The following is a 115,343-nucleotide window of genomic DNA, read 5'->3' as shown; positions in this document are numbered from 1 at the left end:
GTCGGCGTTGGTGTGATGACGCACCTCGGCGTGCTTGGCCAGTACGGCTGGCGGCTTGCCGTGGTGATTGTGCTGTCAACCTGGATTGGCCTGGCGGTCACGGCGCTCTGCCTGCGCACGCTGCTGCGCGACACCGGCGACACCGCCGTGGCAGCAGAGGCCACGACGACGGATGCCGGGGGCAAGCAATGACCGACTTCGTGCAGCTCTGGGTTTATCTGTCGTCCACGCCGCTGTTCGGGCTGACCGCGACGCTGGTTGTCTACGTCTCGGCACAGGCGTTCTATGCGCGCATGCAGCAGGCACCGTGGGCGAACCCGGTGCTGTGGTCGGTGGTGGTGCTGGCCGGGGCCTTGACGTTGACCGGGACGGCGTACCCGACTTACTTTTCCGGCGCGCAGTTCATCCACTTTCTGCTCGGCCCGGCCGTGGTGGCGCTGGGCTGGCCACTGTGGCAGCGGCGATCCGCACTGCGGGCTCGTGGGGTGCGCTTTGTCGCCGCAGCGCTGATCGGCGGCTCGGCAGCGGCCGGCAGCGCCGTTTTGTTCGCTTGGGCCTTGGGCTTGCCGCACGAGGTGCTGCTGTCGCTGGCGCCGAAGAGCGTGACCGCGCCGGTGGCGATGGGGGTGGCCGAGAAGATTGGTGGCATCCCGGCGCTCGCTGCTGTGTTCGCGGTGGTGACTGGTCTGGTCGGCGCGCTTTCGGGCAAGTATCTGTTCGACGCGATCGGTATTGCGACGGACGGCAACGGCTGGATCGCGCGCGGCTTCGCACTCGGGACTGCGTCGCACGGCATCGGCGCCGCACGCGCGTTGCAGGTGAACGCCGAGGCCGGCGCCTGGGCCGCGCTGGCCCTCGGCTTGCAGGCGGTGCTGGCATCAGTGCTGATTCCGCTCGTGTCCGCCATCATCGGTTAACTGGGAAGACAAAGCCAGTGAACACTCGCCTGCTACGCACGGCCCGCCAGCTAGTGTTGCCAGTCGTTGTCTCTGGCCTGCTGAGCGCCTGCTTTCCTTACGCTGCGCCGTATGTGCATGTGGAGGCCGACCAGGCGACCCCCGTGCTCGAGTTTTGCCGAATCTCCGGCCCGCAAGTGGGACTCAGCTACGAGCGTCAGGGGGCCCGCATTGAGGTGAGCATCGAGCCGGGTGCGCTGCGTCGATCAAAGGCCGCCTACGTCGCGGTGCGGCTCGCACGCGGACGCGAGGTGAGTGTGCAGGGCAACGCGACGGTGCAGGCTGCCGATGGCACACCGCTAGCGAGCGTTGCGCTCCAGCGAACGACAGAACCGCTCGCTACGCGGCGGCCCGGCAGCCGTCCGCTGCCGTTGCCGCCGGGCGCGGACCAGTTCGAGGAAATTCGCTTTGAGCTGCGTGGCATGCCCGCGGTAGGCGCACCCGGCGTGCTGCTGCTGCCGCCGATCACAATCGATGGTGTCGAGACGAGCCTGCCGCCCATCCGATTCGAACGACGTCACTACGCCGGCGTTGCGCCGGTCAACTGCTGAGACTATTCCCTGATCGTCACCGTGTCTCGTTGTGCCGCTTCATGGCCGCGTCGTGGTTCCCAGGCTGCCGCTGATGTGGGGGGCGGAACGATGCGCAGCGTCGCGCTCGGCGCGCGTGCCCAACGAGTTATGCGAATGGCATAGCATTCGACACTGTTACGTGACCGCGCTGCCTTCGTTGGCGCCGTCTGTTTCACCGACTTTCTGACCAAGGAGCATCCCTTGTCTCGCCGTTCCCCCGCCGTTGCAGTGCTGATTTCCCTGTTCACTCTCCTTGCGCTGTGGCTGCCGGCCGACTTGCGCGCGCAGACAGCGCCGACCCCGTTGCCCGCAGGGATCACTGCCGGGCCGACGGCCGAAGGCATCAGCGAGTTTCGCCTCGCCAACGGGCTCAAGGTGCTGCTGTTCCCCGATCAATCGAAAGATCTGACGCTGGTGAACGTCACGTACCTGGTGGGCTCCAAACACGAGAACTACGGCGAGACCGGCATGGCGCATCTGCTCGAACATCTTGTGTTCAAGGGCACGCCGACCCACGCCGATCCGACCAAGGAGTTCACCGCGCGTGGCATGCGCTGGAATGGCAATACCACCCACGAACGTACCGTGTACTTCGAGGCTTTCACCGCGAACGATGACAACCTGCGTTTCGCGCTGAAGTTCGAGGCGGATCGCATGGTCAACAGCTTCATTGCGAAGAAGGATCTCGATAGCGAGATGACGGTCGTCCGCAACGAATACGAACGCGGCGAGAACGAGCCGTTCCGGGTGCTGGTGCAGCGGCTTGGCGCTGCGGTGTTCACCGCGCACAACTATGGCAAGCCCACCATTGGGGTACGCAGCGATATCGAGAACGTCAACATTGAACGCCTGCAGGCCTTCTACAAGCGTTACTACCAGCCTGACAATGCCGTGCTGCTGATCGCCGGCAAGTTCGACCCGGCGCGTACGCTGGGCTGGGTCGCCGAATCGTTTGGCGCCATCGTCCGACCATCGCGGGTGTTGCCGGCGCTCTATACGGCCGAGCCCACCCAGGACGGCGAGCGCGATGTCACCGTACGCCGGGTTGGCGACATCAAGATTGCCGCGGTTGGCTACCGGGTACCGGTCAGGCTGCATGCCGATTCGCTGGCGTTGTCGCTGCTGGGGGCGACCTTGACCAGCAATCCGTCCGGGCCGCTGTACAAGACCTTCGTGGAGAGCAAGAAGGCGACCCAGATCGGACCGCTGGGCCTCGGTGGTGTAGATGCCGGCTTCGCGGGATTCGTGCTGGTGGCTGACAAGAGTAGCGATCTGGCACGTCTTGAGGCAGAGCTGATCACCGCACTGGAAGGCGGCGCGGCGAACGGCGTCACTCAGGAGGCGCTTGAGCGCGCGCAGCGCGAGATGGCGGTGGCATTCGAAAAGGCAGCCGAGTCGCCAATCTCGCTAGGCATGGCGCTCTCGGAGGCGATTCCACTGGGCGACTGGCGCCTGCTGTTTGCCCAGCGCGACCGTGCGCAGCAGGTCACGCTGGCCGATTTGCAGCGGGTGCAGAAGACTTACTTCAAAGCGGCCAACCGGTCGATTGCCCGGTTCATGCCGGAGGCCGCGCCTGATCGCGTCGAGCTGGCCGTCGCGCCATCGCCGGAGTCGATCGTTGCGACCTACAAACCGCGTGCGGCGTTGGCCGACGGCGAGGCCTTCATCCCGACGCCGGATGCGCTGGAAAGGCGCACCGTGCGCGACCGCGCCAACCCGGCGTTGCAATCGGCGGTACTACGCAAGCAGAATCGCGGTGACTCGGTAGTGGTGAAAATTCAGCTGCGTTGGGGCGAACGTCGCGAACAGGTGGCGCAGCCGGCGCTCGGTTTCGTCGGATTGCTGCTGATGGAGGGCGAATCGCCGGAGAAAAAGCAGGCACGTACCGATGCCCTGACCCGTCTCAAGTCGCGCTACAGTGTCGGTGGCAGTCCGGTTTCGCAAGGCGCGACGATCTCGATCACCAGTGATCGCGAGCATGTACTCGACGCCATTCGTCTGCTGCTGCCGGAAATTCGTGCCGGCAAGATGAGCGCCGACGCCTTTGCCCGGATCAAGAAGCAGATCACCACCAGTCTCGCTTCGCGGGCCAACGAGCCACAAACGGTGCTCAACAATGTCGCCCTTCCCTACAAGAACAAAGCGTTTGGCCTGCAGCGCGGTGATCCGGAGTTCCGCAAGACCAACGCCGAGTTGATCGCCGACTTGCAGGAGATCAGCTTCGAAGATGTGCAGCGGGCTTGGCAGCGCAACTGGGGTGCGAGTCAGATGCAGGTGGCGGTGGTGGGCACCGCGCCCGATGGCGTGGTTGAGGAGGTGCAGCGCCAGTTCGAGGGCTGGCGGTCGCAGGCGCCGGCCTACGTTCGCTATGAAGTCCGGCACCAGACGCTGCCCGGCAATACGCTGACCGTGGAGGTTCCGGACAAAGCCAACGCGCTTCTCGACGTCGACCAGTTTCTTCCACTCAACGCCAACGATGCTGATGCGGCGGCGCTGCGTCTCGCTGTCGCCGTGTTCGGCGGTAACCAGCTCGATAACCGGCTCGCAGAGCGCATTCGCAAGAAGGACGGCCTGTCCTACAGTGTGGACGCCAGCTTGAGCCTGCCCGAGGTGGGCAACCGGGCCTATTTCGGCGTTGAAGGGAGCTATGCGCCGCAGAATCGCGACCGTGTCGTCGCGGCATTGCGCGAAGAGGCCGCGCTCGCGATCAAGGATGGTTTCACCGAGGCCGAGCTGTCACGCGCTCGCAGCAACGAGCTGCAGGCAAGGCTGCAACGCTGGAGCAGCGACGACAGTATTGCCAGCGCGCTGCTCACGCAAATGGATCGGGGCGAATCCTTTGCGCTTGATGCGGCCCGCGAGGCGGCGATCAAGGTCGCAACGCTGGCCGAAGTCAATGCCGCCTTTCGCAAATACATCAAACCGGACGAATGGTTGATCGGCCTGGCAGGGGACTTTGCCAAGGCCGAAAAGTCCGGCACCGCAGCTACCAAATAGCGGGCGCCTGTCTCGTGCTCAGGCTGCTGCCCGCTCCGGTGCCCGCGGGGCTTCCCGCAACGGCGCAATACCCAGACGATCCAGCGCGGTCGCCAGGTGCGACACGGTGAGATCGACGTTGTGCCATTTCTCCAGCCCAAAGAGTCCGATGCGAAACGTGGAGAAGTCGCTGCCTTCATCGCATTGCAGCGGCACGCCAGCGGCGGTCTGCAGGCCTTCGGCCAAAAATTTCTTGCTTGACTGCAGGCCGGGATCGTCGGTGTAGCTGACCACCACGCCTGGCGCCTTGAAGCCTTCCGCTGCCACACTCGTGATCCCGCGGCTTTCGAATAGTGCGCGCACTTTGGAGCCCAGCGCGATCTGCTCCTGCCGCACGCGCTCGAAACCATAGCGCTCGGTCTCCAGCATCACTTCCCACAGGCGCGTGAGTGCGTCGGTAGGCATGGTGGCGTGATAGGCGTGAGCGCCGTTCTCGTAGGTTTCCATGATGGTGAGCCATTTCTTCAGATCACAGGCGAAGCTGGTGCTGGTGGTGCCATCAATCGCCGTGCGTGCCCGCTCCGAGAGCATCACCATCGCACAGCAGGGCGAGCTGCTCCAGCCCTTTTGCGGCGCGCTTACCAGCACGTCCACTCCGGTGGCCTGCATATCCACCCACATTGCACCGGAGGCGATGCAGTCGAGCACAAACAGACCACCGACGGCATGCACGGCATCGGCAACTGCCCGCAAATAGTCATCAGGCAGGATCATGCCAGCGGCAGTTTCCACGTGCGGCGCGAATACCACGTCAGGCCTGCTGCTCGCGATGGCAGCAACCACCTCGCTGACGGGGGCTGGCGCCCACGGCGACTGTCGCTCTGCGCCAGTCTTGCGTGCTTTCAGCACGATTTCCTGCGCCGGGATCTTGCCCATCTCGAAAATCTGCGTCCAGCGGTAACTGAACCAGCCGTTGCGGATCACCATCACCTTTTTGCCGGTGGCGAATTGGCGGGCGACAGCCTCCATGCCGAAAGTGCCGCTGCCGGGAACGAGTGCGGTCGATCGGGCGCGGTAGACCGCTTTCAGAATGCGCGAGATGTCTTTCATGACGCCCTGAAAGCGCTTTGACATGTGGTTCAGTGCGCGATCGGTGTACACCACCGAAAACTCGAGCAGGCCATCGGGATCGACGTTGGGTAGCAGTCCTGGCATGTTGGTCTCCTTGCGTGTTGCACCGTCGGCGCGTCAGCATAACGACATGACTGTCGGCGAGGTGTGTGTGGATTCACACGATAGCACGGGTTTCTGTTGCTGCCGGCGACCGCAACGGTTGTCTCGCCGAGGGTAGCGCTCTTCCGGGTGGATTTGGCAAGTGGATGCGCCAGCCGTAGGCACCTCAATCACAAGTCAGCAATACGTGCGGCGAGGCGCCGTGCCGGCCATGAGGACGTTGATCAGCTTTCGACGGGTGGGTTGGGCGGCGGCATGCGGATCAGTGCCAGCAGGGCTTCGGTGTTTGGCGAGATGGCCACACCGTAAGCTTGCGACACGGCGTGCTGGCAACGGCGATACCAGCGCATGGCTTCCGCATATTCACCGGCATTGGCAAGTTGCTCGATCAGGCTGCGGTACAGGCGTTCGCTGTACGGTTCACGTTCGATGGCACGTTGCAACAAGTCCATCGCGCCGCGCAGGTCGTGACGCGCCAGCGCCCGGGCGAGCAAGGTCACCATGTTGATGAAACGTTCTCGGAATTGCTCGATCAGGATGGCGCTGGCGGTCAGTGAGTCGTCGTCATCGAACAGGCGGCCCACATAGAGCGCAATCAATTGCTGTCCCAGTTCTTCCATCCGCAGACGACTGGGAGGCTGTCGCTCTGTGTCACGAATAACCTGCTCGATCTCGTCGAATGCCCAGGTATCGACAAACACGCGCTTGTCGTCGAGAAAGATGCGGCCATCCTGCACCTGAATCAGCGAATCATCACCGAGCAGTTTGCGGGCGCGACCAATGCCCATGTCGAGTGCGTCGCCCTGTTCATCGGGGTCAACGCCACGCCAGACGCGACGTGCCAGCGCCCGACGGTCACCGCCGCGCGGTCCGAGCAGCGCCAGCGCGCGCAGGATGGCGATCGGTTTTTGCTGCGCCTTGCCGCGCCCATTGCTGGCCGCAGCACGGTTCTTGCGCTGCAATGCGAAGCCACCAAACAGGTGAATGCGGATGGCCCACGGCCAGCATTCAACCGCCCGCCCGGGTGGCTGCATTTCCCGGCGCCGAATCGATTCGGCGACAAATTCGGTCTCGATGCCGTACTGCAACGCGCGCGCGGCCGTGATCGCCGCCAGTTCTGGAGTCGAACGCAGGAAGAGATGACGGGCAGCGCGGCGGTAGGTGCCGAGGCCGTCACGCAGTAGCTGGACGGCAGCGTCGCGATCCTGGTCCCAGCAGGCGGCCGATGCTGCCGTCGCGGCGAGCGAATCGATAAAGTGCATCTGGCTGGCGGCGGTGTAGCTTCGCGCCTGCTCAAGGACAGCACAGCCGTCGCGCAAACGGTTCTGAACAAACAACGTCGTCGCCAGCAGATGCGTCAAAGCCAGCCTTACCGGTGGCGGCGCCTCGATGCTCTCGGCCAGCTCCAGTGCCTGACTAAGATCGCGTTCCGCATCAACGCCAGAACCGTGCTCAAGGGCGAAGAAACCTCTTGAGCGAAGGTAGATAACCAGGTTCACTTTCTTGTTGGAGCCGATGTGCTGAGGCATTTCTGCCAGAGCCGACTGTGCGCCGACGCGGTCGTTTGCAGTATTGGCGATATCCAGCCGGACGCGCAGCAATTTGAACTGCGTGTCTCCATGCGGATATCTGGCCAGATGTGCTTCGGCCCCGGCGATTACCTTTTCCAGCCGGGCATAGTCGCGTCCCTGCCGGGAGTACGACAGACTGCCGATCACTGCGCGTTCACCCCACCAGAGCGATACCGCGACGTTGTCTGCGGCGATCAGTCGCATCGCCTCGACCGCGATGGCGTCCAGTTGAACCAGAATCGCCTCGTCCGACTTCAGATCGGCGTAACCGAGCAGATGTCGGGCAATGGTCAGACGCGTGACCGCGACGTGGGGCTCGGCACAAAACGGATCGTGCGTGATGCTTTGCAACAGGGACGTCGCGGTCTGCTGCAAAACCTCATCATGCTGTTCGGCAAATAGCAGCGCCAGAAAGCGGCCGAGCGAGGGCCACCAGCGCAACGGTATGTCCAGCGTCGACACGTCGGCAATGGGCTTGCCGAGCAGACGGCGGGTGATGCCGGCGAGACCGGCATAGGTTTCACGACCGCTGTGGATGCGTTCGGCAGCCATCGAAAGTGCAACTTGTTCGGCTGCATCGTCCCCTGCGGAAGCAGCGTCGTCGGCGAGCGCAAGCAGTACCGACACGGGCTGACCTGCGACGTACTGCGAGGCGAGCTCGCATGCAAGCGCCGCGCGGGGGCTCATTGCGGCGACGACCGAGGGGGCGGCAGTCGCCGGGCCGTGACTGCTTGCTGATTTGCGACCGCGTGGCTTTGCTAGGGGCATGTCAGGTGATGGACAACAGGATCACAGGAAGCGGTGAACCGGATTTTGACCGAATGCGCACCGATGATTGCCAACTTGCGAAAGCCGGGCCACCCGGGTTGCGAGCCTGCGTCGGCTGTCGAGTCAGGCACACCAACATTCTTGCCGCATGTAGCGGCTATATCGGCTGCGCACAAGACCGCGGGGTGGCCCGACCGGAGATACTCTTCTGGTGGATGCTCTGACATAGACTAGTGTGTGCAAAGTCCAGCTGGCATAACGATTTTTGTGGTGATCTTCTGTCAACGCGGCGAAGCAATGATTGGCGAATGTTGATGGGAGAGGCGACCGTGAATGAGCAGGAGATCAGGGCGACCGCTGCGGCCCGACTTAAGCATGCGTTCGGCCGCCGGGTGCGTTTTCAAGGCAGTTTGCGTGACGGCTCAATCCATTACGAAGATGACAGCTGCTCGCTGCGTTTCTGTTGCGAAATGGGCGGTGGCGATGTGGGGCTGATCGTTCACGTGCCGGACAGCGCACATTGGTCCAAAGCAACCGGCCTGGCAGCGGATCAGCGTCATGACGTTCTTGATTTCGTGGCCCGCTGCACACAACGCGAACAGGCGCCACACTGGCGCTACGAGATTGGTGAACGCGAAATCCTCTTTTTCGTTGCTACTGCCAATGGACGTTTGTGAACAGCAACGAACCGAGAATCATTGCAACAAAAAACACGATCACTCCCAGCGCTGCGACAGCGGTACCGGCCAGCCAGCGATCGCAAAAGTGCCCGAGATAGACGCCAAAACCCAGCGCCGCAAACGACAGCAGGCCGCTGCCGAGCGCAACGATCCGGTTGGCTCCGGTGCCGCCAAATACCGCAGCCAGGAAGAAGAAACCGACCATCAGGCAGGCAATCGTCTGTGTTGCGTAGTAAAGAATCTTGAGTGCGAAGTCCATCCTAGTCCTTCTGGATGAGTTGCTGGTGCTTGCCGGAAGCCAGCTCGCGATTGAAGCCGTTGGCAAGGCTGGCGATGAGTTCCGGGAAGTCCAGCTCGTTGAGGAGCGGTGCGCGGAGCTTGTACTGGTTGACACTCACTTCGAGATGTCCGAAATTGGGCGGACTTTCGAACCTCGACCAGCGTACCGTCAACGTGCGGCTACCGATACGAATGTTCGCGGTTCGGCCGAAATTGTCCCGGGTAGATTCACCGTCCATGACCGCGCCGTGTTGTGCCATCGTGTAGGCAAGAAAGGTGTCGAACATTGACGTTTCGACCGCGAGCAGGCGATAGCGATGGTCGAGTGTATTGCCGGACGTCAAATGCCAACCAATTTTCGGTATCGCAGCCGCGTTGCGCCGTAGCGAAAGTACTTCGCCGCCTCCGCTGCTCGACCATTCAAAGTAGCGGGCGGCCCAGGTGGCGTCAGCGTAGTAGTCCAGTTCACCCAGGTAAGTCTGATCGCGGTCGATCGGGAGGTGCTGCGTCACCTCGCCACTGCCCAGATCAACAACAACCAGGGCCACGCGGTTCTGGTCGCCTCTGGCGAACAGCGCTGTTCTCGACTTGCGCGGAGAGAGCAGCAGCGCCTTTCCCGGCTCGGGGTTGTACTCACCGCGCTGCCTGCGACTTTCTGCGCTGCTGATCGCCAGCCTGGAGGTGCGCAGTGTGCGACCGTCGAGTACAGTGCTGCCGCTGATCAGGTATAGCCTGTCGCCAGGCAGTTCGCGGGCGTCCTTGACGTCATTGCGCTGATAAATGGTGGTGACCGCCTCTGGCTGCCCGCCCTTGCCGTCCAGCGCTTGAATCGTAGCGGCGTCTGCCTTGGCATTTGCAATCAGTTCGGCGTGTGGCTGACCGTTGCGCAGCGTGACCAAAAATACCTCACGATTGACTGCCAGCACGGCCGGCCCGGCAGGCGATCGGATGACCCAGGCATCCCACAGAGGGTTACCCGATGCCCCGGCGCCTATCACGACCGGCCGACCCTGAAAGAGGACTTTCGGTTCGAAATTGCTGACCTTGACGAATCCGTAGTTGGCGTTGAAAGTGCGTCCGCGCTGCTCGCCCACTTCCACGGTGAGGCCCCCTCCTGCGTCGAGGCGGGAAACAATGTCTGCTGCGCACGCGGACGTGAATGCAGACCCGGAAAGCAGACCCAGGACAAAAAGGGCCAGGCGCGTTGTACGTTGGGTGATGCGGTCAATCATGGTTGTTATGGATTGCTGAGGAGTGCGCTCATCGAGCGACGGTTAGGATAGTGAACGTCATCAACTTGCCAACGGTCGCCATGCCTTTGGAGCAGATACTGAATGCTGCGTACACGATTGCCATCAATGAGTTGCACACGAACGCGGGCGACGGTTCTGGATGGATTGAGGTTGGCTGAGGAAACGACGAATCGGGCAGGGGCTTCCTGACTATCGGTGAATGGATCGCCGTTGATTGCGGGGGCGTCGTCGGGTTTGCCGGGCACTGAAAAATAGACGGAAATGAGGCGCTGGAGCTTTGGCGTCAACCATCGCTCAACACGGCTCAAGGCCGCTGGTTCGAAACCGGCCGGGGGATTGAGCCAGTTCTCGAGCAATTCCTGAACCACAGATTCCGGCGTATTTGCAGCGAGCAGTTGTGGCGACAAGCGTTGCAGTGTCCACACCTGTCCATCAATCGCTGTCAGCAGCGTTGCGCGCTCGGGTCGATGCAAGTGAAAAAGGCCGCTGCTGCACGACAACGTATAGCCTGGAATGGGAAAGCGCCAAAGACCATGTACCAACGCCTGACTTTTGGCTGCTCCGTGGCTGCTCTGCGAGAAATTGCCCTCGAACAAGCCTTCAGGTGGCGAGAGGTTGGTCTCCCACGTCGCCTGTTCGCATGACAACGGAGCAGGGCCGGCAACCCGGCCATTCGCAAATCGTACCGCCTGGCCTATCAGCGAGTTACGCGCGGTTGTGCTGCTCTCTCCGGATAGCGGAGCAACTCGGGTAATACGCCAGGCGCCTTCAACACTGCTTGCCAGCAGCGGCGTCGGCGATAGCAACGCCATTGCCGAGACGGTCATCAGCATTGCAACGCTGCCCGACATGCGACTCCGGCTGGCGAGGGCGGCCCTCATCGCAGGGCGCTCCGGTCGCGATCTTGCCTCGATGCGAGCGCAGAGACACCGATGAGGAGGCTGAGAATCACCTGAGCGAACGATGCGTTCGTCGTCGGTACCGGTACGGCAGGAGATGCCACAGCTTGCTGGACAAGCGAAGTAATCGGGAAACAGTTGGAGAGCTCTGATGAATTGCCACTCGAGTCTGCGGTGACGGTGGCAACGACGAATCCGTTGGTCAGCGCAGAGGCAAAGGTCGGCATGCCTGTGTAGTTGCCCTGGGCGTTAGTCGTGATCTGGCTGCTGTTGATGAAAGTCCGCGCCGCCACCGGGGCACCGGCGACGCAGGTCGGCGAGTGGAAGAAGTCCGCGATGAAGGTTGCGGCCGAAGGATTGGTCGCGAGATTCCAGGTGATGCTGAGCGTCGAGCCGTTGGCTGTGACTGCGCTTATGTTGGGAGCATTCTGCAGCGCGTTAGCGCCCTGGTCGCTGTCGCCTGCGTCGTTCATCGTTGGTCCATCGGACGTGGATGTAGCCGAAAGGTCAAGGTTGTATCCGGTGTTGTTGTAGAGCGCGTTGGCAACCAGTCTCATGCCGTTGACAGTGTTGGCCGCGTTGGCTCGGTAAATCAGCAGCCCGCCGCCGGTATTGTTGGCAATCGTGTTGTTGGCCACCCGTACTGTCGTCGTCGTGCTCGGGCTGGAGAAGGGGTTATCGCCGATGTCGAGACCACGGCCGGTGTTGGGCAGGGGCGATACACCGTCGGCAGCGACCCCGATACGGTTGAATGAAAAGTCGATCTGACGCGACTCGGAAAGAGCCACTCCACCCAGATTGCCGGAAATGGTGTTGTGGGTAATCAGGTTGTCGTTCCACATGGCATTGCCCGCCAGTATCCCCGACATCTGAATGCCGGCACCGACGTTAGGCACGGCTGCGACCCCGGCAGCATTGGTGCCCAGCAGGTTACCTCGAATCCACAGATTGGCGGTGCTGCCGTTGCCCTGAATGCCGGGACCACGATTGCCGGAAATGACATTCATTTCTGCCGCGAGCGGTGTCGGCACAAAAGCGTCCGATCCGATCGTCACCTGCCGCGTTGGTGTGCTCAGGAATACGCCGCCCGCACCCAATCCTTTAGCGGTTACGCCATCAGGCGCGATACCGATGAAATTGCCCTGTATCCAGACGAAACTGACGTTGCTCAACAGGATTCCACGTTGCGCGCAGCACACCGCTGCACCGCTGGAGGTGATGGCGAGACCGCGGATGGTCGTCACATTTGCGGCGGGGCCAACCACCGACAGGGCGGCAGCGTTGCCGATGTTCGCAGCATCGATTTCGATGCGAAGCTGCGCGTTGCTGCCCTGTCCGGCAGGCAGCGTGTTCGGTGCGCTGCCGGGTTGGGAATAGCCGTCGATGGTCAGCGACTGCGTGACGCTCGGCAACGGCGTCGCTGGAAGAATGGTATGGACGCCGGCGCCTGCGATATTGAATGCGATGACATCGCCTCCTGAGCCGGCTGGGCAATCTCCAACAGCGGTATCGGTATTGGCGGCTTCGATCGCAGCGCGCAGCGTGCACCCGACCCCGGTGGCAATGCCGTCGGCTACGGACGTGACCGTAATGGTTGTTGCGTTAACGCCGGTGGCATAGGCAAGGGCGGCCAGGGCGAAATGGCGCCAACGCGGACTGAACTTCATAAGTTGTCAGGACTGATTCGACTGCCTGCAGTCTATGGGTGACCAACCAACGGATTACCAACGGGTTCGCGACGTCGCCCGACCGGATCACACTAACATTGAGCCGCAAACCGCAAAAGCAGGGCCACCATGCTTCAACTTTCGACTCCCGCCGCGCTACTCGACCTCACCCGCTTGCGACGCAACATCGAGACCATGCAGTCGCGCATGACGGTGCTCGGCGTCAAGCTGCGCCCGCATGTGAAGACGAGCAAATGCCTGGAGGTTGTGCTCCGGCAGATTGCGGCAGGCGCCAGCGGTATCACGGTATCAACGCTTAAGGAAGCCGAACAGTTTTTTGCAGCGGGTATTAGCGACATCCTTTACGCGGTCGGGATGGCGGCGGTGAAGCTGCCGCAGGTGCGAGCGCTACGGGACCAGGGGTGTGATCTCAAGATCATCGTCGATAGCGTTGAGGCTGCGCAGGCTATCGTCGATTTCGGGCGCGAGCACCGGCACATTTTCGAAGTGTGGCTTGAACTCGATACCGACGGTCATCGCGCCGGCCTGAAACCGGATGGCGATGAGCTGATCGCCGTCGGTCGCACCCTGCACGAAGGTGGTATGGTCCTGGGCGGTGTGATGACGCACGCGGGCGCCAGCTACGAACTCAATACCCCGGAGGCCCTTGCAGCCATGGCGGAGCAGGAACGCTCACGCTGCGTGCTTGCCGCCGAGCGCCTGCGTGCTGCCACGCTGCCGTGTCCGAACGTGAGCGTGGGATCGACGCCCACTGCGCTCTCGGCGAAACATCTCGAAGGGGTGACCGAGGTGCGCGCCGGGGTGTATGTTTTTCACGACCTGGTGATGACCAACATCGGTGTAGCGAGCATGGACGACGTTGCGTTGTCGGTGCTGACAACCGTGATCGGTCACCAGAAAGAGAAAGGCTGGGCGCTGGTTGACGCCGGCTGGATGGCGATGAGCCGCGACCGGGGGACGCAGAAGCAGACGCACGACTATGGCTACGGCCAGGTCTGCGACCTCAACTGCGTGCCGGTTGACGGATACATCGTCGAAGGCGCAAATCAGGAACACGGCATCATCGCGCGTGTCGGTGGTATCGACGGTGACATCGCGAAGCGCTTTCCCGTCGGGACGCAATTGCGCATCCTGCCGAATCACGCTTGCGCCACGGCGGCCCAGTTTCCAGAATATGTTGCCCTTGATTCGGCCAAGGACGTGGTTACCTGGCCGCGCTTTGGCGGCTGGTGAACGCCTTCGCGCGCGAAACAAGCGGCTCGTGCAGGGCGATCTGCTGAAAACGGGCTATTTGAGACAGCTCTTGATCGACGCCGCCATCTTCTCGGCAGAAATGCCATAGCGGTCGTGCAGCGTGGGCAATGCGCCAGCGTCGAGGAACGCGTCAGGCAATGCCAGCATGCGGAAGCGCGCAGGCATGACGCCTTTGCGCATCAGCAGCCTTGCCACAGCTTCACCTAGACCACCCATGACTGAGTGGTCTTCTGTGACCACCACTACACGGCCGGGCTGCCGCGCTTCAGCGAGGACGGCGGCCTCATCCAGTGGCTTGATGGTCGGGCAGTGCGGTGCGGCGACCTTGATGCCATCCGCTTCGAGTTGCTTTGCGACCTCAAGCGTGAGCATTGTCATCAAGCCGCTGGAAATCACCAGTGCGTCATTGCCACCGCGCAAGCGCTTGGCGCTGCCCAATTCAGACTTGTAGTCGTACTCATCCAGCACCAGCGGTACCTGCCCACGCAGAAGCCGCATGCAGACGGCCCCCTGATGTGCCCCAATCTGCGGTACAGCCTGCTCGATGTCGAGCGCGTCCCTGGGGGCGACCACCGTGAGTCCGGGGATGGCCAGCATCATCGCTAGGTCTTCCGTCGCCTGATGGCTGGGACCGTAGCCTGTCGTCAAACCCGGCAACGCACAGCAGATCTTGAGGTTGAGATTCTCTTCGGCGATCAATTGACGAATGAAGTCGTAAGCCCGCCGCGTCCCGAACACAGCGTACGTGGTGGCGAATGGCGCCGGACCGACTTGCTGGCTACCGGCTCAGAGATGCTGCTAGCGGTGCAGGCGAGAGCGACACTGGAAGACCAGGGTATCGGTTGCGCCGTGGTGTCACTACCGTGCTGGGAATTGTTCGGCCGACAGGATGCAGTCTATCGTGCAGCCACACTCGGCAGCGGAGCGCGTATCGCGGTCGAAGTCGCTTGCCGCATGGGCTGGGATGCCTATCTTGGCACGTGTGGTGGCTTCATAGGGATGAGCGGATTCGGCGCCTCTGGCCCGGCAGATGCGCTCTACGAAAAGTTTGGCATTACAGTCCTGCGATCATGGCGGAGGCAAAGCGTCTGCTCGCACATTAGGGCTGCGTCCTGGCGTGCGGCGATAGACTGCTGGCCACAAGGAGCCCCGTATGGATCCAGCCACACTGTCAGCCGCGCGTGATGCGATCCATCGTGCCGGGCACATCGTCTTTTTCACTGGCGCCGGCATGTCCGCCGAAAGCGGCATTCCGACGTTTCGCGATGCGCTGACCGGTCTGTGGGAACGGTTCGATCCGGCGTTACTGGCCTCTGCCGAAGGCTTCGAGTCCGATCCAGAACTGGTTTGGGGCTGGTACGAATGGCGGCGACAGAAGGTGATGCAGGCGGCGCCCAACGCCGGGCATCGCGCGATTGCAGCGTTCACCACGAATGTCAGGCCACGTGCCGTCCACGTGGTGACACAAAACGTCGACGACCTGCATGAGCGTGCAGGCAGCGAAGATGTCGTGCACTTGCACGGCAGCATTCTCGCCCCGCGCTGCTTCGCGTGCGCGACGCCGGCGCCGCCGGAACTGATCAACATGATTCCTGATGAGCCCGAGGGCGGACGCCGGCTCCGCCCGCCGCCTTGCGCATTGTGCGGCGGCCCCGTGCGGCCTGGCGTTGTCTGGTTTGGCGAGTCGTTGCCTTCCGCTGCGTTTGACCGCGCGACCCGGCTTGCGCAAACTGCCGATACGTTTGTGGTGGTTGGAACATCGGGCGTTGTTGAACCTGCGGCCTCGCTGGTTCGACGGGCAGGCCGTCAGGGCGCAGCCGTGATCGTTGTCGACCCGAACCTGTCGGCTTCGAATCGCGAAGCCACCTGCTGGCTTGAAGGCTCTGCGGGCGATGTGCTTCCGGCTTTATTGGACGTGCGGTGAGCGGCTGACCCCAAGACTACATTTCCCGGTACTGCATGGATTGCGGTGCAAATTACGTCTTTCGTCTCATCAATGATTGCGATGATTCTCGCAGGGCAAATATCGCGATATGCTATTGGCATGAATTCGAAATTTGGCTCACTCGCGTGCAGCGCCAACAGAGGGGATGCAATTCCCGATCATGGGGCGTTCTGGTTTGCGCGAGCGCTATTGACATCACTGGTGCTGATGACTGCGACTTCGGGCGCCAACGGCGCGGCGCCTGTCATCGGTGGCTGCCCGATCTTTCCGGCCAACAGCATCTGGAACGTACCGGTCGACACACTGCCAGTCCACGGTAATTCGGCCAACTTTGTCGCCAGTATCGGCATTAACGCAGGTCTGCATCTGGACTTTGGCTCCGGCCTTTATCAGGGGCGGCCAATGGGCATTCCGTTCACTACGGTGCCGGCCGGCCAGCCAATGGTGCCGATCACATTTGACGTGGCTGACGAGAGCGATCCAGGTCCGTATCCAATTCCGCCCAACATCCCCATCGAAGGTGGCGCTGCATTCCCGTCTGGTGACCGCCACGGGATCGTTATTGATCGCGGCACCTGCAAGCTCTACGAGGTGGGCGTCCTGAACCAGTCGCCAGCCTATCCCGCTGCGCCTGCCAGCTGGACAGGTTACTCCGGCGCAGTGTGGGATCTCAATTCGCACGCGTTACGTCCAGCGACCTGGAACTCTGCTGATGCTGCTGGCTTGCCCATCCTGCCGGGGCTGATCCGCTACGACGAGGTGGCCGCTGGCGAGATTGCACATGCAGTCCGCTTTACCGCACAGGTGACGCGGCGCGCGTTCGACTGGCCAGCGCGGCACTATGCATCGAGCAACACCAGCTCGAATGTGCCGGCCATGGGCGCCCGTTTTCGCCTCAAGGCCAGCGTGTCCGAAGTGCGCATGCCGCCACTGTCGGCGACGGCTATCACCATCCTGCGGGCGCTCAAGAAGTACGGCATGATGCTCGCGGACAACGGCAGCAACTGGTACATCTCTGGCGCTACCGACGATCGCTGGAACAACGACGAATTGCACGAGCTTGATTTCATTCGCGGCAGCGACTTTGAGGCGGTTGACGTTTCGTCCCTGATGGTCAATGTCAACTCGGGCCAGGCAGCGGTGGGGCCGTTGACGGTGACGGGCACCATTGCCGGCCCTGCCGCAGCGATTGGGGGCGTCACCTTCTGTGGCGGCGCCGGCGCTACGTGTTCCACTAGCGATGCCAGCGGTAACTACAGTTGCTCCGTGCCCTATGGCTTTTCCGGGCGACTGTACCCACGCAAGACCGACACCATCTTTGCTCCGGCCCTCACACTTGCCTCAGTGACCGCCAATGCGTCGGTAACCGGGGTGACAGCACGACAACCGGTCACTTGTGCGCTTGATGCCGACAACAACGGCAGTGTCGGGAGCGTCACCGACGGGTTGCTGATGCTGCGCTGGATGCTTGGAATGACGGGCAATGCGGCGACGGCTGGCGCACTCGGACTCTCGGCACAACGAATTGTCGCCGCTGACATAGCGAATCACCTGACTGCACAAAAGCTCGACATTGACGGAGACTCGAGTGTCGATGCGGCCACCGACGGTGTGCTGCTGTTGCGCGCCTTGCTTGGAATCAGCGGAAACGCAGTGATCGCCAACGCGGTATCACCCTGCGCAACGCGCACCACGTGGGCCAGTATTCGGGCACATCTGGCGAGCACTTGTTCGCTTACCGTCGCGCCTTAGTAGCGCCGCGATTGGAGCGTCTGACACGTCCGTTCTCACCGCATCAGTTCGCTTGCTGCGTTGCGAATAAAATCAGGCTACGCCCCAAGTGCCTCTGCATACGCGGGCCACGCGAACAGGCTGGCGTGTACGCGCGGTGTGTAGAAGCGCAGGCCCTGAATGGCGTGCTTCGCCAGCCCGGCGGATACCTCACGCGCCGCCATGTTCGCCGGGTTGCCGTGCATGCTGGCACAGGCCATGCCCCACTCGCAGCCGTAAACCGGCATGAAAGCCTTGTAAGCGGCGACCTCTGTAAATACTTCGCGCAGGTCAGACAGCGTTTTACGGAAGCGCTCGGGGTGATAGAACGCGCTGCCAATGTGCAACGTGACCAGACCATTTGCCGTGAGCCTTGACCGGACAAGCGCATAGGTTTCGGTGCTGTAGAGCTCGCTCGCCAGACTGCCGTCGTCGCCAGGGTCGGTGAGGTCCATCACAATCACATCGTATTCCGCCTCACTCTCGCGCAAGGTGCCAAGCGCGTCACCGATGCGGACGTTGACCCGCGGGTGGTCCAGTGCGCCACCGTTGACAGCGAAGTACTGCCGACGACAGCTTTCGATGACGTCAGGATCAAGCTCAGCGACCACAATGCGCTCAATGCCCGCGTAGCGCAGCAGCTCCCGCGCTGAACAGCCATCGCCGCCACCCATGATGAACGCCGATTTCGGATCGCCGTGGGTCAATGCCGGCACGTGCACCATGCACTCGTGATAGATGAACTCGTCTCGCTCGCTGGCCATGAAAGCGCCGTCGAGCGTGAAGACGCGGCCAAGGGCGCGGGTGTCGTGCCACTCCAGGCGTTGCACCGGAGTCTGGATCGCCACCGGCGGACGCTGCCGCGCGAAGCCATGCACCACGTCGGGTGTCAACCACTCCAGCGTGAGATGCGCGCCGTCCGGTGAATCCGGCGAGTGTGGTGCACCTCGCAGCAGGTCATTGCGGTTGGCGTGACCGGGAACGAAGAGTTCGACCAGCGAATCGCTGAGTGCCCGTGCCTTGGCCGAATTGTCCTGACGGAAATTGCAGACGTAGACATCCAGCGTCACTGCGTTCAGCTCGGGCCAGGTGTGCACCGCGAGGTGGGACTCGGCCAGCAGCACCAGCCCAGTCACGCCGCCCGGCTCACCGTCGACGGCGGCGAACTGGTGAAAATCATCGCCCACGACGGTGAGTCCCGAGCGGCGCACCAGACGAATGCAGGCTTCCTGCAGCACACCACGATCGGTCATCAGTTCGCGGGTGGCGGCGCAGTCGAAGAGGTCGGCGGTGAGATGTAGTCCGTGCATGTCAACAAAGTCCGGCAATCAAAAAAGACGATGCCCGCACGTAGCGGGCATCTGGTCTCCGCCTTGTACAGCCGCTCAGGGCTTGATGTAGGCGTAGTGGTCGCGCGTTTGCAACTGGGCGATGCGCACCACACCGGACGGCGTGTAGTCGGCATCCAGGATGAATTGGTCTTTCTTCAGGTTGCGGTTCTTGAGCGTGATCTCGCCGATCTCGAATTTCACACCGCGCGCCTTGAGCGCAGATACCAGCGGCGCGTACTCGGTCTTGCTCCGTTCCTCCTTCGCGCCTTCCATCAGCATGTCGACGCCTTCGGCGTGGGTGACCACGATGATTTTGGTGTCTGGCGCAGTGTCGAGGTGATTGCGGATGTTGCGCAGCCCCTTCAGGCCCTGGGCAGCAGCGTTGTCAATGTGATAGACAGCCTTGTCCTGCGCCGCCGCGACAGTCGCGCAGCACATCAGCAACAGGGCCAGCAGGTAACGGATCAGGTTAGGTTGCGACTTCACGGTGCATTCCCCGCAGATGGAAGGCTGGCAGTGTAGCGCGCCGCAAGTCTTGCCCCTAAAGCCTCAGCGTCTGCGGCGCGCCTCCCAGCCGCGCTGCCTGCATCCAGGCAAATATTGAGTCGACGGTGACCGTCTCAATACGGTCGGAGAAGCGCTTTTCATTGGGATGGTCGTCGAATGCGACATTTGCTGCACTGATCCGTCCGCCCAGTCGGGTCAACGGTCCGAGCGTCAGTGTGGTCGGCTGATAGTTCTTGTAGCGCAACCAGGCTTGTGCCTGCGCACGGCTACGAATCTCGCCGTCCATCGCCAGCGCCAGTGTCTCCAGCGCCCACTGGTTTGACTGCTGGTACTTTTCCGCCCAGACATAGCTCACGATACTGTACGGCTTGACATGAAGCGTGGTGATACGGTTGCCGTCGCTCAGCAGCGCATGCAGTCGATCCTGTACTTCGGCCGTTGGTACTACCCAGGCCGTTTCGTACCGATAGGGATCATCGAGAAAGAACTCGCCGAGCCCCTGCCGGTAGATCGACGCATCGGCAGTGCCGCACATATTGAGTTTGTGGACGACCCGCCAATGGCCCTCGATATCGCGATAAGCCCAGCCGAGATGCGAGTAGCGCAAACCGTAACGGCTGAGATCCTGCCCGGCCCGAGCCAGCAACACGACCCTGGCGCCACTGGCGTTGAGTGCGGCGTTGGCGCGCTCAGCAAGCGTCAATCCCTTTTCGACGGTGCGGGAATCTGCCGGCTTTGTTTCACAGGAGCGGCCGGCCTGTGCTGGCGCACTCATCAGGCAAAGCGCAGCCAATGCAGCTGCGATGAGAGGAGAAATCGAGTTCATGGTTGAGAGCTCATCAGTACGTGAGTCGTTCGTTGTGCAGCAGGGCGCGGCCGAGCTCGTTGGGCACAAAAGCGATCGCTTCGCCCAGCACTGAGAGCACCGTGCCGGACGCGAGCACACTGAGCTGCACCGACTTGCCGACGCTCAATACCGTGCGTTCAAAACTGCGCCCGGCAAACTCAAGGCTGACGCGCGCGCCATCGGAAGCACGTTCGAGCACGCAGAGCGTGCCGCGTGCCGTGATCTCGATGGACTTCACCACCAGCACTGCGCCTCCTGCCGAAAGTGCCACAGGCAAGGTTACGGCAGCTGCACTCGCGCCTGCTGCGGCACTGCCAGCCACGACTACTGATGCGACCGGCAGTGCTGAGAGTGCGCTGAGCGCTGATAGCCCGTCGTCGCGGTGCGCATGAGCGGTCAATGGTGACAGGGCAATCGCTGCAGCAGCAACCAGCCACGCCGTGGACGAGCTGAAACGTAGAAGCAAACGGCTGGTCGGCGAGCGACGGTCGTTGAAATTGGTGCGGGTAGTCATGACGTCTCCTTGTTGAGATGGGGCGGTAAAGGGACGAACGGGGTTTACTGCATGCTTTGCGATGGCAGCACTGCGCCGGTGCGGCCCTGCAGACGAGCTTCGGCAAGATCGGCGTCATGGCCATCACGCAAGGTCTTGGCAAGGGTGAAGGTTGAGGTGATGAGGTAGAGCCAGCTGACCAGCAGGAACGCTTTGTAGGTCTCGTTAATGTTCATGCGCCAGAGCCCCCAGCCGGTGAGGGCCATGGCCAGGAAGAACGCGCCGTAGACCACCCAGCGCCACATCGGTGTGTCGGCCTTCTGACTCTGGTTGTCGCGCACGAATTTCGACAGCACGAAGGTGGCTGACAGACAGAACAGATAGCCCATGATCATGAAGGCGCGGTCAATGTCCTGTCCGGGCAGATACGACAGCCCGGTCGTGCACAGAAATACTGCGATGGCGAACGACACCCACACCTGAAGGCGCCAGGCGCCGGTGTCACGGTGGATGATTACGTTCGGGGTGTGCATGTTTTGATTCGCTTTCAGTGTTGAAGACGGAGCGAACTTTTTCATGCAGATGCCGGAAAGGCCACCGCGCAGCGCGAGGTTGCGCGCGACGGTCCGTCACGTATCGAAATGCGATACCGAACCGTAGCAGTGGAGTCATCAGTCTTGCGGCAGAAGTGCCGACCGTGTCTGGTCCATGCTCTCCACAAACCGCCGATCGCCACACTATGATGCGAAAGCGGACAGCGGTGCCGGATGAACGCGGCCAGTGCGCTAATGTCCTGTGATGGATTTGCTTTCTTCCGCACCACAACATTTACTGGTGCTCGCCGCGTGCTCGTTTCTAGCTGGTCTGGTGCGTGGCTTCTCCGGGTTCGGGTTGTCAGCGGTGCTCGTTGCCAGCGCGTCTTTCGTGATTTCGCCCCGATTGATCATCCCAACTGCGCAAACGATGGAGGTCATTGCGAGCATCGCGCTGATACCCACCGTGTGGCGAGACGTCGACTGGCGATGGCTGGCACCGATGGCTGCCGCGTACCTGCTGTCGATTCCCCTCGGCGTTGCAGCACTGGCCTACTTGCCCGAGGCGTCCATTCGCGCAGGGGGCTGCGCACTGTTGCTGATTGCCTGCCTATGCCTGCTGGCCAACGGTCGGCCGAACTTGCCCGACGGGTTCAAGCTGCGTTTTGGGACCGGCTTTGTCGCGGGCTTCTTCGCAGGCGCATCGTCGCTCGGCGGCATGGTGGCATCAGTGATGCTGTTCGCCGTTTCGCTGCCAGCCAGGAACTTGCGGGCGACACTGATCGTGCTCTTCTTCGGCAGCGCCCTGTACTCACTGTCATGGGGCAGCTGGCATGGGATAGTGACTGCGGAGACGTTCACTCGGGCAGCATGGCTCGCGTTTCCCCTGCTGGCAGGCATCGTGGTTGGTTCGCGGGGCTTTCACCAGGTCTCTGAGGCCGGTTTTCGTCGCGCCGTGCTGGCCGTACTCGCCGCGCTCGCGCTGGCAGGTCTCGTCAGTGTGTTGTGGTCGGCGTGACTACTCGACGTCGCCCGGCGGCGAACGCCAGAATTTGAAGGTGCCCATCGCGCTGGCAACCAGATCCCCGTCAGCGTCATGAACATGCGCTTCGCATGAACACAGGGATTTTCCGGCATGGAGGACACGGCCTTCGGCAGTCAGCGGGCCACGCCCCGGTTTGATAAAGCGAGTCGACATTTCGACGGTCACGACACTGTGCGAGGCTGCCGAATCCAGCGATGTAGCCGCACGCGCCATCGCCACGTCGAGCAAAGTCATCAGCACGCCACCATGCGCAGCGGGAATCAGGTTGCAGAATTCCTCGCGCAGGTCCGGCAAGCACAAACGGGAGCGGCCTGATGCCGCTTCATGCTGTTGCATGCCTAGCAACCTGAGAAACGGGATTCGGTCAAGGGGCGTCGGTGTTGGTGTCGGTCGCATGGCGCCGGGTCTGCAGGCCTGGTTTCTGATGTTGGCGTCGATCATAGCGGCGCGCCCCGATGTGTTGGTGACATTGCGGTGTCCAAAATGGAGCCAGCAGCGTCAGTCAAGGCGCTTGCGTGCATGGTCACGATTGTGACGGCGTCATCAAATGTGTTGGTCCCTAGGACTTTCCCGATTACTATTCTTGTCTGTTTACGCCCAAAACGGGCGATGCAATCGTCAGCGCCACTCCGGAGGTGGGGCGACGCAATTGCGGGGGAAATATGAATCTGACCGAATCGTCTGGCAGCGATGATCACAACCATCATGTTGGCGGCGCGCGTACCGCGCTGGCTTTGACCGCCCGCTGGCGGCGGGCGCAAGCGATGTTAGGCGCGGTGGTGACGGCCTCGGCGCTTGCGGGATCAATGGTCGCCGGGGCTGCAACAACCACCTTCGGTGTGCTGCTCGATACTGACAACAACATTAATTCTGGCTGCACCATCAGTACGGCTGATGGGTCGTTTGCCGGCGTTGAGTTGGTGCTCAATACGACGGTGGTTGCCAACTCGACAGGCTACCGGGTGACGGGCATTACCCTGCAGTCCTGCACCGGCTCCAGCCTGTCGGCGCCGGTTACGCTTGACAGTGCGGCTTACCCGGTGGCGCGCGGTTTCGGTGCGAACGGTACATCGGCAGTGGAGACTTATATCCCGACTGCCTACCTGCCGCAGTCAGGCCTGAAGATGCGGATTGGCCTGACGACTTCCGGGGCTGACGGTATCACCGGCGCAGACGCGTTGTTGTCAAGCAACGGCGCTGCGATCCTGTTCGACGCCCCGCCACCGCTGGTGGTTCCTGCGCTGTCGACGATGGCGCTGGGTCTTACGGCTCTGTTGCTCGCGCTGGCTGTGTGGCACGCCCGGCGGCGTGGCTGGCACGGCATGCAGCTTGTCGTAGTCGCAGTATTTGCCATCTCGCTCTCCGGACAGATCATTGCAGCGATCGTGCGGGACGGCCTGATTACCGACTGGTCTGGCGTGTCCGCACTTGCTACCGATCCGCTGGGCGATGCGCCAGCAGGCACCGATGTGTCAGCGCTCTATGCCACGTATGATGGGCCCAACCTTTACTTCCGCATCGATGCTGCGCTGAACTCACCACCGGTAGCCAATCCGCAGAGTGTGACCGCCAAGGTTGGCGAAACACTCAACATCACGTTGACTGGTTCCGACTACGAGGGCGCCACGCTGAGCTACGCGGTGCTCGTGCCACCGACTCAGGGCGTACTCGGCGGAACTGCTCCCAACGTTACCTATACGCCCAATGCGAACGCGACGGCCAGTGACAGCTTCACGTTCAAAGTGAACGATGGCACCCTCGATTCCGCGACCGCCACGGTCAGCATTACCAACACCCGCGCGCCGCAGATCACCAGCGCCAACAGCGCCATCTTTATCCCGACCCAGGCCAACAGCTTCACTTTCGCCTCGAATGGCATGCCCACGCCAACCGCGGCATTCGGTGGTTGTACCCCGGCGCTCCCCTCGGTCACCTTCGTCGCCGACGCCAATGGCGGAGGCACGCTTTCCGGCTCGCCACTTGTGTCTGAAGCCGGTCCGCACGCCTGTACGTTCACCTCGATCAACGGCGTCACGCCCAATGCGACCCAGAGCTTCACGCTGACGGTTGGCGGTGCGCCGACAATCACCAGCGCCGCAACGGTCAGCGTTCCGGAACTTGCACCATTCACCCATACCGTAACCACCACCTCGGTTGGTTTGCCGATTACAGGTATGGCGCAGCCGACCGGGACGTTGCCATCCGCAGTTACGTTCACCTATGCCGGCACGCCCGCCGCCACGGCAACGGTTGGCGGCACACCTGCCGTTTGCACGCGCGGCACCTACCCGATCTCACTCACCGCCAGCAATATTGTTGGTACGACGACGCAGAACTTCACACTGACAGTGCGCCCGGTCAACCAGGCGCCAAGCTTTACCGCCGGCGCGACGGTAACCGTCAACGAAGATTCCGGCCCGCAAACGGTCGCCGGCTGGGCGACTGCTCTCAGCAAGGGTGCACCGTGCGAGTCGGCACAGGTGCTCACCTTTGAGATTACTGGCAACACCAATAGCGCGCTCTTCAGTACGCAACCTGCAGTTAATGGTACGAACGGCAACCTGACCTTCACACCCGCCCCGAATGCCAATGGCACGGCGACGATCACACTGCGCGTCCGTGACGACGGTGGTGTTGTCGATGGCGGTGTCGACGTTAGCGCCACGCAAAACTTTGTGATCAACGTCACGCCCGTCAACGACGCCCCGGTACTCACGGCCGGCGCTACGCTCGCCTACACCGAGAATGGCCCCGCCGCCGTTATCGACAACACCATCACCATTGCCGACATCGACAGTGCAAATCTGGTCGGCGCGACGGTTGTCATTTCCGGCAATTATCAGAACGGCCAGGACGTCCTTGCGTTCGTCAACGCCAGTGGCATCACCGGCAACTTTGTTGCTGGCACAGGCACGCTGACGCTGACTGGCTCCAGTTCGCTGGCGAACTACCAGGCTGCCCTACGCAGTGTGACCTACGTCAATACCTCGGACAACCCGTCGGCGCTGACGCGCACTGTCAGCTGGACCGTAGATGATGGTGGCGCCACGGCCAACTTGAGCAACACCGCGACCAGCTCGATCAATGTGACACCGGTGAATGACGCGCCAGTCGTCGTAGCAGGCAATACCGTGACTTACACGGAAAATTCACCAGCGATTGCGCTCTCGCCGGGCCTGACCGCCAATGATGTGGACAGCGCCAATCTGACTGCCGCGACAGTGCAAATCACCGGTAACTACTTTAACGGTCAGGATGTGCTCTCCTTCGTGAACGCGGGCGGCATTACTGGCGTGTTTTCAGTGGCTACAGGAACAATGACGCTGACCGGCAGTGCCTCCGTCGCGACCTGGCAGACGGCCCTGCGCAGTGTTGCCTACGTCAACACCTCGGAAAATCCGTCGACACTTGCGCGCACGGTCACGTGGATTGTCAACGACGGTGCAGCCCTGAGTCTGCCGGTGACCTCGACCGTCAACGTTGTCGCTGTGAACGACGCACCCGTGCTTACCGCTGGCGCCACCCTTGCCTTCACCGAAGGCGGATCTGCGGCCGTGGTTGATGGCACGGTGACGGTGAGCGACGTGGATAGCGTGAACCTCACGAGTGCGACGGTTCAGATCACCGCCAACTATGCCAATGGCGAAGACGTGCTCGCTTTCGTCAATGCCGGTGGCATCACCGGCTCCTTTGCACCGGCCACCGGCACCTTGACGCTGACTGGTGTTGCCACGCTGGCCAATTATCAGGCGGCCTTACGCTCGGTGACATATAACAACACCTCGATCACACCCTCGACGCTTGCGCGTACGGTGACGTGGATCGGCAACGACGGTGCGCTTCCGAGCGCTCCCGTCACGTCGACCATCAACGTGATCGCAGTCAACAGTCCGCCCACAATCAACAGCGTCGCGCCTGCGACTGCGACTGAGGGCGCTCTCTATACCTATGGCGCCACACGTATCGACGCCGACGGGCCGGGTCAAACGTGGAGCTTGCTTGGCACCAACACCTGCGCTGGGGCTGCCATTGTTCCAGCTACCGGTGTGTACACCTTCACGCCAGCTGGTCCGGTACCCCCCGCATCCTGCGTGGTGGCCATTCAGGTCTGCGACGGCGGCACCCCGAATCTCTGCGCGACGCAGACGACGACGGTCACGATTACGCCGGTCAACGACGCGCCGGTGATCAACAGCACGGCACCGACGCCGGCGACGGAAGACGTGGCCTACACCTACAACGCAACGCGCCTTGACCCGGATGGTCCGGGGCAGACGTGGAGTCTCACCGCGTCGAACACCTGTACGGGGGCGAGCATTGTTGCGGGCACGGGCGTTTACACCTACACGCCGATTGGTCCGACGCCTCCGGCCTCCTGCGTCATCGGCATCCAGGTCTGTGACGGCGGCACCCCGAATCTCTGTGCCACACAGAACACCACGCTGGCCATCACCGCAGTCAACAGCGCGCCCACGATCAGCAGCGCCGCGCCGACCACGGCGACCGAAGGCTCGCTCTACACCTACAACGCTACCCGCACTGATCTTGATGGACCGGGCCAAACGTGGAGCTTGCTCGGTACCCACACCTGTGGCGGCTCGATCGCGGCGGGTACGGGGGTATTCACCTTCACGCCAGCTGGCCCGGTACCCCCCGCATCCTGCGTGGTGGCCATCCAGGTCTGCGACGGCGGCACCCCGAATCTCTGCGCGACGCAGACGACGACGGTCACGATTACGCCGGTCAACGACGCGCCGGTGATCAACAGCACGGCACCGACGCCGGCGACGGAAGACGTGGCCTACACCTACAACGCCACACGCAATGATCCGGATGGTCCGGGGCAGACGTGGAGTCTCACCGCGTCGAACACCTGTGCGGGGGCGAGCATTGTTGCGGGCACGGGCGTTTACACCTACACGCCGGTTGGTCCGACGCCTCCGGCCTCCTGCGTCATCGGCATCCAGGTCTGTGACGGCGGCACCCCGAATCTCTGTGCAACGCAAACCACAACACTGAACATTACGGCGGTTAACGACGCGCCCGTGATCAATAGCGCCGCGCCGACTACAGCCACTGAAGATACGCTCTATACCTACACCGCGACTCGCGTTGACCCGGATGGTCCGGCGCAGGCGTGGAGCATTGCTGGCACCAACACTTGCGCAGGCGCCTCAATCGTTGCCGGTACCGGTGTTTACACATTCACGCCAGCTGGCCCCATCCCTCCTGCATCCTGTGACGTAGGCATTCAGGTCTGTGATAACGGTACGCCTAATCTGTGCGCGACACAAACCACGACCGTGACCATCATTGCGGTCAACGATCCACCAATCCCGACCAACCCCGGTACGCTGGCGGCCCGGGTCCATATTCCGGTCACGTTCCCGGCGGCCACGCTGGGTGGAACCGACCCGGATTTGGGTGTTGTCACTATCGACACCGTGCCAACCTCGGTGCTCGCCGGTGCAACAGTGACGATCAACGCCGACGGCAGCTTTACCTTTAGCCCACCGGCCGAAGCTACTGGTACGGTCGTCGGTTTCGCCTATCGCGTCTGTGACAACGGTAACCCTGGGCCTGGCGTATGCAGTGCTTACCAGAATGTGAGCTTTAACCTCACCGGACCGACGATTTATTACGTGAAAACTGCCGCTGTCGGCAGTGGCAATTGCACGCTCACCAACGAGTGCACACTCGCGACGGCGCTGACCAATATCGGCGCCCTTACCGGCCGCACGATATTTATCTCCGATTCAGCCATCTATACGCAGGCCGTGACACTGAACAGCGGTGGTTCGTTGTACGGTCAGGGCGTAACTGGCGCGAGCTTCGATGCGGTATTTGGCACCAGCGTTCCGCCAGTCGGCGCCATTCCGGCACGACCTGCGATTAACGCAACGCGCCCATTCATCACGTCGACCGGCGTCACAGTGGCATTGAACAGCAACAACACGGTGCGAGGGCTCAATCTGACCGGTACTGCGGGACCGACGGTTAGCGGCAACAACTTCGGCACGCTGACTGCGTCTGACCTCAGTATCACGGGCGGCCTGCCGGCGTTGAGCCTCATCAACGGGGCTGCTGCGGCAACGTTCGACGCAGTCTCGTCAACGGGCGGTGCTACTGGTGTGCTGCTCAATGCAGTTACCGGGACGCTCAACATCAATGGCGGCGCTATCAGCGGCGCGACGGCGACCGGCTTCTCCGTCATCGGTGGCACCGCCACCATTAACAATGCCGCCACCGTAACCTCGGGAGCGGGGGCACGGTCGATCAGTGTTACTGGCAAGACCAGCGGTACTGCGACGTTCAGCGGTGCAGTGACCGACAACGGTACTGGCATCTCGTTGACGTCGAACACCGGCGGAACTATCAATTTCACCGGTGTGATCACCGCCAGCACAGGTGGCAACACGGCATTCAATGCGACCGGTGGCGGTACCGTTGCCGCCACCAACACCGCGAGCACGTTGACGTCAACAACTGGGACGGCACTAAACGTGACCAACACTACTATCGGTGCCGGCAATCTGGTCTTCCGCAGTATCTCGGTGAATGGCGCGACGACGGGCATCAACCTGTCGAGCACTGGATCAAGTGGCGGATTGACGGTGCTAGGCAATTCCGCAGGAAACTGCGGCGGGTCGGTTGTTGACAAGAATACGGTGGCTACGGCTCCCGTCACGGCCGACTGTACCGGCGGCACTATCCAGAACGCCGCGACGGGTATCCGCCTCGACAACACGGCAAATGTCTCGCTCACTCGAATGCGCATTACTGGCAACGCGACGCATAACTTCGGGATTTATGCAACCAACACCACCAACTTCTCGCTTAACCGAAGCGTGATTGACGGCACCATTGGCGTGACGACCGGAGGCCAGGATGCACCGCTGGTGTTTGGCAAGCTCGATGTCGTGGGTGACCCCGGCATCAACGGTCTGAGCGGCACCGCCAACGCGATCACGGACAGCTGGATTCAGGGCGGCATCGAACACAACGTCGAGATTTATGGCCAGAGCAACAATTTTGGCCTCGCCGTCACGCGAACTGTCGTCAAGAGCAACAGTGTTGGCGGAGGGGCCGATGGCATCCAGATGGAGCTGCAAGGCACAGCCCTGGGCCGCGTGCTGGTTGACAACAGCCAGTTCGACGACAACAAGTCGCAGGCGATTCAGGCTGCCGCCAACGGCTCTTCAACCGTCCACTTCACACTGCAGAACTCGCGCTGGTCGAAGACTACGCAAGGCAATGAAGGGGTAGTGTTCTCCAACGGTAGCAACGGGCAACTCTTTGTTGACATTAACAACAACCTGGTGCCGGGTACTCCGGCCGCGGGCTTCGGTGGTGCCGCGATCTTCGTCGGGCAAACGCCGGGTAACGCTACGGCATCCTCGCGACTGCACGCCACCGTCCGCAACAACACGGTGACAACGCCCACCACGGCGACCAATCACACGTTGATTGCTTACCCCACCAGCACCGTTGGCGCCGGCGCTCCAGGTTTCGTGCGATTCGAGAACAACACCGTAACCAATCACGGATTGTTCAACGGCATCATCGTCAATACGCCGGATGCTGGCACCAATCCGAACTTCCACGCTACCGTGCTGAATAACAACATTACCCATACCGACTCGGTCAATGCCGTGAATCCGATCGCCATCAATGCACGGCAAAGCTCAACGGCGTGCTTGCATATTGCGAATAACGCTGCGACTGTGCCACCCTCGACCGGTTTCGTTGGTGTGCGTGCCCGTCAGGTAGCCCCGGCGTTGGTCACCCTCTACGACGTCCCGCCGGCCGGTACGACCGCCGCCTTTGAGTTGGCTGCCAATCATCCGACGGCGACGACCGAGGTAATTGGGACCATCACTTTGACCGGCGTCATCTGCACGTCGCCGACAGCACCGAGTGCGCCATGACATCGCTCGCAACCTCGCGCCCGATCCGTCGGGATTGATTTCACCCATCAGAGAAAGTCCTCACCATGGCAGAACCGTTTTTGGCTGAGATACGCATCATGAGCTTTGGGTTTGCTCCCAAAGGTTGGGCGCTATGCAACGGGCAATTGCTGCCGATCAATCAAAACCAGGCCCTGTTTTCGCTGCTGGGCACCACGTTCGGCGGCGATGGCCGGGTCAATTTCGCCCTGCCTGACAACCGTGGACGTACGCCTATTCATGTCGGCAGCAGCCACACGCTCGGTGAGCGGGGCGGCGAACAGGGGCATACCCTGTCAATCGGCGAAATTCCCACGCATATCCACTACGTTAATGCAACCAACGCCAATGCGACTGGGTCGGTCCCGGGCGGTCAAACCCTCGCCAACTCGTTGAATTACGAGGCATACCGCCCGTTGACTTCGCCGACGACGCTTGTCGCTGGCACGGTGGGGAACGTTGGCGGTAGTCAGGCGCATCTGAACATGCAGCCCTTCCTGACCCTGAGCTTTTGCATTGCGCTCCAGGGCATCTTCCCCAGTCAGACCTAAAGAGGCAAGGACATGGCTCAACCTTATGTTGGAGAAGTCCGGATCTTCGCGGGCAACTTCGCCCCGGCTGGATGGATGTTTTGCCAAGGGCAGTTGTTGCCCATCTCCGAATACGAAACTCTATTCAATCTGATAGGCACCACCTACGGTGGCGATGGGCAATCCACGTTCGCGTTGCCAGATATGCGCGGGCGGATCCCGATTCATCAGGGCAATGGATTCACCCTGGCTGAGACAGGTGGTGTCGAGACGGTGACGTTGACTACATCGCAGATTCCCGCACACTCACACCCGTTTTTGGCGTCGTCGGACCAGACCACGGTGCCGAACGCCAGCGGTAATGTCATCGCGACACCGTTGACCGCGACGCCATTTTTCGCCGCCACGCCGACTGTGCCGCTGGCAGCGCAGTCAATTTCTTCGGTCGGCGGCAGTCAGCCGCACGATAACTTTCAGCCGTACCTGTGCGTGAACTTCATCATCTCGCTGTTCGGCATCTTCCCGTCGCCCACCTAAGAAGCGGAGAACGAAATGGATCCATTTGTTGCTGAAATTCGTATTTTTCCGTTCAACTTCGCGCCAAAGGGCTGGGCTTGGTGCAACGGGCAGATATTGCCGCTGTCGCAAAACACGGCGTTGTTCTCTCTTTTAGGCACCACCTACGGTGGCGATGGCAAAAGCAACTTCGCGCTGCCCAACTTGCAGGGTTCGGCACCGATGCATCCGGAGCAAGGTCCAGGCTTGTCCTTGCACTTCCTCGGTGAGACGGGTGGTAGCGACACGGTCACGCTGCTCGAATCGGAAATCCCGAGTCACTCACACGCACTCAATGCGCGCAACGATATCGGCGAAGACCGGATTGCTGGCCCGACCGAGGCCCTGGCGCGGTCTACGGGCGGTAATCTGTATTCGGCGCCGGGTTCCCTGACAACGCTGTCTGCTTCGACACTGGCGCCCGCCGGTGGTGGCCAACCGCACAACAACATGCAGCCTTATTTGACCTTGTATTTCAATATTGCGCTGCAGGGCGTCTACCCACCGCGAACATAGTCGGGTAAGCTGCGAAGCTTGGTGATTGGAACAAAAGAAGATGGACAGACGGGGATTTTTGTCGGTATCAGCAGCCACCACGGCGGGTGTCGCTGTGGCGGGCGCGAGCTCAATCTGGACGGCGCCGAGCTCGGTGGACTTGGCTGGCGTGCCAAAGGGCGGTGGCCGCGCGCTGGTCGCGGAGTCGGTCGTTGCGCGCGATCTCGGTGGCAGTCTGCCGTTTGCGCTCGCGCGATTTGCCGAGATGCCGAACATGGTGGCTGCGCCAAAGATCGCCGTGACGGGGCGCGAAGCCGTGCTGAGCCCCATTCGTGACGTCTCCTTTCGCGGCTTTGCTGCGGGCGCCGGCGCACTGGCGGACGATTTGCTGCAAATCGTCGCGGTGCACATCGCACCCGACAGCACCGTGATGCGGCATGATCTGTGGTCGCACGCTCCCAAACGTCTTGGCGGAACCAGCCAGTCAGTGCTGTTTACCGCGCATGACAACGCCTTCGCCGGTTTTGAGGTTACCCATACCTCGGCAACAAACGGCAAGCGGGCCTCGGCGTTTTTCAGTTTCATGGCCAGCGGCAGCGGACCGCAGTTGAAGCCGGGCGTGTATGTACTGGCAGGCCCGCGTGCGGCGACCGGTTCCCCGCCGGCGTTGGCAGACTATGCGTTCACCGGTGATGTTCGCGCTCCCGTGCGGCAATCGCGACTGAATGGCCTGGACTTCCCGTACATCAGTTTCGCGGTTCACGGCGAGCTGATTTGACCCCGGATTTGCAAAGCGGTGCCGATGTAGCGGCGCTGCTCGCGCGATTACGCGTCGCGTTGCCCGGCGTCCACGTTGATCTCCGTGCCGAAACGCCTGCCGATCTCGACTTTTCCGCGTCTCTTTACGCGTTGACGCGTGCCGATGAACTGCGTCAGGCGGTCGACTGGACCGAACAGCAGAAGGCGGCGTTCTGCCGCTGGCAGTTTGATTCGCAGCATGCGCACTACGTCAAGCACTACCCGACCGCAAACCTGCTGATTGTGTGGCTGGATGAGGCACCGGTCGGGCGACTGTATTTCACCCGCACGTCGGGCGAGCTGCGGCTGATGGAAATTACCCTGCTTGAGCATTGTCGCAACCGTGGGATTGGCGGCGCCATCAGCGGTGCTCTCGTTGAAATTGCCGGCGCAGCTGGATTGCCGACGACGCTACACGTCGAACCGTTCAATCCAGCGCGGCGGCTGTATGAGCGCCAGGGCTTCCGCGAGGTTGAAGCCCGGGGTATCTATCTCTACATGCGCCGCGAGCCGGATGATCTGGCCGCAGCGAAGCCTGTGGCTAGTTGAAGACGATTTCGTAATTGACGCCGTCGGCCGTTGCGCCAATCGGCACGGCGAAGAAATCAATCGCTTCGCCGTCGGGCAACACGCCCCGACGCATCCCTTGCAGCCGGTCGTTGGTCGCCGGTGCAGTGAGGTAGACATTGAACGGCTGATCGGTCCGCGCCGCGTGTTGCGCGCGACGCGTCACGCTGTCAATGGTCCACATCTCCACGCCACCGTGAGCGTCGACCGAGAGACGTTTTCCCAGAAGTGATTCAAAGAGATCAGCGTTCAGCGTAACCATGATTTGCGGAATTTGTCGTTGCCGACGCATTTCATCACAACGTTACAGATCGTGGTGCCGGGCCGCCACGTGTCATGCCCTATGCTTTCGCGATGAATGTTGTTTTTGACTTTGGCAATGTACTGGTCGAGTGGAACCCGGTCCGCTTGATCGTTGAGCACTATCCCGGTCGTGATCAGCTATCACGGACCCCCGCTGAGCTGGCGTTGGCGATGATTGAGCATCAGGACTGGCAGGACTTTGATCGCGGGCTGCTTGACAGTGATGAGCTCGCCGCGCGTACGGCTGCCCGGCTCGACCTTGATCGCATAGCGCTGCAGGCGTTCATTGATCGGATTCCGCACGTGTTGCCGGTGCTGCACGATTCGGTGGCTGCTGTGGTTGCGCTGACGGGTGCGACCGGTGACGCAGGCACGGCCAGAAATGCGCAGCAACACCGTGTGCTGTACCTCTCCAACATGCCGGTAGCGTTTGCCGGTGTGCTGGAGAATCGCTGCCCCTGGATCGCCCGCTTCGAGGGCGGCATCTTCTCCGGGCGTGAGCAACTGTCGAAACCAGATGCAGCCATTTACGAGGCACTAGAGCGGCGCTATGCGCTCGATCCGTCGGCGACGCTGTTTCTGGATGACTCAGCTGCGAACGTCGCGGCAGCGCGTGCGCGCGGCTGGCAGGCGGAGTTGATCGACTGTCCGGAGCGTGTGGCGGCCGCGCTGGCTGCACACGGCGTGCTGGCAGGTTAACAACCTTTCCCGGAAACCCGCATTCAAATAGGGCTTGGAGGGCGAATTGGCAAAAAGTCGATTCGCCGTAGATTTTGGGGTTTAGCCCAGATTAGACGGGGCTTTCCACAAAAAGCTGCTGAGTTAATGCAGGCGCTTTGGCGCAACAGCGCGTGGCCGTCACGCTGCCTCCTAGTGAATGCCGCCCGAGCGAATCACGCCAACGGCCAGGCCCTCAATCGCAAAATCACTCGCGGTCGGGTCGACAGGGATTGGGCTCATGGTGTCGTTCTCGGGCAGGAGCTCAATCGCATTGCCTTTGCGCTTGAGCCGCTTCACGGTCACCTCATTGTCGATACGGGCCACGACGACTTGCCCGGAGCGCGCGTCGGACGTTTTGTGCACGGCGAGCAGATCACCGTCCATGATGCCGATATTGATCATCGAATCGCCCTTGACCTTGAGCAGGTAGTCTGCCGCGGGTGAGAACAGCGCCGGGTCGATCTTGTGCCGCGACTTCACGTTCTCCTCGGCGAGGATTGGCGAGCCGGCGGCGACACGCCCGATCAGCGGCAGCCCCGGCAACCCGGATTGCTTCAACTGGATGCCGCGCGACGCGCCGGGAAGGATATCGAGGATGCCCTTGCGTTCGAGTGCTCGCAGGTGCTCCTCGGCGGCGTTGGCGGACTTGAAGCCCAGTTTCTCGGCGATCTCGGCGCGCGTCGGCGGAAAGCCGGAGCGCTCCATGAAGTCCTGAATCAGGGCAAGGATCTCAGCCTGGCGGGCGGTCAAGGGGCGCATGCGGTGTCTCCACGAAATCAGAAATCCTGCGCATCGCCGCTTGACATGAATACTGTAAAGCTATACAGTGCGCATCCATACAGTGAAGTTTATCCAGTGCTGTGAATAAACGCAAGTTTGCTGTGGAATAAACGCAAGCTTGCTGTGGAATAAACGCAAGTCAGCACGAAATAGAAGTCACCAGCCCGAAGTCGTTTTGCCGGACGCGATTTCGGCAACCTGCGAGGCACCATTCCTGACGAGGTCGCTCACGTGAGGAATGCGCAGGTTGCCCTCCCTACAATGCAAGGATGACCAAAATGACCAAAGAACTCGCCATGGACGACCGCAAAAAAGCTCTGGCTGCTGCGCTCTCGCAAATCGAAAAACAATTCGGCAAGGGCTCCATCATGAAGATGGGCGAAGGCAATGCCGAGCATGACATTCAGGCCGTATCCTCCGGCTCGCTGGGGCTCGATATCGCGCTCGGCATTGGTGGCCTGCCACGTGGTCGTGTGGTCGAAATCTATGGTCCGGAGTCATCCGGCAAAACTACGCTTTGCCTGAGCGTCGTCGCTGAAATTCAAAAGGCGGGCGGTGTGGCTGCCTATATCGACGCCGAAAACGCGCTCGACCCAATCTACGCCGCCAAGCTCGGTGTCAACGTGCCTGACATGCTGATCAGCCAGCCAGATACCGGCGAACAGGCGCTTGAAATCGCCGACATGCTGGTGCGTTCTGGCGGCGTGGACATCGTGGTGATCGACTCGGTCGCAGCGCTGGTGCCGAAGGCAGAAATCGAAGGCGAAATGGGCGATCAGCTCCCCGGTCTGCAGGCGCGCCTGATGAGCCAGGCGCTGCGCAAACTCACCGGCAACATCAAGCGCACCAACACCCTGGTCATCTTCATCAACCAGATTCGCATGAAGATTGGCGTCATGTTCGGCAGCCCCGAGACCACCACCGGCGGCAACGCCCTCAAGTTCTACGCCTCGGTGCGTATGGATATTCGCCGTATCGGCGCCATCAAGAAGGGCGACGAAATCGTCGGCAACGAAACCCGCGTCAAGGTCGTCAAGAACAAAGTCTCGCCCCCGTTCAAGGAGGCGCTGTTCGACATCATGTACGGCCAGGGCATCTCGCGCGAAGGCGAAATCATCGACATGGGCGTCGAACACGGTTTCATCGAAAAGTCTGGTGCCTGGTACAGCTATCAGGGTGACCGCATCGGACAAGGCAAGGACAATTCCCGCGAATACCTGCGCGAGAACCCGGCCCTCGCCAGAGAAATCGAGAACAAGATTCGCGAAAAGATCGGCATCACCATTGGCGGTGCTGTCTCCAAAGACGAAGGCTCGCCGGACGACGAATAGCCCCGGCATGCTCGTTGCGCATCCGCCAGGTTCTCGATGGGAGGTGGTGCGCCATATGAGGACCGGATCGCGCTGGAAACTCGGTGACTGCGGGCGTGCAAGCGCACGCCTGCCTTGGCTGCGGGCACGTTCCTGCTCGCGCATGCCGAAAACGGAGAATACGCATGCAACTCTCGCTCGCTCTTCCCGTTCTGACGCAAGCGATCAATAATCCGCTCATGGCGAGCAAGGACCGTAGCGACGCTGAAACGCTCGAAGCCGCAAAAAAGCTGCGCAACAAGGCGTTGCGCCTGCTGACGACGCGCGAGCATTCCCGCGAGGAGTTGCTGCGCAAGCTGGCACAGGCGCGAGCGCGTCGAACCAGTCAGGATGCAGTGACCGCTGCCGAAAAGAAGGACGAGATTGAGCGCCTTCTTGACGATCTGGCCGCCGCCGGCTGGCAGTCTGATGAACGTTACGCCGAGGCCATGGTGCGGCGACTCGCTGGTCAAGCCAGTCGCCGGTATATTGAAAACAAGCTTGCCGAGGCCGGAATCAAGAAGGATGCGGCAAGCCTTGCACTGGAAGCGCTGGAGCAGGACGATGCGGAAGTCGCACAGGCACTGTGGCAACGACGTTTTGGCGGGGAGACGCCGGCTGACGACAAGGTCCGGCAGAAGCAGATTCGTTTTTTGCTGACGCGCGGTTTCCACCTTGGTGACGCGTTCAAGATCGTGCCACGGGTTCCTGTGGCCGCGGTCGACGGCACCCGTCGTAGCGGGCTATCAGGCCGCAGCAACTGGCGAGCAGCTTCTGCCAACAAGGTAGCGAGCACGGCGGCGCAGGCAGAGCCGGAACTCTTCGGGGACGCGGAGGCGCCGCAGGAATACACACGCACCAGCTCGTTGCGTTCGCCCGCCGGCAAATCCAGCAGCTTTGGCAGTCGTAAGCAGACTGGCAACAGAGGCCGGCAACAGGCTGAGCCATCATCCACAGAAGCCGAAGAAGCTACGCCTGCCAGCAGCTGGCCATCGGGTTCCCGCAACGGTTTCAAAAGCTCCTTCCGCCGTGCCCGCCCATGGGGCGCACGCAACGACGCCGATCCGTCCGACGAATAGTGGCCTCGTCGCCACTACGTCCGCTTCGTCGCACGCCAACCACCACGTCGGCAACGTAAGGCGATTGTCGTTAAGCTATCGCCCGTCGCGTCTCTACCGCTGCTGGCGCGTGAGGTGCCAGCCGCGCATTCACTGAGTGACGTCGACGCGGTGCCTATTTAGCGTTCGTCAGGAACTGTCATGTCCGCCTCGCAATTTCCACCACTGCAAAGTCGCCAGTCGAACAAGCGCTGTACCAATTGCAGCACGCTGATGTCGCTCTACGAACTGCCCGGCCACTACGGTCAAAGTGTCGAACTGGACGTGTGCCACGATTGCAACGCCATCTGGTTCGATCAGTGGGAAAGTTCACAGCTATCGCCCGATGGCACGGTAGCGCTGTTCCAGCTTATCAACGAGCGCGGCGGCACCTCCAGCAACGCCAGCAGCAAGTTCGGTGAGGGGCTGCGCTGTGTTGCCTGCGGCACCGGCATGCGGCTCACCAATGATCGCGTCAAGAACACGCGGTTTGCCTATCAGTCCTGCCCGAAGGGACATGGCCGCCTCACCACGTTCTACAACTTCCTCGCCGAGAAGCAGTTCGTGCGGGAACTCACGCAGCAGGAGCGCGCCAAACTGGCGGCCAGCGTGCAACAGATCAAGTGTTCCGGCTGCGCGGCGCCGGTCAATATCGGCAAGACAGATGCTTGCGAATATTGCCGCGCGCCGGTCTCGGTGTTCGACCGCGAAGCCGCGAAGAAGGCCATCGATCACTATCTGCAGGAGCGCCAGAAACAGGTGCCGGCGCAGTACCCCACACAATCACCAGGCTACGGCTACAGCTCTTCGTCATCGGGTGGCTGGAGCAATTGGGACACCGCCGATCTCGCTGCTGACATTCTCTTTGCGCTTGGGCGTGCCGCCGCGCGAGGCGTGGGCCACGCCGGTAGCCGCGCGGTGCCGGCGGCCGCCGGCGGTGTGGCGGGTGGTGTGCTGGCAGATACGGGCACGGCGGCGACCGGTGGTTTGCTTGAATCCATCGGTTCCGGCGCATCCTCGGTGGGCAATACCGGGATTGGCGCGCTGCCCACCGCGACTGACGCCCTGTTCGGCAACGGCTCAGGTCTGGCGTCGGGCTTGGGCAATGCCCTGTCCGGTGCCGGCAGCGGCGTTACACAAATCGGCAGCAACATCTTTACTGATGGCACCTCGTCGTCGATCGCCAGTGGCCTGAGTGGTGCGGGCGATGCCTTGCCATCGGCGACCGACGTGCTGTTCGGTGCGTCCGGCAATGCTGCTTCTGGCGGTGGGTTGCTGAACGAAATTGGCAGCGTATTTAGCAGCGCCAGCAGCTCGGGCTTCAGCGAAAGTATCGGCAGTGTCGCCAGTGACATTGGCAGCGGCGCGGTCGACGCAGTCAGCAGCGGCGTCGCCGACAGCATTGGGGAGGTCGCATCCAGCGCTGGCGACGGCATCGTCGATCTGGTCACCGATGGTATCGGCAGTCTGCTGGGTTCGCTGTTTGATTGATGGCCTGAACTGATGTCTGACTTGCCCTCCGCACCCGCAAAATCACTGGTGTCACCAACCCTGTCAATACAGACGCACGACAGTTGCCCGCCCGCGGAAACGACCATCGTTGACAACGGCATCGGCGAGTTCAACGACGCTGCTGCGCCGCTGCATGAAGTGGCGCCGCTGTCCTGCTTTGCCCGCGACGCTACCGGAGGTGTGATTGGTGGGGCGGTGGGCCGACGCTGGGGACGCTGCTGCGAGCTACAGCAGCTGTGGGTTGCATCAGAGCACCGTCGACGGGGAGTTGGGGCTGCTCTGGTTCGCGCCTTTGAGGCCCAAGCGCAGAAGCATGGCTGCACGGAGTTCTACCTGGAAACATTCAGTTTTCAGGCGCCAGACTTCTACCGCGCACTTGGTTACGTCAGTGCGCACGAGCACTGCGTCTATCCGCACGATATCGTCAAACACTTGATGGTGAAGCGCAAAGTTGCCAGTATTGAGACAGGCGGGGCGCCCGACTGATTGGCCCAGGCAGGCACCGGGCAAGTGGTCACGGGGTGCATTCTTTGCGCCGGTGCGGTCAAACTGTGGCATTAACGAGCGGCAGAGCGCGTCTTTGTCTGTGTCGATGGGCATTGGGGCGCCGGCGAACTGTGGGGCAGGTTGGTGCAGTCCGAGTTTGCATGCCAACCGCGCGGTCGCGCCTACCCTCTGCAACCGACGGCGCCCGAATCGTCTGCGGTGAGAAATCGCCGGCAAGGAAACCCTGAAAACTCAATTTTCCGGAGAACATCGTGAGATTGATGAAACTGATACGCACCGGGATCGCCGCTGTTGTCGTCGTTGTTGTGGGGTTGGCGTCGGTGTCCGCCAACGCACAGTCGCCGGAGGCCATGTGCGCAAAGCTATTGCCTGCCGCCAAGTTGCAGGCAGTTGCAGGGGCCGGTTTTGAAGCAGCCGATGCTCGCATGGAAAAGTCCGGTGAACTGGGCTGCGCATGGATGCGACGGGGCGCTGGAGGTTTCGCCACAGTCTCGGTGCAGTACTACGACCGGAAAACCATCGCCCGAGAGGACGGCAAGGGCGTTTCCGATGAACTGTACGAAAACATCATCACGCCGCATGAGCAGACGAGCAAAGCGAAACGTGAGCCGATCGCCGGCGTCGGCAAACGCGCTGCGCTGGTGCCCGCGGATCCGCAACGCCTGGTCGCAATCCAGCGCGATGACGGTATCTTGCGTATCGTGATGAATAATCTGACCAAAGCGCAAGCCATCGGTATCGCCAAATCGGTTGCTGCCCCGTGACCCAACTCCAGAGCATGAATATGCAGTTGTCTTGCTCACTTCTTTCCGTTGCGAAACGGCGTTCGCTGCAGACCTTGCGCAGACCACTGCCGGTGGCAGCACCCGCCGCAGCGGCAAGCGCATCGCCATCGCGGATCTGGCCATCGGCGCCAGTCGCGGATAAGTGCCACGGGTTCCTGCGCTGGAGTCTCGCCCTATTGGTGTTGTCGTCGCTTCCTGCTCTAGGTGCGCCGGGTGATCTGGACAACACGTTCGGCGCTTTTGGCAAGGTCAACACTTCATTCGGCACCGGCAACGATGGTGCGAGACGCGTCGCGATACAAGCCGACGGGAAAATTGTGGTTGCCGGCACCTGCGCAAACGGCTCCAACACGGACTTTTGTATTGCTCGCTACACCGCTGACGGTGCGCTTGATACGACGTTTAGCGGCGACGGCAAGTTTGTTGTGGCAATTGGCTCGGGCGACGACGATGTCCGGGCGCTGGCCCTGCAACGGGATGGGCGAATCGTCGCCGCAGGCACTTGCGATAACGGCGCAAGCACCAGCTTTTGTCTGGCTCGCTATACCGTCGCCGGGGCGCTTGACACAAGTTTCAATGGCAATGGCAAAGTGATCACTGCGGCTGGCAGTGTGTCCAGTTCGTTGCGCGGCGCCGCGCTGCAGCCCGACGGCAGGATTGTCGTCGGTGGCACCTGTGACAACGGCGCCGGCAACACTTTCTGCCTGGCTCGCTACACCGCTGACGGCGTGCTCGACACCAGCTTCAGCGGTGACGGGAAAGTGGCGACTACGATTGGCGCCAGCCTTAGCTACGTTGACTCGGTGTTGCTGCAACCGGATGGCAAGATCGTGGCGACCGGACTTTGCTACAGCACGGCTGCAAGCGGCTACTCGCAGTTTTGTCTCGCTCGCTACAACGCGAATGGATCGCTCGACACCAGCTTCAATGTTGATGGCCGGGCGCAGGCACAGATCGGAAACTTCAACGCATCGGCCTACGGTGGCGCAGCCCTGCAGCCTGATGGCAAGATCGTGGTGGCCGGCTATTGCGATCTGCAAAGTGGTGGCGCCGGCTCCAGCTTTTGCCTTGCGCGTTTTGAGTCTGGTGGCGTGCTTGACCCCAGCTTCAGCACCGACGGCCAGCTGTTCACCACCATGGGCAACGGCAACTCGTTCATTCGCACCATTGCGCTACAAAGTGACGGCAAGATCATCGTAGCCGGATACTGCCTGGGCTTGAGTACCATCGATTTCTGCATTGCACGCTATCACGGCACCGGGGCGCTTGACACCAGCTTCAACACTGATGGCCGCGCCATTTCCACGATCGGTAGTGACGACGACACGGCCTACAGCGTGGCGGTACAGTCTGATGGAAAAATCGTCGTCGTTGGTAATTGCTCAAACGGCAGCAATGATGACTTCTGCGTGGCCCGATACGAAGGCGGGCCGTTTGGCGCTCGCGCCTGCTCGCTCGATATCGATGGTGACGGCAAGGTGCTGGCAACGACCGACATGCTGATCGCTACGCGTGTTGCGCTGGGCGTGACGGGGAATGCGGTGATTGGCGGCGTCGCTTTCCCGGCGAATGCTGCGCGCGATGAGTGGGGAACCAACACCGTGCGCGACATCCGCAAGTTCCTCACAACACAATGTGGCATGACCTTGCAGTGAACCGGGCCGCTGGTTGAACGATCGGTCTGTAACGACGAACACGACCGGACCCAAGCAAGCAGCTAGCCGCGAGAAGCCTCGGCGGCGATCATCGCTGTGACACTCGTGGTCAACACTGACTTGCCCCTTCGGGGTGACTTTTGACACCACATGTCTGCGTGCGTATCGCCTGAACGAGCGACGCGGCATCGAGACGGAGTGCGCCCGCTACAGTTGCCGGCCCATCTCCCGCACCGCCTCGTAGCGCCAGCAGCTCGTGAGATGGTCGTTGACCATTCCGCAGGCTTGCATGTGGGCATAGACGATGGTGGAGCCGACGAACTTGAATCCGGCCTTTAGCAAGGCTTTCGACAGTGCGTCCGACTCGGGTGTGGTGGCCTTGATGTCTTCCTTGCGTTTGAGAGCATTCTGCTTTGGTCGGCCATCGACGAATTGCCAGAAGAAATCGGTCAGCGCCAATTCCGGGCGCGCCGCTGTTTCACGCAACCGGAGCAGAGCCTGAGCGTTGGTGACAGCTGCGCGAATCTTCAACTGGTTGCGGATGATGCCGGCGTCGGCCAGCAGTTTCTCAATCTTCGGCTCTTTGTAGCGCGCAATCTTTTCCACATTGAAGCCGTCGAACGCCTTGCGGTAATTCTCGCGCTTGGCGAGTACCGTTTGCCACGACAGGCCTGCCTGCGCGCCTTCAAGAATCAGCATCTCGAACATCTTCTGCTCGTCAAAGCAGGGCACACCCCATTCCTCGTCGTGATACTTCTCGTAGAAGTCGGGTACGCCGGTGGCCCAGAAGCAGCGGGTTTTCGAGTCGGCAGGCACTGGGGCGTTGCTTCTGGCTGCTTTGGTAGTAGTGGCTTTGGGTGTAGTCATGAGGTTTCGTCTCCGTTCGTGGTGAGCCTGTCGAACCACATCGTCGCGAGTGCGTCAGGTTCATGGTTCGACAAGCTCACCACGAACGGGGGAATGAGGGTGAGCGTAGCGCGAAAGTACCTAAAAGCGCCTGAGCGTAGTTGAAGGGGCGCCACGAACCGAAGTGAGCGTTAGCGCAGCTGACTGTTCAGCAGGCTAGGCTCTCCAGCGCATATCGCCACGCGCATCAAAATCAAACATCTCGCCGTAAGCAATTTCCCAGTAGTAACCATCAGGGTCGGCCAAGTAGCAGTGGAAACCCCCCCAGAACGTGGCCTCCGGCTCGGTCATGATCTTGCCGCCGGCCGCGCGGGCACGCTCGCAGATCGCGCGTACCTCATCCTCGCTGCGCGCGTTGTGTGCGAGCGTGAAGCCGGGGAACGGGCCGCGCGTTGCGTCTAGGCCGGGCGCAACATCCGCAGCCAGCTTGTCGAGCGGGTAGAGACTGAGCCAGACGCCGGGCAGCTCGATGAAGCGCACGCCGTCGTGCGACTTGTTCGGCGGTGTAGCGAGCACCTGTTCGTAAAACGCCGTGGCGCGATCGAGATCGGCGACGCCCAGCGTGATCATGCTCATTCGGGGGATTTTCATGGTCAGTCTGGCCAGCCGCGCGCACAATGGGAGCTGCGAGAATAGTGTACGCAAATACAGTTGTCAATTGGCGCGACTGACGCGAACGGTGCGGCTGATGTGATTAGCGTGTTGCGCATGGCTTGTGCCGGCGAGCACCGGTACTGGCGGGTGGCTGCCAACGCAGCCGGCGGCGGCGTTGCGTCTACGCCGTCGGCAACTTGCGTCGCGCGAACCAGCTGCCCGAAAGAATGCCGCCACCGATGATCAGGAACAGCGGCAGCATGCCGGTGCTCGCCGAGAGCATGCCGAACACCAGCGGCATCGTCCACTGGCTGGTGGAGATCATCGTCATCCGCATGCCGTTCACTTCGCCGATGCGGCCCGGTGGCGCGGCGTCGTGAAGGATGGAGAGGACGATCGGCTGACTGGCGCCTAACCCCAGGCCGATGACGAACGACAGCGCCATCATCACGCCATAGCTGTGCGCGAAGCCGAAGGCGATGAAGGTCACCCCCGCGACCGCCATCGCCGAAACCATCACCCCGCGCTCGCCCAGCCGGTCGGTCAGGCGCGTCATGAACAGCCGCACCACGAACACGGCGACCGCGAAGAACGACAGCACCGAACCGATCTGCGTTGCGGTCAGGTGCAACTCGGTGCCCAGCACCGGCACCATGAAGATGTAGAGATCCCAGCCAACGGTGATGAACGCGGCCGAGATCAACGTGTTGCGCACAGCGGGCATGCCCAGCAGTTCACGCGCACCGCCGTTCGGTGCGTCCTCGCGCGGGGCGACAGTGGGCAGCTTCAGCCAGCGCGTCGCGAACGCGATCGCCGCAATGGCGGGCAGGGCAGCGAGCGCCGCGAACGCTGCGCGGTAGCTGACATGGTCGATCATGAAGCCGGCGATCAGCGGTCCGAGAAAGCTCGAAATTGAAAACCCCATCGACATCACGCTGAACGCGCGGACGCGGTTCTCGCTGCCGCCGAACAGCCCGACTGCGTACTGCGACGAAGCGGCAATCGCCATCCAGCCAATGCCGATGGCGATGGCGCAAAGTGCCAGGATGCCCAGCATGGGTTCAACGGCCGCGATGGCGCCACCTGCTGCCACCAGCGCGCAGCCGGCGATCAGCGGACGCCGCAGCGGCACGCGGTCGACCAGGCGGCCGACGCGAATCGCAACAAAGGCGGGCACGATGTTGAACATCGCTGTCAGCAAGCCTACCCACAGCGCGCCGCCGCCCGCCTTGATGGCCGCCAGCGAGGTGGTGATGCGGATGCCATTGAAGGCGGTGTGAGCAACGATCAGAAACGCCACCAGTACGAACAGCTCGCGCGGTAGCGCACCGGCGGGCGCGGACACGCGGTCTGCGGGTGCGGCAGCGCCGCTGGTCGCGGCAGGGGGATTGGGCTGAGAGGCCGCAGGCCGATCGGCTGCGGGTTCGGGGAGGGTGATGCGTTCCAAGTGCCTAATTATCGCGCAAGCCTCACACCCGAACGGGCTGCTGTTTCAATCGCGTCCGGGTAGAACCGATGGCATAAGCTTTTCATCGAAAGCCTTATTCGAATTGGGCTTCAATAGCAAAAATTTATAAAGTCGACTTTAAGCGATTTTTGCGCTTGAGCCCAATGCCGACGCCATTCCAACAAAAAGTTGCATTGCTACCACCGGTCAGGCGCCGATGCCGATTAGGCAATACCGAGACTGCCGAAAAGGCCTGCTTGCCCAGTAAAATCAAAGGTTTCGCGCGTCGGGCGCAACGCCTTTGCAGGTGTCGCCTCGCCGCCATCCTTTCCAGAAGAACCACCAGAAGACGTCATGAAACTCGCAGAAATCCGGGAAAAGTTCCTCGCCTACTTCGAATCCAAGGGCCACACCCGCGTTGCCTCGTCGCCGCTGTTCATCGCGGCCGACCCGACGCTGATGTTCGTGAACTCCGGCATGGTGCAGTTCAAGGATGTGTTCACCGGCGCCGACAAGCGCGCCTACAAGCGGGCGACCACCGCGCAGCGCAGCGTGCGCGCCGGCGGCAAGCACAACGATCTGGAGAACGTCGGCTACACCGCGCGGCATCACACCTTCTTCGAGATGCTGGGCAACTTCTCGTTCGGTGACTACTTCAAGCGCGACGCCATCAAGTACGCATGGGAGCTGCTGACCGAGGTCTACGGCCTGCCGAAAGAGAAGCTGCTGGTCACCGTGTACGCCGAGGACGACGAAGCCTTCGGCATCTGGAAGGATGAAGTCGGCGTGCCGGTGGACCGCATCATCCGCATCGGCGACAACAAGGGCAGCCGCTATGCCAGTGACAATTTCTGGATGATGGGCGACACCGGGCCGTGCGGCCCTTGCTCGGAAATCTTCTACGACCACGGCCCGCACATCCCCGGCGGCCCACCCGGCTCGCCCGAGGAAGACGGCGACCGCTTCATCGAAATCTGGAATCTCGTGTTCATGCAGTTCGAGCGCGAGGTGAAAGACGGCCCGATGAAGCCGTTGCCGAAGCCCTCGATCGACACCGGCATGGGCATCGAGCGCCTCGCCGCCATCCTGCAGCGTGTGCACTCGAACTACGAGATTGACCTGTTCGTAGCGCTGATCAACGCCGCCTCACGCGAGACCGGCTGCAAGGATCTGAGCAACCCCTCGCTGCGCGTGATTGCCGACCATATCCGCGCCTGCTCGTTCCTGATCGCCGATGGCGTGATCCCGAGCAACGAAGGCCGTGGCTACGTGCTCCGCCGCATCATCCGCCGCGCGCTGCGCCACGGCTACAAGCTGGGCCAGACCAAACCCTTCTTCCACAAGCTGGTCGCCGATCTTGATGCGCAAATGGGCGAGGCTTACCCCGAGCTGCGTGCCGCGAAGGATCGTGTGGCCGAGGCGCTGAAGACTGAGGAAGAGCGCTTTGGCGAGACGCTGACGCATGGCATGGCGATTCTCGAAAAGGCGTTGGCCGATGGTGGCAAAGTGCTCGACGGCGCCGTCGCCTTCCAGCTCTACGATACCTACGGCTTCCCGCTCGACCTCACGGCCGACGTCTGCCGCGAGCGTGGCGTGACGGTAGACGAGGCGGGCTTCGAAACCGCGATGGAAAAGCAGCGCACGCAAGCCCGTGCTGCTGGCAAGTTCAAGGCGGCCGATGTGCTCAGCTACGACGGCCCGAAGACGGTGTTCCACGGCTACGAAAAACTCGCTGACGAAGCGCATGTGATTGCCCTCTACAAGGACGGCACGCCGGTGGAAGCGCTGGCGACCGGCGATCGCGGCATCGTGGTGCTCGATCGCACGCCGTTTTACGCGGAGAGCGGTGGCCAGGTCGGCGACCGTGGCGAGATCACCCGTTCCGGGGTCTGCCTGACGCTATTCACCGTCGAAGACACCCAGAAAATTCAGCCGGATGTGTTTGGCCATCACGGCATCGTGCAGAACGGCGAACTGCGCATCGGTTCCCAGGTCGCGGCCACGGTGGATGCCGATGCGCGCATCCGCACCATGCGCAACCACTCGGTCACCCACATCATGCACAAGGCGCTGCGCGAAGTGCTGGGCAGCCACGTCGCGCAAAAGGGCTCGCTGGTCGATGCCGACAAGACGCGTTTTGACTTCGCGCACAACGCGCCGATGACCGACGACCAAATCCGCGAAGTTGAGGCGAAGGTGAATGCCGAAATCGTCGCCAACACGGCCACGCACGCCGAAGTGATGCCGATTGAAAAGGCCAAGACCTCGGGCGCCACCATGCTGTTCGGCGAGAAATACGGCGACGAAGTGCGCGTACTCGAGATCGGTAGCAGCAAGGAGTTCTGCGGCGGCACTCACGTTGGTCGGACTGGCGACATCGGCTTCTTCAAGATCATCGGCGAAGGCGGCGTGGCCGCGGGTGTGCGTCGCGTGGAAGCCGTCACCGGCCTCAACGCGATGGCCTACGTGCAATCGCTCGACCAGCAGATGAACACCATCGCCGGCTCACTGAAAGCGCCGTCGAACGAGGTCGTCAACAAAATCGCGCAGCTGCAGGACAACGTCAAGACGCTGGAGAAAGAGTTAGCGGCTCTCAAGAGCAAGCTCGCCGCTGCTGCTGGTGGCGATCTGCTCTCTAGGGTCGTCGAGAAAGACGGCGTCAAGTTCCTCGCCGCCGAAGTCGAAGGCGCCGACGCCAAGGCCCTGCGCGAAATGGTCGATCAGCTCAAAAACAAACTCGGCAGCGGCGTCATCCTGCTCGGCGCCAAAACGCCAGACGGCAAAGTCAGCCTCTGCGCCGGCGTCACCGCTGATCTCGTAGGCAAGTTCAAGGCTGGCGAGATCGTCGGCAAAGCCGCCGCAGTAGTAGGCGGCAAAGGCGGTGGCCGGCCGGATATGGCGATGGCGGGTGGGGTGGATGGGGGGAGGTTGGGTGAGGCTTTGGGCGGTTTGCTGGCCTAGACGTGGATCCGGTTCACCACGCCGAGAATCAGTCCACTCCAGTCGAACCCGACGATGTCGAATTCGACGAGGTCTCGCTGCGTCGAAAGAAAAAGGACAGTGAACGGGAAGTCGACGTCGTTTCCGTGCTCATCGCTTTGGGCCTAGGCGCGGCGCTAGTTTGGTTTCTATTCCTTCGCAGTTAGAGGTAGCCTCGATGCAGCGCAGCGGAATCGAGGAATCGTGCGGTTGCTGATCGCAACCAATGTTGATGAATCATTCCGTGTCGAAGCACTTTTCCGATTTCCCAATTCTCCTCTCCCGCGTGCGTTTTCCCTCGATTCCGCTTCGCTGCATCGAGGCTACGGATTGTTGTGGTGCTGATTGATGGTTGCGTATCGGCGTAACTTTGTGGCGGGCGGGACGTACTTCTTCACGGTGACTTTGCGGGATCGTCGTTCGCCCTTGCTGGTGGAGCGCATCGAGGATTTGCGGGCTGCGTACCATCGGGTGCGCTGTGAACGGCCGTTCACCACCGACGCAATCGTGGTGCTACCTGATCACCTGCATTGCATCTGGACGCTACCGCCGGGTGACGCTGACTACGCGGGGCGCTGGAAGGCGATCAAGGCGCGCTTCACCTCCGCTTGCCGACGTGCGGGCGTTGCGCTCACCCGTGATGACGCCGGCGCCTATGACCTCTGGCAACGGCGCTACTGGGAACACACCATTCGCGACGAACGCGACTTCGAAGGCCAAGTCAACTACATCCAGTACAACCCGGTGAAACATGGTCATGCCGACACGCCGGGCGGCTGGCCGCATTCGTCGTTTCATCGTTACGTGCGGAACGGGCTCCTGCCGCCAAATTGGGCTGTCGCGCCGGAGTTGGACGTCCCTGAATGAATTCGACAGGCACGGGTTTCCTCGATTCCGCTTCGCTGCATCGAGGCTACAACACGCGGACGCCGTCGAATGACTCCGACAGCCGTCGTGGTTCCCTCGATTCCGCTGCGCTACATCGAGGCTACGTTATCGCGCTGTTGATCAGGCGCTAACGACTTCCGCAATCGCGCGCTCGGTGCGCGCAAGGCCTTCGTCGATTTCGGCGTCGCTGATGTTGAGCGCCGGCGCGAAACGCAGGATGTTGTTGTTGCCGGCGGTGAGGAACACCACGTTGTTGCGGTGGCCGGCCTTCATGAATTCACTGGCGCGGTTGTCGTACTTGGCGACCAGCTCGCAGCCAAGCCACAGGCCTTCGCCGCGCACGTCGGCAAACACGTTGTACTTGCTGTTGATGGCCGCAAACCCTGTGCGCAGGCGCTGCTCGGCGACCAGCACGCGCTGCAGGAAGGCTTCGTTGTTGACGATGTCAATCACCGTCTCGGCAACTGCAGCGCCCAGCGGATTGCCGCCATAGGTGGTGCCGTGAGTACCCGGCTGCATCACTTCGGCGACCTCGGCACGCGCCATGAAGCAGCCAATCGGGAAGCCACCGCCGATGCCCTTGGCGCTGGTCAGGATGTCCGGCGTCACGCCTTTTTGCATGTAGCTGTAGAGCGCGCCAGTACGGCCCACGCCGCTCTGGATCTCGTCGAAGATCAGCAGCGCGTTGTGCTTGTCGCATAGCTCGCGCGCGGCCCCGAGGAATGCGGCGCTGCCCGGATACATGCCGCCTTCGCCCTGCATCGGCTCCAGGATGATGCAGGCCACGTCGTCATCCATCACCGCGCGCAAGGCATCCACGTCGTTGTATGGCACATGGGTGATGCCCGCTGGCACCGGGCCCATGCCCTTGGTGTATTTCGGGCTGCCACCGGTAGACACCGCGAGCCAGGTGCGGCCATGGAACGAATTGGTGGTGGAGATGATGCGGTGCTTCTGCTCGCCGTATTTGGTGCTGGCGTACTTGCGGGCCGTTTTCAGCGCGCCTTCGTTAGCCTCGGTGCCGCTGTTGCACAGGAACACGCGGTCGGCGAACGTCGCGTTGACCAGCTTCTGGGCGAGCCGCATCGCGGGCTCGTTCACCATGTAGTTCGAGATGTGCCACATGCGATCGGCCTGCGCCTTGAGCGCGGCGTTCAGCGCCGGGTGACAGTGCCCGAGCGAGAGCACAGCCACGCCACCGGCGAGGTCCACATAGTCGCGGCCCTCGCTATCCCAGATGCGCGACCCGGACGCTCGCACCGGCACAAATTGCGCCGGGACGTACGTCTGAAACATCACCTCATCGAACGTTGCCCGGCTCACGCGCATCGTTTCGGCTTCGCGAACGTGCGCCGGGGCGGCAAGGTTGGACTGGGTTCTGATCGGGTCAAGCATTGGACTCCTGGTTACCTCTCGTTAGTGGTTGTGGTCGTGACCGTGGCCGTGCGAGCTCATGCCGTTGCACGCCGTGATCTGGATTTCCACCTTGTATTCCGGTTTGGCGAGCTTCGCTTCAACCGTCGCACGGGCGGGCGGATTGCCTTCCGGGACCCATGCGTCCCAGGCCTCGTTCATCTGCGCGAAGGTGTTGATGTCCGCGAGGTAGATCGTGGCCGTGAGAATGCCTTTTTTGGTGGCGCCGCCTTCTTCCAGCAGTTCATCAATCTGCTTGAGGATCTGCTCGGTCTGGCCTTTCACGTCAGCCGACGGATCAGCGGCAACCTGCCCGGCCAGATACAGAAAGCCGTGGTAGGTGACCATTTCGGAAAGACGCTTGCCGACGCCGTAACGACGAATCATGATGTGCTCCAAGTGAGACGAAAAAATTTGCGCCCATTGTACGGGCGTCGTGCTGCGCTGCCGCACGCAGCGTTCATGCAAACAAAAACGGCCACCAGTGGTGGCCGTTGAGGCAATCCCGCGTGGAGCGGGTTGGCAGAGGCAAGGCTGGGAAGGGGAGGCCCGGCCGGGCTGCGACTGCGCAATGTCGCTGTGATCGCTTCACCGGGTCCCGCCGTCGGGCAAGGGGGAGGAGCCCGACGGCAGATGCCGCGCGCGTGATTTCGGGGGAGGAGACGCGGGCGGCGGGTGATGGAGGTCAGCGTTATCGTTGTTCGGTTACTTGCTCTTGGAAGATGTGGAAGCGGTTAACTCAATTCGTTACGGGCGACGCACCGGCGGCGGAACGTCCGGCGCTAGGTTGACGCGCACATTCATCGTGGGGCCCGGGTCATAGGCCATCCGCGTCGTGTAATCGCGGCCCTGATAGCGGTAGGCCACGTTGTAGCCAACGATTTCGTCGCGGCCGTCGTAGACCGTGCGGCAGCGCTGTACGGTGCGCGTCTCCGGCACATAGTCAACACGGGCCGGGCCGCTGGCGACCGGGGCTGCGGTGGTGGCCGGTGCGCTGTTTTCGATCTGGTTACCGACCAGACCGCCAACGATGGCGCCGGCGGCGGTTCCGCGATCGCGGCCGCCCGACGAGTTGCCGAACTGATGCCCCACCACGCCGCCGATGATGGCGCCGATGATGGTGCCAGCGCCGACGGTGCGCTCACCCGTGGGGGCAGGCGCAGGTGCTGGCTGTCCTGGGGCGTAATTGGCGGTGACGTAGCCTTGCGACGGCACCGTGCGCGTTTCGGTCACGGTTTCATTGGCGCATTCCTGACGGGGAACGTTGTTGCGCTCGTAAATCGGTTGCGCGGAGAGCACCTGTGCGGTGTCGCTATAGCTTTGCTGCGGCGGTGCGTAGGACGGCGCCGGCTGCGCAACGGCCGCAGTGACCGCAACGGCGGCCAGCGTCATGGCAAACATCTGTTTCATTGGATTCTCTCCTTCGTTGCTCCGCTCGCAGCGGAAAGCGCTATCGGAAAACTCTGCGCCATTTGCGCGGGTCAACTGGTTGGACAGCACTCGCGCAAAAACGTGCCCCGAGGCGAACTCGTTGACGGTTGTCTGGAGCATTCAGACTACTCGTCACCTTTTTGTTGAAACTCATATCCCGCGCGGGCTGAAGGCGAAAATTTGGAAAAGTCGACTTGATGCCAATTGACTCACTGAGCCCAGTTTCGGTGAGGATTTCATCGAAAAGCCATACACTCGCAGCACGCCAAAAACTCCCGATTGCTGCCTTCGTTCACGATGACCGACCTTGCCAAATTTGCCGACGATGTCGCCGAATCACGCAGTTATCTGCTGCGCTTCGCCCGCCTGCAGCTACGAAATGACGCCTGGGCCGAAGATGTGGTGGCCGAGACCATGTTGGCGGCGCTCGAAAAGCCGCAGAGCTTCGGCGGTCGCTCCAGCCTGCGCACCTGGCTGGTCGGCATCCTCAAATTCAAGATCATCGACTGCCTGCGCGCCAATTCGCGCGAAGTGGCATCGTCGGTCAATACCGATGAGGACGCCGAGCTGGAGGATTTACTGTTCGTGCCCGATGGCCACTTTCGTGGTGACACCTACGACTGGCCCAACCCCGAGCAAACGCTCAATTCGAAGCAATTTCTGGAGGTGCTGGATGTCTGCATCAACCAGATGCCGCCAACGATGGGCCGCGTGTTCCTCATGCGCGAGTGGATGGAGTTTTCCACCGACGAGATCTGTAAGGAATTGCAGATCACCTCGTCCAATGCTTGGGTGCTGCTGCATCGGGCACGCTTGCGGTTGCGGGAATGCCTGCAACTCAAGTGGTTCGGCAACGGCCCTGCCAAGACGTCAACATGAAATTCCTGCGCACCTGCCGTGAAGTCGCGGCTCTCGTCTCCGAACGCGAAGATCGCGCGTTGTCGGCGACTGAACGCGCCGTGATCCGGGCACACGCTTTCATCTGCCGTCGCTGCACGAAGTGGGAAGCGCAAGTGAGCTTCATGCGCAAGAGCATGAAGGCCTGGGGCAACTATCGCGATTGAGGCCGGCCTAGCTGCGCGCCACCGGGCGTGACGGATCGGCGCACCATTCGCTCCAGCTCCCGGCGTAGAGCCGGCTGCCGCCAAGTCCGGCGTGTTCCATCGCGATGATGTTGGCGCAGGCCGACACGCCGCTACCGCACTGATGAATCAGTTGTGCCGGGGTGCGACCGGCCAGCACCACCTCGAATTCGCGACGCAACTCTTCAGCCGACTTAAACACGCCGTCGCGCAGGTTGAGCGCGAACGGGCGATTCAGCGCACCGGGGATGTGTCCAGCCACCGGATCCACCGGCTCGACATCACCACGATAGCGCTCATGTGCACGGGCGTCGAGGATGCGTTGCGACGGGTCAGTAAGCGCTGCCAGCGTGTCAGCGGCGTTGAGCAGCATGCCCTTGCGCACGGTGGCCTGAAAGTTGGTAGCCGCGCGCTGGCGCGCGGTGGTGTCAATGGCACGGCCTTCTTTCTGCCACTGCGCGTAGCCGCCATCGAGCACAAAAACGTTGTCGTGACCCAGCCAGCGCAGCATCCACCACAGCCGGCCGGCGTACATGGCATTGCCGCCGTCGTAGACGACCACGCGGCTGGCATTGCCGATGCCCTTGCGCCCGAGCGTTGCTGCGAAGGTTTCCGCCGTCGGCCACGGATGGCGGCCGTTGCTGCCGGTTTTCGCGGCGGAGAGATCATCGTCGATCGACATGAAGATCGCACCCGGCAAATGGCCGGCGGCATAAGCCTCCGGTCCCAGTGAAGGGTTCAGCAGGTCATGGCGGCTATCCACGATCACCAGATGTGGATCAGCCAGTTGCGCGGCCAGGTCAGTGGTGGAAATCAGCGGTGAGGTCATGAGATTGAGCAGTGTGAACTAGAAAGGCGCGTCGTGCTGGTCGTCCGGCGACGGCGCGAAGTTGGCGTTGAAGTCGAACGGGATGTCGTCGAGATCGTCGTCCGGGGTTTGATCCGGGTCGCTGGCACCGGAAAGTGATGACTGCCCGACGCCGGGGTTGTCGGTGACGGCTGCCCAGATCGCATCAAGAACGCCCGACCGATTTTCAGTCCATTCATTGTTCCAGACGCGAATTACCCGAAAGCCTTCCTGTCTGAGAAAGTCATCGCGCTTCTGATCGTAGTCAGCGTTTTGAGAATGCTGTGATCCATCTAGTTCGACAACGACTGATCTGGATAGGGCAACAAAATCCGCAATGTAGGGACCAATCGGCTGCTGCCGCTTGAATTTCACGTCGGCGAAGCGGTGGGCGCGAAGCTCTTGCCATAACTCCTGCTCCCAAGGGGTTTGATTGGCACGTAGTTCGCGTGCGAAGTCGCGAAGACGGTGCGCAGCGTCTTCCCCTCTCCCTTGAGGGGAGAGGGGCAGGGGAGAGGGTGACGGCTGCGCCCCAGGTGCTGGTGGCTGGGAGGCCATCATCCCCCTCTCCCCAACCCCTCCCCCACCAGGGGGGAGGGGCAGAGCATTTGCAGTAGTCGCTTGACGTCGCGGTCCGAGAGCAAGAATTCCGAGATTGGCGAGATTCTGTGGGACGGACACTACCTGAGTTGACTGAAATAGTGTCCCCGACTCAATCTGATTACGTAGCTCACGTAGCTCGCTCTCAGCTTCCTCGAAGGGCACTCTCTCATCTATGTCGACATCTTTGTCTACTAATAAACTTGATACGGTAGACGCGAAGTCTGTCTGCTCGAACTGTGCATGCCAAATACCAAAGTGAGATGGCCCATCCATCTTGATCGCTTGATTTGCCACGGCGATCAAGAGTCTTAACGCGAAATTGGTCTCGTCCGCCTTAGCTGGCACAGTTCCGGCAATGACCATCGCGAGTTTGGGCTGAGCAAGAATCCGCCTCGATTGAAGCAGTAGACGCTTTTCTAACGGATCAAATCGTAGAGGTGGCGGTCTGACTCCGGAATATTGTCTGTAGCTGGTCTGTTGCTCTTCCTCGGTCGGAGCAGCGCGCTTAACTGGTGGCAGTACCGATGCAAGCGAAAGTTCAGTGTCTTTGGCAAGGACCGTTCCCAGTGACTCGCGCAGCATCGGTGCGCTCACCAGCTCCAGGTGCGAACGTGCCGCTGCGGCGCGCGCTGCCTTGGCCTCCGCGCTATCACCGGGGTGGCGCTTGTTGAGCTCATCAATCCAGTACTGCGACAATGGCAAGGCGTTGGCGACGTACTCCTCGAATGCCTCGCGACCATGCTCACGCACGTAGCTGTCGGGGTCGTGTTCTTCGGGCAGGAACAGGAAGCGGATCTGCTTGCCGTCGCGCAGCGCCGGCAGCGCGTTCTCGAGCGCACGCCAGGCAGCGCGCTGGCCGGCGCTGTCGCCATCAAAGCTGAACACCACTTCGTCGGCCAGCCGCATCAGGCGCTGCACATGCGCTTCGGTGGTCGCGGTGCCGAGTGTGGCCACGACATACTCCACGCCGTACTGCGCCAGCGCGACCACGTCCATGTAGCCCTCAACCACCAGCACGCGATTCACCTTGCGGATTGCGCCCTGCGCCTGAAACAGGCCATACAGTTCGCGCCCCTTGCTGAAGATCGGCGTCTCGGGGGAGTTCAGGTATTTCGGGCCATTGCCGTCATCCTTGGAACCGAGAATGCGCCCGCCAAACGCGATCACCGCGCCCTGCTGATTCAGGATCGGGAACATCACCCGTTCGCGAAAGCGGTCGTAGCGTTTGCCGGCGTCGCCAGTGGTGACCAGCCCGGCGGTTTCCAGCAACTGGTTGTCGGCGTAGTCGTCAAAGGCCTCTGCCAGAGGCTGCCAGCCGGCCGGCGCCCAGCCCAGATGAAAGCGGCGTGCGACCTCGCCGCTGACACCGCGCTTCTTGAAGTAGTCAATCGCGATCGGCGAATGCTTCAGTTGCTGCTTGTAAAAGCCCGCAGCGGTGAGCATCACGTCGAACAGGCCGCCCGCCTGCGGGTCGGCCGGTCGCGAGTTGTCGCGCGGCACGGTGAGGCCGACGTTTTGCGCCAGCTCCTCAACGGCATCGGGGAAGCTCTTTCCGCCATATTCCATCAGGAAGGTAATGGCCGAGCCATGCGCACCGCAGCCGAAGCAGTGGTAGAACTGCTTGGTCGGGCTGACAGAGAACGAGGGCGATTTTTCCTTGTGGAACGGGCAGCAGGCCTGATAGTTCTGGCCGGCCTTCTTCAGCGGTACAAAGCGGTCGATCACCTCGACGACGTCGACGCGCGACAGCAGCTGGGCGATGAAGTCGTTTGGGATCACTCCCCTATTTTCGCTGAATTGCCGGCGCTGACCGGGCGATCAGCTATTCGTAGCGCAGACACTCCACTGGCTGCAGTTTCGACGCCCGCCGTGCCGGATAAAAGCCGAAGAACACGCCAACCGCGCCGCTGAACAGGGTGGCGATCAGGATGGCCTTGATGCCGACCACCAGCTCGAATTTGCCGCTGGATGAGACAGCTGCCGCCAGAGCAGCCGACAGTGCGATGCCAATCAGGCCGCTGACCACGCAAATGGCTACCGCCTCAATCAGAAATTGCCACAGCACGTCCGACGGACGCGCGCCGATCGCCATGCGGATACCGATCTCGCGCGTCCGCTCGGTGACCGATACCAGCATGATGTTCATGATGCCGATGCCACCCACCACCAGCGAGATCGCGCCGATGAAACCCAGCGCCACCGACAGACCGGTTGCGATTGCCGCCCCCGACTTGGCGAATTCGCCAAAGTTGACCACGCGGAAGTCGTCCTCGTCGTCAGCGCGAATGCGGTGACGGTCACGCAGCAGCTCCTTGATATCGACCACCATGTCGTTGACGGATTCGGCCGATTTCGACTGCGCCACCACGTATTGCACGCTGCGAGGTGACGCCGTGCGTATGAGCGATACGCGCGCCGTGGAAATCGGCACGATCACGATTTCGCCGATATCGCCGGCGTCAAAGCTCTGGCCCTCGTTATCGAGTACACCCGTAACCTGAAAACTCTGGTTGTCAATTCGAATGGTCTGGCCAATGGGATCGGCTTTGTAGAACAGCTGCTCGGCGGTCTTTTTGCCCAGCACGGCAACGCGCGCGACGCTGGCCACGTCAACCTCGGTGATCGGGCTGCCTTTCGCCATGCGCAGATTGCGGATGCGGAACGAGGCCGGTGTGGTGCCCTGCACCTGCGTATTGCTGTTGTCGTTGCCCACCGAAATCTGCGAAAACGTCGTCAGCATCGGCGCTGCGCCGACCACGCTCGGCAAGCGGTTCACCGCCTCGGCGTCGTCCAGCGTCAGCGTCTGTACGGTGCCGGTGCGCAGTCGCGCGCCAGCGGACTTGCGCATGTCGGCCTGCACCAGAACCAGGTTACTGCCGAGCACTGCGAGCTGCTTGTCGATGAATGCCTTGATGCCATCGCCCACCGCCAGCATCAGTACAACGCTGGCGATCCCGATGATGATGCCCAGCATGGTCAGCAAGGTGCGCAGCGGGTTGGCCAGCATGGCACCGGCGGATTCAGCAAGCAATTGCGTGAATTTCATGCCTGCTCCTCAGTGGTAGCCGTGCTCAGGCTGCCTGCCAGGTTGACCGCTTCTTCCTGTGCCAGTTCACGCAAACCTTCGCGCGCCGGGCCGTCGTAGAGCACCAGCCCGTCCTTCAGGCGAACCAGCCGCCGCGCAAATGCCGCGATGTCCGGCTCGTGGGTGACCAGGATGATGCTTTGTCCGCGATCGCGATTGAGCTCGGTGAGCACCGCCATGATGTCGGCACTGGTGCGGGTGTCGAGGTTCCCGGTCGGCTCATCGGCCAGGATCAGCGGCGGATCGGCAACCAGTGCCCGCGCAATGGCGACGCGCTGCTGCTGGCCGCCCGAAAGCTGGTTGGGCTGCCGCCGCGCCAGTTCACCGAGGCCAACGCGTACGAGCTGGTGCTGCGCGCGCTCGCGCGCCTGTTTGCGGTTGACACCGGCGTAGATCAGCGGCAGCGCCACGTTGTCAAGGATCGACATGCGCTTGAGCAGGTTGAAACTCTGAAAGACAAAGCCGATGGTGCGGTTGCGCAATCCGGCCAGCGCGGCACGGGAGAGGCTGCCAACGTCTTCTCCAGCCAGCGAGTAACTGCCCGAAGTCGGTGTGTCGAGGCAGCCAAGCACGTTCATCAGCGTTGATTTGCCGGACCCGGATTGCCCCATGATCGCGACGAACTCGCCACGCTGCATCGCCAGATTGATGCCATGCAATACGGGCGTTTCAATGCGATTGCTGAAATAACTCTTGCGAACGTCGCGCAATTCGACGAGTGCGGTGGTCATGGGTTGCGTTCCGTGCCGCTACTGCCTGGTCGGGTCGGCCAGCAGTGAGCGCACCACAACGCGGTCGCCGGCGGTCAGCGGGCCCTTCACAATTTCGGTGAACTTGCTGTTGGCGACGCCAATGACGACGTCGACCGGCTCGGCGCGCTGCGGCACTTTCACGTCCTTGCCGTCAGTGATGCGGTAGATGCGGTACAGCCGCTCGCCGGATTTGGTGCGCAACCCTAGCTCGTCGGTGCTGTCGGCCTCGGCGGCGGCTTTGTCAGCGTCCTTTGCCTTGTCGCTTTCTTTGCCTTTCGCCTTCTCGTCAGCCGTTTTTTCGCCGAGCATCTTTTTCTTGACCGTGTCCATGGCGATTTCAAACTCGCTCGGCCGATAGCGCAGTGAAGCGGTGGGCACCCGCAGTGCGTCCGGCTTGTTGGCGGTGATGATGCGCACCTGCGCCGTGAGGCCTGGCTTCAGCAGCTCATCGGGGTTGTCGACCTCAATCACCACGTTGTAGGTCACAACATTCTGCGTGACGTTCGGCGACAGACGGAATTGACGTACCTTGCCCTCGAAGTCACGCTCCGGAAAGGCATCCACCACAAAGCGCACTGCCTGGCCCGCCTTGAGCAGACCAACATCTGCCTCGGAGACGTTGGTGTCGATCTGCATCTGCTTGAGATCACGCGCGATGGTGAACAGGTTGGGAGTCTGGAAGCTGGCGGCGACGGTTTGTCCAAGATCGGCGGTGCGCTTGATGATCACGCCGTCGATGGGCGAGCGGATGATGCTGTTGGCCACATCGGCCTGTGCGCGCTCCAATTGCGCACGGCTGAGATCAACCTGCGACTTCGCTGCGTCCAGTGCCTGCCGTAACTGCTCCAGCGTGGCGCGCGAGATGAAGCCCTGTTCGACCAGTTTCAGGTTGCGGTTGTAGTTGCTGTCAGCCAGCGTCAACTGGGCTCGCGCCGCCTCCAGTGAGGCAGTGGCCTGCTTGACCTGGGCATTGAGCAGGGTGGGGTCAAGCTTCAGCAACACCTGCCCGCGCTTCACGCGATCATTGAAGTCCGCCGAAAGTTCGCTGACAGTGCCGGACACCTGCGTGCCCACGTTGACCAGTCCCACCGGGTTCAGCGTCCCCGTTGCCGTGACAAACTGCACGATCGCCCCGCGATCAACATCCGCCACCTTGTAGCGCGGCTTTTCATCTGGCGCTCCCAGCTTCATCTGCAGCGCGTAGCCGCCCCACAGCAAGCCACCCAGCCCCAGCAGTACCAGCGAGCCGACGACTCGCCCTTTTGTGAATATCGCCATCGCCACTCCGTCGCGTTCCGCCCAGAGCATCAGGCGTAGCGGGATTTTGCATTCCCTGTGGCAGTCACCAAGCCCGTTGCGACGAATGGCGGGTGCGCGTGCCGGATGGCGGTGGCAGCGATAGACTTGCCGTCCATCTATCGGTTCGACGGAGATTGCGATGATTGGCTACGTTACCCTGGGCTCCAACGATCTGCCGCGTGCATTTGCTTTTTACGACGCCTTGATGGCCGAAGTCGGCGCCACCCGCAGCTGGGAGTCGGAGACAGGCGTGTCCTGGGGGCAGAAGCGCGGGGCCAGCCTGGCCGTGATGAAGCCGTTCAACGGCGAGCCCGCGACTGTGGGCAACGGCGTGATGGTGGCGCTGGCCATGCGCTCGAAAGAAGACGTCGATCGCATCTACGCCAAAGCCATCAGTCTTGGTGCAACGGATGAAGGGGCGGCGGGGTCGCGTGGCACCGGGTTCTACGCGGGGTACTTTCGGGATCTTGACGGCAACAAGCTTTGCGTGTTTGTGATGGGGTGATTGATCGCCGCAACCGTTTGCTGCAGCGCCTCTTCGGGGCGCCTGCCTCGCTTTGCAGCGAAAGCCCCGCAATCAGGCGGAGGTGCCGTTGCTGCGGCATTGCGCTAAGCTTGAAGCATCTCGGGAAAAGAGCCAATCTTCGAAGTGTTGCGTACGCGCTCGCGCAAGGTGCGACGGCCCAGTGGTCAAAGCAGTAGGGGGGCCGAGTAAAAAAGGGGGGATTATGTCTTTGCTGGGTTTTTTCAGACGTCGTCCATTGCCCACACCGGCGGCCGACACTCGCCCTGGTGAACCCACCACTACGGGCGGGCCAGCGCAGCCCGTTGAACGGCGCCGTCGGGCACGCAGGCGTGTACCGGAAGGCACGTCGATCCTGATTGTTGACGACTCCAAGACAATGGTCGCAGCGCTGGGGCGAATGCTTCGCGAGAATGGCTTCGTCATCCTCGAAGCGTTTGATGGCGAGACCGCGCTCGAGCTGCTGCGCAAGAACAAGCCGAGCCTGATTTTTCTTGATATTGTGCTGCCCGGTATCAGTGGCTTCGACGTGCTGCGTCGTGTTCGCCGTTCGCAGTACGTTGGCTCGGTACCGGTCATTGTGATGAGCGGCAACGAAGCCGCAACCGAGGAGTATTACGTCAAACGCATCGGCGCCGACGACTTCATGCGCAAACCCTGCTCGCGCGCGGAGGTGTTCTCCCGCGTCGAACGGTTGCTCAATCTCGAACCCAAGGCGCTCGACGACTCGGACGCCAGCGACGATGCCCCGATGATGGCGGGGGATTAGCTGGCAGGTGCGCGCGAATTCGGGCAGTTGACACTGCGCCGGGCGGATGCGACACCGGCGCAGCGTGCCGAGCTAAACGACGCCTGCGTGGCCCGCGCCACCCATTCCGTTCGCGCCGACGCCTGATCCCCCCAGACGTTGCCACAGCGCGTCGGCTGTCATCGGCTCGCTGTGCAGAAAGCCTTGATATTCCTGACAACCGCGCTCGCGCAACCAGTGGAGCTGGCGCGGGCTGTCGACGCCCTCGGCGACCACTTTCATGTTCAACATGCGCGCCATGCCAAGAATGAGATCGGTGATCGGGCTCGCGGTGTCCAGCGTGACGATGAATGAGCGGTCGATCTTGAGCGTATCCACGCGATAACGCTCAAGATTGGCCAGGTTCGAGTAGCCGGTGCCGAAGTCGTCAATGGCGATGCGGAACCCGGCCTCAATGAGCCGCTCAAGCGTGCGGCTGGCGTCGGTGTCGGGGCCGAGCAGCATTGATTCGGTCACTTCCAGTTCGATCTGCTGCGGGTCGCGATGATGTTCGGCGAGCAGGGCTACCATCGCGTCGACGAAGAACGGCGCCATCATCTGCTGGGCGGAGATGTTGATCGAGATCGGCAGCCGGATGCCGGCCACCTGCCATCGCGCCTGCTGGCGCATCGCCTCGGCGGCGATCCACAGGCCGAGTGGCTTGATCAGGCCGGTGTCTTCGCAGAGCGGGATGAATTCACGTGGCGGAATCAGGCCGCGCGACGGATGCCGCCAGCGCACCAGCGCCTCGGCGCCCACGATGCGGTTGTCGCTGACCGCCACGCGCGGCTGGTAGTGCAGCTCAAACTGCGATTTCTCGAGCGCATCATGCAGTTCGCGCTCAAGTTCGAGACGTTGCTGCAGGCGCTGATCCATAGACATGTTGAACCACACGGCGCCGTTGCCGCCGAGCCGCTTGGCCTCGTACATGGCAAGGTCGGCGCGGCGCATCAGGGTGGTGACGTCGCGGCCATCGTCGGGGTAAATGGCGATGCCCACGCTGGGCGTGACGCGCCAGAAGATATCGCCCACTTGTACTGGATCGCGAAACTCAGCGCAGGCACGGTTGACGATTTCCTGCAGCCAGCCGCGACCGCCATTCGGGTGCGCGGCGAGGATCAGGAATTCATCGCCACCGACGCGGGCGATGAACTCGCCGCCCACCAGTGACCGACGCAGGCGCTCCGAGATGGCGATCAGCAGTTCATCGCCAATAGCGTGGCCAAGCGAATCGTTGACCAGCTTGAAGCGGTCCATGTCGATGTAGAGCATGCCGATCTGCAGATCGGACGCTGTCTGTGGCTGTGCTGCCGTGCGCAGCAGACGATCGAACTCCACCCGCACCATCGCCCGGTTGGGCAGGCCGCTGAGCACGTCATGCTGCGCCAGAAACAGCGCCTCCGACTCGGCCTCCAGCAGGCTGCTGACATCGGTTTCGCTGACCAGTCTTGCCGGCTGTCCGGTCACGGCGTCGTGGCACTGCCGCACGACGACCTCATGGGCGACCACACCGCGCTCGGTGCGCACATTGGTGATCAGGCTGGCCTCGCCACCGGCGGCCAGCGCAGCCTCGATGCGCTGGCGATCGGCGCCTTCAATGAAACGTTGGCTGAAGGCGTCCCGCCCTGCCTCTGCCGACCGCCGGGCGGCCGGATTGCGATAGATGGCATTGCCGCTCTCGTCATAGAGCGAGATCATGACCGAGGTGTGCAGCAGTGCTTCCACACTACGGATGGCCTCGGGGGTGTTCTCCATCGCCAGCAGCCCTTCGCACAGCATCGCCATGCGGCCGTCGGCCAAGGGCAAGCCCATGAAAGTCACCTGCAGCGTGACTGGCTCGCCCTTGGGATAGAGCGTCCACACTTCCGAGAAAGTTTCGGTGCCGCGTGCGAAATCAGCCTGGTACTGGCGCAAGCGCTGCGCGACGGTCGCAGACATGTCCACCCGCATATCGCGGGTGCAGAGCTCGGCGAGCGACTCGGCTCGCCACAGTCGCAGCCCGCTCTGGTTGGCCCAGAGGTGACGGCCATTGTCGATGTCGTAGACCCACAGCGGCGTCTGCGCGTACGTCAGCGCCGCCAGGACAGCGTCGGGCAGAACTACTGATTCGCCGAGGGCACTCATCTGGTTTTGGCCGGCATTCACCAGACGCGGTGGATCCCGACAACGATTCCCAACGCAAACGATGAATCGAGTTTACGGGGCGAGTCGCGGCGCCGCAAGAATTGTCCGAAATGGGACTTTTTCGCCCAATCGGGTTATATCTTTTGGCTGCATGCACGGATCGATAAGGGCTGGCAGGCCAAAAGTCGTCAAGTCGACTTTCGCGAAAATCAGCTGCCAGGCCCATTCAAATGGGCGTTTCAGCGAAAAGACAATCGGTCACCGGTAGACGATCGCTGCACCAGCCAGCCTCGTACAGCCGACGCCGCAGCTGCACCAACGCGATACAGCGCGGCGCAGGTACTACTGGACGATTTGTGCCAGCTCGCCGCGCGCGTATTTGCCCGCCATGTCCACGAGCGTCGCGCCCTTGACCTTGCCGCCCTGACCTTGGCAGCCGAATTCGAGGTAGCGCTGTTTGCAGATCGCTTTCGCCGCTTCGCGCGCGGGCTTCATCCATTCGCGCATGTCGAACTTGTCCGGGTTTTCGGCCTGGAACTTGCGCACGGCAGCGGTCATGGCAAGGCGGATGTCGGTGTCGATGTTGATCTTGCGGACGCCGTGCTTGATGGCTTCCTGAATCTCGGCGACCGGCACGCCGTAGGTCTCTTTCATCTTGCCGCCGAACTGGTTGATCAGCGCCAGCAAGTCTTGCGGCACGCTCGACGAGCCGTGCATGACCAAGTGGGTGTTCGGAATGCGCTTGTGGATTTCCTTGACGCGGCTGATCGCGAGCACATCGCCCGTCGGCGGGCGGGTGAACTTGTAGGCGCCGTGGCTGGTGCCGATGGCGATCGCCAGCGCGTCAAGCTGTGTGGCCTTGACGAATTGCGCGGCTTCTTCCGGGTCCGTCAGCAGCTGGTCGTGCCCCAGTTTGCCAACCGCGCCAACGCCGTCTTCCTCGCCAGCCTCGCCGGTTTCGAGCGACCCGAGGCAGCCGAGCTCGCCTTCCACCGTGACGCCAACTTTGTGCGCCATGGCGACGACCTGCTTGGTGACGTCAACGTTGTAATCAAAGTTCGCCGGCGTCTTGCCGTCTTCCTTCAGTGAGCCGTCCATCATCACCGAGCCGAAGCCGAGATCAATCGCGCCCTGGCAGATCTTCGGGCTGGTGCCGTGGTCCTGATGCATGACCAGAGGAATGTGCGGGTAGGCCTCGGTCGCGGCGGCGATCAGGTGCTTGATGAAGCTCTCGCCAGCGTACTTGCGAGCGCCCGCGCTGGCCTGCAGGATCACCGGCGCGCCCACTTCGTCGGCGGCCGCCATCACGGCCTGCACCTGCTCGAGATTGTTGACGTTGAACGCCGGAATGCCGTAGCCGTTCTCGGCGGCGTGGTCGAGCAGTTCGCGCATGGAAACGAGGGCCATCGTGCTGTCCTTGCAGGGGCTGTAGTGGGATGTAGCCCGCTATTTTATTCAGCGTGGCCAGCTGTAGCGCGGCTACGGCGAATGCGGCCGACCACATGGCCGACGGCAACGCCGAGCAGGATGGCCCATTCCAGCGGTATTGCGAGCGTAGCGATGAACGTGGCAAGCAGCGTGATGCGCTCGAACTTGTCGGCGAGCAGGTAGCGAAACTCCCGGCGATCCACCAGATTCCACGCCACCAGAAACAGGATCGCGGCGACCGCGGCCAGCGGCAGATAGCGGGCCAGCGGCGCCACGAAGAAAAGGATGGCGACCAGAAACGTCGCCGCGCAGATCGCCGAAAACGGCGTGACGGCACCCGCTGCCATGTTGACGCCGGAGCGATTGAACGAGCCGCTGGCCGGGTAGGACGAAAAGAACGAACCCACGATATTGGCAACACCCTGCCCGAGAAACTCCTGATTGCCGTCCAGTTTCTCGTGTCGCCGCTTCGCCAGTGCTTGCGCGATGGACACCGCTTCGGCCAGCGCCAGCAGCGTCATCGCGATCGACGGCACCAGCAGCTGACGCAGCGTATCGGGGCTAAGGTCAGGCGACGACAGCGGCGGGATGGCGCTGGGCAATGCATCGACCGTCCGCAGCACGAGATTGGGCTCAACCCAGCGGGCGAATGCCGCCACCGTGCTGCCAGCGACGACAGCCACCAGCATGGCCGGGACGATGCGATTGAGCGGCTGCCAGAGGACGGCAGCAAGCAGCGTCAGGCAACCGGTTGCGATCGCCACCGGCTGAACGGTGGGCAGATGGGCGGCGAACTCAATGACGGTTTGTGCCACCGAAGTGCCGCGCGGGATGTCGACGCCGAAGAAGTTGCGGATCTGCGAATTCACGATCAGTACCGCCGCACCTGCCGTGAAGCCTACGATCACCGTGTGCGAGACGTAGTCGATCAGGCGCCCGGCCTTCACCAGCGCCAACAGCAACTGCCAGCAACCCACCATGAACGCCAGCGTGATCACCAGCTCCACATAGCGCGGCGATTCAGGCTGCGCCAGCGGCGCCATGATCGCGAGAACCGTTAACGAAATGGCGTTCGCCGGGCCGGTCACCATCACGCGCGACGAACCGAACAGCGCAGCGATCACGCAGGGAACCATCGCCGAATAAAGGCCATACGCCGGTGGCATGCCGGCCAGCGTGGCGAAGGCCACCCCCTGCGGCAGCACGACGATGGCGCCAGTGAGTCCCGCCAGCACGTCGGTACGCAGCGTGGCGCGGTTGCGCAGCAGGGGCAGCCACGCGAGAAAGGGCAGAAATCTCGTCACTGCGCTGACGTGGCGCTACACACGTTGCTGTCCGTGATAGAGCCGCACCACATGCTCCGCTTCGGCGAAGAACAGCCAGCGTTCCACCAGCAGGCCAATCAGGCAGATCACCGATGCCGCCCAGAACCATTTGGTGAAATAACAAAGCAACAGCGGCAGCACGAAGCCACCGATGATCGCAACCCAGCGCAGCAGACGAGCCTGTTCGCGTGCCAGCACAAAGCCGAACTCATTGGTCAGGAAGGTGCCATGCGAATGCCCGGCGTCGAGCAGCCGCACGTTGCCTTCACGAAAGCCCAGCGCATCATTGATGAGGTGTGTCTTGCGCGGATGCTTCAGCAGATAGGCCACATAGAACACCATGCCAATCGCCAGCAGCAAAATGGCCATCATCGGTTTGCCAACCGGCCCAACTTCAGCGGGGCGGAGCGACAGCACGGCCGGTAGCAGCACCGCGCCGCTCATCAGCCCGAACAATACGTATTTCGCTGGCGTCATCCAGGTGTTCCAGCGCGGAATGGTCTTCAGGCAACCGTAGATCATGCCGGTGCAGAACATGATGGCAATCGCCAGTGCGACCAGCAGCCACAGCGTGACCGGTGTCACCTGCGGCAGGCCGTTGTCCAGCGCGTACAGATGCAGCGCCGCCAGCGGGTACAACGCGATGGCGAGCAAGCCCTCGCGCGACAGCCACGATGTGCGCCAGCGTGTGAGCGAATACACGGCATTCTTGCGGTTGGCGAGATGCAGTGTTGACGAGATCAGGCCCGCAGTGATCAACAGTGCTGCAATTGCGGCGCCTTTGTAGAACGTCAACGCGTCCATGCGGATGTGATCGGCCATCAGCGAGGCAATCAGCAGCCACACCAGCAGGCCCAACCCGGCACCCGAGGAGACCGTGAAGAAGATGACGGAGAGGGCGGGTTTCACAGGTTGATCAACCGGTTCACAAAGGCTTTGGCCTTGTCGCTGAGGCCTTGCCGCAGCGGCAGCGTGGGCGTCACCTCGACTGGCTTGCGTGGCGATAGATAAGCGTTGGTCGGGCGATAGCCAAGGTCAGGCAACATCTCCTGGCGGCCACGTGCAGCAGCGAGTTGCGACACTTTCGAGGTCGAGTCGTCGTAGTCGCCGAAGTGTCGCGCGTGGGTCGGGCAGGCCAGCACGCAGGCGGGCTGGCGCTCGGCTTCAGGCAATTGCGTGTCATAGATGCGATCGACGCAGAGCGTGCACTTCTTCATGACGCCCTTGTCCTGGTCCAGTTCGCGGGCGCCATAGGGGCAGGCCCAGGAGCAGTAGTTGCAACCCATGCAGCGCTCGGGATCGACCAGTACGATGCCGTCTTCCGCGCGCTTGTAACTGGCACCGGTCGGGCACACGGTCACGCAGTGCGCGTCCTCGCAATGCATGCAGCTCATTGGCACGTTGACCGTCTTCGAAAGCGGCTGCAGGCCATTCGCGTCCGCCTGCGATCCACAGCGATGCGGCGAGTACGCCGGGTCGCCTTCAATCTCGAAATGGCGGATGCGGTTGTACCAGGTGCCGCTGGGGGACTTGCCCCAGGCGTCATAGTCCGGTGCGCCACCCATCAGCGATTCGCCGTTCCATTCCTTGCAGGCGACCGCGCAAGCATGGCAGCCGACGCAGGTGTCAAGATCAATGGCGAGACCTAGGCGCATGCGAACCACACAGGTAGGGCGGAAATGGCCCGTCTCGTGAATACAAGGCGGGCAATGCCCGCCCTACGATTGAACATCATCGTCCAAACTCCAGCTTCGGCCACACACCTGATTCCTCCGCCTTGCGGATACGCACGCGCAGGTCGTACCACGCGGCCTGTCCGGTGATCGGGTCGCTGTTGGAAAGCCGCTCGCCGGATTCAGCGCGGATGCTTTCCGCGATCAGATGGTTGAGCAGGAAGCCCACAGTCGCCTCCGACGCGTCGCGCTCCAGCCCCCAGGCCTCGCTCATCTTGCCGATGGCGTTCCAGGTCCACACGGTGTTCGCCTCGACGCCCTCCATCGTCTTCATCTGGCAGCGGATCCTGCCGTGCGGGGATTCCACCCACACCCAGTCGAGGTCGGCAAGGCCCAATGACGCGGCGGTCGCCGTGTTCACGTAGAGATAGTTCTGCGCCACGATCTGGCGCAACCACGCGTTCTGGCTGTCCCACGAGTGATACATCATCATCGGGCGCTGGGTGATGGCGTGCAGCGGGTAGTCGGGCGCAGCGCCCGTTTCATGCGCCGGCAGGGCGGACGTTTCGTACCACACCGGCAACGGATCGAAATACTGCGCGAGCCTCTGCTTGTCGACTTCCCGGGTGGGCTGCCGACCTGGGTACAGCCCCTGACCGGCAAGACGAAATTTCTGCAGCGGCTCGGAATAAAGCTGCGCGATGATGGGCTCCGCCTTCGGAATGAACGCGGCATCCGCGGCGGCCTGCAGATAGTCGCGATTGACGCCGCGCATCCAGCGCTGGTTGTCGGGCCAGTGATGCGCGAAGAAGCTCTGCGCACCGATGTAGGCCTGCCACTGCTGCGGATTCGGTTCGCCGCGAAAAGACTTTTCGCCATCCTTGCCACGGAAGCCCGCGAGGAAGCCGATGCCCGGCGCACGTTCGTAGTTGACGATGAAGTCGGTGTAGCCAGCGAATTTGCGCGCCCCGTCGGCTTTGACGAACGCCGGGAACTTGAGCCTCGTCGCCAGCTCGACCAGCACGTCCTGCCACGGCCGCACATCGCGGTCGAGCGGCAGCACCGGGTGGCGGATCGAATCCGCTGCCGCGTCAGGCTCGCTGATCGGGCGGTCGAGAAAACTGATCGCGTCGTAGCGCTCAAGGTAGGTCGTGTCAGGCAGCACCAGATCAGCGAAGCGCACCGTCTCGCTGTCAAACGCGTCAGCGACGACCAGGAAGGGAATCTTGTGATTGCCTGCCTCATCCCTGGCGCGCAGCATCTCTTGCGTGCCCGCCGTATTCATCGCACTGTTCCACGCCATGTTGGCCATGAACAGGATCAGCGTGTCGATGGGGTACGGGTCGCCCTCGACGGCGTTCTTGATCACCGCGTGCATCATGCCGTGCGAAGCGAGCGGTGCTTCCCATGAATACGCCTTGTCGAGCCGCAGCGGATTGCCACTGGCATCGAGCGCCAGTTCCTCCGGTCGAGTCGGAAAGCCGAGCGGCGTTTTCGACAGCGCGGTGTCGGGCGCATTGATGATGCCGGGGTCATTCTCGGGCAGTTGCGCGGGCGGGATCGGCCGCGGGAACGGCGCCTTCGAGCGGAAGTTGCCGGGGCTGTCGAGTGCGCCGAGCAGCATCTGGATCAGGTGCAGCGCGCGGCAGGTCTGAAAGCCGTTGGCATGCGCGCTGATGCCACGCATCGCGTAGAACGCCACCGGCCGGCCGACCACCTTGTCATGCACATTGCCGTAGATATCGGTCCACCGGCAGGGCAGCTCGATGGTTTCGTTGAACGCCACATGCGCCATCTCGCGCGCGAGGCGGCGGATCTGTTCGGCGGGAACCCCGCATTGGGCGGCAACGGTGTCGGCCGCGTAGTCGGTGCTACTGTAGCGGTTGAGGATGAGGGAGAAGACGGTACGGACTCTTTGGCTCCCCTCCCCCCTCGTGGGGGAGGGGTTGGGGGAGAGGGGGCTGGTCGCATCGTCGTCAGTCGTTGAGGCACCGTCACCCTCTCCCCTGGCCCCTCTCCCCTCAAGGGAGAGGGGAACAGAACCACTCCAGTGCAGCGCCGGCGCCACGCCTTTCTCCATCCGCTTCGTCGCCTGCGACTGCTGATCCCAGACCAGCGGCTTGCCTTCGTCATCGCGCAGAAACAGGCCATCCTGCGCGGTGCCGGGCGCGTCAATCACCAGCCATGGCGCGTTGGTGTAGCGCACGAGGTAGTCGTGATCGATCCACTCGTTCGCAAGCAGCTCATGCACGATGGCGAGCGCGAGCAGGCCGTCAGTGCCGGGCCGGATCGGCACCCATTCGTCGGCGATGGCGCTGTAGCCGGTGCGTACCGGATTGACGCTCACAAACTTGGCGCCGCGCGTCTTCAGCTTGTCGAGGCCAATCTTGATCGGGTTTGACGAATGATCCTCGGCCACGCCCCAGAGCACGAAATACTTCGCGCGGTCCCAGTCGGGCGCGCCGAATTCCCAGAACGAATAGCCGATCGAATAGAGGCCGGCAGCGGCCATGTTGACCGAGCAGAAGCCGCCGTGCGCGGCCCAGTTCGGCGTGCCGAACTGTTGCGCCCAGAGGCCCGTCAGCGCCTGCATCTGGTCGCGGCCCGTGAAGAACGCGAGCTTCTTGGGATCGGTCGCGCGGATATGCGCGAGGCGTTTGCTCAGCAGATCAAGCGCGTCGTCCCAAGAAATCGGGTCGTAGACGCCGTCGCCCCGCTCGCTGCCGGGACGGCGAATCATCGGGTGTTGCAGCTTCGCCTTCGAATACTGCTTCATGATGCCCGCGCTGCCCTTGGCGCAGAGCACGCCCTGATTCACCACGTGATTCGGGTTGCCCTGGATGAAGCGTACGTGCGTCTTACACGGCTGGCCGGGTTCCCCGGGTCTTTCTTCCGTCGTCACCTTGATGCCGCAGCGGCAGGCGCACATGTAGCAGGTGGTGTGATGCACCTGCTGCTGGCTGCGATCCTCGAAACGGATCGGGCGTTCGCCAGCGGGCGTCAACGGAACGCTGCTAGCCGCGATGTCAGGTTTGAGTGAAGGCGGAGCGGATGATGAAGCAGGAGGCAAAGCGGGCAGGCCCAGATCGAGGCATCGGTACGGCGGCTGCCGACGGTTCCCCTATTGTGCCTAAGTCATACATATGAGTTGGGCGAAAAAGATAAACAGCGGAACCTCCGGTTCCGAAATAGTCCCTGCCAAGCAGAAATCGTCCCGCGTTTGCCAACGGCTTCTCGTCAAGAATGAAGATAAGACTGGGCTGGAAGCCGAAAAATACGCAAAGTCGATAATTGACACTTTGCTGCTGATAGCCCATTGAGAACAGGAATTTCGACAAAAAGCTATTGACTCATCAGCACCGTACCGCTCACGGTCAGCGTGAGGCTGACCTTGCCGCCTTCAATCGCCACCGGCTCGGCGTCAGCCATCGGCGCCGTGGCAGCGCGCATGGCGTACACCTTTGGCTGGATGGGGCGCACATCACCGCCGATGCTGCCGAGATTCACGTCACGCAACGTGTAGCGCGCGAAGCCGAAAGCGTGGCTGGCGGTTTGCGCCTTGGTGCGGAAGGCCGCGATGCCACGCTCGACCAGCGCCTGCTCCTCACGTTCGCGCAACTCGCGCGAGATCTCCAGGGCCGAGCCGACGATCATCAACTTTTGCTGGGCGAGTTTGCCAGCGAGGGCACCGAGCGCCGCGAAATCCCGGCTTTTGAGGATCAGCTCGGCGCGCACCGTCCAGCCGTCGCGCCCGCCCTTGCTGTTCCAGCGCTGGCTGGTGGAGAACGCTCCCGTGCGCGCTTCCACGCCTGCGGCCGCCTTCGCCTGCGCGAGGGCGGCGTTGATCGCCTGCTGCACTTCGCGTGTGATCGGCGCTGCTTCGGCGCCCTGCGCCTCGGCGGCAAGCGTGATCACGGCGAGATCCGGGATGACCTCGCTCGTCACGGTGGCGTCCAGCGTCAGCGCGTCGCGCGACGGCGCTGCGGTAGCCAGGTTCTGACCGTTGGCCGCGGCTGCCAGCAGTGCTGCACACGTGAACGCCAGCACGGTGGCCTGGCCGGAAGAGCGTTTGAGGAGGTTCAGATTCATGGAGGTCCTTATGGGTGGTAATGCCGTGCCGCGCCGCGCTATGGGAGATTTTGCGCCGGCGGTCACGCCTAATGAAACGAGTGATTGACCGAAACGGGGTTGACAGGGGCTGGCAGCGACCGAAAACCGCCGCGAAAAATTGTGCGTATAGGCTTGGTCGCGCCGTCAGACGGGCGTTTTGGTACCAGTAAATACAAATTCAAGGCAACCATGCAGCAGAAAACCTGGAAATTTACGGCCCTTGGCGTTGGCGTGGCACTGCTTGGCACTCTCCTCGCGGCCGGTGGCGTCTCGGCGCAGGACATCAGCGGCAAGTTGCGCGCCACCGGCGGCGTGTCAACGGTGGAAGGCTCGGGCGGTGGCGGGCTGGCGACGTGGGCGCTGATCACCGGTTACGGCACCGAGAACCAGATCGGCGCCAATGCCCATCTCACGGGCGTCAAAACGCGCGACTACGCGCTCACCACCGGCGGCGTCGCGGTCGGGCTCTACGATCGTGTCGAGCTATCCTACGCGCGGCAGGAGTTCAACACCAAGGCTGTGCTGACGGCGATCAGCCCCGCGCTGCGCGACTACAAACTCAAGCAGGACGTTTTTGGCGCCAAAGTCCGCGTGATCGGCGACGCCATCTACGACCAGGACCGGCTGCTGCCGCAGATCGCCGTGGGTGTTCAGGTGAAGGACAACAAGGACGACACCGTGATCCCATTCCTCAACGGCGCACTCGGGTCGAACATCCGCAATCGCGGTACCGATTTCTACGTCGCTGCCAGCAAGCTCTTCCTCGACAAGAGCCTGCTGCTGAACGGCACCGTACGTTTCACCAAGGGCAACCAGTTCGGCCTCGTCGGCTTTGAAGGCCCGGATGGCAAGCGCTACCGGCCCGAGTTTGAAGGCTCGCTGGCCTATCTGTTCCGTCGCGATCTGGTGGGCGGCATCGAGGTGCGCACCAAGCGCGGCAATCTATCCAACGCGGCGTTGAACCTGAGCGAAGGCACCGCGTGGGACGTGTTCGTGGCGTACTTCCCGAGCAAGAACGTGTCGGTTACCGCCGCCTACGTCGATCTCGGCCAGATCGTCGGCGCGCTGACCAGCGGGCGGCGACAGACTGGCGCCTACCTTTCGCTGCAGGTCGGGTTCTAGCGGGCTCCTGGCGCCTCACGTTCCGTGTGCGGTCAAATGGGCGGTGCTCTCGCCCTGTGGCGCGGCGCTTGCTTCGCTGATCCGCATGATATTCGCTCACTGCTCTCCACTACATCGAACCACATTTCTCGTCGTCTGCATCGCTTTCGCGCCGGAAGTTTTTGCTGGCGGCGAGCAGGCACTTGAGAAGGTTGTCGTTACCGGCAATGTGACCAGCATCGGTGTGGCTGATGCTGCAAGCGTGGGCACCGTCACGCAAAAGCAGCTTGAAGCGCGCACGGTCTATCGGCCCGGCGAGTTGCTGGAATCGGTGCCGGGCCTGATCGTCAGCCAGCACAGCGGCGAGGGCAAGGCCAACCAGTTCTACCTGCGTGGCTTCAATCTCGATCACGGCACCGACCTGCGTACGACGGTGGACGGCATGCTGGTGAACCAGCGATCGCATGGGCACGGTCAGGGCTGGACGGATGTGAATTTCGTCATTCCCGAGCTGGCCAGCCGTCTTGAATATCGCAAGGGGCCGTACTTTGCGAGCGAGGGCGATTTCTCGTCGGCCGGTGCGGTGCATCTCAAATACGCCGATGCCCTTCCGCAAGGCATTGCCTCGCTCGGGGTCGGGCAAAACGGCTATCGCCGCGCGCTGATTGCCGACTCGCCGGCCTTCGCCGATGGCCGACTGCTTTATGCCATTGAATGGCTCAACAACGACGGGCCGTTCGTGCATCCGGATCGTTTCCGCAAGCTCAACGGCGTGCTGCGCTATGGTCGCGGCGACGCGGGCAATGGCTTCAACGTCACCGCGATGGCGTACAAGGCAAGCTGGAATTCGAGCGACCAGATCACGCAACGCGCCATCGACGCCGGGCTGATCCGCAGCCGATTCGACGCGATTGACCCAACCGACGGCGGCGCCGCGCATCGCTACAGCCTGTCGGGTGCATGGCGGCGCAGCGACGTGCAGTCGAGTACGGAGGCCAATGCCTACCTGATCGACAACCAGCTCGCGCTGTTCTCCAATTTCACCTACGTTCTCGACAACCCGGTCGATGGCGACCAGTTCGCGCAACCGGACCGCCGCCGCACTGCGGGGCTCAACCTGCGCCATACCTGGCAGCAGGTAGGGCTGGGGAGCGAATCAGAGAACACGGTTGGCATGCAGGCGCAGAGCGACAACATCTTCAACGGCCTGCTCAGCACCAGAGCTCGGCAGACCATTGGCGTGACGCGACAGGATCACATCGTCGAGAGCAGCCTCGCCCTGTATGGCGAGAACGCCACGAGATGGGCGCCGTGGCTGCGCTCGGTCGCCGGGTTGCGGGCGGATGCCTACCGCTTCAAGGTGAACAGCGATAACGCTGTCAATAGCGGCACCGCTCGCGAAGCCATCGTCAATCCGAAGCTCTCGCTGGTCGCCGGGCCGTGGGCGAGTACCGAGTTCTACGTCAATGCAGGCGGCGGCTTTCACAGCAACGATGCGCGCGGTACGACGATCCGCGTCGACCCAAAAACCGGCGACGCGGCGGACCGCGTGACGCCGCTGGTGCGTTCGCGCGGGGCCGAGCTGGGCGTGCGTGGCAACTGGCTGCCCGGTCTGCAAACGTCGCTGGCGATCTACCGGCTCGATCTCGCGTCCGAATTGCTGTTTGTCGGCGACGCCGGTACCACCGAGGCGAGCCGGCCCAGTCGACGAGTCGGCTTTGAGTTGGCGAATTACTACAAGCTCGGCAACTGGCTGACCGTGGATGCCGACGTCGCGTTCGCCCGCGCGCGATTCCGCGACGCTGATCCTACCGGCAATCGCATCCCGGGTGCCGTCGAGGGCGTGGCGTCGCTGGCCATCGCGGTGGACAACCTCGGTCCGTGGTTCGGTGCAGCGCAGTTGCGATACTTCGGGCCAAGACCGCTGCTGGAAGACAACAGTGTCCGCTCCAGCAGCACGATCGTATTCAACGCGCGCCTTGGCTATCGGGTGTCGCCCAAGATGCGTGTCGAGCTCGAAGGCTTCAATCTGGCCAACCGCAGAGCGTCTGCGATTGACTATTACTACACGTCGCGGTTGCCGGGCGAGGCTGTTGCCGGCGTGGATGCGATTCACTTTCATCCGGTCGAGTCGCGTTCATTCCGGTTGACGCTGGCGATGAACTTCTAGCTGTCCACGATTCGGTGATAGAACGGCGCCGATGCTCAAGTCTCCCGACGATCTTGCGGCGCTAGCCGAATTCCACTGCGTGCTGCTGCGTGGCCTGCCCGGCACCGGCAAGAGCACGCTGGCGCAACGGCTGGCGCTGGAGCACGGTTTTATTCATCTCGAAGCGGACCACCATTTCGTGGTGGACGGCGTTTACCGTTTCGACCCGGCCCGGGTCGCCGACGCCCATGCCATCGTGGCGCGTGATGCGCTGGCGGCACTGCAGGCGGGCCGGCGCGTGGTGGTCGCCAACACCCACGTGCGCCTGTGGGAGATGGCAGCGGTGATCGGGGCTGCGCGCCTTGCCAACCGGTCGTTTTGCGTGGTGGAGTGCACCGGCACATGGCCGAATGTGCACGATGTGCCGGCCGAGGCAATGCGGCGCATGCGCGAGCGCTGGGAGCCGCTTCCGGCAGAATTCGGGGCAGTCAGCTTTTCGATATCGGCTGATTGATCAATGGCGGCCGGCGCTGGCTTCTTGAAATTTGCCGATCTGCGCCCAAATCCCCCGCTAACTCAATGGTTTTGACACTGTGCGGCGCCTCGCAGCGCCAGCCAGTGCGTGTGCAGAACAAGAATGGCAAAAAAAGACTTCTACAGCGTCCTCGGGGTGGAGAAATCGGCGTCCGAGGACGAGATCAAGAAGGCCTATCGCAAGCTGGCGATGAAATTCCACCCGGACCGCAATCCGGGTGACAAGGCCGCCGAGGAAAGCTTCAAGGAGGCGAAGGAAGCCTACGAGATCCTCTCCGACGCCAAGAAGCGCGCGGCCTACGACCAGTACGGCCATGCCGGGGTTGATCCGCAGGCAGCAGCCGGTGCCGGCTTCGGCGGCTTCTCGGGCGGCAACTTCGGCGACGCCTTTGGCGACATCTTCGGCGAAATCTTTGGCGGTGGTCGTGGCCGCCAGCAGCGGGCCGATTCGCCGTTCCGTGGTTCCGACCTGCGCTACAACCTCGAAATCACGCTGGAAGAAGCGGCGCGCGGTACCACCACCAAGCTGCGCATCCCGACCACCGAGACCTGCGAGGTCTGCCACGGCACCGGGGCGGAGAAGGGCCACGACCCCGAAACCTGCCCCACCTGCAAGGGCGCGGGCGTGGTGCGGGTATCGCAGGGCTTTTTCTCGGTGCAGCAAACCTGCCCACAGTGCCACGGCAGCGGCAAGATCATCAAGCACCCCTGCAAGGCCTGTCACGGCGCGGGAGTCACCAAGAAGTCGAAGACGCTGGAAGTCAAGATTCCAGCCGGCGTCGACACCGACGACCGCATCCGCCTGTCGGGCGAGGGCGAGGCGGGCACCAACGGCGGGCCGTCGGGCGACCTTTACGTCGTAGTACAAATCAAGCCGCACGCGGTGTTCCAGCGCGACGCCGCTGACCTGCATTGCGAGATGCCGATTTCGTTCGCCACTGCGGCGCTTGGCGGTGAGCTGGAAATCCCCACACTGGATGGCAAGGCGCTGCTGAAGATTCCGTCCGAGACGCAGTCGGGTCAGGTATTCCGCCTCAAGAACAAGGGTATCCGCCCGGTACGCGGCAGCGTGACGGGTGACCTTTACTGCCACGTGCAGATTGAAACACCGGTGAATCTGACCTCGAAGCAGAAGGAACTGCTGCGCGAATTCGAGGAAATTCGCGAGAAGAATGCGGCCAAGCAGAGCCCGAAGCAGAAGGGCTTCTTCGACAAACTGAAGGACTTCTTCGAGAAGTAGGCGCAGCGGGGCCGCACCACGGTTGTGCGCGGCGTGGTGGTAAAAGTCAGGTAGTACTGCCCGCTGCCGTCCCATGAGTGACCGTTCACCGCCTCCGAATTCCGCCGCAGACAACGTCGCTGGCGATGTCGTTGGCGGACGTACGGTTGCTGCCGCGCCGGCAGACACCCGTTCCAGCACTCAATCCGCCGTCAGCCTGCCAGCTTCCGGAAACCGGCCACGCGCGCTGCGGCTGCGCACACTGTTGACGGTGCCGTTTGTTCTGCTGATTGTGGCGCCCGCCATGGTGATCGCCGGGTCACTGCTCTATACCGGCCTGCAGGCCGTCGATGTACTGTCGCGACAGCTGATGGAGGACATCTCTGCCAGGGTCGGGCAGGCGGCGGTGCACCAGCTCGAAGAAGCGGCGATCACGCTGCGCTCGACCTTTCCGAACAGCGAGGTTAACCAGAACGCCTCGCTCGACATGTTTATCGACGATGAGCGGCTTGAACGCAAACTGTTCGAACTAACCGCCGACACCCGCACCACTGGCTATCTCTACTTCGGTCGCGAGAACGGCAGCTTCGTCGGCGTCGACCGCGGGCGCCCCGGCGCGCGCGCGGCAGCCACGGTCCGCCTGCAGAAATCGGGTGGTGAGCCACGAACCATCTACTCGGCCCGGGCGCCGGGCGACCGCACCCGGCTTATTGAAACCGAGTCGCGGGTCTACGATGCCCGCAGTCGCGTCTGGTATCAGCTCGCCAAGGCGGCGCAGCGCCTGACCTGGACGCCGGTGTACGTGTCGTTCGCCTCCGGTGCGCTGGTCACCACGGCGGCACAACCGGTGGTGAGCCCGAGCGGCACCCTGTTCGGCGTGCTTGCAGCCGACGTTGAGCTCTCCGAGTTGAGCACCTTCATGAAGACCGTGGCGGTGAGCGCCAACGGGGTCGCCTTCATTGTTGATCGCGATGGCATGCTGGTGGCGTCATCGACGCCGGAGCAGCCGTTCCGCAACGAAGATGGCGTGCAGAAGCGGGTCGCGGCCCGCGACAGCCAGTTCGAGCTGGTGCGGGCGGCAGCCCAGTGGTGGCGGGTGTCCGGCCGACGCGGGTCGGCATCGCCCAACATCGATCTGATCACCTCCACTGGTGAGTCGGTCGACGTTGCCTCGCGGCATGTCGGCAGCATCGACGGCATCGACTGGGACATCGTGGTCGCCATCCCGCGCAGCGATTTCACCGCGCCGATCGTGAAGAACGCGGTCGGCATGTTCTTCGTCATCCTCGCCGCGCTGGCTGCCGCGCTGATGCTCGGGCTCTGGGTGTTGCGCCGGGTCACGCGTGACGTCGATCATCTGGTGGCGGCCACTCGCGATGCTTCGGCTGACGGCTTGCCGGCGACGATGCCGGTTACCGCGCTGGCCGAAACCGGTGTGCTGGCGCAGGCGTTTGGCGAGATGGTGCTGCGCCTGCGGCAATCGCTGCTGACCATCCGTAACCAGAACGACCAGTTCGCGCAGCTCAACGCCACACTGGAAGACCGCGTCGAGCGTCGGACCACCCAGCTCGCCGAGCAGAACCTCAGGCAACACTGAACAAGTCCACCGTAGAGCTGTAGCGACGTTATGAATGTATGAAGCAACAGACTCTAGCTGCAGCGGCCGATCAAGGTGCCGGATTTGAACAGTACCGGCGCGCAACCAAGCGCGACGTGTTCCTCGCAACGATGGAGCAGATCGTGCCGTGGTCCGAACTGTGCGCCGTCATTGAGCCGCACTATCCCAAGCCGGGCAATGGGCGCCCGCCGGTTGGGCTGGAGCGCATGCTGCGCATGTACTTCGTGCAGCACTGGTTCAACCTGGCAGACGAGGCCTGCGAGGAGGCATTGCTGGACAGCACGGCACTGCGCCGCTTTGTGGGTATCGACCTTGGCCGCGAGCGCGTGCCCGACGGCACGACGCTGTTGAAGTTCCGCCGTCTTCTGGAGCAGCACAAGCTGGGCGAGCAACTGTTTGCCACGGTCGGTCGGGTACTGCAGGAGCGGGGGCTGAAGGTAGGTACGGGCACGATTGTGGATGCCACCATCATCGGCGCCCCGAGTTCGACGAAGAACGCCGAGAAGGCGCGTGATCCCGAGATGTGCCAGACGAAGAAGGGCCAGCAGTGGTACTTCGGCATGAAGATGCACATCGGGGTGGACAGCCGCACAGGGCTGACGCACAGCGCGGTGGTGACTGCGGCGAACGTGCACGACAAGCACCCGCTGCCTGAGCTGCTGCACGGAGCCGAGCGGCGCGTGTACGGCGACAGCGCCTATGCCAGCCAGAAGGAGTTGATCAGCTCGAAGGCGCCACAGGCGCGGGACTTCACCAACCAGCGGGTGCGCAGCGGTGGCGAGATAGACGAAGTCGAGCGGGCGAAGAACCGCAACAAGTCCAGGGTGCGCGCCCGTGTGGAGCACGTGTTCGCGGTGGTCAAGCGGCTGTGGGGCTTCAGCAAGGTGCGCTACCGTGGCTTGGCGAAGAACGCGACGCGCTCGTTCGTGGCGCTCGGTCTGGCCAACATCTACCTGGCGCGCAAGCGCCTGATGGCATGAGTGCGCCCGCAGTGGGCGTAAAGCACGCCCGTGGGGCCGATACGGCACTCATTGGAGCGAAATCGGACCACTGCGGCCCAAAAATCTCGTCGTGCGTAACTTTGACTCGCCGCACTCACCGTCACCATTGAAATCAATGGCTTGTTCAGCGTTGCCCTCACGCTCACCGAAGAGATCCTGCGCCGGGAACGGCTGGAGCGCGAGCTGCGGCACACGTCGCAGGCGGCGCAGAAAGCGGCCGAGGACAAGGCCCGCTTCCTCGCCATTCTGAGCCATGAGTTGCGCACGCCGCTGCAGGCGGTGGTCGGGGCCAGCCAGTTGCTGGCAGCGCGGCGAGACGCTGGCGTTCGTGCCGAGGAGGTGGAAACCATCGATGCTGCCAGCAAATCGCTGCTGACGCTGATCGACGGCGTGCTGTCGTATTCGCGGTTGGAGGCGGGTGTGGTCACGCCGGTGCTCAGCAGTTTCGGGCTGCGCGATTGCATTGGTGAGGCCGAGCGCGTGGTGCTCTCTGCCTATACGCGGCCAGACGTGCGGCTGGTGGTCAATGTCGAACCGTCGGTACCGCCGAGGATTCACACTGATGCCGGCATGCTGCGGCAAATTCTGATCAACCTGCTCGGCAACTCGATGAAGTTCACCGCGGCGGGTGAAGTGCGACTGACCGTGACAGCCGATGCGCCCGCGCGCCCGGACGAGCCGCATCTGCTGCGCTTCAGTGTGGCGGACACCGGGCCGGGCATCGACTCGGAGACGCAGCAGCGCCTGTTCCAGCCGTTCCAGCAGGGTGGCAGCGGCACAGTGCAGGCAGTTGCGACGGGCAGCGGCCTCGGCCTGGTGATCTGTTCACTGCTGGTGAAGGCGCTGGGCGGAACCATTGAAATGAAGAGCGAGCCCGGCAAGGGCACCCACATGACATTCACCGTTCTTGCGCAATCACCTGCGCCGCTTGCCGCCGTTTCTGATCTGCCGGGGCACAGCGCACATCATGCTGCCGACACACCGCTGACCGGCGCTGCCAGCGCCGGGCTGGAGGCAACTCGCGGGCCGGGGCGTTTGCGCCCATTGGCAGTGATGGTGGTGGAAGACAACGATGTCAACCGCGAGTTGCTTGGCATCATGCTCGAACAGCTTGGTCACCAGGTGACCGCCGTAGGCGACGGTGAAGATGCGATCGCGGCGTGTGAAGGCGGCCACTTTGATGTGGTGCTGATGGATCTCAATCTGCCCCGTATCGGTGGCATTGAAGCAACCCGACGCATCCTGCACCGTTTTGCCGAACGGGCCGCAGACAGGGATGCGGCACCGGCTCCAACCATCATCGCCCTGACCGCCAGTGTCAGCGATGCCGACCGTGCGATGTGCGCGGCCGCCGGTATGCGCGGCTTCCTGACCAAGCCGGCGACCGTGTTCAGTCTCGATGCCGCACTTCGCGAAGCGACGAAGGGCCGGGAGCCGTCGGCGGCGTCGACCGCATCATCGACAGTGATCGGCGAACCGGCGCTGGACGAGGAGACGCTCAATTCACTGGCTGACCTCGAATCGCGTGCTGCCGAGCCATTCCTTGAGCGCCTGATTGCCCGCTTCCTGCAGGGCTTGCCAGACGACGTGGCTGCGGTTCGCAGCCAGTGGAAAAAGGGCGATGCCCGCGCCACTGCGGCCCGCGCCCATGCGCTCGCCGGCGCTGCGTCTGCGGTCGGCGCAAGTGCCCTGGCCCGCGCAGCGCGCAGCGTTTGCGACGCGCCGGATGACGCGACGATTGGCAACATGGACACGGTTGCTGCTGCCACTCGTCTGGCACTGGCAGCGTGGAGCGCCCGGCGTTACAGCGGTAATGCCGGTCGTTGACGCGATGCCAATGGCCGGTCAGTCGCACCTACCAGCTGTCCACCATTTACCGCCTGTCAACGTTTGTCTTGCGCGCCGTCAACACCGCCAACGGCGCACCATGACAACGTGATAGGAGTGGTCTGAATGTGCCCATTCGCTGCAGGTTTGGCCATTTTGTGACGCGGATTACAGGAAAATAGAGGGTTATGAGTGCAAATACTGTCAGTCCGCAGATTCGTGTTGCGATCGCGGATGATCACCCCATTGTCCGCGCCGGCGTGCGCGGCATCTTTTCGTCCGACCGCAGCATTCAGGTGGTGGGCGAAGCCGAAGATGGTCAATCCGCCATCACCCTGATCCGCAAGGGCGGCGTTGACGTTCTGTTGCTGGATCTCGCCATGCCCGGCCGCGCCGGGCTGTCGCTGTTGCGTCAAGTGCTGGACGAAGCGCCCGAGTTGCGCGTGATCGTGTTCACTGCCTACGACCCGGTCTCGCACAAGGAGCGCGCGCTCGCGTTGGGCGCATCGGGCTACGTCGCCAAGGATTCGCGCCCGGCCGAGATTCTCGACGCCATCCACCAATCGATGTTGCGACCGGTGCAAAAGCGGGTCGCCAGCAACGAGGGTGAGCCCCACACCCAACTCTCGCTGCGGCAGTACGACATCTTCATCCGCTTGGTGCGCGGCGAATCGGTCACCGACATCGCGAAAGATCTGCACCTGAGCGTGAAAACGGTCAGCACCCACAAGGTTACCGTGCAAAAGCGGCTCGGCGCGCAATCGGTGGTTGATCTCGTGCGATACGCCGTGCAGCATCAACTGGTGAATCCGGACGTTTGATTTCACCGATCGACTGGGCAACACAGCAGCGCGATTCGTCGCGCTTTTTTGCGTCTGTTGGTACGGCTGGCGAAAGCAACTTTCAGTTGAATCGACGGCGGCAAGCGGCTTGGGACTAATTTCTGTCAATAGTCGACTTCCGTGAAAAATACGTCATCAGCCCTTTTCAAATAAGGCTTTCATCGAAAAGCCGACCGGCCAGTCGGCGATGTTCCCGCGCTCGCAGCCTCGCCTGAAAACTTTGCGCGCTGACGGCAAAGCCGGTCGCTAGCATTGACGCCTGCTTTCTGTCGCCACCCGTTTGCCCGCATGACATCCAACCAACGCATCTTCCGCGCGCTGTTCGCCGTGGCGCTCATCCTCGGCATCGCGATGGGCACGCGCAACGCGTTCTCCGGGCTCTTCCTGCAGCCGGTGTCGGCCGACATGAAGTGGGGCCGCGAAGTTTTCTCGTTCGCGGTGGCGCTGCAAAACCTGGTCTGGGGCGCGTCACAGCCGTTCATCGGCTACATCGCCGACCGCTATGGCGCCAGGCGGGTGCTGATCGCAGGGGCCGTGCTGTACGCGTTGGGGCTGGGCTGGACAGCGTTCCTGAGCAACACCTTCACACTGGCCATTTCGGGCGGCATCCTGATGGGCGTGGCGATCGCCTGCACCACCTACTCGGTGGCCTACAGCGTGCTCGGCAAGATGGTGCCGCCTGAGCGCCGCGCGTGGGCCTTTGGCATCAGCGCCGCCGCCGGCTCGTTCGGCCAGTTCTTCATGATCCCGGTCGGTCAGTTCTTCATCACCCAGAATGGCTGGTCGGCGTCGCTGATTGGGCTGGCCGTCATCACCGCGACGATTGCGCCGCTGGGCTGGTATTTCGCCAAACTCGGCAGCGAAGGCAAGCTGCCGCAACCCACCGCCGCGACGCAGGCAAGCGCGGGTGAAGCACTGCGCACTGCGTTCGCCGACCGCAGCTACACGTTGCTGACGCTCGGTTACTTCGTGTGCGGCTTCCAGGTGGTCTTCATCGGCGCCCATCTCACGCCCTACCTGCTCGACAAGGGCATTGCAGCGCGCGTCGGCGTCACCGCGCTCGCGCTGGTTGGCCTGTTCAACTGCTTCGGCACCTATCTCGCGGGCGTACTCGCCGGCAAGCTGCCCAAGCGCTACGTGCTCTCGTTCATCTACTTCATGCGCTCGGTGGTGATCGTTATCTTCCTCGCGCTGCCGCTCTCCGAGTGGACGGTGTACGCCTTCGCAGCTGCGATCGGATTTTTGTGGCTATCCACCGTGCCGCCGACCAACGCGATCATCGCGCAGGTGTACGGCGTGCGCTACCTCGGCATGCTTGGTGGCATCGTGTTCTTCTCGCACCAGATCGGCAGCTTCCTCGGCGCCTGGCTCGGCGGCAAACTGTACGACGTCACCGGCAACTACAACACGGTGTGGATGCTGACCATCGCGCTAGGCGTGTTCGCCGCCATCGTGCACCTGCCGATTGATGAGAGGGCGCTGGAGAGCCGGACGCCGGCGTTGGCTTAGCTGCAGGTAGTCCGTAGCCCGGAGAAGCGAAGCGCGTCCGGGGTCGTAAACCTGGTAGGGCGGGTAGTGACCCGCCACAAACCGATACCAGCCAAACGTGTTCTTCGCGAGGTTGGTTCGGGTGCCGCTAGCGCGCTCGTGCCGCGCGTGGCAGTAACTTTCTTTTGCTTCGCCAAAAGAAAGTCACCAAAGAAAAGGCGACCCCAGGCGATTCGCTATTTCCCTGCGGTGCTCGCGTCAGGCGGGCGTCGCAGAGATCGCCCGAATGTTGCGCTGACGCGCAACCAGTGGGCTCACACTGCGCCGCTTGGACCGCCTGCCGCTCCGCTCCTCGGGGCGAATCCATGGGGGCCCCGTCGAACCGATGCTTGATCGCTTCGCGATATTGTTCACGGGAACCCGGATTCGAGCATCCGGGCTGCGCTGCTGATGCATGATTGCCAGCATTTGACGCGCGGGAACCCTAGTGCGAGCATCCCCACTCCGCTCCAAACGTCTTGACGCTCAGTATTTCCGTGCAGAAACGCATGCAACCAACCGAAGTACCCGTTCGCAACTTCTATGATGGCCTCGCATCGCGCTATCACTTGCTCTATGAGGACTGGGAGCAGGCAATAGTTGATCAGGGCCACGCACTCTCGTCGCTTCTGGTTGAACGTGGCGTCATTGAGCGGATGCCAATTCTCGACGCAGCCTGCGGCGTCGGCACGCAGACGCTTGGACTTGCCAAGCACGGATACGACGTGTCCGCTTCCGACATTTCACCGGTAGCGGTAGCACGTCTCAATCAGGAACTGGACGACCGTGGGCTCGCAGCGCATACCAGCGTTGATGACATTCGGGTACTTCACGGTGCCGCCCCGTCGTCGTTTGCTGCAGTGGTGGCTTGTGACAACAGCATTCCACATCTCCTGACGGACAGTGACATCCTCCGTGCGTTTAGGGCGATTCGAAGCCGCCTGCGGCCGGGCGGCGTGTTCGTGATGTCGGTGCGCGACTACGCGACGATCACTCGTGTCAGCCCCGACGTTCGTCCTTACGGTCTGCGCTACGTGCCTGGTGGCCGATTCTTTGCCGTGCAGGTGTGGGAGTGGGAAGGGGACCAGTACGACCTGAGTATTTACCTCACCACTCACCTCGCCAATGGACAAGTGACCACCGAAGTTCACCGCAGCAGGTACTACGCGATTTCAATCGATAGGCTCAAATCAATACTTGCAGAAGCGGGCTTCGTGGATACGAAGCGTATTGACGGCGTGCTCTTCCAGCCGGTAATCGTTGCAAGGCGACCAGACTCGATCTGATTAATCGCGAAGCGATCAAGAATCAGTTCGACGGGGTCCCCATGGATTCGCCCCGAGGAGCGGAGCAACGCGCGGTCGTAGACCCGGACCATGAGCCCACCGCGCGCAGACTTGCGCGCCATCGGGCGATTTGTGCGGGTCCCGCGCGTTGCGAGCACCGGAGGAATCAGGCGAATCCCTGGGGTCGCCTTCTTTTGGTTACTTTTCTTGGCGAAGCAAGAAAAGTGACTGGCCCCGCGCGGCCACGAAGCGCGCTGGTGGCACGCCAACCAATCCTGCGACAGACACGGTAGGCCGGTATCAACTTGGCCGCGCATCCGGCGCGGCCAGCGGCGACAGCAACTCATCCACATCCGCCAGCGTCAGCCCGGTGAGGGCATTGCCGCCACCGTCGAGCAGTGCAGCGGCGAGATCGCGCTTGCGGGCGAGCATGGTGAGCATGTGCTCCTCCAGCGTTCCTTTGGCGACCAGCTTGGTGACGATCACTGGCTTGTCCTGGCCCATGCGGTGCGCACGGGCGGTGGCTTGCGCTTCCACGGCGGGGTTCCACCACGGGTCGTAGTGGATCACGGTGTCGGCAGCGGTGAGGTTGAGGCCTACACCGCCAGCTTTCAGGCTGAGCAGGAACACGGACACCTTGCCGGACTGGAAGTTGTCGATCGGCGTGTCACGATCCACCGTGTCACCGGTGAGCAGCGCGAACGGAATCTGCTGCCCGTTGAGCTGCCGCCCGATCAGGTCGAGCATGCTGGTGAACTGCGAGAAGATCAGCACCTTGCGGCCTTCTTCCAGCAGCTCGGGCACATGCGTTGCGAGCCATTCGAGCTTGGCCGAGCCGGCGTTCATCGCGCGGGCGGATTGGCCCGGCAGTTTCACCAGTCGCGGGTCGCAGCAGGCCTGGCGCAGCTTGAGCAGCGCGTCGAGAATGTGCACGGTGCTTTGCCGCAACCCCTTCTTTTCGATGACGCGACGGATGTCTTCGTGCACCGCCGTGCGCAACGCTTCGTACAGATCGGCCTGCGCCGGCTCCAACTCGATCCAGCGCGTGTATTCGGTCTTCGGCGGCAGTTCGCCCAGCACCTGATCGCGGCCGCGGCGCAGGATGAAGGCGCGGATGCGTGTCTTGAGCTTTTGCATGCGTTCGCTGTCGGCGCGCTGCTCGATGGGGTGGCGGAACAGGCTGTTGAAGCTCTCCAGCGTGCCGAGCAGGCCCGGAATCAGCACGTTGAAGATTGCCCACAGCTCACCGAGGTGGTTCTCCATCGGCGTGCCGGTCAGGGCGATGCGCTGCTGCGCCCGCAGCGACTGCGCGGAGACATAGGTCTTCGCCTTCGCATTCTTCAGCGTCTGCGCCTCGTCGAACACCACCACGTTCCACTCGATGCCGGTCAGCAGTTTCTCATCACGCTGCAACAGCGGGTAGCTGGTCAGCACCACATCGGCGTTGCTGAACGCTGCGGCGCTCTCCGCACGATCACTGCCGTGATGGCGATGCACCTTCAGCGTTGGCGCAAAGCGCTCGGCCTCGCGCTGCCAGTTGCTGAGCACAGACGTCGGCGCGATGATCAGGCTCGGGCCCGGCGCCTTCGCCTTGGGGCCATGCAGCCGATGCAAATGCGCCAGCGTTTGCACCGTCTTGCCGAGGCCCATGTCATCTGCCAGCACGCCACCCATGCCCAGCTCGTAGAGGTGTGCAAGCCACGACAATCCGTGGTTCTGGTACGGGCGCAGCGTCGCGATGAAGCCCGGCGCGGCGGTGAGCGGCGCCAGCTCGGCGCCCTCGCGCAGCTTGTCGCGCATTGCCAGCCAGCGCGGGTGATCGCGACCAAAATAGCGCACCGTGAAGTTCGGCAGATCGGGCAACAGCGCGGCCTGCAGCTCGCTGATCTGTGCCACACCACCGCCGTGGAACCAGTCGAATACCGGTTTCAGGATGGTCGCGATGCGCTCACCACTCAGGCGCACCACCTGCGCCGCCAGCGCGCGATCCGGTACCGGCACCGAGAGCAGCACATGCTCGATGGTGGGCAGCGCCTCCACCCATTGCTCCGGGTCTTTCTGCGCCCCGATCAGCTTGGCGAGTGCGGGCGCCAGATCGACGCGTTTGCCGTCAATGTCCACGCCGAGCGAAAGGCGGTACCAGCCGACTTCGGTGCCCGGTGCCAGCTCCAGCGTCGGCTCCGGGATGTCGGCCATCGAGATGGGAAAGCCGGCCTCAATCTCGATGGCGAAGCCGGCCATCTGCGCATCCGCCAGCACCGTCGGCCCGCGGCCCGACCAGTCATGATCGGGCAGACCCCAGAGCGACTCGCGCAGCGCCTTGATGTCCCGGGCGTAGGCCAGTGAAGGCTCGATGCGGTCGGCGGTGTAGAGCAGGCGCGGCATGCGCATCTCCCACTGCGATTCCACCCGCACATTGCGCAGGCGCTGGCCGACCAGCTCGCGACCCACGCGCTCCTGCTCGATGGCGTGATCCAGCCCGTTGCGCTGGTAGGGCACCAGGCGCCCGTCCGGGTAACGGAACAGCAGTTGCACCGCCGGGAAAACGCGGCCCTGCAGGCTCGAATTGCGGCCCCAGCCGACCGACACATCAAACTCGATCAGTGCAAAGCGCAGCACCGCCTGCGGCACCGGCAGCGGTGGCTCAACGTGCCCCGCGTTGTCGGCGGTAACGGTCGGGCAACGAGGGACTAGCGCAAAATCGGGCAGCTCGCGCAGCGCGTCGTCCACGAAGGCCCACGCCGTGGCATCGTCTGCTTTCAGTGGCGGCAACGCGATAAGACGGGCCAGCGTCGCGGACGACACGGCGGTTTTCAGCGGGCGCAGTTGCAGGTGGGCGGCGTCAATCGCCAGCGGCGGCGTAAGCGCGATGATCGGCATGCTGGCTGCGTCTGCGTCCTGCGCGGCCTTCGCGCGCAACGCCATGCGTGGCCCTTGCGGTGTCTCCACTGCGTCCCATACCAGCTGCGCGTCGAGCGCTTCGCCCATCGCCAGCGGCGCGGCCAGCGACGGCGCGTCGGCCGCCTTGAGCGCGCGGGCGCGCACTACGCTGTCGGTGTAGCCATCCGGTGCCAGCCATAGGCGGTGCGTGGCCAGCGCCATGTCGAGCAACTGCGCGCCGATCACGCCGCTGAGCGCGAGCACCGGCCGCGCCGACTGCATGCCGATGGTGGCCGCCATCATGCGCAGGATGGGCTCGTCCTCGGGCGCCACATAGGCGGGCGTGGCGTGGCCGTGTGTGACCCATGCGAGTGACGCGGCCTGCACGTTGAGCTTCGTCTCACCGCCCTTCAGCCGGCGTGCCTTGGCGATGGTCAGCTCGCCACGTGCGGTGAGCAGATAGGCCACGATGTCAGGCGCCGCCTTGCTGTCCTCGGCGTCGGTCTCGTTCGCGCGACTGCGCGGCGTCGTCTCGAACCCGGCGCGCAGCCACTGTGACAGCTCGGGCGCGAGGCCGGTGCGCAGCGTGGTTGTTGCACCCGGCGTTGTACTCGCTGCGTTGGACGCAGTGGCTGTGGCGTCTGGCAAATCAGCGGGTGGCAGCCCGTCGCCAATCGGCTCGGCTGATTGCCCGGTGAGCGTGCCGTTGCGCTGCGGCTGCATGGTCGTCCACAGGTAGGCGAGGCCGGCGGCGTGTTTGCAATTCAGGCGGGTGGCGCAGGTGCATTCGGCAGCGAAGAGATCGATGCCGAACTCGAAGAATTCCATTTCCACCGTCGTGGTACAAGGTTCGCCGCTGCCGTCCTGCACTTTGGCGACCAGGTGCCAGACGCGCTCTTCGTCGATCTGCGCGGACTCGATGTTGATGCGCTTGTCGGTGACGAAGCCGATGCCGTTGCGAAAGCCCTGTTCGCCGAACTCCTTTTCGAGGTCGGTGCGGGCAGCCTGCAGATCGAGCGCGGTGCGCGCTGCGCGGGACATGTTGCTACTCCGTTGCTAGTTCAAGGCGAGGCTAGGCACGACGACGCAGACAGTGCGGTCGCACGGCAAGGAGGAGTAACGACGCATCGGATTGAACTGGCAATGGAGTTAGTGCGCCTCGTCCCAGTTCGGCCCGACACCAACCTCCGCTACCAGCGGCACGCGGAGCGAGGCCACACCGGTCATCTTCTCTGGCAAGACGCGTTTGACCAGATCAAGCTCCGCCTGTGGCACTTCGAGTACCAGTTCGTCATGCACCTGCATGATGAGTTTGGTCGCGAGCTTTTCCGCGTGCAGCCAGTCGTCCACCGCAATCATCGCGAGCTTGATGAGATCGGCGGCCGTGCCCTGCATCGGCGCATTGATGGCGGCACGCTCGGCGCCCGCACGGCGCGGGCCGTTGCCGCCGTTGATGTCGGTCAGCGTGAGGCGACGGCCGAATACCGTTTCGACGTAGCCCTTGGCACGGGCCGATTCACGCGTCTGCTGCATGTACTCAGCGACGCCGGGATAGCGTGCGAAATACTTGTCGATGAACTGCTGCGCGGCGTTGCGCTCGATACCCAGTTGCGATGCCAGGCCGAACGCACCCATGCCATAGATCAGCCCGAAGTTCACCGCCTTGGTATAGCGACGTTGCTCGCTGGTGATGTCGCCGATTGGCACACCGAAGATGTCTGCCGCCGTGGCTTTGTGGATGTCGAGGCCCTTGGCGAAGGCATCCAGCAGCGAGGCATCCTGCGAGATGTGCGCCATGATGCGCAGCTCAATCTGCGAATAGTCGGCCGACACGATGACGTTACCGGGCGCCGCGATGAAGGCCTTGCGGATCTCGCGGCCCTGCGGCGTGCGCACAGGGATGTTCTGCAGGTTCGGGTCGTTGCTCGACAGACGGCCGGTGATGGCCGTGGCCTGCCCGTAGTTGGTGTGCACCCGCCCGGTGTGCGGGTTCACCATCTTCGGCAGCTTGTCGGTGTAAGTGCTCTTGAGCTTCGACAGCGAACGGTGTTCGAGGATCAGTTTCGGCAGCGGATAGTCATCGGCGAGCTCGGTGAGCACTTCCTCGTCGGTCGAGGGCTGACCAGTGGCGGTCTTCCGCTTTACTGGCAGACCCAGTTTGCCAAACAGGATTTCACCGAGCTGCTTGGGTGAGCCCAGATTGAACGGTTGGCCGGCGGCTTCGTAAGCCTTCTGCTCCAGCGCATTGACCTGCAGGCCGAGATCATGCGACTGCTTCTGCAGCAGCGCGGCGTCAATCAGCACGCCATTGCGCTCGATGCGCACCAGCACCTCGCGCGTGGGCAGTTCGAGCTTTTCGTAGACGTAGCGCAGCTTGTCGTCCTGCGCCACCTGCGGCCAGATTTCATGATGCAGACGCAGGGTGACATCGGCATCCTCGGCGCTGTATTCGCTGGCGCGGGCGATGTCCACCTCGTCAAAGCCAATCTGCTTGGCGCCCTTGCCGGCTACGTCCTCGAACTTGATGGTCTTCTCGTCGAGGAAACGCAGCGCCATCGAGTCCATGTCGTGCGGCTTGTGGCTCTCGAGCACGTAGTCGGCGAGCAGCGTGTCGTGCGCAACGCCGCGCACCTGAATGCCGTGATTGAGCAGCACATGTTCGTCGTATTTGGCGTTCTGAGCCAGCTTCGCTTTGCTGGCATCTTCGAACCAGGGTTTCAGCTTGGCAAGCGTTGTGTCCAGCGGCAGCTGCTCTGGCACACCGGGGTAGCGATGCGCCAGCGGGATGTACACGGCTTCGAACGGCGTCCACGCGAAAGAGAGGCCCACCACCTGCGCCAGCATCGGCTCCAGTGACGTCGTCTCGGTGTCGAAGCAGGTGAGTTCAGCGACGTTGATTGCGGCGATGACGTCGTCGAGCTCGGCGTCGGTGAAGATGGTTTTGTATTGGCGGGGTTTCTTCGATTGCCCTGCCTCTCCTGCAATGTAGGGGAGGTGACCCGCAGGGGCGGAGGGGTTGGTTGCGGTGTTAGTGCCCGCGTCTGGTACTGACGCTGCGACTCCTCTGTCAGCTTCGCTGCTCAGCAGGGGCGACTGGGCGCCCGCCCGCAGTTCATTCGCCATCCCCTTGAACTCAAACCGCTCGAAATACCCGAGCAGCGCAGCCGTATCCGGTGCCGAAGCCGCCAGCGTCGCCGGGGCATAGGGCAGCTCAAGATCGCACTTCACTGTCAGCAGTTGTTTGCCCTTGGGCAACCACTCCAGCGTGTTGCGCAGGTTCTCGCCCACCACGCCGGTGATCTTGTCGGCATGGGCGACGATGGTGTCCAGCGTGCCGTGTTCAGCGAGCCATTTTGCTGCCGTCTTCGGGCCGACCTTGGGCACACCGGGCACGTTGTCCACGGTGTCGCCGATCAGTGTGAGGTAGTCGAGAATCTGCGTTGGTTTGACGCCGAATTTCGCCATCACGCCCGCTTCGTCGAGCGTTTCGTTCGACATCGTGTTCTTCAACGTGATGTGCGGTGTGACGAGCTGGGCGAGATCCTTGTCACCGGTGGAGATCACGCACTCGATGTTGGCCGCCTCGGCCTGCTTTGCCAGCGTGCCGATTACATCGTCGGCCTCCACGCCTGTCTCCACGATCAGCGGCCAGCCGTGCGCCTTGATGATCTCGTAAAGCGGCTGGATCTGCGGCCGCATGTCGTCGGGCATCGGCGAGCGGTTGGCCTTGTATTCGGGGTACCAGTCGTCCCGGAAAGTCTTTCCCGGCGCGTCGAACACCACTGCAAAGTAGTCGGGCTTTTCGTTCGTCACCAGCAGGCGCAGCATCGACAGCACGCCGCGGATGGCGCCGGTCGGTTCGCCCGCTTTGGTGCGCAGGTCCGGTAGCGCGTGGTAGGCACGGTACAGGTATGATGAACCGTCAACAAGAACCAGTTTTTTGCGGGAATCAGCAGCCATGACCGATCAGACAACCCATAACGAGAGCACGAAGGCGAAGGTGGCGCACCTGAAGAGCGCCGTTGGCGCCACCGATCTCACGCCGGGGCAGGAAGCATGGCGTGCCTTGCAGATTATGTCGGAGTTCGTTTATGCCACCGAGAAGCTGCGCCCGGTGCAGCCCGCGGTGTCAATCTTCGGCTCGGCGCGCATCAAGGCGGACAACCCCTGGTATCAGCGCACGGTGGATATCGCGCGTGCATTGTCGGACTCGGGTTTCAGCGTGATTTCGGGCGGCGGCCCCGGCATCATGGAGGCGGCCAACGTCGGCGCCTTCGAGGGCAAGAGCCTGTCGATCGGGCTCAACATCCAGTTGCCGCACGAGCAGCATGGCAACCCGTGGCAGGACATGGGGATTTCGTTCAAGTATTTCTTCAACCGCAAGCTTGCTTTCGTGCGCACGTCGTCGGCGCTGATCTGCATGCCCGGCGGCTTCGGCACGCTGGATGAGCTGACTGAGGCGTTGACGCTGATCCAGACTGGCAAGGCACGCCGGATGCCGATCATTCTGGTCGGTCGCGAGTTCTGGAGCGGTCTGCACGACTGGATGCGCGCGACCCTGCTGCGCGACAAGCTGATCTCGCCGGGCGACATCGAACTGATGCAGATTCTCGAAGAGCCGCAGGAGATTGTCGACGCGATCTTCGACGTCTATGAACGCGAAGGCATCGCGCCAACAATTCATGAGAAGCAGCAGATTTTGACGCTGTAGCCATGCTGCAGATGTGAATTGACTTTTTACTGAAACCCGCACTCGAAATGGGCTTCAATCCAATAATCGTTAAAAGTCGACTTTTTGAGAAAATGGGCTACAGGCCCCATCCATACGAGTTTTGGTGACAGAGCTGATGACCAAATCACGGGTAGCCGACGTGTCTGGTACGAGCGTTCTGGGCTTGTTCAGCGCCACCGATGATGTTGCGCTGGCTCGCGAGCTGGCACTACGCGCTGGGGCCTTGCTGCTCGACCTGCGTGCGCGTGCGTGCGGCGCCAACGCGATGGACGCGCGGGCGCTGGGTGACGCAGGTGACGCGCAGGCCAACGCCTTGTTGCTCGCCGCACTGTCACAGGTACGTCCTTGCGACGCTGTACTCTCTGAAGAATCTGCCGACGACCTGCAGCGGTTGCACGCAAAGCGCGTCTGGATCATCGACCCGCTCGACGGCACCCGCGAGTTTCGCGAAGGCCGTGACGACTGGGCGGTGCATGTGGCGCTGGTGGCTGATGGCCGGGTGCTTGCTGCGGCAGTCTCGCAGCCGGCGCGCGATGACGTGTTCGACACCGCGCCCGTGACTTCCGGGACACCATTGCCGCCGCCCGTTGCAGCAAGCGCGCGCCGCGTCGTCATCAGCCGCTCGCGCCCGCCGCGCTGTGCGCAGGCGGTGGCGGACGCGCTTGGCGCCACGCTATGGCAGGTCGGCTCCGCCGGCGCCAAGGCGCTCACGGTGGTGCGAGGCGAGGCGCTGGCCTATGTGCACGAGGGCGGCATGAACGAGTGGGACGCCGCGGCACCGGTCGGCGTCGCGCTCGCACACGGGCTGCATGTGAGCGACCTGCACGGCGAGGCCATCGTGTTCAACCAGCGTGATGTGGTGCTGCACGGTGGCTTGGTGATTTGCCGCAAAGAGATCGCATCAACCCTGCTCGACGCCGTGTAGGCGTGGGCTTGCCCGTGATCGGCGGCGGTCAGCGGAGCTGATCTGCAAAGCGACCATGGCAATCGCGAGCAAGCTCGCTCCTACAAACACGCCAAACCAGTAAGTCTCCCTTGCGCAGCAGGGGAGATGTCGGCGCAGCCGGCAGAGGGGTCGCGGCGCAGCCGCTCCTGCATCGTGACCAGAAGCTAAATCCGCAACCGCTCCACCACCCGTCCATTCTGCAGATGCTCGCTGATGATCTCGTCGACGTCGGCCTCGTTCTCGTAGTGGTACCAGACTTCTTCCGGGTAGATCACCATGGTCGGGCCTTCGTCGCAGCGGTCCAGGCAGCCGGCGTTGTTGACACGCACGCGGCCCTTGCCGGCGAGGCCGAGGCCCTTAACCTTCTTCTTTGCGTAGTCGCGCAGATCCCCGGCGCAACGCTCGCCACAGGAGGGGCGTCCGTCATCGCGCTCGTTGGTGCAAAAGAAAACGTGGTGCTGGTAGTAACTCATAATTGCAGATCAAACCGTCAAAGCATCTGCATCAATTATGTCTGGCCCGCTTTCCCATCTTCGCGTCCTCGATCTCACCCGCGTTCTGGCTGGCCCGTGGTGCACGCAGACGCTCGGTGACCTCGGCGCTGACGTGATCAAGGTGGAGCGACCGGACACTGGTGACGATACCCGCGCGTGGGGCCCCTCGTGGCTGACTGATGGCGAGGGCAAACCGACCACGGACTCTGCCTATTTCTCCAGCTGCAATCGCAACAAGCGCTCGATCACGGTGGACATCTCGAAGCCGGAGGGTCAGGCGTTGTTGCGTGAGTTGGCCGCGAAGTGCGACATCCTGGTGGAGAACTACAAGCTCGGGGACCTGAAGCGTTACGGGCTCGACTATGAATCGCTGGCCAGGGTGAATCCGAAGCTGGTGTACTGTTCGATCACCGCCTACGGGCAGGATGGCCCCTACGCGCAACGTCCCGGCTACGATCTGCTCTGCCAGGCCGAGGGGGGCCTGATGGCGATCAACGGCCATGCTGATGTGGAAGACGGCGGCCCCGGCGGCGGCCCGGTAAAGGTGGTGATCGCGGTTACCGACGTGCTCTCCGGGCTGAACGCCACCATTGGCATTCTCGCGGCCGTCGAGGCTCGCCACAGCACGGGTCGTGGTCAGCACATCGACATCGCCCTGCTCGATTCCATCGTCCAGTTCGGCGCCAATCAGATCGCCACTTACTTCATCACCGGCAAGCAACCCAAGCGGGTTGGCAACGCGCATGTGAACCTGGCGCCATACCAGTCATTCCGGACGGCCGATGGCTACATGATCGTCGGCGCCGGAAACGACGGCCAGTGGCGCAAGCTGTGCGAAGCGATGGGTTCGCCGGACATGGCGTTTCGGCCGGAATATCTCGAAATGAAGGACCGCAACGCCCATCGGCCGCAACTGGTGCGCGACATGGAGGCGATCTTGACAAAGCACCCAACGCAGCACTGGCTTGACACTTTCGCGAGTCTCGGCATTCCGCATGCACCGATCAACACCTATGACCAGGTGTTTGCTCACCCCCAGGTGCAGCACCGCGCCCTCAAGATGAGCATAGAGCGGCCTGCAGCGCAAGGCGGTGGCGCGGTCGCCATGGTGGCAAGCCCGATACGCATGAGCGATACGCCGGTGACTTATCGCCATGCGCCGCCGGTGAAGGGATCAGGCACGGAGTCGATTCTGCTTGAGGTGCTGGGCAAGAGCGCCGCCGAAGCGCAGGCGCTGCGCGATCGCGGCGTCGTCTAGCCGTGACCGCAGCGGCGCGGGACTAACCCCCTTTGCCCGGATGCACGTGCCCGCAATGCGGGCAGGTGCGCAGCTTTTCGCTTGCGTAGAACGCCTCATAAAGCGGCGGCAGGTCATCCACGATGCTCTGCAATTGCACTTCGATACGGTAAACAAGGCCGTCGCACTTCGGGCAATACCACTCGAAGCCGTCCAGCAAGCCCGCAGGGCGCGCGCGCTCAATCACCAGGCAACGCGATTCCGGCTCCGGCCTTTGTGGCGAGTGGCGCAGATGTGGCGGCATCAGGTACATGGTGCCTTCCTTGAGTTCAATGCGGTCGCGCTTGCCGCGATCCATGATGTTCAGGAAGGCGTTGCCCTTGAACTGCCAGAAATATTCCTCCAGCGGGTCGTCATGAAAGTCGGTGCGCTGGTTCGGGCCACCGACGATGGTCACGATGAAATCAGTGCCGGGCCAGATCTGCTGGTTGCCGACCGGCGGCTTCAGCAGATGCGCATTGCCGGCGAGCCAGGCCGGGAAGTCGATTGACGTGTAGGGTTGCACCATTGCGGGTTTCCTCGCTTCAATAGTCGATGTGCGGCGCAGGCTCAACGCGGCTTGTACGCCACCGCCTTCATTTCTATGCGCAGATGCGGATGCGGCAGTTGATGCACGGCAACAGTAGTGCGCGTGGGGCCGTTTTCGTCAAAGTATTCCGCCCACACCTCGTTGTAGCCCGCAAAGTCGTTCATGTCGACCAGGTAACTGGTGATCTCGACACAGTTGGCGAGCGTTGCGCCTTCAGCGGCCAGGATGTCACGGATATTCTCGATCACAGCGCGGGTCTGCACCCGAATGTCCAGCCGCGTCGCTCCCACCGTGTCCACTTCAACGCCGGCGAAGCTGTTGTCCTTGCGCCGCGAACTGGTACCCGAGACGAACAGGAAATCTCCGGCACGGCGAATGTGCGGAAAGCGGCCGCGCGGTGTAGCCTTCTCGCTGAGTGTGGTGGCGGTCATGGAGCTTGCGGTGATGGCGTTAGAAAGAAATACAGCGTTCAAGTCTAGCGTTGGCTCATGGCTGCCTGCGGTTGCGCTGCTCGCTTTTTTGCTGGCCGGGTGCTCGACACCGCAGCGCAGCGTCGATGCATCTGGTGCTGTCAGGCGGACCGTCGCCGAACTTGCAGCCTTGCGTCCGGCGTCAATCGCCCACGGGCTCACGTCTGCCACCGGCGAGCGCGCGGTCTACGAGACCGAGATCGCCGCGATGCGTATGGCGTTCGCCCTGCCGCCTGGCCCGGAGGCCAACGAAAAGCTGCCAGCAGCCCTGAACACGGCGCTGCATTTCAATACCGACCTCGATACCGCCCGTGACCGCCTGTTGGCGGCGTTGCCCAGCGCCGTCACGCAGCCTCCGGCGTGGCAACGCAACGTGCTGAGTGCAGCGCACGCCCAGTTCGCACGGGAAGCAGCGCCGATGATTCCGCCGCTGCTACCGCAAATCCGCACGCCGCGTGAATTTGCGATTGCTGCGTATAGCTTGCTGCGCGCAAACGATACGCCCGAGGTACGGCGCCTGATCGCCGATACGATGCGAGCAGGATTTCCTGACGCGGCGCAGGAGCCACGCCTGCGCGCGCTGGCGCAGCGCCTGCAACCAGCCGCGTCTGGCGAACGGCCGTCGCTCGCCGAGTTGCTCGCGTCGCCGCCGCGACCTGGCTACCCGGTCGTCTACAGCTTTCAGCGCAAGGACCGCGTGCGGGCTGGCCTCGCCATCGTGCGTGGCGCCGACGGCCGCTTTGTGCGCAACGTGGACGGCAGCCTGTTCAACGTCGCCCAATATGCTCTGGCGCGAACCAATCTGCCCGGCACCATCACCAATGGCAACACACCACAGGGCGTTTTTGTGGTCAAGGGTACTGGCAGTGCAACCAACCGCTGGATTGGGCCGACGCCCTACATTGAATCAATGCTGCCGGTCGAGGCGCCAGTGGTGCTGTTTGAAAACCCCAATGCCCGCGACGAGTTGCCGAAACTGAGCGAAGAAGACAACCGGCGTCTGTGGACGGAGGCAGCCTACCTTTCACTATTGCCATCATCGTGGCGGAGCTGGACGCCCATCACCGAGGCGTTTCTGGCCGGGCAGGCGGGGCGCGACGAGATCCTCGCGCACGGCAACGCGATCAACACATCCTACTATCGCAATGAGGCCTGGTATCCGACAGCGCCATCGGCCGGCTGTCTGGTGTCTGCCGAATACTGGTCACGCGAAGACGGCACGCTGGTCCACAGCGACCAGTTGGCGCTGGTCAAGGCGTTCGTCTCCGGCGGCAGCGATGTTGGCTATCTTGTCGTGGTTGAGATCGATGACCAGCCAAGATCAGTGACTCTGGCGGACGTTATTGCGGACGTACTGGCTGCCGAAGCGAAGCGTTGAGGCTGCGCTGGCAAACCGCGAGTTGCTTGCGGCTACGGCGTGACGACGATCTTGCCCATCGCCTGCCGTGATGCCATGCGCGTCAGTGCGTCGCGGGCGCCATCAAGGCCAACCGACTCGGTGATGCTGGGCGCGATCTTGCCGGCGGCGAACCATTCGCCCAGTTCGCGCATGTTGGCCAGATGGCCTTTAGGGTTGGCAGCCACGCTGTCGCCCCAATAGACGCCGAGAATCTGACGCTCTTTCAACAACGCGAGATTGAGCGGAATTTTCGGAATGTCACCTGCCGCAAAACCAACTACCAGATAGCGTCCACGCCAACCCAGCGAACGCAGGGCGGGTTCCGCGTAGGGGCCACCAACGGCGTCGTAGACAACGTCCACGCCTTTCTTGCCGACGATGGCATTCAACTGATCGCGCCAGTCGTCGTGGCTGTAGTTGACGAGATGATCCGCACCGAGCGACTTGCAAAGCGCTAGCTTGTCGTCGCTCGACGCTGCCGCAATCACGGTTGCACCGGTGATCTTCGCCAACTGGATCGCACTGGTACCCACGCCGCCGGAGGCGCCGAGGATCAGCAGCGTTTCGCCCGCCTGCAGCTTCGCTACGTCCTTCAGCGCATGATGACTGGTGGCGTAGGTCAGCACGAACGAGGCGCCCTGCGCGAAGCTCATGGTCGGCGGCATCGGGCTGACACGCATCGCGTCGGCGACTGCCTGCTCGGCAAAACCGCCCCAGCCGGTGAAGGCCATCACATGGTCGCCCGCCTTGACGTGGGTGACGCCTTCGCCCACAGCAGCGACCACACCGGCATACTCGGCGCCTGGAACAAAAGGTGTCGGCGGTTTGACCTGATACAAGCCCTGCACCATCAGCGCATCGGGGAAGTTCAGCGACGCGGCCTTCACGTCAATCAGCACCTTGCCTGGCGCCAGTGAAGGCGCTGGCACCTCGGTCACCACAAGGTTCTCGATCGGGCCGAACTGCTGGCAGAAAAGTGCTTTCATCGGGGGCTGGCAGAAACAAATTGAGCGCGAAGAATATCGCGGGTTGGCGGTAGCGCGAGGGTTGCTGGCTCTAAAGTCGGGCTACGCAGGCAGCAGTGTTTTGGTTCCCATTACGACCGGGTAGTCGGGGCGTCCCGTCCGCGCCCAAGTGATCAAATTGCGCGCCGCCTTGGTTCGGAGCTCGATCTCGCTCTCCACGGAATAAAACGCCGAATGCGGGGTCAGCACCACGCGCGGATGCTCGGTCAGCCGTTCACCGGGAAGTGCCGGTTCGTCGGGCAGCACATCGAGCCCGGCTGAATCAAGCTGGCCGCTGTCCAGCGCCGCCAGCAGATCGGGGATATTGATGACGGCACCGCGTGCCGTGTTGACCACATAGCTGCGCGGCTTCATTGCCGCGAAGCAGGCAGCGTCAATCATGCCGCGAGTCTCATCGTTGAGTGGCACGTGCGGCGAAACGACGTCAGCCTGACGGAACAACTCGTGCAGGTCACGAACGCGCTCGACGAACGCCGGAAAATCGCCGTCAATCAGATAAGGGTCGTAGGCGATCACGCGCTTGAACAGGTTGCGCGACACATGGGCCATGCGCTTGCCGATGCGTCCCAGCCCCACGATGCCGAGCGTCATCTCGGTGGCGCGACGGCGTTTGCCGTTTGATTCGTAATGCCACTTGCCGGCGCGGATGTCGGCGGTGTGGAAGGTGGTGCCGCGGATGATGTCGAGCGCGAGCGCCAGCGCGTGGGTCGCGACTTCGCCCACGCCGTAGTCCGGTGAGTTGGCGAGCCAGACACCGAGTTTGGCGCAAGCTTTCGGGTCTATGGTGTCGAAGCCGGCGCCGATGCGGGAGCAGATACCCACGCGCGGCAACGCGCTGAGCACGCGCTCCGTGACCGGTGCGTACTGGATCAGCAGGCCATCGGCGTTGCAGGCAGTCGCCGCAGCGATGACTTCATCTTCGGATCTGGCTTGTGCTGTAACAAAGCGCATGCCAGCATCGGCAAAAAGCTTTTCTTCCAGCGCGAAGTTGGGAGCATCGAAATCGGTAAGCAGGAAGACCGGCATGGCGAATGAAGTGAATCATGAATTCGCCAGTGTGCCCCAGTACGCTGTCGGACAGGTCCGGCGTGTTTCAGTCACGCCGGTACCGTCGAGCCATCCCGCGTGGCTACTTCTCGTACTTCTTCACCAACGCCTGCGCTTTGGCGAGCAGCGCCTTGCCGTCATTGCCCTTGGCAGTGACTTCCGCGATCCACTCGTCATAGAGGCTCGCCGACGCGCCGCGCCAGTTGGCCAGTTCGCTGGCCGGCACGGTGTAGAAGGTGTTCTTGCGTTCTTCGGCCACCTTGCGGCCTGCCGTCGCCGATTCATCCCAAGTTTTGCCGGTTTGCTTGACCAGCGCTGCGCCCGAATTGTTGTCGATCACCTTCTTCAGGTCGGTGGGAAGGCTGTCGTACTTCGCCGGGTTCATCGCCATCAGGAACACGGCGCTGTAGAGCGCACGTTCCTTCGGGTCGGTTTCGGTATGGAACTTGGTCAGCTCATGCAGCTTCACGCTCGGGATCACCTCCCACGGCAGCAGGTAACCATCGATCACACCCTTCGACATCGCCTCGGGTACGGCGGGCAAGGGCATCGCAACGGGGGCTGCGCCGAGTTTGGCGAGCAGCTTGTTGGTCTGCCGCGTCGGCGCGCGCATCTTGAGGCCCTTGAAATCGGCGAGGGTTTTGATCTGTTTTTCCTTGGTGTGCACGTATCCTTCGTCGTGGGTGTGCAGCATCAGCGGCTTGACGCCAGCGAACTCCTTCTGCACAGCCGGCGTGGTCAGGTAGTACTCCCACACCGCCTGCGAAGAAGCTTCGGCGTTCTCGTTCATGAACGGCAGCTCGAATACTTCGGCAAGCGGAAAGCGGCCTGCGGTATAGCCCGGCAGGGTATAGACGACATCGGCGACGCCGTCACGCGCCTGGTCGAACAATTGCGCTGGCGTGCCGCCGAGTTGCATCGCCGGGTAAATCTGGCACTTGAGCTTGCCGCCGGAGTCCTTGTTGATCTTGTCACACCACGGTTGGATAACCTTGGTCGGTGCCATTGCGCCCGGTGGCCAGAAGTGGGCGACCTTGAGCGTGACCTCCTGCGCCTGCGCGGGGAGCGTGATGGTCAGCGCGCCCGTCACTGTCAGTGCAGCAAGTAGCGCGCGTTTCGTTGTTGTCATGATGTCCTCCTTGTTGATGCTCGGCGAACCGTCGATGCGGCTCGCTCCCGGAACGATTGTAGGTATTGCCTTGCGGTGGGCCGCGTGATCAGACCACGGCGGCGAGGACCGTTCCCTCACAGGTTCCGAAGCCGATTCGAGCGCGGCCCGGCGCAACGCAGTGTGCGTTCAGTGCAACGCTGTCACCGTCTTCAAGAAAGCTGCGCGTCTCGCCGCTGGGCAACGTCACCGGTTGCTTGCCGCCCGACGTCAGCTCGACCAGCGCACCGGCTTCCGTTGCGGTTGGGCCGGAGAGTGTTCCGGTGCCCAACAGATCACCCGGTTGCAGGTTGCAGCCGTTGACCGTGTGATGCGTCACTAGCTGAGCGATCGTCCAATAGGCATGGCGGTAGCTGGTGCGGCACAGCGTGTGCGGCGCGACGTTGTCAGCGCGCATCTTGGCGCTGCTCAGCGTCACCGCGAGCTGAATGTCGATGGCGCCGTTGCTGCGCAGGTCGGGCGCATCGAGATAAGGTAGCGGTTGCGGATCGTCGGCCGGGCGTGTCCATGCCGTGCGATACGGCGCCAGCGCTTCCATCGTCACGATCCACGTTGACAGCGTGCTGCCGAAGTTCTTCGACAGGAAGGGGCCAAGGGGCTGGTACTCCCAACCCTGGATGTCGCGTGCCGACCAGTCGTTGAGCAGGCACAGGCCGAACACATGCGATTCGGCGTCTGCCATTGCCACGCGGTTTCCAAGCGCGTTGCCGGGGCCGACATAAATGCCCATCTCAAGTTCGTAGTCGAGTCGCTTGCATGGGCCGAACGAGGGCTGAGTCGCGCCTGGCGGCATGCTCTGACCCACCGGCCGGCGCAGCGCGGTGCCCGAGACAACCAGGGACGACGCGCGGCCGTGGTAGCCGATCGGCACCCATTTGTAGTTGGGTAACAGCGGGTTGTCCGGGCGGAATTGCTTGCCGATGTTGGTGGCGTGATAGATCGAGGTGTAGAAGTCGGTGTAGTCGCCGATGCGGGCCGGCACGGCGTATTCCGCGCTTGCCTGCGGGACCAGGCAAGCGCGCAGTGCGCGTTCGTGCGCGGAGCCGGTGCTGAGTGCGTCGGAAAGCGCGGCCCGCAACGCCGACCAGGCCGCGTTCCCCATCGCCATGAAGGCGTTCAGCGTGCTGGCGCTGGCAGCAACGGCGGCTTCTTGCGCCAAACCTGTGAATACGCCCGCAGCCGTTGCGGCGGCCAGATCAACAATCTGGTCACCAATTGCCACGCCGCCGCGGAAGACCTCTGCGCTGCCGGTGCGACGGAACACCGCAAACGGCAAGTTCTGAATCGGGAAATCGGTGACGCCATCGTTGGCGCTGGCAACCCAGCTGGTGCGGGCGGGGTCGTGGGTGGCGTTGAGAGGGGTCATGCTGATCGGGGATGGGTTACTGCGTCGTTTCGCCGGCCATGCTGCCGTCGTGCATCCATGCGGCGTGCTTGGGCGCGCGCTTGGTCTTCGACCATTCTTCCAGCATTTCCCATTTCACTTCGTCGAGCATCTTTGCCATCTTCGGCGTGCCGGTATCGGCGGCGAGTTCGAGGCGATGGCCGTTCGGATCGAAGAAGTAAATCGACTTGAAGATGGTGTGATCGGTCGGGCCGATCACTTCGATGCCGCTGGCCTCGAGTTTTGCCTTTGCCTTCAGCAAGGTATCGACGGAGTCGACCTTCATCGCCAGATGCTGGACCCACTTTGGCGTGTTTTCGTCGCGTCCCATGGTCGGACTGTTTGGCAACTCGAAGAAGGCGAGCACGTTGCCCTGACCCATGTCGAGAAAGATGTGCATGTAGGGGTCCGGTGCGCCGGTGGACGGCACCTGGTCCTCGGCGATGGCGAGCACAAAGTCCATGTCGAGATGCTTTTTGTACCACTCGACTGTCTGCTTGGCATCGAGGCAGCGGTAGGCGACGTGGTGAAGGCGTTGAACGAGCATGAGGTTCTCCTTGTCCTGAGGATTGATGGACAGTCAGTGGTACTTCAAATGTCTTCGCGCGCTAGCTGCATTGCCTCGCGCAGCGTGTCGAGATTGCCGATGTGATTGGCGAGCAGCAGCACCAGCCTGGCGTTCAGCAGCGCACTCTGCTCATCACTCAAATCGCGGTGGGTGTCGATCAGCAATTGGTAAAAGTCGTCGCCCGGCGAAAAGTCGCGGTGGTAACGATGATCGGGCTGATGGAAATTCGGCGTCAGTTGCAGTGACATGGTCATGCTCCGGTGGTTCAGGCGTTGCACGTGGCGCGCAGCACGGCGGCGCGAATGCTAGCCAGATCGAGCGAGCGCCAGCGCGCAGCGACGTGCTGGTCCGGGCGGGCAAGATACACCGTTCCGTCGCGCGCGTCATAGCGCTGCGCAAAGCGACCCTTCACGTCCTGCAGCGTGAGAATCCCGGGGACCGCTTTCGATCCCGGTGTGATGACGACCGGTTGTACCGGAAACTGTCCGCCGCCGCCCTCGGCGAGGGCTCGCAATTGCGAGCCATCAAGCGTTGCGACGTCATCAGCGAACAGCAAGGCCTGAAAGCGGTTGCCGACATGATCGAGCAGCCACTGGTCAGCCGGGTCGTGGCCGTTGACCCGAACCGGCGCGTCATCCATCGGTGCCCCAGGCTCCATCATGCCCGCAAAACTATCACTATCCGGCGTGTTGAGCGCGGACCCGGTGTAGTACGCGGGCACTGACAGGCGCCCCGAATTCACCAGCTTGCGGGCAAACGCGTGCTTTTGTGCCAGTTGCAACACTGCCGTGCGAATCTGTTTGCTGGCGTTGCTCTTGGGCGTGATGAAGTCCGTGGAGCGAGTCGAATTGAGGATGTTTTCGTCTGCCGCCCAGCAGCGTTCGTCCGAGTAGGTGTCGAGCAGCTCGGACGGCGCCTTGCCGTCGATCACCAGCTTCAGCTTCCAGATCAGGTTGTCGGTGTCTTGCACGCCGCTATTGGCACCGCGGGCACCAAAGGGCGACACCTGATGCGCGGCGTCACCGGCAAACATCACCCGGCCGTGGTTGAAGCGGTTCATCCGCCGACACTGGAAGGTGTAGACGCTGACCCACTCGAGTTCGAATTCGCGATCCTTGCCCAGCATCGCCTGAATGCGCGGGATGACGCGCTCGGGCTGCTTCTCGGCCTGCGGATCGGCATCCCAGCCGAGCTGGAAATCGATACGCCAGACGTTGTCGGCTTCGCGATGCAGCAGCACGGACTGGTTGGGATGAAACGGCGGATCGAACCAGAACCATCGCTCGGCGGGGAAATCGGCCTTCATCACCACATCGGCGATCAGGAAGCGGTCCATGAAAATCTTGCCGTCGATATCCAGGCCCATCATGGTGCGAATCGGGCTGCGGGCACCGTCGCACACAATCAGCCAGTCGCATTCGATGCCATAGACGCCGTCTGCGGTCTCCACCTGCAGGCTGACGCGGTCATCTGCCGGGGTAACCGAGATGACCTTGTTTTTCCAGCGGATCTCGATGCCCACCTCGTTGCAGCGATTGACCAGATACTCCTCGAGGTAATACTGCTGCAGATTGATCATGCCGGGCCGCTTGTGGTCGGGCTCCGGCAACAAGTTGAAGCTGTACACCTCTTTCTCGCGGAAGAAAGTGCGCCCAACATTCCATTCCACCCCCTTGTCGACCACTGCCTGCCCGACCCCCACGCGGTCAAGCACTTCCAGTGCGCGCTTGGCATAGCAGAGGCCACGCGAGCCTACCGACACCGTGTCGTCGTCATCGATCACGATGGCCGGAATGCCGTGCAGATGGCAATCCAGCGCCGCGGTCAGCCCCACCGGGCCGGCGCCGACGATCAACACCGGGCGACGCGCACCGACTGCGTCCAGCTCGGGCGGGCGCTGGTAGTGGTACTTCGGGTAGGTGTAGGTCTTCAGCACCGGGTCAGTCCTCCTTGTTCTAATCGTTGCTCACGCCGCGCAAAGGCGGCGCGGCTGGCTACCCTTCCAGTGCCTTCCACATCTCGATATCGCGCTCAGCGGTCCAGATGCGCGGATCGGTATGGCCGGTCGCGAGGTCATACGCGCGCGTCACGTCGAAGGGCATACAGTGGTCAAAGATGACCCAGTGGCCGTATTTCGGCTTCAGGCGGTCGAAGGTTTCGCGATAGACGGCTTTCAAGTCCTTGCCAGCCTGTGCACCTGCCTTGACCGAGGCGTACAGCTCGCTGACGAACTCACGGGTGCCCTTGAGGCCGGCTGCAACCTGCTCCGCGGTCTGCAACGCCGCGCCGCGACCAGGCACCAGCTTCTCGGGCTTCAGTGCCGCGATGGCGTCGAGCGTCGCCGGCCAGTCCTCGTAATAGGCATCACCGGCGTAGGGCGTGGCGTCGAATTCGACCAGATCCCCCGAGAACAGCACTTTCTGGGACGGAATCCAGGCAATGGTGTCGCCCTTGGTGTGGCCGCGTCCCACCTGCATCAGCTTCACTTCCAGCTTGCCGAGCCACAGCGTCATCTCACCCTTGAACGTCATGGTCGGCCAGGTCATGCCCGGCGGCACCGACTCGACGGCCTGGAACAGGCGCGGGAAGCGGCCGATTTCACTCGCCTTGTCCTGCTCGCCACGCTCCACGATCAGGTCGTAGGTATCCTGGCTGGCGATGATGTGCTCCGCGCCCTCGGTCTTGTAGCCGCTGGCACCCAGCACCCGCACCGCGTGATAGTGCGACAGCACGACGTACTTGATCGGCTTGTCGGTGACGGTGCGGATATGGCGGATCACGTCCTGCGCCATGATCGGTGTGGCCTGGGTGTCGATCACCATCACCGCGTCGTCGCCAATGATGATGCCGGTATTGGGGTCACCCTCCGCCGTATAGGCATAGGCGTTGTCGGAGAGCTTGTCGAAGCTGACCTTCTTGACTTCGAGGTCGGCGTGGGAGGCGAATTTCTTTTGCGTGGTCATGGGTGAAGCCGGTAGCGACAGAACAGGTTGCATGCTAGATCAGAATTCGCTAAAAGTAAATCAATTCGTTATTAACAAATAATCTGCCTGCTTGTCATTCACGCCGGCAATCCATTCATGGCAAAAGAACAGCGCGGAATCCAGTCGATTGATGTTGGCGGGCGGCTACTGCAGGCGCTTACCCGCAGTGACGGCGCCATGATGCTCAAAGATCTGGCCGAAGCCGCCGACATGCCGCCGGCGAAAGCGCACGCCTATCTGGTCAGCTTCTGCAAGCTTGGGTTGATGGAGCAGGACGCCGTGACCGGCCGCTACGACCTTGGACCGCTGGCACTGGAGCTCGGGCTGGTCAGCCTCAATCGTCTCGACGCGGTCAAGATAGCTGGCGCGGAGATGTCAGCGCTGGCGGCCCGCATCGGTCAGTCCACTGCCATCGCCGTTTGGGGGAACTATGGTCCGACGATCGTGCGCTTCGAGCAGTCGGTACGCCCGATTCACGTGAACATGCGTACCGGCACCGTGATGCAGATTCAGCAGACGGCGACCGGACTGGTATTTGCTGCCTTCATTGCGCCCGCTCAGATCGAGGCTGCACTGCTCGCGACGTCGCCCGACGCGCAGCAGCGCGCCACGGTGCGGGCGGCGCTGCAGGCGCTTGAGCCGGCGCTTGCCGATGTACGCAAGCGCGGACTGGCCCGCGCGCAGGGGCATCCGGTGCCGGGCGTGAACGCCTTTTCGGCGCCGGTGTTCGACCACACTGGCGAGATCGCGCTGGCGCTGACGACGCTCGGTGCAGCCGCCGAATTTGACTCGGCCTGGAACAGCACGATTGCGCAGGAGTTGCGAGCGTCCGCGCAACGCGTGTCGGCTAGACTCGGAGCGGTCCGCAATAACAACGATTAGCGGCGCGGCAATGGTTCGCGCCCGACGCAATGATTCACCAGTGCTTCTTCCGGGAAGATCAGGCCCAGCAGCTGTTCCCGGCACCACCCTATCGCGGCTTTGGCCTGGAGCCAGACGTCAATCCCGATCTGACCCGAGTTTGCCCCGAGCTTGAGCACCCCGCTGTCCGCCTGGCGCTGGTCGAGTACGCGGCCATGCTGTATCACTGGCGCAACCCCGACAGCGACCACGATCCCTGGATCGGCTTTACCTCGTACCGGCAGCTCACCAAAAGCACCTTCCAGTTTCGCGACAGTGCGCAGGTTGCCGACCTGTTGCAGCAAGCGCAATTGCTGTCGTGGGGCGTGTGGGATCTGCGCCGACAGCGCCTGCACTGGCTGACCGGCGCGGCAGCGCAGGCGGAAATCGCGTCGCCACTGCTGCACCGCTTTACGGTGGACGTGCTGGCCGCTTTTGACATCAAGGTGCCGCCGGCCTATTTCGCGGGGGCAGCGGTGCCGCTGGCCAATTACTGGGCTATGCGAAGGGATCGATTTGAAGCGTACATGCTATGGTCTTGGCCAATCGTCAAACACGCGCTGGCAATCGATCATCCGTACAAGCGGGAGTCACCAGTGCTTGCCGGCATCGATCAGCGAAAGGCCGTTGGCTACTTCGCCGAACGGCTCTTTGCAATCTGGGCGATGCGCGAGGGGTTACAGATGATGGCCTTGGGCGAGGTCAAGATCGCCTGAACATGCGGCGTCCGCTGTTGATTCACTACATGAGGGAGAGTTTCCGTGTCTGCATTGATTGATGCTCTGTACGCACAAGCTGACGAATTCATCAGCGTTCGCCGCGACATCCACAGCGAACCGGAGCTCGCTTTCGAGGAGTTCCGTACGGCGGACCTGGTCGCCGAGCGACTGACCAGTTTTGGCTACACCGTGCATCGCGGTCTCGGCGGTACTGGCGTGGTCGGGCAGCTGGTGCGCGGTGACGGCGGCAAGCGGCTCGGGCTTCGCGCCGACATGGACGCGCTGCCCATCATCGAAGCGAACAACTTCGGCTATGCGAGCAAGCGCCGTGGCGTGATGCACGCGTGCGGGCATGACGGACATACCGCGATGCTGCTGGCGGCGGCGAAGTATCTGGCGGCCAGTGGGCGGTTCTCTGGCACCCTCAACCTGATCTTCCAGCCGGCCGAGGAGGGCAAGGGCGGCGCCAAACGAATGATGGATGAGGGCCTGTTCGAGCAGTTTCCCTGTGACGCCATCTTCGCCATGCACAACATGCCGGGCTTGCCGCAGGGCCACTTTGCGGTGCGCCCCGGTCCCACGATGGCGTCGGCCGACAACGTAACCATCACCCTGCATGGCTATGGTGGCCACGGCGCCATGCCGCATCGGGCGCAGGACCCGCTGGTCGCCGCCGCCAGCCTGGTGATGGCGCTGCAGACCATTGTTTCGCGCAACGTTGACCCGCAGCAGACCGCCGTGGTCACGGTGGGCGCGCTGCATGCCGGGGTTGCCAACAACGTCATCCCCCAGACCGCGACGCTGGAGCTGAGCGTTCGTGCACTGGACCCCGCCGTGCGTAACCTGCTGGAGGCGCGCATCCGTGCCATCGCCACCGCGCAGGCAGAGAGCTTTGGCGTGCGCGCCGAGATCAATTACCAGCGCGGCTATCCGGTGCTGGTCAACACGGCGGCGGAAGCGGAATTTGCCTGTGGTGTGGCGCGCGATCTGGTGGGCGACAGCCGTGTCGAGTGGAACGCGGCGGCGGTGACTGGCAGCGAAGATTTCGCCTTCATGCTGGAGAAGCTGCCCGGCTGCTATTTCTTCATCGGCAACGGCGATGGCGACAGTGCCGGCGCCTGCATGGTGCACAACCCTGGCTACAACTTCAACGACGACAACATTGGCGTCGGCTCGGCGATGTGGGTGGCGTTGACGCAGCGGTATCTCGCAGCCTAGCTGGCAATTCAGCTTTTCGGCGTAAGCACCATTCGATGTGGGCTCAGGCCGCAAAATGGTTAAAGTCGACTTGACGCTCAAATCCGCACTGAGCCCAGATTAAATGGGACTCTCGCTAAAAAGGTGATCGCCCGGCTTCACCCGACGAAGCGCGCCAGGCACGACTTTTTCGCCGCTACTTCGCGAGCGAATACCCTTGTCCCTTTGTCCGCAGCGGACTCAGGGACATCGACGAAACCTCTACACTCGCCGGGCGCTCCGGCATCCGGCCCGGCGTTCTGCCCACACATCACTCATGTTCGACCGCATCCGCGAAGACATCGCCGCCATTCGCAGCAAAGACCCTGCCGCGCGCTCCGCGCTCGACATCTGGCTGTCCTATCCCGGTTTTCACGCCGTGCGGCTGCACCGTATCGCCAATGCGCTATGGCGAGGTGGCTTCCGTCGTAGCGGACGCTGGGTGTCGCATCTGTCGCGCTTTTTGACCGGTATCGAGATTCATCCGGGTGCCTTCATCGGCCGCCGGGTGTTCATCGACCACGGCATGGGCATCGTGATCGGCGAGACGGCGGAAGTGCACGACGACTGCACCATCTATCAGGGCGTTACCCTCGGCGGCACCTCGCTGGAGCGTGGCGCCAAGCGGCACCCGACGCTGGAGCGCGGCGTCATCGTCAGTGCCGGCGCCAAGGTGCTGGGCGGCTTCACGGTCGGGGAAAACGCGCGCGTTGGCTCCAATTCGGTGGTGCTGAAGCCGGTGCCTGCCGGCGCCACGGCGGTGGGCATTCCGGCGCGCATCATCACCGCCGAGACCAAGGAAAAGCGCGAAGCAACCGCGCAGAAGATTGGCTTCTCGGCGTACGGCATCTCGGCGGATCTTGACGATCCGCTGGTGCAGGCGATCCACAAATTGCTCGACCACAGCGCCGAGCTGGATGCCCGCCTGAACAACATCTGCGCCGCGCTCGAAAAGCAGGGAGTGGACTGCTCAAAGCTGCGCGGGCCCAATGTGGACGCCAGCGCCATCGACAAACTGCTGGACGCGGACTGACGATAGGGCGCGTCCGATAGTTTGATTTGGAATAAGAAAAGGCCAACAGCACCCGGTTGGCTCGTGCACTGCAACATAAAATTGAGAGAATTCAATCCCTTGCAAGTTCTCGCCCCGTGGACATGACTGTCAATCCCGCTATTCCCCAGGCTGTCGCTGCCGCTGGCGGCCCGATCGAAGCCGATGCCGTCATTGTTGGCGCCGGCCCGGTTGCCCTGTTCCAGGTGTTCGAACTTGGCCTGCTGGAGATCAAGGCCCATGTGATTGACTCGCTGACCCAGGTCGGCGGCCAGCCCATCGAGCTCTATCCCGACAAGCCGATTTACGACATTCCGGCGGTGCCGGTCTGCACCGGCAAAGAGCTGACCGACAGCCTGATGAAGCAGGCCGAGCCATTCAAGCCCACCTTCCACCTGGGCCAGGAAGTCAGCAAGGTGGCCAAGCGTGAAGACGGTCGCTTTGACCTCGAAACTTCCGCCGGCACCAAGTTCATCACCAAGACGGTATTCATCGCCGCTGGCGTTGGTGCCTTTCAGCCGCGCAAGCCGAAGGTCGAGGGCCTGACGCAGTTCGAAAACAACGGCCAGCTGGCGTATCGCGTGCGCGATCCGCAGCAGTATGCCGGCAAAAACGTGGTGATCCTCGGCGGCGGCGATTCCGCGCTCGACTGGGCGCTGAACCTGCAGCCGATCGCCGAGAGCGTCACGCTGATTCACCGTCGCGACGAATTCCGTGCAGCGCCGGCCAGCGTGGCCAAAATGAAGGCGCTCGCTGATGCCCACGAGATGATGCACATCACCGGTCAGGTCACCGGCTTCGAGGCCGAAGATGGCGTGCTGAAAGAAGTGAAGGTGACCAGTCTCGACGGCGTCACCCGCCGCCTGCCGCTCGATAACCTGCTGGCGTTCTTCGGCCTGTCACCCCGCCTCGGGCCGATCGCCGAATGGGGCCTCGACATCGAGCGCCGTCAGGTGAAGGTCGATACCGAAAAGTTCGAAACCAGCATTCCCGGCATCTTCGCCGTCGGCGACATCAACACCTATCCCGGCAAGAAGAAGCTCATCCTCTCCGGCTTCCATGAGGCTGCGCTGGCTGCTTTCGGCGCTGCAAAGTACATCTTCCCCGAGAAGAAAGTCTCACTGCAGTACACCACCACCAGCACCAAGCTGCACGAGGTACTGGGCGTCGAATCGCCGGTGTTCGACTGATCGGGATCGTTAGCGAGCCTCGGGTTTCAGCGCATCGCGCAGAAACCCGGCGGTGACCGCCCGCGCCTGCGGTACGTTGAGCAGCGTGTGCGGCGCACCGGGGATCAGGGTCACCGTCGAATATTTGTTGTCTTTCAGCGCGTCACCGCAGTGCCCCTTGGCGATGGCGTGGCCCAACCACGTGTTGGCGCTCGAAAAGAACGGATCGGACGCGCTGATCAGGTTGAGCACCGGGCGATCCTGCGGCAGCGCGTTCTTCGGCTCGGCAACGAAATAGTTCGGCTCGCAGCTCCACGCGAAGATCATCCGCGCCGCGAACTCATTGCCGGCATAGCGCGCCACCGGCACCCCGCCTTCGCTGGCGCCCGCCAGCACCAGCTTTGACATGTTAGCCCACGGCTGCGCCGTGATCGCCTTCAGCGCAGGCGCAACCTCGGCCAGCCGCAAGGCATGGATGCGCTCGTATTGCTCCTTGCTGATTGGCGAGGTGTAAGTCACGCGGCCGGGCAGGGCAAACGAGTCGGGCGCCACGCTGGCGATGCCCAGGGTGGCCAGCCAGCGCTGCCACTCGCCAATCGCCTTCAGCCCAAGCCCCGACGAACCGTGCAGAAACAGCACCACCGGTGCCTTGCCGCCCCGCAGTGGCGGGATGTCCTTCCACTTGCCGGCCCACACCGTCGCCCCGGTCAGCGACTCCGGCAGCACCACATCGGCCTGCTGCACGGCAGCTGCGAGCGATTCAGCCGTGTGTGCCCAGGCGTCGCCACGGACTTCGCCGACGGGCGCGGGTTTGGTCGCGGGCGCGGGCTGCGCCGTGGCAGGTGGCGTGCCCAGTAGGGTGCACAAGGTGAGGGCGGCGAGGGGGCGAAGTGTCGTGGTCATGTCGAATCGTCAGGCCGTCAGCGGTATTTGAGGAACGGTAGGTAACGGCAGCGTTGCAGTCACCTTGTGCAGTCTAAGCCCGCCTGAAGTCATTGCGGTGAATGGCGGTTCAACAAACTTGATTCAGCGCATGCGCCGGATAATCATGGCATGCAAGTCACACTCGAACCACCCGATCAACCAGAGGTGATCACCCTGATCGCCGCGCTGGACGCCTATCAGGGCGCGCTCTACCCGCCGGAGAGCAACTATCACCTGAGCATCGACGCGCTGCGCCAGCCCAACGTGCTGTTTGCTGTGGCCCGTGACGCAGGCGGTGTCGCGGTGGGCTGCGGTGCCGTGGTCATGTTGGCGGACTATGGCGAACTGAAGCGCATGTACGTCGATCCGGCACAGCGGGGCGTCGGCGTGGCACAGCAGCTGTTGCAGCGCCTGGAGCACGAAGCGATGCAGCGCAACTGCCCCCTGCTGCGGCTGGAGACGGGCATCCATCAGCAGCGGGCGATTGCTTTCTACGCCGGTACTGGCTATGCGCAATGCGAGCGCTACGGTGACTACCCGGTTGATCCGCTCAGCGTGTACATGGAGAAATGGCTGGTCGGGGCAGGCATTGCGCAGCGCTGACGACATCGAAGCGGACCGCCGCGCACGGTTGATACAGCTGGTCGAAGCGAGTGACTGGTTTCTGCCGGCGCTGCGCGCGGTGCGCAGCCTGGGTCTGGATCAATGGTGCATCGGCGCTGGCGCCCTGCGCAATCTCGTGTGGGACGCTCTCTCGGGGAATGCTCAGCGCTCGGCGCTGGGCGATATTGACGTGGCGTTTTTTGCTGCCGATGACGTCAGCAGTGCCCGCGATCAGGCGCTGCAGCACCGCTTGTGCGCCCTCATGCCCGGCTGGCCGTGGGAGGTGACCAATCAGGCCGGTGTGCACCTGTGGTTCGAGCAACACTTCGGGCATCCCGTCGCGCCGCTGGCGTCGCTGGCAGACGCGGTCGCGACGTGGCCGGAATACGCAACTGCGGTGGCTGTCACGCTGGAGCAGGACGACACCATCAGCATCATTGCGCCCTACGGGTTGAGCGACCTGTTCACCATGACGGTGCGCCACAACCCGGCGCGGGCGAGCGTTGCCACCTATCGAGAGCGCGTCGCGCAGAAAAAGTATCGGGATCGCTGGCCCGGGGTGACGATCATCGACGCGGAGTGCTAAAACTTCCTTCAGTCATCGCGACCACGATTTCGTCAATCAAAAGGGGAGTTTTCATGAAGAAGTTCAGCGTGCGATCTGCGTACAGCGCCATCGCTCTTGGCATCCTGTTGGCCACGTCCGCTGGTGCCCAGACGCCGGCTGCAGCACCGGCTGCGCCTGCAGCGGCAGCACCGGCGCCTGCGCCCTTGTTGACCGAGAAGAAAGTGTTCGAGCTGGCCAGCTACACCACCTTCGGTGGCAAGGCGATCAAGAACGTAAAGGTCGGCTACGAGACTTACGGCAAGCTCAACGCGGCTGGCGACAACGCCGTCTTCATCGCGCACTTCTATTCGGGCAACTCGCATGCGGCGGGCAAGTACAAGCCGGGTGATGCCGCCGCAGGCTATTGGGATTCGATCATCGGCCCCGGCAAACCGATCGACACCAACAAGTTTTTCGTGATCAGTGCCGACACGCTTTCGAACCTGAACACCAAGGATCCGATGGTCACCACCACCGGCCCGTCGTCCATCGACCCCGACACCGGCAAGCCCTACGGCATGAGCTTCCCGGTGGTTGCGATGCGTGACTCGGTGCGTGTGCACAAGGCACTGGTCGATTCCCTCGGCGTCAAGAAGCTGCACGCCGTGGCGGGCGCATCCGGCGGCAGCGTGCAGGCCGTGGAATGGGCGGTGCTGTATCCGGACTTCGTCGACCGCGCGATTCCGGTGATTTCGCCGGGGCTGTCGATCTCGCCGTGGGCCGTCGCGCTGCTTGACCTGTGGGTGGCGCCGATCAAGGCAGACCCGAAGTGGAACAACGGCGACTACTACGGCAAGGGCGAACCGATCGACGGCATCGCGCTCGCGCTGAAGGCGGTGACCATCACGACGCGGCACTGGACCTGGGTTGAAAAGGTCTTCGCCTACAAACCCGCGGACGCCACCAAGCCACCAGCCGACGCCATCGGCAATCGTTTCGCCAGCGAAGATGCGTTGACGAAGGCCGGCATCGCCCGCGCCGCCACCACCGACGCCAACAACAAGATCTACATGGCGAAGGCGAACCAGCTGTTCAACGTCGAGGACGAAGCAGGGAAGGCGAAAGCCAAATTCCTGTTCATCCCGGCAAAGACAGACCTCGTGTTCCCGCCGGAAATGTCACAGAAGGCGGCAGCCAAACTGCGCAGCTTGGGCAAGTCGGCTGAAGTGGTCGTGATCGACGCCGAGGGCGGGCATCTGGATGGGGTGCTGGCTATTTCGCAGGCATCGGACGCGATTCGGGCGTTTTTGGCGAAGTAGATTTGACATGCGATTGACGTAGGCTGGGTTGAAAACCCAGCATTCGTCATTGCAAGCATGCGCTGGGTTTGGCAACCCAGCCTACGGGGTCATCATTAGTGCACCGTCATGTCAGCTCAACGGAATTCAAGCCTTCACCAAGATGACACTTATACGCATCGCGCTCATCGTTAACACGCTCATTTTCGGTACGTTTGCGATCGCGCAAACAGCTCCAATTTACCAGTGCGTGGACAATACGGGCGCGCGCGTCATGCAGGACACTCCCTGCATCGGCGGCAAACAAACGATCATCGGCGAGCGACCGCTCAATGACGGCGAGCGTGAAACCCTACGCGCCGCGCAAGTCGCCAAGGAGCAGGCCGAACGCGAGCAAAAACAAAAACAGCGCAACAGCGAGATTGAGCAACAGCTTCGCATCCGTGCCGCAGACGACAACCAGCAACGCCAGCAACGCCAGAGGCGATGCGGCGCGAACCTTGACATGCAACCCACCATCGGGGTGTCGCTCGAGCTGTTCCGCGAATGCCGCGACCCGCTGTGGGCGCCGACGCGCACCCGGCAAATCACCGACAACCGCGGCAACGTTACGGAATACTGGCACATGCTCGGCGGCGCCGTCCTCGTGTTTACCAACGGACGCCTCAGCAGCACCATGTTTTGACCTTCGGCGGGCTGCCGCAGCGAGGTAGGGTGCGCATCAAAATGCGCACCAATGCGGACGAGTGCGAAATTCGGTGCGCGCTCTGGCGCACACCCTACGCGACGGAGCCTGCGAAGTCTGGTAGCAAGTAGTGCCGTAGGTCGGAACGCTTGCGGTTCCGACGGATGCGTTGGCGTAACAAAGCGGAATTGATGTGCCTTCGGCGTTTGCACGAGGCGGCACCGCAAGCGTGCCGCCCTACATCGCCGTGCTGCGTTGATTAAACGCTAGTCATCGCCACCGTCTTGGTATTGAGGTAAGCCTCCAGCGCCTCGGGGCCGCCTTCGCTGCCGTAGCCTGAATCCTTGATGCCGCCGAACGGCAGCTCTGCCCACGGCGCGGCGGGCTGGTTGATCCAGAGCATGCCAGTTTGTACTTGGGCGCTCAGCTGATGGGCATTCTTGATGCTGCTGGTGAAGGCGTAGGCCGAGAGGCCGAACGGCAGGCGGTTGGCCTCTGCGATGGCTTCGTCGAGGTTTTTCACGCTGCGTACGGCGGCCATCGGGCCGAACGGCTCGTTGTTGAACACCGAGCTGTCGAGCGGCGGGTCAAGCAGCACCGTTGGTTTGAAAAAGTTGCCGGTGGTGCCGATGCGTTCCCCGCCGGTGGCGAGAGTGGCGCCGCGCTTGATGGCGTCCTCGGTGATTTCC

General features: G+C 62.5%; 99 protein-coding genes and 2 pseudogenes (2 of these 101 running past the window's edge). 53 read left to right on the top strand and 48 right to left on the bottom strand.

From position 1 onward, the window contains the following. The 4 genes from FKL89_RS15035 to FKL89_RS15020 all read left to right on the top strand — a co-directional run. Positions 1–192, top strand: the end of a protein-coding gene (locus FKL89_RS15035; RefSeq protein WP_156863575.1) for a CidA/LrgA family protein. Its footprint begins 204 nt before the window's first position; the window shows 192 of its 396 coding nt (coding positions 205–396); the start codon falls outside the window, past its left edge; the stop codon is at positions 190–192. Beyond that, positions 189–917, top strand: coding sequence for an LrgB family protein (locus FKL89_RS15030; RefSeq protein WP_156863574.1), 729 nt, complete (start codon positions 189–191; stop codon positions 915–917). Before FKL89_RS15035 ends, FKL89_RS15030 begins: the two co-directional genes overlap by 4 nt. Positions 918–934: 17 nt before the next feature. Next, positions 935–1,507 carry a hypothetical protein gene (locus FKL89_RS15025; protein WP_156863573.1) on the top strand — a complete coding sequence of 191 codons (573 nt, stop codon included), beginning with the start codon at positions 935–937 and terminating at the stop codon, positions 1,505–1,507. 222 nt (positions 1,508–1,729) lie between these two features. Beyond that, positions 1,730–4,525 (top strand): M16 family metallopeptidase, encoded by a 2,796-nt coding sequence (locus FKL89_RS15020; protein WP_156863572.1) that lies wholly within the window; start codon positions 1,730–1,732, stop codon positions 4,523–4,525. A gap of 18 nt (positions 4,526–4,543) precedes the next feature. Here FKL89_RS15020 and FKL89_RS15015 read toward each other — a convergent pair whose 3' ends face one another. Together FKL89_RS15015 and FKL89_RS15010 are read right to left on the bottom strand one after the other, a co-directional pair. Further along, positions 4,544–5,719 carry an aminotransferase class V-fold PLP-dependent enzyme gene (locus FKL89_RS15015; protein ID WP_156863571.1) on the bottom strand — a complete coding sequence of 392 codons (1,176 nt, stop codon included), beginning with the start codon at positions 5,717–5,719 and terminating at the stop codon, positions 4,544–4,546. Positions 5,720–5,961: 242 nt separating this feature from the next. Further along, positions 5,962–7,935: an AfsR/SARP family transcriptional regulator gene (locus FKL89_RS15010; protein ID WP_162527538.1), complete on the bottom strand. Its 1,974-nt coding sequence runs from the start codon at positions 7,933–7,935 to the stop codon at positions 5,962–5,964. A gap of 449 nt (positions 7,936–8,384) precedes the next feature. On the opposite strand from FKL89_RS15010, the gene FKL89_RS15005 reads away from it, so the two are divergent. Continuing rightward, positions 8,385–8,753 carry a hypothetical protein gene (locus FKL89_RS15005; protein ID WP_156863569.1) on the top strand — a complete coding sequence of 123 codons (369 nt, stop codon included), beginning with the start codon at positions 8,385–8,387 and terminating at the stop codon, positions 8,751–8,753. Here the strand turns inward: FKL89_RS15005 and FKL89_RS15000 are convergent. The 4 genes from FKL89_RS15000 to FKL89_RS14985 all read right to left on the bottom strand — a co-directional run bounded on the left by FKL89_RS15000 (position 8,731) and on the right by FKL89_RS14985 (position 12,854). Further along, positions 8,731–9,015 (bottom strand): hypothetical protein, encoded by a 285-nt coding sequence (locus FKL89_RS15000; protein ID WP_156863568.1) that lies wholly within the window; start codon positions 9,013–9,015, stop codon positions 8,731–8,733. The two genes, FKL89_RS15005 and FKL89_RS15000, sit on opposite strands and share 23 nt — an antisense overlap. A 1-nt stretch (position 9,016) precedes the next feature. Beyond that, complete coding sequence (locus FKL89_RS14995) at positions 9,017–10,135, bottom strand: hypothetical protein (protein ID WP_156863567.1); 1,119 nt, start codon at positions 10,133–10,135, stop codon at positions 9,017–9,019. Between the two features lie 137 nt (positions 10,136–10,272). Further along, positions 10,273–11,139, bottom strand: coding sequence for a YqhG/Tai3 family protein (locus FKL89_RS14990; RefSeq protein WP_162527537.1), 867 nt, complete (start codon positions 11,137–11,139; stop codon positions 10,273–10,275). A gap of 26 nt (positions 11,140–11,165) precedes the next feature. Continuing rightward, positions 11,166–12,854: a right-handed parallel beta-helix repeat-containing protein gene (locus tag FKL89_RS14985; RefSeq protein ID WP_156863565.1), complete on the bottom strand. Its 1,689-nt coding sequence runs from the start codon at positions 12,852–12,854 to the stop codon at positions 11,166–11,168. A 129-nt stretch (positions 12,855–12,983) separates the two neighbouring features. Between FKL89_RS14985 and FKL89_RS14980 the strand changes: the two genes are divergently transcribed. Then, positions 12,984–14,108: a DSD1 family PLP-dependent enzyme gene (locus FKL89_RS14980; RefSeq protein ID WP_156863564.1), complete on the top strand. Its 1,125-nt coding sequence runs from the start codon at positions 12,984–12,986 to the stop codon at positions 14,106–14,108. A gap of 54 nt (positions 14,109–14,162) precedes the next feature. Here the strand turns inward: FKL89_RS14980 and FKL89_RS14975 are convergent. Beyond that, positions 14,163–14,912: pseudogene (locus FKL89_RS14975) on the bottom strand (transketolase family protein); the annotation flags it as partial. A 9-nt stretch (positions 14,913–14,921) separates the two neighbouring features. Between FKL89_RS14975 and FKL89_RS14970 the strand changes: the two are divergent. The 3 genes and pseudogenes from FKL89_RS14970 to FKL89_RS14960 all read left to right on the top strand — a co-directional run. Continuing rightward, positions 14,922–15,314: a transketolase-like TK C-terminal-containing protein gene (locus FKL89_RS14970; protein WP_395706346.1), complete on the top strand. Its 393-nt coding sequence runs from the start codon at positions 14,922–14,924 to the stop codon at positions 15,312–15,314. Further along, the gene (locus FKL89_RS14965; RefSeq protein WP_156863563.1) at positions 15,283–16,053 is read left to right on the top strand and encodes an SIR2 family NAD-dependent protein deacylase; all 771 of its coding nucleotides are present in this window, start codon (positions 15,283–15,285) and stop codon (positions 16,051–16,053) included. The genes FKL89_RS14970 and FKL89_RS14965 overlap by 32 nt, the downstream gene beginning before the upstream one ends. Positions 16,054–16,281: 228 nt before the next feature. Next, positions 16,282–17,211: pseudogene (locus FKL89_RS14960) on the top strand (hypothetical protein); the annotation flags it as partial. Positions 17,212–17,903: 692 nt separating this feature from the next. Here the strand turns inward: FKL89_RS14960 and speD are convergent. From speD to FKL89_RS14935, 5 genes are all read right to left on the bottom strand, one after another. Beyond that, positions 17,904–19,154, bottom strand: coding sequence for an adenosylmethionine decarboxylase (gene speD, locus FKL89_RS14955; RefSeq protein ID WP_156863562.1), 1,251 nt, complete (start codon positions 19,152–19,154; stop codon positions 17,904–17,906). Positions 19,155–19,229: 75 nt separating this feature from the next. Beyond that, a complete protein-coding gene (locus FKL89_RS14950) occupies positions 19,230–19,613 on the bottom strand; it encodes a DsrE family protein (protein WP_156864731.1) in 384 nt (127 codons plus the stop codon). Positions 19,614–19,716: 103 nt separating this feature from the next. Beyond that, complete coding sequence (locus FKL89_RS14945; protein ID WP_156863561.1) at positions 19,717–20,508, bottom strand: DUF2145 domain-containing protein; 792 nt, start codon at positions 20,506–20,508, stop codon at positions 19,717–19,719. Between the two features lie 13 nt (positions 20,509–20,521). Further along, positions 20,522–21,043, bottom strand: coding sequence for a hypothetical protein (locus FKL89_RS14940; protein WP_156863560.1), 522 nt, complete (start codon positions 21,041–21,043; stop codon positions 20,522–20,524). 44 nt (positions 21,044–21,087) lie between these two features. Beyond that, on the bottom strand, positions 21,088–21,555 hold the full coding sequence (locus FKL89_RS14935) for a YiaA/YiaB family inner membrane protein (RefSeq protein WP_156863559.1): 468 nt from the start codon (positions 21,553–21,555) through the stop codon (positions 21,088–21,090). 265 nt (positions 21,556–21,820) lie between these two features. On the opposite strand from FKL89_RS14935, the gene FKL89_RS14930 reads away from it, so the two are divergent. Continuing rightward, entirely contained in the window at positions 21,821–22,573 is a 753-nt protein-coding gene (locus tag FKL89_RS14930) for a sulfite exporter TauE/SafE family protein (protein ID WP_156863558.1), read from the top strand. Here the strand turns inward: FKL89_RS14930 and FKL89_RS14925 are convergent, their stop codons facing one another. Then, entirely contained in the window at positions 22,574–22,996 is a 423-nt protein-coding gene (locus FKL89_RS14925; protein ID WP_156864730.1) for a PaaI family thioesterase, read from the bottom strand. Between the two features lie 266 nt (positions 22,997–23,262). Between FKL89_RS14925 and FKL89_RS14920 the strand changes: the two genes are divergently transcribed. The 6 genes from FKL89_RS14920 to FKL89_RS14895 all read left to right on the top strand — a co-directional run bounded on the left by FKL89_RS14920 (position 23,263) and on the right by FKL89_RS14895 (position 33,473). Continuing rightward, positions 23,263–30,528: an Ig-like domain-containing protein gene (locus FKL89_RS14920; protein WP_156863557.1), complete on the top strand. Its 7,266-nt coding sequence runs from the start codon at positions 23,263–23,265 to the stop codon at positions 30,526–30,528. A 65-nt stretch (positions 30,529–30,593) separates the two neighbouring features. Beyond that, positions 30,594–31,097: a phage tail protein gene (locus FKL89_RS14915; RefSeq protein ID WP_156863556.1), complete on the top strand. Its 504-nt coding sequence runs from the start codon at positions 30,594–30,596 to the stop codon at positions 31,095–31,097. 12 nt (positions 31,098–31,109) lie between these two features. Then, entirely contained in the window at positions 31,110–31,613 is a 504-nt protein-coding gene (locus tag FKL89_RS14910) for a phage tail protein (RefSeq protein ID WP_156863555.1), read from the top strand. A 15-nt stretch (positions 31,614–31,628) separates the two neighbouring features. Next, a complete protein-coding gene (locus FKL89_RS14905; protein ID WP_156863554.1) occupies positions 31,629–32,147 on the top strand; it encodes a phage tail protein in 519 nt (172 codons plus the stop codon). 40 nt (positions 32,148–32,187) lie between these two features. Beyond that, the gene (locus FKL89_RS14900; protein ID WP_156863553.1) at positions 32,188–32,904 is read left to right on the top strand and encodes a hypothetical protein; all 717 of its coding nucleotides are present in this window, start codon (positions 32,188–32,190) and stop codon (positions 32,902–32,904) included. Further along, positions 32,901–33,473: a GNAT family N-acetyltransferase gene (locus FKL89_RS14895; RefSeq protein ID WP_162527536.1), complete on the top strand. Its 573-nt coding sequence runs from the start codon at positions 32,901–32,903 to the stop codon at positions 33,471–33,473. The genes FKL89_RS14900 and FKL89_RS14895 overlap by 4 nt, the downstream gene beginning before the upstream one ends. Here the strand turns inward: FKL89_RS14895 and FKL89_RS14890 are convergent. Then, the gene (locus tag FKL89_RS14890) at positions 33,466–33,753 is read right to left on the bottom strand and encodes a DUF6916 family protein (protein WP_156863551.1); all 288 of its coding nucleotides are present in this window, start codon (positions 33,751–33,753) and stop codon (positions 33,466–33,468) included. The genes FKL89_RS14895 and FKL89_RS14890 overlap by 8 nt on opposite strands. Positions 33,754–33,845: 92 nt before the next feature. Here FKL89_RS14890 and FKL89_RS14885 point away from each other — a divergent pair, with 92 nt between their 5' ends. Further along, on the top strand, positions 33,846–34,493 hold the full coding sequence (locus tag FKL89_RS14885; protein ID WP_162527535.1) for an HAD-IA family hydrolase: 648 nt from the start codon (positions 33,846–33,848) through the stop codon (positions 34,491–34,493). Positions 34,494–34,664: 171 nt separating this feature from the next. Here FKL89_RS14885 and lexA read toward each other — a convergent pair whose 3' ends face one another. Next, entirely contained in the window at positions 34,665–35,273 is a 609-nt protein-coding gene (lexA, locus tag FKL89_RS14880; protein WP_156863549.1) for a transcriptional repressor LexA, read from the bottom strand. A gap of 317 nt (positions 35,274–35,590) precedes the next feature. On the opposite strand from lexA, the gene recA reads away from it, so the two are divergent. From recA to FKL89_RS14850, 7 genes are all read left to right on the top strand, one after another. After that, positions 35,591–36,625, top strand: coding sequence for a recombinase RecA (recA, locus tag FKL89_RS14875; RefSeq protein WP_156864729.1), 1,035 nt, complete (start codon positions 35,591–35,593; stop codon positions 36,623–36,625). 284 nt (positions 36,626–36,909) lie between these two features. Continuing rightward, positions 36,910–37,722, top strand: coding sequence for a regulatory protein RecX (locus FKL89_RS14870; protein WP_238363376.1), 813 nt, complete (start codon positions 36,910–36,912; stop codon positions 37,720–37,722). Between the two features lie 180 nt (positions 37,723–37,902). Further along, positions 37,903–39,231, top strand: coding sequence for a TFIIB-type zinc ribbon-containing protein (locus FKL89_RS14865; RefSeq protein WP_156863547.1), 1,329 nt, complete (start codon positions 37,903–37,905; stop codon positions 39,229–39,231). Between the two features lie 12 nt (positions 39,232–39,243). Beyond that, positions 39,244–39,738: a GNAT family N-acetyltransferase gene (locus FKL89_RS14860; protein ID WP_156863546.1), complete on the top strand. Its 495-nt coding sequence runs from the start codon at positions 39,244–39,246 to the stop codon at positions 39,736–39,738. Between the two features lie 281 nt (positions 39,739–40,019). Beyond that, positions 40,020–40,523: a hypothetical protein gene (locus tag FKL89_RS14855; protein WP_156863545.1), complete on the top strand. Its 504-nt coding sequence runs from the start codon at positions 40,020–40,022 to the stop codon at positions 40,521–40,523. A gap of 31 nt (positions 40,524–40,554) precedes the next feature. After that, positions 40,555–40,686, top strand: a complete 132-nt coding sequence (locus FKL89_RS20475) for a hypothetical protein (protein WP_272953701.1) — start codon at positions 40,555–40,557, stop codon at positions 40,684–40,686. Between the two features lie 37 nt (positions 40,687–40,723). Continuing rightward, positions 40,724–42,199 (top strand): NHL repeat-containing protein, encoded by a 1,476-nt coding sequence (locus FKL89_RS14850; protein WP_162527533.1) that lies wholly within the window; start codon positions 40,724–40,726, stop codon positions 42,197–42,199. A gap of 207 nt (positions 42,200–42,406) precedes the next feature. Here FKL89_RS14850 and FKL89_RS14845 read toward each other — a convergent pair whose 3' ends face one another. The 3 genes from FKL89_RS14845 to FKL89_RS14835 form a co-directional block, all read right to left on the bottom strand. Continuing rightward, on the bottom strand, positions 42,407–43,066 hold the full coding sequence (locus tag FKL89_RS14845; protein ID WP_156863543.1) for a DNA-3-methyladenine glycosylase I: 660 nt from the start codon (positions 43,064–43,066) through the stop codon (positions 42,407–42,409). A gap of 195 nt (positions 43,067–43,261) precedes the next feature. Further along, a complete protein-coding gene (locus tag FKL89_RS14840) occupies positions 43,262–43,696 on the bottom strand; it encodes a VOC family protein (protein WP_156863542.1) in 435 nt (144 codons plus the stop codon). Positions 43,697–43,880: 184 nt separating this feature from the next. Continuing rightward, a complete protein-coding gene (locus FKL89_RS14835) occupies positions 43,881–45,146 on the bottom strand; it encodes an MFS transporter (protein ID WP_156863541.1) in 1,266 nt (421 codons plus the stop codon). Positions 45,147–45,500: 354 nt separating this feature from the next. On the opposite strand from FKL89_RS14835, the gene alaS reads away from it, so the two are divergent. Then, a complete protein-coding gene (gene alaS, locus FKL89_RS14830; RefSeq protein ID WP_156863540.1) occupies positions 45,501–48,107 on the top strand; it encodes an alanine--tRNA ligase in 2,607 nt (868 codons plus the stop codon). Positions 48,108–48,473: 366 nt separating this feature from the next. Continuing rightward, the gene (locus tag FKL89_RS14825; protein WP_156863539.1) at positions 48,474–48,992 is read left to right on the top strand and encodes an REP-associated tyrosine transposase; all 519 of its coding nucleotides are present in this window, start codon (positions 48,474–48,476) and stop codon (positions 48,990–48,992) included. A gap of 141 nt (positions 48,993–49,133) precedes the next feature. On the opposite strand, the gene FKL89_RS14820 is transcribed toward FKL89_RS14825, so the two are convergent. The 3 genes from FKL89_RS14820 to FKL89_RS14810 all read right to left on the bottom strand — a co-directional run bounded on the left by FKL89_RS14820 (position 49,134) and on the right by FKL89_RS14810 (position 51,836). Further along, complete coding sequence (locus FKL89_RS14820; RefSeq protein WP_156864728.1) at positions 49,134–50,342, bottom strand: acetylornithine/succinyldiaminopimelate transaminase; 1,209 nt, start codon at positions 50,340–50,342, stop codon at positions 49,134–49,136. Between the two features lie 87 nt (positions 50,343–50,429). Beyond that, entirely contained in the window at positions 50,430–50,813 is a 384-nt protein-coding gene (locus FKL89_RS14815; RefSeq protein WP_156863538.1) for a RidA family protein, read from the bottom strand. A 360-nt stretch (positions 50,814–51,173) separates the two neighbouring features. Beyond that, the gene (locus tag FKL89_RS14810; protein WP_162527532.1) at positions 51,174–51,836 is read right to left on the bottom strand and encodes a glycine zipper 2TM domain-containing protein; all 663 of its coding nucleotides are present in this window, start codon (positions 51,834–51,836) and stop codon (positions 51,174–51,176) included. 318 nt (positions 51,837–52,154) lie between these two features. On the opposite strand from FKL89_RS14810, the gene FKL89_RS14805 reads away from it, so the two are divergent. Further along, complete coding sequence (locus FKL89_RS14805; RefSeq protein WP_156864727.1) at positions 52,155–52,736, top strand: sigma-70 family RNA polymerase sigma factor; 582 nt, start codon at positions 52,155–52,157, stop codon at positions 52,734–52,736. Then, entirely contained in the window at positions 52,733–52,921 is a 189-nt protein-coding gene (locus FKL89_RS14800; protein WP_238363375.1) for a zf-HC2 domain-containing protein, read from the top strand. The genes FKL89_RS14805 and FKL89_RS14800 overlap by 4 nt, the downstream gene beginning before the upstream one ends. Positions 52,922–52,928: 7 nt before the next feature. Here the strand turns inward: FKL89_RS14800 and FKL89_RS14795 are convergent, their stop codons facing one another. Genes FKL89_RS14795 through FKL89_RS14775 form a run of 5 tightly spaced genes read right to left on the bottom strand, consistent with a single transcriptional unit; the run spans position 52,929 to position 59,504 of the window. Next, complete coding sequence (locus tag FKL89_RS14795; RefSeq protein ID WP_156863535.1) at positions 52,929–53,768, bottom strand: sulfurtransferase; 840 nt, start codon at positions 53,766–53,768, stop codon at positions 52,929–52,931. An 18-nt stretch (positions 53,769–53,786) separates the two neighbouring features. Continuing rightward, entirely contained in the window at positions 53,787–56,168 is a 2,382-nt protein-coding gene (gene dnaG / locus FKL89_RS20580) for a DNA primase (RefSeq protein ID WP_156863534.1), read from the bottom strand. 43 nt (positions 56,169–56,211) lie between these two features. Then, positions 56,212–57,435, bottom strand: coding sequence for an ABC transporter permease (locus tag FKL89_RS14785; RefSeq protein WP_238363374.1), 1,224 nt, complete (start codon positions 57,433–57,435; stop codon positions 56,212–56,214). Continuing rightward, a complete protein-coding gene (locus FKL89_RS14780) occupies positions 57,432–58,205 on the bottom strand; it encodes an ABC transporter ATP-binding protein (RefSeq protein ID WP_156863533.1) in 774 nt (257 codons plus the stop codon). Before FKL89_RS14780 ends, FKL89_RS14785 begins: the two co-directional genes overlap by 4 nt. Before the next feature lie 18 nt (positions 58,206–58,223). Beyond that, entirely contained in the window at positions 58,224–59,504 is a 1,281-nt protein-coding gene (locus FKL89_RS14775) for an efflux RND transporter periplasmic adaptor subunit (protein WP_156863532.1), read from the bottom strand. 160 nt (positions 59,505–59,664) lie between these two features. Between FKL89_RS14775 and FKL89_RS14770 the strand changes: the two genes are divergently transcribed. Both FKL89_RS14770 and FKL89_RS14765 read left to right on the top strand, forming a co-directional pair. Then, complete coding sequence (locus FKL89_RS14770) at positions 59,665–60,030, top strand: VOC family protein (RefSeq protein ID WP_156863531.1); 366 nt, start codon at positions 59,665–59,667, stop codon at positions 60,028–60,030. 223 nt (positions 60,031–60,253) lie between these two features. Then, the gene (locus FKL89_RS14765) at positions 60,254–60,817 is read left to right on the top strand and encodes a response regulator (RefSeq protein WP_156864725.1); all 564 of its coding nucleotides are present in this window, start codon (positions 60,254–60,256) and stop codon (positions 60,815–60,817) included. Between the two features lie 72 nt (positions 60,818–60,889). Here FKL89_RS14765 and FKL89_RS14760 read toward each other — a convergent pair whose 3' ends face one another. From FKL89_RS14760 to FKL89_RS14725, 7 genes are all read right to left on the bottom strand, one after another. Further along, positions 60,890–62,959, bottom strand: coding sequence for a putative bifunctional diguanylate cyclase/phosphodiesterase (locus tag FKL89_RS14760; RefSeq protein WP_156863530.1), 2,070 nt, complete (start codon positions 62,957–62,959; stop codon positions 60,890–60,892). Between the two features lie 342 nt (positions 62,960–63,301). Continuing rightward, a complete protein-coding gene (fba, locus tag FKL89_RS14755) occupies positions 63,302–64,366 on the bottom strand; it encodes a class II fructose-bisphosphate aldolase (protein WP_156863529.1) in 1,065 nt (354 codons plus the stop codon). Between the two features lie 44 nt (positions 64,367–64,410). Next, the gene (locus FKL89_RS14750; RefSeq protein ID WP_156863528.1) at positions 64,411–65,691 is read right to left on the bottom strand and encodes a SulP family inorganic anion transporter; all 1,281 of its coding nucleotides are present in this window, start codon (positions 65,689–65,691) and stop codon (positions 64,411–64,413) included. A gap of 15 nt (positions 65,692–65,706) precedes the next feature. Continuing rightward, entirely contained in the window at positions 65,707–66,621 is a 915-nt protein-coding gene (locus tag FKL89_RS14745; RefSeq protein ID WP_162527531.1) for a dimethyl sulfoxide reductase anchor subunit family protein, read from the bottom strand. After that, positions 66,618–67,367: a 4Fe-4S dicluster domain-containing protein gene (locus tag FKL89_RS14740; RefSeq protein ID WP_156863526.1), complete on the bottom strand. Its 750-nt coding sequence runs from the start codon at positions 67,365–67,367 to the stop codon at positions 66,618–66,620. Before FKL89_RS14740 ends, FKL89_RS14745 begins: the two co-directional genes overlap by 4 nt. 76 nt (positions 67,368–67,443) lie before the next feature. After that, positions 67,444–70,389, bottom strand: a complete 2,946-nt coding sequence (locus FKL89_RS14735) for a molybdopterin oxidoreductase family protein (RefSeq protein ID WP_272953700.1) — start codon at positions 70,387–70,389, stop codon at positions 67,444–67,446. 338 nt (positions 70,390–70,727) lie between these two features. Next, positions 70,728–71,474 carry an SIMPL domain-containing protein gene (locus FKL89_RS14725; protein WP_156863524.1) on the bottom strand — a complete coding sequence of 249 codons (747 nt, stop codon included), beginning with the start codon at positions 71,472–71,474 and terminating at the stop codon, positions 70,728–70,730. 210 nt (positions 71,475–71,684) lie between these two features. Here FKL89_RS14725 and FKL89_RS14720 point away from each other — a divergent pair, with 210 nt between their 5' ends. The 10 genes from FKL89_RS14720 to FKL89_RS14675 all read left to right on the top strand — a co-directional run bounded on the left by FKL89_RS14720 (position 71,685) and on the right by FKL89_RS14675 (position 84,599). Then, positions 71,685–72,617: a DUF3034 family protein gene (locus FKL89_RS14720; RefSeq protein ID WP_156863523.1), complete on the top strand. Its 933-nt coding sequence runs from the start codon at positions 71,685–71,687 to the stop codon at positions 72,615–72,617. A gap of 85 nt (positions 72,618–72,702) precedes the next feature. Further along, the gene (locus tag FKL89_RS14715; RefSeq protein ID WP_156863522.1) at positions 72,703–74,766 is read left to right on the top strand and encodes a TonB-dependent receptor; all 2,064 of its coding nucleotides are present in this window, start codon (positions 72,703–72,705) and stop codon (positions 74,764–74,766) included. A 31-nt stretch (positions 74,767–74,797) separates the two neighbouring features. Further along, the gene (locus tag FKL89_RS14710; RefSeq protein ID WP_156863521.1) at positions 74,798–75,259 is read left to right on the top strand and encodes an ATP-binding protein; all 462 of its coding nucleotides are present in this window, start codon (positions 74,798–74,800) and stop codon (positions 75,257–75,259) included. 123 nt (positions 75,260–75,382) lie between these two features. Next, complete coding sequence (gene dnaJ, locus FKL89_RS14705) at positions 75,383–76,519, top strand: molecular chaperone DnaJ (protein WP_156863520.1); 1,137 nt, start codon at positions 75,383–75,385, stop codon at positions 76,517–76,519. Between the two features lie 73 nt (positions 76,520–76,592). Continuing rightward, on the top strand, positions 76,593–78,095 hold the full coding sequence (locus FKL89_RS14700) for a cache domain-containing protein (RefSeq protein WP_156863519.1): 1,503 nt from the start codon (positions 76,593–76,595) through the stop codon (positions 78,093–78,095). Between the two features lie 38 nt (positions 78,096–78,133). Continuing rightward, entirely contained in the window at positions 78,134–79,096 is a 963-nt protein-coding gene (locus tag FKL89_RS14695) for an IS5 family transposase (RefSeq protein WP_156863518.1), read from the top strand. A 141-nt stretch (positions 79,097–79,237) separates the two neighbouring features. Next, on the top strand, positions 79,238–80,944 hold the full coding sequence (locus FKL89_RS14690) for an ATP-binding protein (RefSeq protein WP_156863517.1): 1,707 nt from the start codon (positions 79,238–79,240) through the stop codon (positions 80,942–80,944). A gap of 188 nt (positions 80,945–81,132) precedes the next feature. Then, on the top strand, positions 81,133–81,765 hold the full coding sequence (locus FKL89_RS14685) for a response regulator (protein WP_156863516.1): 633 nt from the start codon (positions 81,133–81,135) through the stop codon (positions 81,763–81,765). 309 nt (positions 81,766–82,074) lie between these two features. Continuing rightward, positions 82,075–83,295, top strand: a complete 1,221-nt coding sequence (locus FKL89_RS14680; protein ID WP_156863515.1) for an MFS transporter — start codon at positions 82,075–82,077, stop codon at positions 83,293–83,295. Positions 83,296–83,822: 527 nt separating this feature from the next. Next, positions 83,823–84,599 carry a class I SAM-dependent DNA methyltransferase gene (locus tag FKL89_RS14675; RefSeq protein WP_156863514.1) on the top strand — a complete coding sequence of 259 codons (777 nt, stop codon included), beginning with the start codon at positions 83,823–83,825 and terminating at the stop codon, positions 84,597–84,599. A gap of 300 nt (positions 84,600–84,899) precedes the next feature. Here FKL89_RS14675 and FKL89_RS14670 read toward each other — a convergent pair whose 3' ends face one another. Continuing rightward, the gene (locus FKL89_RS14670) at positions 84,900–88,520 is read right to left on the bottom strand and encodes a DEAD/DEAH box helicase (protein ID WP_156863513.1); all 3,621 of its coding nucleotides are present in this window, start codon (positions 88,518–88,520) and stop codon (positions 84,900–84,902) included. Between the two features lie 108 nt (positions 88,521–88,628). Continuing rightward, a complete protein-coding gene (gene polA, locus FKL89_RS14665) occupies positions 88,629–91,439 on the bottom strand; it encodes a DNA polymerase I (protein WP_156863512.1) in 2,811 nt (936 codons plus the stop codon). Between polA and FKL89_RS14660 the strand changes: the two genes are divergently transcribed. Both FKL89_RS14660 and FKL89_RS14655 read left to right on the top strand, forming a co-directional pair. Further along, positions 91,438–92,190 (top strand): LOG family protein, encoded by a 753-nt coding sequence (locus tag FKL89_RS14660; protein WP_156863511.1) that lies wholly within the window; start codon positions 91,438–91,440, stop codon positions 92,188–92,190. The genes polA and FKL89_RS14660 overlap by 2 nt on opposite strands. 136 nt (positions 92,191–92,326) lie before the next feature. Then, positions 92,327–93,136 (top strand): inositol monophosphatase family protein, encoded by an 810-nt coding sequence (locus tag FKL89_RS14655; protein ID WP_156863510.1) that lies wholly within the window; start codon positions 92,327–92,329, stop codon positions 93,134–93,136. Between the two features lie 185 nt (positions 93,137–93,321). On the opposite strand, the gene FKL89_RS14650 is transcribed toward FKL89_RS14655, so the two are convergent. Continuing rightward, positions 93,322–93,630: a (2Fe-2S) ferredoxin domain-containing protein gene (locus FKL89_RS14650; protein ID WP_156863509.1), complete on the bottom strand. Its 309-nt coding sequence runs from the start codon at positions 93,628–93,630 to the stop codon at positions 93,322–93,324. A 37-nt stretch (positions 93,631–93,667) separates the two neighbouring features. Here FKL89_RS14650 and FKL89_RS14645 point away from each other — a divergent pair, with 37 nt between their 5' ends. Beyond that, positions 93,668–94,909: a CaiB/BaiF CoA transferase family protein gene (locus FKL89_RS14645; RefSeq protein ID WP_156863508.1), complete on the top strand. Its 1,242-nt coding sequence runs from the start codon at positions 93,668–93,670 to the stop codon at positions 94,907–94,909. A 22-nt stretch (positions 94,910–94,931) separates the two neighbouring features. Here FKL89_RS14645 and FKL89_RS14640 read toward each other — a convergent pair whose 3' ends face one another. Together FKL89_RS14640 and FKL89_RS14635 are read right to left on the bottom strand one after the other, a co-directional pair. Then, on the bottom strand, positions 94,932–95,456 hold the full coding sequence (locus FKL89_RS14640) for a 3-hydroxyanthranilate 3,4-dioxygenase (protein ID WP_156863507.1): 525 nt from the start codon (positions 95,454–95,456) through the stop codon (positions 94,932–94,934). A gap of 41 nt (positions 95,457–95,497) precedes the next feature. Continuing rightward, a complete protein-coding gene (locus FKL89_RS14635; protein ID WP_156863506.1) occupies positions 95,498–95,908 on the bottom strand; it encodes a RidA family protein in 411 nt (136 codons plus the stop codon). A gap of 13 nt (positions 95,909–95,921) precedes the next feature. Between FKL89_RS14635 and FKL89_RS14630 the strand changes: the two genes are divergently transcribed. Beyond that, positions 95,922–97,325 carry a hypothetical protein gene (locus FKL89_RS14630; RefSeq protein WP_156863505.1) on the top strand — a complete coding sequence of 468 codons (1,404 nt, stop codon included), beginning with the start codon at positions 95,922–95,924 and terminating at the stop codon, positions 97,323–97,325. Positions 97,326–97,357: 32 nt separating this feature from the next. On the opposite strand, the gene FKL89_RS14625 is transcribed toward FKL89_RS14630, so the two are convergent. The 8 genes from FKL89_RS14625 to FKL89_RS14590 form a co-directional block, all read right to left on the bottom strand. Next, positions 97,358–98,332, bottom strand: coding sequence for an NADPH:quinone oxidoreductase family protein (locus FKL89_RS14625; RefSeq protein WP_156863504.1), 975 nt, complete (start codon positions 98,330–98,332; stop codon positions 97,358–97,360). Positions 98,333–98,413: 81 nt separating this feature from the next. Further along, positions 98,414–99,397: a C-terminal binding protein gene (locus FKL89_RS14620; RefSeq protein ID WP_156863503.1), complete on the bottom strand. Its 984-nt coding sequence runs from the start codon at positions 99,395–99,397 to the stop codon at positions 98,414–98,416. A 103-nt stretch (positions 99,398–99,500) separates the two neighbouring features. Then, positions 99,501–100,547 (bottom strand): TRAP transporter substrate-binding protein, encoded by a 1,047-nt coding sequence (locus FKL89_RS14615; RefSeq protein WP_156863502.1) that lies wholly within the window; start codon positions 100,545–100,547, stop codon positions 99,501–99,503. An 88-nt stretch (positions 100,548–100,635) separates the two neighbouring features. Next, entirely contained in the window at positions 100,636–101,952 is a 1,317-nt protein-coding gene (gene fahA / locus FKL89_RS14610; protein ID WP_156863501.1) for a fumarylacetoacetase, read from the bottom strand. 16 nt (positions 101,953–101,968) lie between these two features. Then, positions 101,969–102,517 carry a VOC family protein gene (locus tag FKL89_RS14605; protein WP_156863500.1) on the bottom strand — a complete coding sequence of 183 codons (549 nt, stop codon included), beginning with the start codon at positions 102,515–102,517 and terminating at the stop codon, positions 101,969–101,971. Between the two features lie 44 nt (positions 102,518–102,561). Further along, the gene (locus FKL89_RS14600) at positions 102,562–102,786 is read right to left on the bottom strand and encodes a DUF2783 domain-containing protein (protein ID WP_156863499.1); all 225 of its coding nucleotides are present in this window, start codon (positions 102,784–102,786) and stop codon (positions 102,562–102,564) included. A gap of 17 nt (positions 102,787–102,803) precedes the next feature. After that, positions 102,804–104,474, bottom strand: coding sequence for an FAD-dependent oxidoreductase (locus FKL89_RS14595; RefSeq protein WP_156863498.1), 1,671 nt, complete (start codon positions 104,472–104,474; stop codon positions 102,804–102,806). 58 nt (positions 104,475–104,532) lie between these two features. Then, entirely contained in the window at positions 104,533–105,501 is a 969-nt protein-coding gene (locus FKL89_RS14590) for an MBL fold metallo-hydrolase (RefSeq protein ID WP_156864723.1), read from the bottom strand. 117 nt (positions 105,502–105,618) lie between these two features. Here FKL89_RS14590 and FKL89_RS14585 point away from each other — a divergent pair, with 117 nt between their 5' ends. The 5 genes from FKL89_RS14585 to FKL89_RS14565 all read left to right on the top strand — a co-directional run bounded on the left by FKL89_RS14585 (position 105,619) and on the right by FKL89_RS14565 (position 110,618). Continuing rightward, complete coding sequence (locus tag FKL89_RS14585) at positions 105,619–106,404, top strand: IclR family transcriptional regulator (protein ID WP_156863497.1); 786 nt, start codon at positions 105,619–105,621, stop codon at positions 106,402–106,404. A 29-nt stretch (positions 106,405–106,433) separates the two neighbouring features. Continuing rightward, positions 106,434–107,138: a hypothetical protein gene (locus FKL89_RS14580; RefSeq protein WP_156863496.1), complete on the top strand. Its 705-nt coding sequence runs from the start codon at positions 106,434–106,436 to the stop codon at positions 107,136–107,138. Positions 107,139–107,183: 45 nt separating this feature from the next. Further along, positions 107,184–108,359 carry a M20 aminoacylase family protein gene (locus FKL89_RS14575; RefSeq protein WP_156863495.1) on the top strand — a complete coding sequence of 392 codons (1,176 nt, stop codon included), beginning with the start codon at positions 107,184–107,186 and terminating at the stop codon, positions 108,357–108,359. A 295-nt stretch (positions 108,360–108,654) separates the two neighbouring features. Next, positions 108,655–109,410 (top strand): serine O-acetyltransferase, encoded by a 756-nt coding sequence (gene cysE, locus FKL89_RS14570; protein ID WP_156863494.1) that lies wholly within the window; start codon positions 108,655–108,657, stop codon positions 109,408–109,410. 122 nt (positions 109,411–109,532) lie between these two features. Next, the gene (locus FKL89_RS14565) at positions 109,533–110,618 is read left to right on the top strand and encodes an NAD(P)/FAD-dependent oxidoreductase (protein WP_156863493.1); all 1,086 of its coding nucleotides are present in this window, start codon (positions 109,533–109,535) and stop codon (positions 110,616–110,618) included. A gap of 9 nt (positions 110,619–110,627) precedes the next feature. On the opposite strand, the gene FKL89_RS14560 is transcribed toward FKL89_RS14565, so the two are convergent. Then, positions 110,628–111,500 (bottom strand): dienelactone hydrolase family protein, encoded by an 873-nt coding sequence (locus FKL89_RS14560; protein WP_156863492.1) that lies wholly within the window; start codon positions 111,498–111,500, stop codon positions 110,628–110,630. Positions 111,501–111,650: 150 nt separating this feature from the next. Here FKL89_RS14560 and FKL89_RS14555 point away from each other — a divergent pair, with 150 nt between their 5' ends. The 4 genes from FKL89_RS14555 to FKL89_RS14540 are packed head-to-tail and all read left to right on the top strand — an operon-like array spanning position 111,651 to position 114,654. After that, entirely contained in the window at positions 111,651–112,124 is a 474-nt protein-coding gene (locus tag FKL89_RS14555; protein ID WP_156863491.1) for a GNAT family N-acetyltransferase, read from the top strand. Then, complete coding sequence (locus FKL89_RS14550; RefSeq protein ID WP_238363372.1) at positions 112,111–112,710, top strand: nucleotidyltransferase family protein; 600 nt, start codon at positions 112,111–112,113, stop codon at positions 112,708–112,710. The genes FKL89_RS14555 and FKL89_RS14550 overlap by 14 nt, the downstream gene beginning before the upstream one ends. A gap of 53 nt (positions 112,711–112,763) precedes the next feature. Continuing rightward, positions 112,764–113,990: an E22 family MetX-like putative esterase gene (locus tag FKL89_RS14545; protein WP_156863490.1), complete on the top strand. Its 1,227-nt coding sequence runs from the start codon at positions 112,764–112,766 to the stop codon at positions 113,988–113,990. A 28-nt stretch (positions 113,991–114,018) separates the two neighbouring features. Continuing rightward, positions 114,019–114,654, top strand: coding sequence for a DUF4124 domain-containing protein (locus FKL89_RS14540; protein WP_156863489.1), 636 nt, complete (start codon positions 114,019–114,021; stop codon positions 114,652–114,654). A 259-nt stretch (positions 114,655–114,913) separates the two neighbouring features. On the opposite strand, the gene FKL89_RS14535 is transcribed toward FKL89_RS14540, so the two are convergent. Continuing rightward, a protein-coding gene (locus FKL89_RS14535) for an NAD-dependent succinate-semialdehyde dehydrogenase (protein WP_156863488.1) crosses the window boundary here: on the bottom strand, positions 114,914–115,343 show its 3' portion. 1,007 nt of this gene lie beyond the right edge of the window; 430 of the gene's 1,437 nt are visible here — the last part of the coding sequence; the start codon falls outside the window, past its right edge — the gene reads right to left on this strand; the stop codon is at positions 114,914–114,916.

The sequence above is a fragment of the Casimicrobium huifangae genome, from assembly GCF_009746125.1.
Lineage (GTDB): Bacteria > Pseudomonadota > Gammaproteobacteria > Burkholderiales > Casimicrobiaceae > Casimicrobium > Casimicrobium huifangae.
This window is presented reverse-complemented; position numbering and strand designations above follow the sequence as displayed.

Excerpts from the sequence above, each read along its gene's own strand:
- FKL89_RS15030 (WP_156863574.1), top strand. The coding sequence starts at position 189 with ATGACCGACTTCGTGCAGCTCTGGGTTTATCTGTCGTCCACGCCGCTG.
- FKL89_RS15015 (WP_156863571.1), bottom strand. The coding sequence starts at position 5,719 with ATGCCAGGACTGCTACCCAACGTCGATCCCGATGGCCTGCTCGAGTTT.
- FKL89_RS15005 (WP_156863569.1), top strand. The coding sequence starts at position 8,385 with ATGTTGATGGGAGAGGCGACCGTGAATGAGCAGGAGATCAGGGCGACC.
- FKL89_RS15000 (WP_156863568.1), bottom strand. The coding sequence starts at position 9,015 with ATGGACTTCGCACTCAAGATTCTTTACTACGCAACACAGACGATTGCC.
- FKL89_RS14990 (WP_162527537.1), bottom strand. The coding sequence starts at position 11,139 with ATGTCGGGCAGCGTTGCAATGCTGATGACCGTCTCGGCAATGGCGTTG.
- FKL89_RS14985 (WP_156863565.1), bottom strand. The coding sequence starts at position 12,854 with ATGAAGTTCAGTCCGCGTTGGCGCCATTTCGCCCTGGCCGCCCTTGCC.
- FKL89_RS14980 (WP_156863564.1), top strand. The coding sequence starts at position 12,984 with ATGCTTCAACTTTCGACTCCCGCCGCGCTACTCGACCTCACCCGCTTG.
- FKL89_RS14970 (WP_395706346.1), top strand. The coding sequence starts at position 14,922 with ATGCTGCTAGCGGTGCAGGCGAGAGCGACACTGGAAGACCAGGGTATC.
- FKL89_RS14965 (WP_156863563.1), top strand. The coding sequence starts at position 15,283 with ATGGATCCAGCCACACTGTCAGCCGCGCGTGATGCGATCCATCGTGCC.
- speD (WP_156863562.1), bottom strand. The coding sequence starts at position 19,154 with ATGCACGGACTACATCTCACCGCCGACCTCTTCGACTGCGCCGCCACC.
- FKL89_RS14950 (WP_156864731.1), bottom strand. The coding sequence starts at position 19,613 with ATGTGCTGCGCGACTGTCGCGGCGGCGCAGGACAAGGCTGTCTATCAC.
- FKL89_RS14945 (WP_156863561.1), bottom strand. The coding sequence starts at position 20,508 with ATGAACTCGATTTCTCCTCTCATCGCAGCTGCATTGGCTGCGCTTTGC.
- FKL89_RS14940 (WP_156863560.1), bottom strand. The coding sequence starts at position 21,043 with ATGACTACCCGCACCAATTTCAACGACCGTCGCTCGCCGACCAGCCGT.
- FKL89_RS14935 (WP_156863559.1), bottom strand. The coding sequence starts at position 21,555 with ATGCACACCCCGAACGTAATCATCCACCGTGACACCGGCGCCTGGCGC.
- FKL89_RS14930 (WP_156863558.1), top strand. The coding sequence starts at position 21,821 with ATGGATTTGCTTTCTTCCGCACCACAACATTTACTGGTGCTCGCCGCG.
- FKL89_RS14925 (WP_156864730.1), bottom strand. The coding sequence starts at position 22,996 with ATGCGACCGACACCAACACCGACGCCCCTTGACCGAATCCCGTTTCTC.
- FKL89_RS14920 (WP_156863557.1), top strand. The coding sequence starts at position 23,263 with ATGAATCTGACCGAATCGTCTGGCAGCGATGATCACAACCATCATGTT.
- FKL89_RS14915 (WP_156863556.1), top strand. The coding sequence starts at position 30,594 with ATGGCAGAACCGTTTTTGGCTGAGATACGCATCATGAGCTTTGGGTTT.
- FKL89_RS14910 (WP_156863555.1), top strand. The coding sequence starts at position 31,110 with ATGGCTCAACCTTATGTTGGAGAAGTCCGGATCTTCGCGGGCAACTTC.
- FKL89_RS14905 (WP_156863554.1), top strand. The coding sequence starts at position 31,629 with ATGGATCCATTTGTTGCTGAAATTCGTATTTTTCCGTTCAACTTCGCG.
- FKL89_RS14900 (WP_156863553.1), top strand. The coding sequence starts at position 32,188 with ATGGACAGACGGGGATTTTTGTCGGTATCAGCAGCCACCACGGCGGGT.
- FKL89_RS14890 (WP_156863551.1), bottom strand. The coding sequence starts at position 33,753 with ATGGTTACGCTGAACGCTGATCTCTTTGAATCACTTCTGGGAAAACGT.
- FKL89_RS14885 (WP_162527535.1), top strand. The coding sequence starts at position 33,846 with ATGAATGTTGTTTTTGACTTTGGCAATGTACTGGTCGAGTGGAACCCG.
- lexA (WP_156863549.1), bottom strand. The coding sequence starts at position 35,273 with ATGCGCCCCTTGACCGCCCGCCAGGCTGAGATCCTTGCCCTGATTCAG.
- recA (WP_156864729.1), top strand. The coding sequence starts at position 35,591 with ATGGACGACCGCAAAAAAGCTCTGGCTGCTGCGCTCTCGCAAATCGAA.
- FKL89_RS14865 (WP_156863547.1), top strand. The coding sequence starts at position 37,903 with ATGTCCGCCTCGCAATTTCCACCACTGCAAAGTCGCCAGTCGAACAAG.
- FKL89_RS14860 (WP_156863546.1), top strand. The coding sequence starts at position 39,244 with ATGTCTGACTTGCCCTCCGCACCCGCAAAATCACTGGTGTCACCAACC.
- FKL89_RS14855 (WP_156863545.1), top strand. The coding sequence starts at position 40,020 with ATGAAACTGATACGCACCGGGATCGCCGCTGTTGTCGTCGTTGTTGTG.
- FKL89_RS14845 (WP_156863543.1), bottom strand. The coding sequence starts at position 43,066 with ATGACTACACCCAAAGCCACTACTACCAAAGCAGCCAGAAGCAACGCC.
- FKL89_RS14840 (WP_156863542.1), bottom strand. The coding sequence starts at position 43,696 with ATGAAAATCCCCCGAATGAGCATGATCACGCTGGGCGTCGCCGATCTC.
- alaS (WP_156863540.1), top strand. The coding sequence starts at position 45,501 with ATGAAACTCGCAGAAATCCGGGAAAAGTTCCTCGCCTACTTCGAATCC.
- FKL89_RS14825 (WP_156863539.1), top strand. The coding sequence starts at position 48,474 with ATGGTTGCGTATCGGCGTAACTTTGTGGCGGGCGGGACGTACTTCTTC.
- FKL89_RS14820 (WP_156864728.1), bottom strand. The coding sequence starts at position 50,342 with ATGCGCGTGAGCCGGGCAACGTTCGATGAGGTGATGTTTCAGACGTAC.
- FKL89_RS14815 (WP_156863538.1), bottom strand. The coding sequence starts at position 50,813 with ATGATTCGTCGTTACGGCGTCGGCAAGCGTCTTTCCGAAATGGTCACC.
- FKL89_RS14810 (WP_162527532.1), bottom strand. The coding sequence starts at position 51,836 with ATGAAACAGATGTTTGCCATGACGCTGGCCGCCGTTGCGGTCACTGCG.
- FKL89_RS14805 (WP_156864727.1), top strand. The coding sequence starts at position 52,155 with ATGACCGACCTTGCCAAATTTGCCGACGATGTCGCCGAATCACGCAGT.
- FKL89_RS14800 (WP_238363375.1), top strand. The coding sequence starts at position 52,733 with ATGAAATTCCTGCGCACCTGCCGTGAAGTCGCGGCTCTCGTCTCCGAA.
- FKL89_RS14795 (WP_156863535.1), bottom strand. The coding sequence starts at position 53,768 with ATGACCTCACCGCTGATTTCCACCACTGACCTGGCCGCGCAACTGGCT.
- FKL89_RS14785 (WP_238363374.1), bottom strand. The coding sequence starts at position 57,435 with ATGAAATTCACGCAATTGCTTGCTGAATCCGCCGGTGCCATGCTGGCC.
- FKL89_RS14780 (WP_156863533.1), bottom strand. The coding sequence starts at position 58,205 with ATGACCACCGCACTCGTCGAATTGCGCGACGTTCGCAAGAGTTATTTC.
- FKL89_RS14775 (WP_156863532.1), bottom strand. The coding sequence starts at position 59,504 with ATGGCGATATTCACAAAAGGGCGAGTCGTCGGCTCGCTGGTACTGCTG.
- FKL89_RS14770 (WP_156863531.1), top strand. The coding sequence starts at position 59,665 with ATGATTGGCTACGTTACCCTGGGCTCCAACGATCTGCCGCGTGCATTT.
- FKL89_RS14765 (WP_156864725.1), top strand. The coding sequence starts at position 60,254 with ATGTCTTTGCTGGGTTTTTTCAGACGTCGTCCATTGCCCACACCGGCG.
- FKL89_RS14760 (WP_156863530.1), bottom strand. The coding sequence starts at position 62,959 with ATGAGTGCCCTCGGCGAATCAGTAGTTCTGCCCGACGCTGTCCTGGCG.
- fba (WP_156863529.1), bottom strand. The coding sequence starts at position 64,366 with ATGGCCCTCGTTTCCATGCGCGAACTGCTCGACCACGCCGCCGAGAAC.
- FKL89_RS14740 (WP_156863526.1), bottom strand. The coding sequence starts at position 67,367 with ATGCGCCTAGGTCTCGCCATTGATCTTGACACCTGCGTCGGCTGCCAT.
- FKL89_RS14725 (WP_156863524.1), bottom strand. The coding sequence starts at position 71,474 with ATGAATCTGAACCTCCTCAAACGCTCTTCCGGCCAGGCCACCGTGCTG.
- FKL89_RS14720 (WP_156863523.1), top strand. The coding sequence starts at position 71,685 with ATGCAGCAGAAAACCTGGAAATTTACGGCCCTTGGCGTTGGCGTGGCA.
- FKL89_RS14715 (WP_156863522.1), top strand. The coding sequence starts at position 72,703 with ATGATATTCGCTCACTGCTCTCCACTACATCGAACCACATTTCTCGTC.
- FKL89_RS14710 (WP_156863521.1), top strand. The coding sequence starts at position 74,798 with ATGCTCAAGTCTCCCGACGATCTTGCGGCGCTAGCCGAATTCCACTGC.
- dnaJ (WP_156863520.1), top strand. The coding sequence starts at position 75,383 with ATGGCAAAAAAAGACTTCTACAGCGTCCTCGGGGTGGAGAAATCGGCG.
- FKL89_RS14700 (WP_156863519.1), top strand. The coding sequence starts at position 76,593 with ATGAGTGACCGTTCACCGCCTCCGAATTCCGCCGCAGACAACGTCGCT.
- FKL89_RS14695 (WP_156863518.1), top strand. The coding sequence starts at position 78,134 with ATGAAGCAACAGACTCTAGCTGCAGCGGCCGATCAAGGTGCCGGATTT.
- FKL89_RS14685 (WP_156863516.1), top strand. The coding sequence starts at position 81,133 with ATGAGTGCAAATACTGTCAGTCCGCAGATTCGTGTTGCGATCGCGGAT.
- FKL89_RS14680 (WP_156863515.1), top strand. The coding sequence starts at position 82,075 with ATGACATCCAACCAACGCATCTTCCGCGCGCTGTTCGCCGTGGCGCTC.
- FKL89_RS14675 (WP_156863514.1), top strand. The coding sequence starts at position 83,823 with ATGCAACCAACCGAAGTACCCGTTCGCAACTTCTATGATGGCCTCGCA.
- FKL89_RS14670 (WP_156863513.1), bottom strand. The coding sequence starts at position 88,520 with ATGTCCCGCGCAGCGCGCACCGCGCTCGATCTGCAGGCTGCCCGCACC.
- FKL89_RS14660 (WP_156863511.1), top strand. The coding sequence starts at position 91,438 with ATGACCGATCAGACAACCCATAACGAGAGCACGAAGGCGAAGGTGGCG.
- polA (WP_156863512.1), bottom strand. The coding sequence starts at position 91,439 with ATGGCTGCTGATTCCCGCAAAAAACTGGTTCTTGTTGACGGTTCATCA.
- FKL89_RS14655 (WP_156863510.1), top strand. The coding sequence starts at position 92,327 with ATGACCAAATCACGGGTAGCCGACGTGTCTGGTACGAGCGTTCTGGGC.
- FKL89_RS14650 (WP_156863509.1), bottom strand. The coding sequence starts at position 93,630 with ATGAGTTACTACCAGCACCACGTTTTCTTTTGCACCAACGAGCGCGAT.
- FKL89_RS14645 (WP_156863508.1), top strand. The coding sequence starts at position 93,668 with ATGTCTGGCCCGCTTTCCCATCTTCGCGTCCTCGATCTCACCCGCGTT.
- FKL89_RS14640 (WP_156863507.1), bottom strand. The coding sequence starts at position 95,456 with ATGGTGCAACCCTACACGTCAATCGACTTCCCGGCCTGGCTCGCCGGC.
- FKL89_RS14635 (WP_156863506.1), bottom strand. The coding sequence starts at position 95,908 with ATGACCGCCACCACACTCAGCGAGAAGGCTACACCGCGCGGCCGCTTT.
- FKL89_RS14630 (WP_156863505.1), top strand. The coding sequence starts at position 95,922 with ATGGCGTTAGAAAGAAATACAGCGTTCAAGTCTAGCGTTGGCTCATGG.
- FKL89_RS14625 (WP_156863504.1), bottom strand. The coding sequence starts at position 98,332 with ATGAAAGCACTTTTCTGCCAGCAGTTCGGCCCGATCGAGAACCTTGTG.
- FKL89_RS14620 (WP_156863503.1), bottom strand. The coding sequence starts at position 99,397 with ATGCCGGTCTTCCTGCTTACCGATTTCGATGCTCCCAACTTCGCGCTG.
- FKL89_RS14615 (WP_156863502.1), bottom strand. The coding sequence starts at position 100,547 with ATGACAACAACGAAACGCGCGCTACTTGCTGCACTGACAGTGACGGGC.
- fahA (WP_156863501.1), bottom strand. The coding sequence starts at position 101,952 with ATGACCCCTCTCAACGCCACCCACGACCCCGCCCGCACCAGCTGGGTT.
- FKL89_RS14605 (WP_156863500.1), bottom strand. The coding sequence starts at position 102,517 with ATGCTCGTTCAACGCCTTCACCACGTCGCCTACCGCTGCCTCGATGCC.
- FKL89_RS14600 (WP_156863499.1), bottom strand. The coding sequence starts at position 102,786 with ATGTCACTGCAACTGACGCCGAATTTCCATCAGCCCGATCATCGTTAC.
- FKL89_RS14590 (WP_156864723.1), bottom strand. The coding sequence starts at position 105,501 with ATGACCACGCAAAAGAAATTCGCCTCCCACGCCGACCTCGAAGTCAAG.
- FKL89_RS14585 (WP_156863497.1), top strand. The coding sequence starts at position 105,619 with ATGGCAAAAGAACAGCGCGGAATCCAGTCGATTGATGTTGGCGGGCGG.
- FKL89_RS14580 (WP_156863496.1), top strand. The coding sequence starts at position 106,434 with ATGATTCACCAGTGCTTCTTCCGGGAAGATCAGGCCCAGCAGCTGTTC.
- cysE (WP_156863494.1), top strand. The coding sequence starts at position 108,655 with ATGTTCGACCGCATCCGCGAAGACATCGCCGCCATTCGCAGCAAAGAC.
- FKL89_RS14565 (WP_156863493.1), top strand. The coding sequence starts at position 109,533 with ATGACTGTCAATCCCGCTATTCCCCAGGCTGTCGCTGCCGCTGGCGGC.
- FKL89_RS14560 (WP_156863492.1), bottom strand. The coding sequence starts at position 111,500 with ATGACCACGACACTTCGCCCCCTCGCCGCCCTCACCTTGTGCACCCTA.
- FKL89_RS14555 (WP_156863491.1), top strand. The coding sequence starts at position 111,651 with ATGCAAGTCACACTCGAACCACCCGATCAACCAGAGGTGATCACCCTG.
- FKL89_RS14545 (WP_156863490.1), top strand. The coding sequence starts at position 112,764 with ATGAAGAAGTTCAGCGTGCGATCTGCGTACAGCGCCATCGCTCTTGGC.